The organism is Nitrosospira sp. Nsp1 (assembly GCF_900100985.1).
GTDB lineage: Bacteria > Pseudomonadota > Gammaproteobacteria > Burkholderiales > Nitrosomonadaceae > Nitrosospira.
In genome coordinates, this window is the sequence record NZ_FMUF01000011.1 from 1 (window position 1) to 104,818 (window position 104,818).

Here is a 104,818-nt window from a genome sequence, read left to right on the forward strand (position 1 = left end):
GTTTACCCACAATCAGCCGTTCGATAATCGACGGTTCTATGCGCTTCACGCATGAGGCAGAAAAATCGAAAATTATTGTTGACGGGAACAGAGTATCTACCAAGGAACGTAATATTGCCATCGCAAAATTCATAGCTCGTAGGATGGGTGGAGCGTAGCGCAACCCATCATCGGTCAATCCAATTAAAAAAACCGCCACAAGACTCCTCCTTTTTACCCCTCACTCCCCCTCAATTTCCTGACCGGCCAAGCCCAGACTCGCAACAGTAGCGCCGCAAAAGCTGCCAATACACCCGCAAAGAAAAAAGCCATCGCCGCACTTTGAAATTGCCAGATCGAACCAAACAGCAATCCCGCTGGAATCGCCGCAATACCCACCATCAAGTGATACCAGCCGAAAGCCGTCCCGCGCTCGTGAGGCGCGGCATAATCGCTGATCATGGCCCGCTCAGCGCCTTCGCTCATGCCCGTACATAGACCGTAAAAAATGCTTACCGCCCATAATCCGGCGCTCTGCTCCACTAATCCAAGCATCAAAAACGAAATTGAAAAAGTGGTCCAGCCGATCAGCATCAACGTGCCGTGCCCGAGCTTGTCGGCCAGTTGCCCGCCCCAGGTGGAGGTGGCGGCTTTGCAAAGATACAGCGTCGACCACAACAGCAATAATTCGACTACGCCTACGCCCAATTGGTGCCCCAGCAGCAAGATAAAGGTTTCCGAAGCGCGGGCGAACGTGAACAGCATTAGTACCAGCAGATAACGCCGCATGGGCAGGGATAATACCGACCAGCGCAGAGGCGGCAGCACAACGGGAACCTGAGCCTCGGCATGTTTCTTCTTTTCTTCCTTCACACCAGTACCGAGCAACAGCACCGCAACAAAGCCGGGTACCGCCGACCAGAGAATCACCTCGGTCAAGCTCAAGTCGGACCAAGCAAGCGCCGCCGCTGCCACGAGGCTGCCCGCCACCGCTCCGCCGTTGTCCATTGCCCGATGGTAGCCAAAAGCATAGCCGTGCATCCCGGGCGGCGTCGCATCCGCCACAAGCGCATCGCGGGGAGCGCTCCGCACGCCCTTGCCCACCCGGTCGATGCTGCGCAGCACCAGTATCATCGGCCAGGAACCCGCCAGCCCCAGCAGGGGACGCGCTATGTTCGATAACGTATAGCCCGCCACAGCAAGATTCTTGCGTCGGCCGCTCATGACATCAGAATGCCGCCCCGACCACAGCTTGAGCAGGCTCGCCATCGCATCGGCGACCCCCTCGATAAGTCCGAGCGCTACCGGCCCGGCGGCCAGCACCGTCGCCAGCAAGATGGGAATGAGCGGAATAACGATATCGGAAGCGAAATCATTGAAGAAACTGACCAGCCCGAGAACGATTACGGTACGTGGCAGTTTTCTGGAATTGGCTTGAGTTGGGCTAGCGGTTTGGTCAGTTTTATTCATACCGCAATTTTAGCGTAAAATGCAGTCACGCCCTGGTAGCTCAGTGGATAGAGCAACCCCCTCCTAAGGGGTAGGTCACACGTTCGATTCGTGTTCAGGGCGCCAGTATCCATAAGGCTTGTAGCGATACAAGCCTTTTTTTCAGGTAGTGATATTTAAGAAATGTAACCAGTTTGTAACCAACAAATCAATCAAACTTATCCCAACCTCGTAAAACTGGACATACCGTGAACGTCGGAAAATTTTGGGCAGGAAGAATGGGATAGCTCAGGATCAGACTCGATTGAATCAACATAAAGGTCAATACATTGATTGTGCTTTCCAAGAGCTTGAGTACGGATGATCCAGTGGCCGAAACGATTCTCATCAATTGAATCTGGCCCCATAGATTCCCCGGTGAGCATATAAAGAAAGCGCATGAATCCATTCGAGGCCGACATCATTCGTGTCACAGACCCGTTGTCCCAGCACACTAGGTCTGTGAGGAAGTCACTATTGGTGTCAAGCGTCATCGCGATTTTTGTGGCAACGACAGGCTTTATTCCAACCAAAGTTTCGGCCTTGGGTCTGGAGTTCTCGCAGTCCGATCGCGGGTCAATGCTTTGGCTCATTGGCGTAATTGTCGCCTTCTTCCTTCTGTCATTCTAGGTTGTCGCAGCCGCCGATTTCACGGCTTGGCGCATGTCTCATATGGCTAAAGCATGGGATGAAGAATCAATCGTATATCAGAATTTCCGGAAGTCTATTCTCGAAAACAAAAAATTGACGGACGAGGAGCGCGAGGATCTTCATGAAGTAGAGCGTCGCGTCGGTGCAATGTGGCGCAATGCTGGTCACCTTGACAACCACATGCTAATAGAAAAGCTCGTGGGCCCTACTTCGTGGGCGCGCATGGCTGTTGAGTTTGTGCTTCCAGTGTTAGCCGGCATCATAGCCTCGATACTCCTCATCCACACATCACTATGAGCACACATTAGGTTCCAAAATTGATAACCGGATCTTCACCTATCGCATGCTCTGCGTGCTTCTCTGATAGTGGCTTACGATTGGACGCAGACCAAATTGGAGTGGTGGAAGCCAACGCTTGTCCAAACTGCGGCGCATTAGACGGCAAGAAACTTTCTTCTGAAGCGCTTGAGGCTTTAGCGCATCGTTTCTTCGTTTGGGGCTCCCTTTGGCGTTGTAGATATGGCGCTGCCCCGGTAATTACGTTCAACCAGCACCAGAAAACTTGTATTGATTTTTCGCCATGGCTCGCGCCAGATATCAAGCTGTTTGAGCGCCTTCTCGGTGTCGGCTTCTTTCACTATGGTCCACGCTTGTGGATGGTCGGTGAGATCGAACCACTGAAGGCTTTACAAAAGTTTCGAACACGGCAAGCTGTTATCGAAAGAGTCCTTAGCGAGTACCCCACGACTTCACTTCGCCCAGGCCTAATCTTCTACCGGATTCGCATAGGCCCAAGTGCTCCGGCTGAGCCTTCGCAATACGACAGCCCACCTAGCGCGTTCGCAGGCAAGAATCGTCTTGATTCCTACAACGCTCCTGTGCTTTATGGGTCGTCTGATCTGCAGATTTGTGTACACGAATGCAGAGTCACAACCGAGGACGAGGTTTACGTTGCAACCCTTACTCCTAAGTCTTCGCTTCGCCTTCTCGATTTGACTGCGCTTTTGAAAGAGGAAAACGTTACCGAGTTTGAAAGCCTCGACATGGCTGTGCACATGCTTTTCCTAGCAGGAAAACACGCATACAAAATCACTCGTGAGATCGCGGCCGCTGTCAGGAACGCAGGCTTCGATGGAGTGGTGTACCCCTCGTACTTTAGTCTTTTGCGCCTCGGCGCCATGCCTTTCCAAACCGTCTACGGCATCTCGCACCGTCGCATTCCTCAGTACCAGAAGAACGAACAAGCAAAAGCAATCCCTAATCTGGCGCTATTCGGTCGGCCAATTGAGGCGGGAACTGTGGCAGTCCAAAGTATCAATAAGCTCATCATAAGTCGGGTGGCTTACGATTTTCATTTTGGGCCAGCCGCTTTCTGAAAAGAAATCTAACCAATTACTCAAGTGGATGACTCCCAGCACGTTGGGTTCCGACGTTTGGCTCACGCCGTGAGCGTCTGCATTCCCAAAGTACGACCGGCTAGTATTTGTCGAAATCCGGTCTTTCATGAATGACGCAGTTGTGGCGGTAATCAAATTCGCGTTTCTCGATAGCAGCCACCGAGATCTAAGGGGTCATAAGGGGTCACCCATTAGCCGCCCCCGTGTCAAGGGCGAAACCAAATTTTCCCTGCTGTTTTTTTACAGCGGGGTTTTCTTTTTGCAGACCTGTTTGTTGTTTCCAGTCGAACCCGTTTCCTCATTATTGGCTACGACCGAGTCGTGCCTGTCACCCATGTGGATCAAGCAGTGTCCGATATTCTGGCGCTGCCCTGGCGCAAATCGCCCCAGAGAAACATTGGTGCCGCCAAGGTGTCCGGGCAATGATCGGAATCGATAGGGTTCGGAATCGATAGGGTCAGATTCGATTGAACTAACATAAACCAATATATTGATTGCCTTTCCAGACACTTGAGAAATATCTTTATAAATAGAAACCCAACCAAAAAATATTAGTTACGGCAATTGTCAATCACATACCGTTACACGAGTTTTGAAGAGGTACTTAATTCTGGCCCCAGCTACCTGCTTGAAAAGATCGGGAGCAATAACGCTGTCGCTTTTTTCATAGTAGCTATTTCCACATAGGCGACTGAAGCTGATTTGACCATTTGGCGTCAACTCCTGACCGTTCCTGTCGAGAAGAATCAGGTTGAATACCACGTCTGGTGAAACCACCTTGCGGACGCGGGACCGCACATCGAAGGACGCGTGCCAGATCAGTGTATCACCGCGCTCTGAAACACTCAGCGTAAGATTGCCGATATAGGTTATCCCGGCTGGACTTTGCAGCTCCAGGTTATTGAACTCCCATGTTTTGCTGTTCTTGCGTTCATCGGCTATCGCTCTGCCGTCCGTCGTCATTGCCGCGTTAGAGCTGGAAGCAGGGAACGCCGTTGAAACAATAATCACCCTATCGGTGGCGCCGGATGCGCCTTGAGGACCTTGCTGGCCGGGCGAGCCACCCGATCGAACCGATATGCACCCGGATAACGCGACAAGAATTATCAATACCGTAATCGTATACAGGTTTTTCATGGTTTTTCTCTCTTGCGATTGTGAAAAATACCATATGTCGCGTTCATATTCCGATGGGGTTGGGCTGGATTGAGTCAACATAAAAAGGCAATATATTGGTTGTTTTCCGAGAGTTTGACCGCGAATGGCCTAGGTCGTCGGAACGATCCTTATCCATTGAGCCTGCCCCATTCCTCGGCACATCAAAAGCCCTGTGCCAGATCATCGTGTCACCGCCCTGAAACACTCAGCGTAAGATTGTCGATATAGGCTATCCCTGCTGGACTTTGAAGCTCACGATTATTGAACCCCCATGTTTTACTGTTCTTGCGTTCCGTTGGCTGCTGCCCTGCCATTCGTCGTCATTGCCGCGCGCTAGAGGTGGAAGCAGAGGACGCTGCTGAAACAATGATAACGCTATCTGTGGCGCCGGATGTGTCTTGAGGGCCTTGCCGGTCGGGTGAGCCTCCCGATCGAACCGATACGCACCCGGATAGCGCGGCAAGAATTATCAATACCGTAATCGTATACAGATTTTTCATGGTTTTCCCTTCTTGCAATTGTGAAAAACACCCTCTGTCGCATTCATGTTTTGTCGGGCTCAATCGAACCAACCACAGCGCGCTATGCTGTTGGAAGGGAGCCGCAAGCATAATACGTCAGGCATTTTCCGATAGGCTGCTAATGCATGGAATGCAGCCCGATCATGTTGCCTTCGGTGTCGAAAACCAGTGCAATAAAGCCATATTTGCCGATCGACATCTTTTCCTTGAAAATACGCCCACCGTGCTCGGCGGCCCGCGTAGCTTCCACCGCGCAGTCTTCGCACATGAAGTAAACCAGCGTGCCGCCGCCACCCGAGGCGCAGCCTTCCATCTTAGCGAGCGCGCCCGTCGCTCCATAGCCTTTCTCCGACATGGGGAAAGTCCACATTTCCAGCTCTGTATCAGGGGTGGGGTTGGGAATCTGCTCGAGTTTTCCCTGCAATACCGCTTCGTAGAAAGTCCTGGCGCGCTTCATGTCCTGCACATAGATTTCAAACCAGCCAACTGGATTGGTTTTCATGATGTTGCTCCTTTGACGTGAGGGAATTCAGGTATTTTTCAGCATAGCGTATTTTTGCGCTCTAATCGTCGTATCGAGGCTTTGATTCGGGCATTCCTCATTTCCTGATTGTGAAACCCATGGAATCAGACCTGAACGATTTGAAATGGCTCCCTGTGAAGGAAGATTTTTGAAGGTAAAGGGTTTGGGCCTGAGGGGCTGGAAATCCTGGGAAAAGTGAATAATTCTGCCATTTTTCTCAGTAAAATCCATTAGATCCATACGATTACGCATAGTAAAAAAGAAAACCTTCAAATAATTATAGGAAAGAAAATTGGCAAATTCTTTTAAACACCCGAATGGGGTTCCGGCTGAACAGACTACGTTCTCTCATCCCCATCTACAGAACCAAAGGGATCAGCTCGATTGATCCGTGGGCATCAGGAGCTTCCATGCTGTCAGGCGTCTGCCGATGTGTCGGTCCACTTTACACTTGGGATCCCAAGCATCCGAAAGAAATATATAAGCGCCTGAGTAAAAAGCTTTCTTGAAGTTAGCATAAACTTTGCTTCGGCTAATTTGATCACCGTGAGGAGCAGGAATCAGGTACAACATAAAACAATAGACGCATATGATTGCCAATCCATTGCTTAACCGAGGTGTACTGTAATGAGCGAAACGCCAAAAGACATCTCTTCTTCGCCACAAGGACGAGCCGATAACATACCTGAGGCATTTTTTCCCGGCATTGAGCAGCTTGCGACAACCGTAATTTCATCGTTTGTAGCGAAGCACGGCCCAGCCGTTGGTGGAGCGATGTATAAGGCTCTGAAGGGCGACGATGTTCTCTTTATGCAGATTGAAAAAAGCTGGAAGGAGGCAGCTTACTATTACATTGCACTAAAGTTCAGAAACTTGATCGAGCATGGTGTTTATCTCGAAGACATCTATGTATTGGTACCCAATGACGCTCCGCTAGCTCTTCTCAAGAGAGGGAAAAACACCATGGATTTCGGCGCTGAAAATCATGTAATCTGGGTTACCCCAAGCGAATTGCTCCCTCAGCTACTGCCTGCCGAAGCCGACGTGGCAAAGCAATTCCTACTGCGCATTCCCGACTTTACACGAGAGGGGTATAGCGAGAAAGCGTTTGCTAAACTCGACTCCATCACATTGGGGTATCGGTTTTCGCGGCTTGATAAGTCGGGGCCCGATATTAAAAAGGATATTGTCATCCGCCTTCGAAAAAGTACGAACTGAACTAGCCCTCAGGTCAATAGGCTCGTCGAGATGGTTCAATCGGCAAATTAGGCTACCGCGAAGCGCGTGCCAGTTCGCACCGTTTCTTATCACCCGCCAGCGTCAAGTTGGCGTTGAGTGCGCTGGGTGCGCTGTTGCCATCGGCCCACTTTATTATCGAAGTCCTCACGCCGCACATCGAACGTAGAACGTTATCCAGTTGTGGGCTTGCTCAAATTCTCGGAACTGCTTCTAATCACTTCACTTGCGCTAGCCCACTCTATCGCCTATCGTTTACTTTATAGAACGAGATTGAGCGGTTACTAGGCGTCAATCTGAACTTTGAATCGAAATCATGGCGGCATTATTGTTAAGCTTGCCGCACCCCAAAAAAACCGCTTCATCCAATCATCGATAGGAGAGCCGTCATGCCATACGCAGCCATAGAAGATCTCCCGAAAAACGTCACGAACGTATTGCCAAAACACGCGCAGGAAATATATCAGGCAGCTTTCAATAATGCCTGGGATGAATATAAGGATCCGGATGATCGCAGAGGCGATGCTTCACGCGAAGAAACTGCGCATAAAGTCGCGTGGTCGGCGGTAAAAAAGGAATATGAGAAAAAGGGTGATGAATGGAAGAGGAAGTCCTGAGCTTTACGACCAGGTAAGCACCGCAGGTAACGGACTCTCTCTGATGTGTCGGTTTCAAGGATGCGATCCTTGCGAGCACCCGTTTGGGTGCCCACCGTTCAAATACCGTCTATCCTCAATCCTTGCAGCTATTCACATCCTCAGTAACCGTTTTCCCATCTTTTAGCACAACAGTTTGCCTGATTGTCTTGCATTCTTTATTTTGCTGTGTCGCTGTCGGACCGGATTGAACGACCTCGGCTTTACCCATCAGGCCGCTATCGGGGTTGCTGAAGGTCTGAGTCTGGTTTGTCTCGAACGCTTTCTGCGATGCATCAGCCATTTTTTTCCTATCGTCTTTGCCGAGGACGCCTCCAATTTCCGCACCGACATAATAGCCTGCGACGCCGCCGGCAATGGCAGCCACAATGCGGCCCGCAGTACCGCCGCCGAGATAGCTGCCCAGATAGCTCGCCCCGATAGAACCGGCAATGCTACCGATCAACCCGCCAGTCCGCCGCGTGTCCGCGGTTTGGCATCCCGGCAGGAGTACGATCAGCGCTATCGCGATGAACCATCTGGCTCGCGTACTGGAGAGTGAAATGTTGCCCATGATATTCCCCTTTCAAAAAAATTCCTGATCCACAATGGGTTAGCCCCGCGAAATACCTGGAATCGAAACCGGTTTGATCCAGCTCCGGTTTATGTTGCTTCTGTACTGGGATATTCATCAAAAGAAAATAGATACAACCTGATTGACAGCATAGCATTCCCTGAGGTAAGTTCCCGCGATCATTATTTCCATTTTGCTTTTATATTTATATTAGAAGAATTTGATGAAAATGAAGAGAACAATTCTAATAGTCGCGCTCCTGGCTGTCATTCCAGCGCTCTCGGGTTGCTGGTATGTTGTCGCTGGCGGCGCAGGCGCCTATGGCGGATACAAAATGAAACAGAAAGGTTATACGCTACAGAACCCCATCACCAAGGAAAAGAGCAGCCAGCCCTCCAAATAGCTAAGCTGGCGCCGTGGATGCGCCCTGTCACCTTTCGGCGCCCTTATCGTTGTTGGAAAAGCCGTTTTTGCCATTACCGGGTTCGGCGCGCCCATCTGATAGTCACAATAGGAAGCGGGGCAAGCAGATGCGCTGGAGGATGCCCGCGAATCCGGATCTAGACCCTTACTCCCCGCGAGTTTTTATCCACTCTTCCGCTTGCCGTTGCGCTTCGGCAACTTGTACCGGTGTCATGAGCTTCTCCATAAGCTCCTGGTTTTCTTTCGCATCCTCATAATCTCCCGCGCTGGCGATACTGAACCACTTATCAGCCTCAACATAATCCTGCGTGACGCCGGTGCCGTTGTAGTAAAGCACGCCCAGATTTGTTTGCGCGCCGTGATGACCCTGCTCTGCCGCTTTTTGATACCAGGATAAGGCTTGCGCATAATCCTGCGGCACGCCCTGGCCGTTGTTATACTTGACGCCCAGGCTGTATTGCGCCCTTGCGTAACCCTGTTCCGCCGACTTGCGATACCAGGATAAAGCCTCCAGCGCATCCCTTGCGACGCCCCGGCCGCTGTCGTATCGTACGCCCAGGTTGTATTGGGCATCCTCATCCCCCTGCTCAGCGGCTTTGCGATACCATGCCACGGCCTGCTGATCATCCCGCAAGACACCTTTCCCCGTGGCGTACATTACGCCGAGATTGAATTGGGCGGGGACGTAACCCTGCTCCGCCGCCTTGCGATACCATGCAGCCGCCTCATAATCGTCGTGCGTAATCCCCCGGCCTTTGGCATAAACGACTCCAAGCTTGAATTGCGCCCTTGCATATCCCAGTTCGGCAGCTTTGCGGTACCAGGAGGCAGCTTGTTGATCGTCCTTGATAATGCCCTCGCCCGCCGCATACATGACGCCGAGATTGAATTCAGCATCCGGATTCCCCTGTTCAGCCGCTTTACGAAACCAGGACACCGCTTTCTGATTGCTCTGCTCCACGCCTCGGCCCTTGGCATACAGCACGCCTATCGCATATTGCGCATCCGCATATCCAAGTTCCGCAGCTCTAAGATACCAGGATGCCGCTTGCTGGTCATTCTGCTCCACGCCTTGGCCTTTGAGGTACATGAAACCCAGGATACCCTGCGCGGGAGCATGCCCTTGCTCAGCGGCTTTGAGGTACCAGGACAAGGCCTGCTGGTAGTCCTGCGTGACTCCCTGGCCTTTTGCGTACATCACGCCAAGATTGTACTGGGCCACGGCATATCCTTTATCCGCCGCCCTGAAGTACCAGAGCATGGCCTGCTGATAGTCCTGCTCGACCCCCTGACCTTTGAGGTACATGAAACCCAACATGGATTGCGCCGGCGCGTCGCCTTGCTCTGCCGCCTTCCGGTACCATTGCGCGGCCTGTACGTCATTCTGGGGCACTCCCCGCCCTTTTGAATACATGACGCCCAGATTGAACTGGGCATCCGCGTTTCCTTTTTCCGCTGCCCGCCTGAAAGAAGCTACCGCTTTAACATAGTCCTTGCTGAGGGCGAACCGCATTCCATCCTCAAAGTCTCCGGCGAGTGCCGGAAGAGTCAGCAACATCAGCACCAGTCCGGCTATCGCCGGACCTGCCACCGCCATTGTTATCGATAAACGCATCATTTATTCACCGTAATTCCACCGATTCCTGTGTTAGAGCTAAAAATCCCGAGCTCGTTGCCGTTTTTTACCTATCGATATTTTTTGTGCTGTTTCCTGGAATTTGAAAATAACCCGAGAAATACGATAGCTATACCAGGAATATCAAGAGCGCTATTCTAGCGCGGCGAGCATTTAAAAATGGCCCATGCGCGATCATGTTCAGGATTTTTTCGTTTGCGGGGTTTGATAAAAGGAAATCCGGGTTTTTTACCGAAGTAACGTAGTCGGCCGATGAGGTGAAACGAAAGAAGTCCTGCTCAGCTTAGCGGAGTGAACACGCTTTCAGTTTGCCCCATGCTATATCGCTCTCGTATTTCTTCCCATTCAGCGTGGCGACTACCGTTTCGTTATCGGTCCTTTGTATTGTCATGACGAACGAATAGCCGGGGCTGGCTTCGCCGCTCATATCAGCATTTGATTTATGCGCATAGATCCTGGGAATCAATGGCTGGCGTACCGCATCAGGGTTGTTGATTGCATTGCGCGCGTAGGTTCCCGGCAGCGCGCCGGACGGATAGGCATAAATTTCTGTCGCTTTGATATCCTGATAGCTTCGTACTTCATATTGCAGACCGCGGATTAGCCATCGGCTATCGGTTTGCAGTCCGTTGATGACGCAGCGTGCGAGCGAAACGCGATCTCCCGTAAATTTGGCGGCGTAAGCCTGCGATTTTTCCTTGAGGCCAATACCCGAACATGCCGATAACAGGCACGCTGACAAAAGTGGAGCTAGAATTGTAATGCTTTTTTTCATGATAACGTTCGGGTATAGCCTCCGTGTTTTAATGAGATCAAGCACACTTCGCGAATTTGTTTTCATGGTAGCGGGACTTGTTCGGCGGCGCTTTACCCTGGCCCGGGCTATCATGCAATGTAAACGTAGGCCAAAAGTATTCATTTGTAAAGCATCGCTTATTTTCGGATCAACCCAGGAAACCAATGCGTGCATTTTCCAGGCGCCGTTTTCACGGCACAGGCCGCGGTGCGGGCGACAATATTGACGCCGACTCCGCCGTTCATATGAGCGAGGAGTATGGCGTGCGCTCGCTCCATATTGGCAGCAGCATGGTGCAAAGCGCGATGAGATTGGCAGCGCCCAACCATTTGGAGCTGACCTATACTCAATGCATGATGGGTTTTACCCTGTTTCATCCACGGCCGGAAAATATGCTGATGATCGGTCTGGGAGGGGGCTCGCTGGCGAAATTCGTATACCACCGTTTGCCGCAGGTTCAAACGACCGTGATTGAAATCAATCCGCAAATCGTTGCGATGGCGCGAGATCATTTTTTTGTACCGGCGGATGATGATCGCCTGCAAGTCGTGATTGCGGAAGGCGGCGAATTTATTGCCAGCCACCCTCGCAGTGCCGACATACTGATGGTTGACGGTTTTGACGATGGGCGCCAGGTACCCTCGCTTTGCAGCCAGGATTTTTATGACCGCGCCCGTGAAACATTGAAAAAAAACGGCGTGCTGGTGGTCAATTTGCTCAGCAGAGACAGGGCAGTCCATGACTACATCCATCGCATCGAGGATAGTTTCGCTGGTCGAGTAGCTACACTACTGGCTGAGCCGTTCGGTAATCTGATCGTCTTCGCTTTCAAGCACAGTCCCGGCAGACCCGCCTGGGAAAATTTACGGGAGTGTGCAAAGCAACGTGAACAGGAACTTGCCTTGCCTTTCACCAAGTTCGTCAATAAGTTACAGCAGCGCAAGCCTTTCTGAGTCATGCTCATGTCGCTGAGGCTTGATGGTACGCTCCAGACATACGTTGATAAATTGTAGGTCGGGCTCCGCCCGACATCGTTTTTGATCGTCGGGCGGAGCCCGACCTACATTGGCATTGGAGCGGTGAAGATATTCAGCGATAACCCATCAAAACACGACCGGATTATGGATTACGCTACGATCCAGGTCACAGACCCAAGCTCAGTCGATGCGAGCACCTTCCGGTTATGGTAAAGTTTCAGGTTGCCACAGAAAAGTGAAGAGAGGAGAAACCAGACCATGAAACTGTACGAATCCGACCACACCAAATTCATGCGCGAGCTGTTCGAAAAAAATCCGAAACTGGCGGAGGATCAGAAAGAGGCACGCGCCATCTGGTGGGATAAAAAGCTGGACCTGGAAGAGCGCAAGCGCTTCAAGGAATCAAGCGTACCGCAGAAGGCCTACGTCTATTTCGGAAAATAGAGTGGGTATCCGGGTAGGTCTGCGAGTTTGCCGTGCCACATGATCAACAGGATAGCAATCCTGTTGATCTCCAGATTTTCATGAGAACTTATTCGCCGGTTCTCGTCATAGCGCTTCAAACACCCCCGCTGCGCCCATGCCTGTCCCCACGCACATGGTTACCATACCGTATTTCCGATGATGCCGGCGCAGGCCGTGCAGCAACGTGGCGACACGGATGGCGCCGGTCGCGCCCAACGGATGACCTAGCGCGATCGCGCCGCCCAGCGGGTTGACTTTGGCGCGATCCAACCCCAGGTCATGGATGACCGCGAGGCTCTGGGCTGCGAAAGCTTCGTTCAATTCGATCCAGTCGAGATCATCCAGTTTCAAGCCAACCTGCTTCAGCACCTTCGGTATCGCCTTGATCGGGCCTATGCCCATGATTTCCGGTGGCACACCCGCGACAGAATAGCCGAGGAAGCGGCCAATAGGGGTAAGATCGAAGCGTTTCAATGCAGCCTCGCTTGCTACGATCACGGCGCCCGCACCGTCGGACATCTGCGAACTGTTGCCCGCCGTCACGGAGCCATTTGCCGCGAATACCGGTTTCAATGTGGCAAGCGTCGCCGCGTTGGTGCCGGGCCGCGGCCCTTCATCGGTATTTCTTGTGCTGGAAACGTCCCGGACCTCATGCGAGACGAGATCGGGGCGTTTTTCCACCACCGTATAGGGCGCGATTTCCTGTTCGAATTCCCCTGTCTCGATGGCCTTGAGTGCCCTTGCGTGGCTTGTTACCGCAAATTCATCCTGGGCCTCACGGCTGACTTGCCATCGCTGTGCGACTTTTTCTCCCGTTATGCCCATGCCGTAGGCGATGGCGACATTCTCGTCGCGCAGGAATATAGCCGGATCCAGCGACATCTTGTTGCCCGTCATCGGGACCATGCTCATGCTCTCCGTACCCGCCGCGACGATTACGTCCGCATTGCCCAGGCGAATGCGGTCGGCAGCGAGCGCTACCGCTTGCAACCCGGAGGCGCAAAAACGATTGACCGTCATTCCCGGCACGCTATCAGGCAGCCCTGCCAGCAAGAGCGCAATGCGTGCGACATTCATTCCCTGCTCCGCCTCAGGCATGGCGCAACCGGCGATTACGTCATCGATGGCTGCCGGATCGAGTCCCTCGCACTGTGCCAGCGCAGCTTTCAACACGTGGGCCAACATGTCATCAGGGCGGACGGTTTTGAACATTCCGCGCGGTGCCTTGCCGACCGGCGTACGAACGGCAGCAACGATGTAAGCGTCTTGTATCTGTTTGGTCATGACAGTTCTCCTTCGCTTAATTCCTGAGAGGCTTCCCGGTCTTCAGCGTATGCTCCACGCGTGCCTGCGTCTTTTCGGTTGCCAGCAGCTCTATGAATGCGGCACGCTCAAGCTCCAGGAACCAGTCTTCATCGACCACGCTGCCGGGAGTCAGTTCACCTCCACACATGACGTGGGCGATCTTGGTACCGATCAGGTAATCATGGTCCGAGATGAAATTGCCTTCGCGCATGTTTACGAGCATGCCTTTGATATTGGCAATGCCGGTAGAACCGGCCACCGAAATATTACGGGCTTTCAGCGGCGGGCGATACCCTGCTTCAGCCAGGGCGACCGCTTGCGCCTTGGCAACGTAAAGTAATTCATACCGGTTCATCACTACCGGGTCGGCAGTGCGCAGATAGCCCAGTTCTTTTGCCTGCTCGGCACTTTTTGATAGTTGTGCGGTTGCGACGCTCTGAAAATAATTTTTCAGCAAAGGGAAAGGATCGCCGTCTTTCGCATCTCGCGACGCTCTCAATGCAAGCTCCTTGCATCCGCCACCTGCGGGCAATAATCCCACGCCAGCCTCTACCAGGCCGATGTAACTTTCCATTGTCGCTACCGCACGATCGCAATGCATCACGAATTCGCAGCCGCCCCCCAGTGCGAGGCCATCCACGGCCGCGACAGTGGGAATCATCGAGTATCGGAGGTCCTGCGAGGTCTGCTGGAATTGTGCAACCATTGCTTCGATTTCGGCCAACTTACCTGCCATCAGTGCATCGGCGAGATTGAGGCCGCGCGCCGCCTTGAGCACCGCAGACTGCGCCGTTTTCCTGATTTTTTTCGCCAGGACGCTGAAGGCGGAAGGCGGCTCATCACTTTTCAGGCGCGCCGTGGCTTTTTGAAGATTGGCGCCGGCAGAAAATGGCGGTTCGGTCTGCCAGATTACCAAGGCACGCCAGTTCCGTTCGGCTTCATCGATGGCCTGTTGCACCCCATCCAGCACATCGCTCCCGATGGTATGCATTTTGCTCTTGAAGCTGAGAATGGCTATGCGGTCATCGGCTGAGCCATTGCCGCCGGGCTCGCCCGTATGCCACATCCGTACCGCATCGGTCTCGAATATTGTTGTGCCATATTGCGCCCGTTCGCTCAGCAGCCTATCCGGAAACAACTGCCGCCGATACACGGGCAATGCCGAACGTGGCCGGAAGGTATTGCTGGACGGCGCATAGGATCCCTGCTTTCTATGCACGCCCTGTATGCTGATATCGACGGCTTGGCTGGCGCTTTGTCCCAGTTCCTGCACCCATTCCGGAAGCGATACTGCGCTCATGCTTTTGCCAGCCGCGATATCCTCGTTTATCCACCCGGCAATTTCGCTCCATCCCGCCGCCTGCCAGATCTCGAGCGGCCCCTGATTCCAGCCGAAACCCCAGCGCATCGATAAATCAAGGTCGCGCGCATTGTCGGCGATTGCGCCGAGATGAACAGCGGAATAATGAAACAGATCGCGGAATATGGACCATAGGAATTGTGCTTGCGGATGTGGATTCGCGCGCAACGCGCCAAGCTGGTCCGCGAGATTTTTACGTTTGAGCAGCTCTTTTATGTCGTCCTCGGTTGTACCCGCCGAGAGAATATATTCGCCCTTCGCAAGGTCCAGGACATGGATTTCCTTGCCCATCTTCCGGTATATGCCGCGCCTGGCTTTCTGCCCGAGCGCCCCTTTATCTACCAGGGCTTGCAGCCAATCGGGTACGGCATAGTATCTGTGCCATGGATCTTCCGGCAGCGTATCGCGCATGGTAGCGATCACGTGTGCAAGGACATCGAGCCCCACCACATCCGCGGTGCGGAAAGTCGCGCTCTTGGGACGACCGATGAGCGTGCCGGTCAGAGCATCCACAACGTCGAATCCGAGACCGAATTCATGTGCATGATGCATGGTGGCGAGCATCGAAAACACGCCTATCCGGTTGGCGATAAAATTCGGCGTGTCCTTTGCACGAATTACGCCTTTACCCAGGCACGTGACCAGGAATGCTTCCAGATCATCGAGCATCGCGGCATCGCTCTCCTTGCAGGGGATCAACTCTGCGAGGTGCATGTAGCGGGGCGGGTTAAAAAAATGGATGCCGCAAAACCGGTGACGCAAGTTCTCGGGGAACGACTTTGCCAGCTCATTGATGGAGAGGCCCGATGTATTGCTGGCAAAAATGGCGTCCTCGCCGAGGTGTGGCGCGACCTTTTTATACAGCTCGCTTTTCCAGTCCATGCGCTCGGCAATGGCTTCGATCACGATGTCGCAATCCCGGAGTAACTCAAGGTTCTGGTCGTAGTTGGCCGGTTGAATGGAGGCGGCCTTGGTCGCAATCGACAGTGGCGCGGGGTCCTGTTTTTTTAAATTCTCTACTGCCTTGATCACGTTGGCATTGAGGTTCCCCTGCTCAGCGGGCAACTCGAATAACAGCGTTTCGATGTTGGCATTGACCAGATGCGCTGCGATCTGCGCTCCCATTACGCCGGCGCCGAGGACGGCTGCTTTGCGCACTATGAATTTACGATTATTCAATGTCGCCTCCAGTTCGATCCATTTTTTCATCAGGAAAGCCCGCTTCGTGAGCGTGCGGCATTCTTGTCCGCTTACCCTACCCTTACATGCCATTACGTCAACGTATCGTATTACCGATCGTCGGGCGAGAACAATTTCGTGAATATCATGAGCTTGTTTGCCGAAAATTCAGGTCGGCAAATGAGCTGCAAGAATCTCGAGTTTTTGAGCGCGCGTTATTCCTGCGGAACGACGCGCGGTTTGCGATTTTCATCCACGGCGACGTACGTCAGGACCGCATCGGTCACCCGGCAGCATATTTCATCAATTCCGTGGCGAAGACCCCGCTGTGCATAGACGGCAACCTCCACCGTTATGGAAGTTCGGCCTACCTTGACGATCTCGGCATAAAAACTCACGATATCCCCGACGAATACCGGCTGCTTGAATACAAAGGAATTCACTGCTACCGTGGCCACACGCCCGCGAGCCCGGCGTATTGCCGGAAGGCTTCCTGCAATATCCACCTGAGCCATGATCCAGCCGCCGAAAACATCCCCGGCATAATTCGTGTCTGTCGGCATCGGTACCAGGCGCAGTATCGGATCGAGCCCCTCGGGTAGTGATGTGTGAGTTTCTGCGTTCGTATTCATTTTCCATTCCGAGGTTTAAATTACCAGCTTTGGTCGGTCAGCGAAGCGGGGGCTGGGCTATGCCCGACATTATTTTGCGGTGGCCGGCGCAGCTCGACCTGCTTTGGCGCGAATCTCTCACCCTGTGGTGACTTGCAGACAGGCTGCCCCACCCCTAATGCCCCGCATATAACCTGCTCACTTCAGCCTGGTAACGATTCAACACCTGCGTGCGACGCAGCTTCAACGTAGGCGTGAGCAGATCGTTCTCGATAGTCCATGGCTCCTGCGCCAGCGCCACGCGATATATTTTGGCATAACCGGGAAACCCCTTTATTTGGCGGGTGATACGCTCCACGAGGATTTCTTCGAGCTTCTGGTCTTGCGACAAGCTGCGCAAATCGCTATCAAGATTATACTGCGCCGAAATGCTTTCCCAATTGCGGGCGTTCAGAACCACCAGTGCGCTTAAATACGGACGACCTTCTCCAATCAGCATTATCTGTTCGAATAACGAATCATGCAGAATCGCCGCTTCCATGGGCGCAGGCGGAATTTTCTGGCCGGTGGACATCACGATGATTTCCTTCAGGCGGCCGGTGATAGTCACCCGGCCTTGCTCATCAATGCGCGCGATATCGCCGGAATTGAGCCACCCGTCGGGCGTCATTATTGCCTCGGTGGCTACCGGATCGTTCCAGTAACCGAGCATGACGCTGGGGCCGCGAATCAGCAAGGCATCATCAGGGCCGAGTTTCACCTCTACCCCCGGGATGGGGCGCCCCACGCTCGATGGAAGATTGTCCTCCATGGTATTGCAGCATACGACCGGACTGGTCTCCGTCATGCCGTAGCCTTGCAGGATGGGCAGGCCCAAACCGATGAATACCCGTGAAACTTCTGTCGGTAACGCCGCGCCGCCGCTCATCGCCTCGCGCAGGCGCCCACCCAGCTTGCTCATCACCTTCTTTGCCACCAGGGCTTCCAGCAGTGGCCACAATAGGTGAGAAAAAAGTCGGCGCCCCCGTTGCTGCCGATACTCAAAGCGGCTGTAGCCAATATCAACCGCCAGGTTGAACAGTTTTCTGCTCAAAGCCGAACCTTCCGCCAGCTTGGCGTGAATGCCGGCATAGACCCGCTCATAAATTCTCGGGACGGAAATAAGAATAGTGGGCCGAATGATCAGAAGATCCTCTTGCAGCTGGTGAACCGAGCGGGCGTATGCCACCGTTGCACCGCGCATCATCGGCGCATAATAGCCGGCAGTGCGCTCAAAGGTATGCGACAGCGGCAAAAATGAAAGCAGCAGATCGTCCTGTCCGATGGGCACCACTTGCAGGCAACTATGTGCATTCGCAAGTATATTGTAATGGCTCAGCATCACCCCCTTGGATCGGCCGGAGGTGCCGGAGGTGTATATGATGGTGGCGAGTTGATGCTGATCGCGGCTTGCGTCCTCCACTTCACCGGCTTTTCCCTGCGGATCGTCCAACGGCCAGTCTGGCAGCCAGTCATGCAGGGCAAGCACGAGGCCATCGTCTTTTTCTCCAGGACTTCCCTGAACCGTAATGACGCGCAGCAGATGAGGAATCTGACCCCGTACTTCATGAAACGCTTGCCATTGGGCCAGTTCTTCGAGCAATAATACTTTAACACCCGCGTCGCGCAAGATGTAGGCAGCGTTCTCGGGGCGGTCGGCTGTATAAAGTGGCACGACGACGAGTCCCAGCCTTAGCGCGGCTTGCTCGAATATCACCCATTCCGGGCAGTTTCGCAACATCACCGCAACCCGGTCGCCAGGCAGAAGCTTTTCTCGCGTGAGCGCAGATTGCCAGTGCGCGATGCGTTCATCCATTTGTTTCCAGGTGAGGTCGCGCCACTTACCGCTGGAGCGGTCGTAATCCCGATAGGCTACCGCCTCGGGCGAGCGACGTGTTCGCTCGCGGAACAACCCATCGAGGGTTCGGGCGGCTTCCACCGGGATAACATCCGTCAGATTACGCTGCTTGGTTTGCATCATTGGCTTTCACCCGATGTATTTTTGTTGGACCCGATAGGGTTAACGGCCTATTATCGTCCTGCCTCATGCGCCGGTTGGGCCGACGTAGTTTCAGATGTCCCGCCTGATGCGCGGCCAAAATCCGGTGGGAAATCATCCACCATGATCACGCGGCGGCGCATGGATTTCATCTTTCCCATCAGCTCCAGTTCGGTCGTGGAGATAACTCTCTGCTTGAGCGCCTCCGCGATTTTTTCATCGCCCTGAGGGGGAATCCGGCCTGCCTTGACGGCGGCGCGTAACTTCATTTCCACTGCTTCGCACACGACTGCGCACTGAAGCGCCTGCTCCAGCATGCCGAGCGGTTCGTCGGCGGAGGCAGGCATATATATACCCGCGGTCAGGCGGTCTCGCGCTTCTCCCGGTGTCAGCATCAGCGTGGCGATTTGATGCCCTAGCTCATCCGGGGGCGGCGAGAATGGCTTGCCCAGCGGAAACACCACAAACCGCAGGAGGCGCGCCGTGAGAATACGGCCAGGAAAATTATCCAGCACGCCGTCAAATGCTTCCTGCATACGGTAAAGCGCATCCTGAACAGACCAGTGCACCAGCGGTAAATCAGCTGCGGGCCTGCCATCATCCTTGAAGCGTTTGAGTACCGCCGAGCATAGGTAAAGCATGCTGAGAATATCGCCAAGCCGGGCAGAGAGCCTTTCCTTGCGTTTCAGCGCTCCACCCAAAACCAGAAGGGAGATATCGGCGAGAAAAGCGAAAGCGGCGGAGAAACGCGTCAATTGACTGTAATAACGCTGCATTTCAGTGCCCACGCTACCCGGCGCACTGGCGAGAGATGCACCGGTGAGTCCATGCAGCAAGGAACGCAAACCGTTCCCGACCGTAAAGATAATGTGTCCCCACAATGCCTTGTCGAATTGCACTGAAGAGTGCACGGTATCGCCATTGCTGGCTGCGCGAATTTCTTCCAGCAGGTAGGGGTGGCAGCGTATTGCCCCCTGACCGAAAATAATCATATTGCGCGTAAGGATATTGGCGCCTTCCACCGTAATGCTGACGGGGATATGCTGATAGTTGCGCCCCAGGTAATTGCTGGGTCCCAGGCAAATGCCTTTGCCGCCGTGCACGTCCATTGCGTCGTTTATCGCCTGGCGCCCGCGCTCGGTAAGATGATATTTGACGATCGCCGAGATGACCGAGGGCTTTTCGCCCAAATCGACCGCTCCTGCCGTCATCATCCGTGCCGCATCCATCATGTATGTATTGCCACCGATGCGGGACAGCGCTTCTTCAACGCCTTCAAAGCGTCCAATCGGCGTCTTGAATTGCACCCGTACTCTGCCGTAAGCACCGCTGGTGCGCGCGGCCAGCTTGGCTGCGCCGGTGCTGGTCGCGGGCAGCGAGATCGAACGCCCCACCGCAAGACAGTTCATCAGCATACGCCAGCCGCTACCCACTCCTTCGCGTCCGCCGATTACCCATTCCATCGGGATGAAGACATCTTTTCCCGAGTTGGGGCCGTTCTGAAAAGCCGCATCGAGCGGAAAATGGCGCCGGCCGATATTGACGCCCGGCGTATTGGTGGGGATCAACGCCAGCGTAATCCCGAGGTCTTTCTGGTCGCCTAATAATCCATCCGGGTCCTGCAGTTTGAATGCAAGTCCGAGGAGCGTCGCTACCGGGCCCAGTGTGATGTAGCGTTTTTCCCAGGTGACCCGCATGCCGAGCACATCTGCGTCGCCGTTGAATTCGCCATGGCAGACAATGCCGAAATCGGGTATCGCCCCCGCATCCGACCCCGCATCAGGCCCGGTAAGTGCAAAACACGGCACCTCTAGCCCCTTTGCCAGGCGTGGCAGATAATGGTCTTTTTGCGCCTCGGTGCCGTACTGCAACAGCAACTCGGACGGCCCCAGCGAATTCGGCACCATTACCGACACCGCTGCCGTGCCGCTCCGCGAGCTGATCTTCATGACCACTTCGGAATGCGCCAGTGCTGAAAAACCAAGGCCGCCATAGTCCTTGGGAATGATCATGCCGAAAAAGCGGTTGTCCTTGATAAATTGCCAGACGTGCGGTGGCAGATCATACAGCTCGCGCGTAATATGCCATTCGTCCAGCATGGCACACAACTGCTCGACCGGACCGGCAAGGAAGGCTTTTTCCTCCGCGCTGAGCCTGGGCTTGGGATAAGCCAGCAACTTGTTCCAGTTTGGCTTGCCGCTGAACAACTCGCCATCCCACCACACGGTTCCGGCGTCCAGCGCTTCCTGTTCGGTTTGGGAAACCTTCGGCAGGATTTTTCGAAAAACCTTAAGCAGCCGGTTCGAAATAAGTACGCGGCGAACGGGTGGGACGAAAAAAATAACGCCAATAAGCAGAACCAGCGTCGTAAGCAGGGCAGCGCTCAAGATAATTTTCCTGCGTAGGTCTGCAATAGCTGTACCCAAGTATTTTTATGGGTGCCGGATGAGATCAATCAGCTGCGGCCGCCGTCTCGCTTCCGCCGTTTCGCAAGCTCATCTTATTATCCACCTTCTTGATGCCGTCCACCATCCAGGTGAGCATATTGACACGATCCATCTGCGTCTGATTATCCACGATACCGCTCAGCATGACCTCGCCATTATGTGCCTCTACCCTGACATCCAGATGCCTGACATCGGGATCGGCCAATAGCGCCGCCTTTATTGTACTGTTGAGCGTGCTGTCGTCCACTCCCTCCGCGGTTGGAGGCGCCACCCAGGACTCATGCACCCTTTCCTCCGATTTTCCGCATCCCGCGGTGGACAAGGCGCCGATGAGGATCAATGTCCAGATAACCAGCTTATGCCTATCGTTCATTTTGTTTTCCTTATCAGAATGGATCCAAAAAAATTAAAATGAGATGTAACGAACCCCGTGATTATGAAACCGACGCAGCTTTTAAGCCAGTGTCTGCGAGGTAACCGCGCACCTGTTCCGGCAAATTTTCCGCCAGGCAATCGAATTCCTGCACCCCTTTCATGGAACGCAGCCAGGTGAGCTGCCGCTTTGCGAGTTGCCGCGTAGCGGCCAACGCCATTTCGCGCATCGTCGCCGCATTGATTTCCTTTTCCAGGTACATCCATGCTTGCCGATACCCAACGCAACGCATCGAAGGGTTTGCATCGTTCAGGCAGAATTTATCACGGATTGCCCGAACTTCATCGATTAATCCCAGCTTGAGCATCGTCTCGAAACGTTGTGCAATGCGCTGATGCAGTGCGCTCCGGTCGCCGGGAATCAGGGCAATCTTGATCGCGCGATAGGGAAGGCAGGCATTTCTGGGGTTCTTCAGAATCTCCGACATGGGTTTGCCAGCTAAATAACACACTTCCAGCGCACGCTGTATGCGCTGGCTGTCTGTAGGCTTGATTCGCGCTGCGCTCGCCGGGTCAAGTCGCAGCAGCTCATTGTGCATTTCTTGCCAGCCGCTCAGTTCTGCCTTGGCTTCGATCCGCCGGCGCAGGTTGCTGTTTGCGGAAGGGAGAGCGGAAAGGCCTTCCAGCAGCATTCTGAAATAAAGCATCGTGCCGCCCGCGAGCAACGGAATATTGCCTCGCCCGGTAATTTCGGCCATTGCGGCAAGCGCGTCATTGACAAATTGGGCAACGGAATAACACTCATCCGGCTCGATCAGGTCGATGAGATGGTGCGGTATGGACGCCATGGTTTCAGCGTCGGGTTTAGCGGTACCGATATCCATGTACCGGAAGACCTGGGCGGAGTCCACGCTAACGATCTCTACGGGGAAGTGCCGGGCGATTTCCAGCGCTATGCCGCTTTTGCCGCTTGCGGTAGGCCCCATCAGAAAAATCACGGGGGGAAAGGTGGCGACTTCAGGCCTTTCAAGTTTTACGCTTTGTTCTGTCACGGGTAAACGAGGCGAGGACGGCTCATATTCTTGATCGCACGGCGACCACAGGCCATTTTGTGCCTTTTTTGTAAATTTCAGGATTTAACCCGGATGTTTCATAAATTGACGCGCGCTCTTGCTGGTCTTTTGTTTCGTATGAAAATTTCGTTCAGTCGGGCGTATGAATAACTACACCACTCTTTCACAAAATCTCCCTACGAAACAAAATCCTGCGCAATCATCACGCGAATTTATGAAATATCCGGGTTAAGGAGAGGTTGGTGATGCCACGAAAAAATCATTAAACGCCATATTCGATTGAATGGCAAGGGTGGGTTTTTTCGGTTAGAATTCCACTTTTCCCATACGCCACGCCTTTAGCGCCACCTCTTTTCGCGCCCGCCGGTTTGTCGACACCCGATACCATTCCATGATTCTTGTCCTGACCCCGGATACTCGGCCTGATACTCCCGAATTCAAGCAGTTGCTGGGTCATCTTGCCAATCTGCCCGGTATTTCCACGCGTGTGCATACTGAAGTAGGGGTCGAGCAGGCGCTTACCGAAGTTTATCTGATCGGAAACACCAAGGCCCTGCTGATCGAGGACATGCAAAATCTGCCTTGTGTCGAGCAGGTAGTCCGGATCTCGGAGGAGTATCGTGTTCTCGGCCGACACAAAGACGACCACAGGTCTACCCATTTCGACTATAACGGCGTGCGCTTCGGGCAGGATACGCTGAACGTTTTCGCCGGACTATGCGCCGTGGATACGCTGGAACATGTCGAGTTGATGATGCAGGCATTACGGGATAATGGCCAGGTATGCACGCGCATGGGCGCTTATAAGCCGCGCACCAGCCCATATTCGTTTCAGGGCCATGGCAAGGCCTGTTTGCCTTATGTCTTCGAACTGGCGGGGAAATATGGCATCAAAGTGATAGCCATGGAGATTACTCATGAATCTCACGTGGAAGAGATTTGCGAGGCCCTTTACCGGACAGGCAACTCCACCGGCGTCATGTTGCAGATAGGAACGCGCAACACCCAGAATTTCGAATTGCTGAAAATCGTCGGGCGCCAGCAGGATTTTCCGGTATTGCTCAAGCGCGGCTTTGGCATTACGCTGGATGAATCATTGAACGCTGCGGAATACCTGGCTTCCGAGGGTAATCGAAAAGTCGTCTTTGGCTTGCGGGGTATGAAAACCAACATGGCGGATCCGCATCGTAACTTCGTGGATTTTGCGCATGTACCGGTAGTCAAGCGCCTCACGCGCATGCCGGTCTGCATCGACCCCTCGCATTCCGTCGGTCTGCGTGCGTCTTCGCCCGATGGCATACTTGATATCATGCACGTAACAGCACAGGGAGTGATCGCGGGCGCCAATATGGTGCTGGTGGATTTTCATCCTGTGCCAGGGAAAGCGCTGGTGGATGGGCCGCAGGCAATGCTGATCAGGGAGTTGCCCTTTTTTCTGGAAGACGTTCGGATAGCGCGCGAAGCGTACGAACAGCGTGTGGCCCTGGCTGGACGTTATCGGGAGGATGAATAGCCTCCCCTCGTCTTCTTTTCAAGGAATTGTCTAAAAATCCCGGACTGTGAGCACCCGCTTCGGAAGCCTGCTCACTTTTACCTTCCTATGTCCCGTAAAACAAATACGGCACCATGTTTTAATACTGCTGCTTGTGTTTTCAGGATGGATGCCGGCTTCTATTGGTATCGCCGGCGTTGTTCAAACTGCGGAGAAAACCTCGTCGCTTTTCGCGTCCTCCACTTTTCCAATCAGCCTGGTCGATGATCGGGGGCACGCTATCCGCCTGGATCGATTTGCCAGCCGTATCGTCTCGCTTTCCCCGAACATTACCGAACTGGTGTTCTCAGCCGGGGCCGGCGATAAACTCGTGGGCGCCAGCCGCTACAGCGATTTTCCCGACTCGGCCAGGTCTGTTCCTGACGTTGGCGATTCTTCCAGCCTCGATCTGGAGAGAATCATTGCACTCAAGCCAGATCTCGTGATTGCATGGCGTAGCGGTAATGGGCGGTCGGATATCGAGAAACTGGAAAAATTAGGCCTGACCGTTTTTGCCGTTGAAGCAACCCGACTGGAAGACATTCCACGGTTGTTGCGGACGATCGGCAAGCTGACGGGAACGGCAGCGCAGGCGGAGCCTGCGGCAAGCGCTTATGAAGAGGAATTGCAGCAAATCAAGCGTAATTATGGCGACCGGCGTAAAATCAGCGTATTTCAGTTAATCTGGCATCAGCCGCTGATGACGGTGAATGGTGAACATGTCATCAGCGATATCATCAACATTTGTGGCGGCATCAATATTTTCGAGTCCGCGTCTTCTATAACGCCTGTGATATCTGCGGAAAATCTGCTGGAAGCCGACCCCCATGCCATCATCAGCAGTGTACCGTTGGGGCCGGCTGAAACGGGGGTAGAGGCGCTGTTTCGTCGATTCCCGCATATCCGGGCTGTCCGGGGCAACCATTTGTTTTTCGTGCACCCGGATATCTTGCATCGCCAGACGGTGCGCATATTGCAGGCTGCGAGAACCGTATGTGCACAGTTGGAGAGCGTCCGGTCAAGCCAGGAAAAAAAGAGGGCGTGGTGAGTAATGATTGGTCAATGATACGCACGGGTTTTCAAACGCTTAATATAAAACGGAACCGGCCAAACGCTTTTGCAGCCGATTTCCTTCAAGTCCGACAGGCTGCTAAAATAACGGTCCGGCTTTTTGCATGGGTTACTGATTTCCCTATCCGCGCATGCGTCCGCGTATGTGCCATGAATGCTGAACAACAAACGATAACGCCGGCAGCGGCTGGTTGATGGAATCGTTTTTATGGAGAATGAACAATGATCAAGGTATTACTTGCTAACCCCCGCGGCTTCTGCGCTGGCGTCGATCGCGCGATCGAAATCGTCGAACGTGCGTTGACAATGCATGGTGCGCCCATTTACGTGCGCCACGAGGTGGTGCACAACCGTTTCGTGGTGGAGAACCTGGAAAAAAAGGGCGCTGTATTTGTCGAGAATCTCGACGAAGTACCCATTGGCAGTATTCTGATTTTCAGTGCGCACGGAGTCTCCCATGAGGTGCGGCGAGAAGCCGAAGCGCAACAGTTCAAGGTGTTCGACGCCACTTGCCCGCTGGTGACCAAAGTTCATATTGAAGTGGCAAAGATGCGGGAGCAGGGGAGAGAAATTATCATGATTGGCCATGCGGGCCATCCGGAGGTTGAAGGCACGATGGGTCAGGCCGAAGGAGACGGCCCCTGCATGTACCTGGTGGAAACAGAAGAGGATGTCGAGAATCTGGTGGTCAAAGACCCGACTCATCTGGCGTATGTTACCCAGACGACATTGTCGGTGGATGATGCGACGCGAGTGATCAAGGCTTTGAAAAAGCGCTTTCCAAAAATTACCGGACCAAAAAAAGACGATATTTGCTATGCGACGCAAAATCGCCAGGATGCGGTAAAAATGATGGTCAAGCAGTGTGACCTCGTCATTGTTGTCGGCTCACCCAATAGCTCTAACTCCAACCGTTTGTGTGAAGTTGCGAGAAATGCCGGCGTGGACGCTTATATGATAGATCGTGCCGAGCAATTGCAGGAGAAATGGCTGGAGGGAAAAGACCAGATCGGTATCACCGCTGGCGCTTCAGCGCCCGAAGTGCTGGTGCAGGAGGTAATTTCACGGCTAAGACAGATAGGAGCAGGACAAGCGGGAAGAGACGTGGTCGTAGAGGAATTGAGCGGCGTGGTTGAGTCGGTAGTGTTTCCGCTTCCTAAAAATTAATCGCAGCCAGGAACTGGATCTTTTTACACGAGCAAACGTCTTGCGCGCAGCAGTGCAGCGCCGGTGCTATACGGCGAACCGTCCCGCTTCCTTGTTGTCATATTCATAGCGTTTTCGCTTTCGCAGGACTGACAGATAAAGAGCTCAGCCGGTTTATTGGGGCTGGCTCTTATCGGGTATAATTTTATTCTCCAGTGGGAGATGCTTATCCCTCTTTGGAATATGACAAGCCGTCGCTGAGATGACTGCCGGATTGTCGCGTTTATGCGCCTGCGGCACTCATTCGATTCCGGAATATCTATAGGCAGAATTATCTGGAGCGAGAAGTCTTCTCCAGATCTTCTTCTTCGCGCGCACCATCTATCCCAACAGGATGGTTTGGGCAAATGCTATATGCCGCGTCAAGAGGGGGAGGCAGGGAGAACGCATTGCAAGATACGGGACTATATGATCTTGACGGCGGTACGCTGCTTGTTTCAAATCAAGAAAAACCAATTATTTATTCAGGTCGGCCGCGCAATCGGCCGTTGTAATATTGATGGAACACATACAGGAAAGGGCCAGGAAGATACGCATGGTTATCTTCGATGTGGACGGAGTCCTTACCGACGGCACTCTCTATCTCACAGATGGCGGCGAGGAGATCAAGGCATTCAATAGTCATGATGGTCATGGTCTGAAAATGCTCAAGGCAAGCGGCGTCAAAATCGCGCTGATCACTGGCAGAAAATCGCGCTGCGTCGAACTGAAGGCAAAAGATTGGGGCGTGACCGTCGTTCATCAGGGGGCAAAAACCAAATTGCCTGTATTCGAGACGCTGTTGGAGGAACAGGACCTGGATGCTTCGGCGTGTGCGTATATGGGGGATGACCTGATAGATTTACCGGTGATGTTACGTTGCGGTCTTGCGCTCACCGTACCTGCCGCGCCTTCTCTGGTGAAGAAGCATGCGCATTACGTTACGCGTCTCGAGGGCGGGCGCGGCGCGGTACGCGAGGTATGCGAAATGGTCATGCAGGCTCAGGATACCCTCAACGCGCAATTGGCGATGTACCTTAAATGATCGCCCGCCTGTTTCCCGGGCTTCCCCTCATTCTACTCGCCCTGCTCGCAGCGCTGTCATTCTGGCTGAGTCAGTCGGCACGAACGCCTTCTCCGGCACAAGACAACGAAATGGGCCGTACCCCCGATTACAGGATGGAAAACTTCTCGGCCACTCGCATGGATCAGGATGGTCTTGCGCGCCACACGCTCGTCGCGAAGGCAATGATGCATTACCCGGACGACGATACCACTGATCTGGAGCAACCCCTTTTTATCAACACCGAACCCGGTAAACCGGCGCTGCAAATAAAAGCGGACAAAGCGAAGATGTCCAGCAACAACGAAGACATTTATCTTACGGGTAACGTTATGGTATTGAGGAACGCTGCCAAAGGCAGGAGCGAGACAACCATGACGACCAGCTTGTTGCACTTGATTCCGGATGATGACATCGCCAGAACCGATAAACCCGTGGTTATTACCGAAAAAAAATCTGTTATCAACGCAGTCGGCATGGAAATGAACAGCCGCACCAATATCACTCAGTTGTTCTCACGCGTAAGAGTTATTCATGACAATGCCCGCTAGGGAGCCCCTGAGTAGGTGCCATGCGAATTCCACGGCAACCGCTGCGAACATCGCTCGGGGCGGGATATTTTTTACTGTATTTTTTGCTTCCCTGCTGTTTACAGGACCCGTGCTGGCGGAACGGGCCGATAGCGATAAGCCGGTTCATCTGGAGTCTGACCGGGCCACTGTCCAGGATGCCAACAAGCTTGCTACATTCATTGGTAACGTAGTCCTCACGCAGGGCACGCTGATTATCCGTGCCGACAAGATGACCGTGAAAGAAGATGCCAGCGGTTTCCAGCACGCCACGGCTTTCGGTAATCTTGCCAGTTTCCGTCAAAAGCGCGATGGCAAGGACGAGTACGTCGAGGGTTGGAGCGAGCGCATGGAATATGACGCCAAGGCGGATAAGGTGCAGCTCTTCAAGAAGGCGAGACTGAGACGTGGCCAGGATGAAGTGCATGGCGATTATATTTCTTACGATGCACTGAATGAGTTTTTTCAGGTGACCGGGAACAACGATACGAGTGCTCAGAGCCAATCCGAGGGGAGAGTGAGGCTGGTCATCCAGCCGAAGAAGAAGGAGCCGAAACCAGACGCTGAAAAAGATGAATGAAATCGACTAACGCCCGGATCCCAAAAAATGAGCGAATTAAAAGCCGTTAATTTAAAAAAGCGATATAAATCCCGGACGGTGGTACAAGATGTTTCGCTTTCTGTCAGCAGCGGTGAAGTGGTCGGCCTGCTGGGCCCCAATGGCGCAGGCAAGACCACCTGTTTTTACATGATGGTAGGGTTGGTGCCCCTGGATGGGGGCAGCATATCCTTGGACGATGTCGATTTGAGCCCAATGCCGATGCATCTGCGCGCGCGCCTGGGCCTGAGCTATTTGCCCCAGGAGGCTTCAATTTTCAAGCGGCTGTCCGTGGCCGATAATATTCGGGCAGTACTGGAACTGAAAAATTATACGCGCGATGAAATGCAGCAGCATCTCGACGATCTGCTGCATGATCTGCACATCAGTCACATACGGACCAATCCGGCAATCAGCTTATCCGGAGGCGAGCGACGCCGTGTCGAAATCGCCCGGGCACTTGCAACGCAGCCGCGCTTTATCCTGTTGGACGAACCGTTTGCGGGTGTGGATCCTATTGCCGTGCTGGATATCCAGAAAATCATCGGGTTCCTGAAGGAGCGTGGCATCGGTGTGCTCATTACAGACCATAATGTCAGGGAAACGCTGGGGATTTGTGATCATGCCTATATCATCAGCGAAGGAAAAGTCCTGGCTAGCGGAAACCCTGATGAAATCATCTATAATGAAAGTGTGAGAAAAGTATATCTGGGGGAACATTTCAAGCTGTGAAAAAGATTCGGTCCGCACGAATCTTGCCCTACCGTGGGTATTCCAAATTATGAAGCCTACTCTCCAGTTTAAGCTGTCGCAGCACTTGACGCTTACTCCGCAATTGCAACAATCCATACGGCTGCTACAGCTTTCCACGGCCGAACTGAGCCAGGAAATAGAACGTATGGTTCAAGAAAATCCTCTCCTTGAACTTGACGATCATATCGGTAGCGATACGATCGACTATCGGAATATGCCCAGCGATATTCGGGCAGAGCCGTTATCGGATCTGATTGAGATTCCGGATGAAGCCAGTGCGAAATTGCTTTCTATCGAGGATAGCTCCGACACGAGAAAGATGACCGATGAGTCAGACTGGTTCTCGGACGATAGAGCCGTTCGCAACACACGGGATGACGATGACGAACGGGATTTTCAGCAACAAGCGGCGGAACCGCCCAGCTTGCGTGAACATCTTAACCTGCAGCTAAGCCTTAGCCAGATTCCGGAGCGTGGGCGAAGAATCGTTGGTTTGCTGATCGACAGTCTGGATGACGACGGCTATCTTGCACAGGATCTTGAAGAGCTCGTTGAACTGCTGCCGCCCGAGCTCGCGATAGACATCGACGATCTTCACAATGCTCTGGAACAGTTGCAACGCATGGATCCTCCCGGCATTGGGGCGCGTAACCTCAGGGAATGCCTGCTCATGCAATTGCATGCGCTGCCGGAAGGTACTCCTTACCTGGACCAGGCGTTGCTGCTGGTGAACGATGATCTTGAAAGCCTGGCATCACGGGATTTCGCCACCATTAAAAAGCTGCTGCACTGTGATGATGAATGTCTGCGATCGATCCGGCACCTGATTACCCGACTGAACCCGAGACCCGGCATGGCATTCAGTTCCACGGTCGCCCGTTACATCATACCCGACGTAATTGTGACCAAGATCAGCGGTTCATGGGTAGCCAGCCTTAATCCTGAAGCAATGCCCCGCCTCAAGATCAACCGGCTCTATGCTGACATCCTGAAACGCTCTCATGATGATTCCGCACGAGGCCTGTCGGGCCATCTGAATGAGGCGAAATGGCTCATCAAGAACGTACATCAGCGTTTCAGCACGATACTCAAGGTATCCTCAGCGGTGGTCGAACGCCAGCAACAGTTTTTCGAGCATGGCGCAGTGGCCATGCGGCCCATGGTATTGCGGGAAATTGCGGATACGCTTGACTTGCATGAATCCACGATTTCGCGGGTAACGACACAAAAATTCATGAGGACGCCACGGGGCATATTCGAATTAAAATATTTCTTTGGCAGTCATGTAGCGACCGACACCGGCGGTGCTTGTTCCGCCACCGCAATTCGTGCTCTGATCAAGCAAATGATAAACGCCGAAAATGCACAGAAGCCGCTGAGCGATAGCCAGATTTCAGAAATTCTGGGGCAGCAGGGAATTATGGTTGCCCGCCGTACCGTGGCAAAATATCGGGAGTCCATACAAATTCCTCCCGTTAATCTTCGGAAATCATTTTAATCCAAGCCAAGGAGACATGATGAATCTCAATCTTACCGGTCACCACGTAGAAATTACCCCTGCGCTGCGCGATTACGTTACCTCAAAGCTGACGCGGGTTATGCGTCATGTCGACAATGTCATCGATATCAACGTGATTCTATCCGTGGAAAAGCTTAAGCAAAAGGCTGAAGCAAATGTCCATGTGCCTGGTAAGGATATTTTTGTCGAGGCCGACGGTTCCGATATGTACGTTTCCATCGATAACTTGATGGATAAGCTTGACCGCCAGATGCTCAAGCACAAGAAGAAAAATGAAAGCCAACGTAATATAGGCGCATTAAAGAATCAGGATATAGAACAACCTGAATAATCGGCTCAATCAGGACTTTAGCATTGTCAGATAAGCGGAAGCTTTGCCCCTTTGTCCTATAACCTGGGAGATGATTCAAGCCAGATGCCACGATTTAACGTTGCACAGCTATTTGAAGATAAGCAGTCAAAACTGAGCCTGACCTGGGAGGCCGGTAAAGACGGTGGCGACCGGTATCTGGACGCGGAAGCCGTTGCCCGGTCGACACAGGGAATGATCGGTCACCTCAATTTCATCCACCCTAACTGGATACAGGTACTGAGCGAGACCGAAGCCAAGTATCTCAACACGCTTGGTGCCGAGTCCCTGGCGCAGAGTATGCAGCAGATCGCGCAAAGCGACCTCCTGTGCATTATCGTTGCCGGTGGCGGTTCAGTGCCGGACTCGATAAGAGCCTTGGCGGATGCCACCCGCACTCCCCTTTTCTGTTCACCTTACTCCAGTCTGGAGGTGATCTGGACGTTACGCCCCTATCTGGGGCGCGTCCTTGCGCCCTCCTGTAGCCGCCATGGCGTACTGCTGGACGTTCTGGGAATGGGTGTAATGATCACCGGTGAAAGCAGCGTCGGCAAAAGTGAATTGGCGTTGGAGCTCGTGAGTCGGGGCCATGGACTCGTTGCGGATGATGTCGTGGAACTTTATAGAATTGCGCCAGAAACGCTGGAAGGTTGCTGTCCTCCGATATTACGTGATTTTCTTGAAGTGCGTGGGCTGGGGATGCTGAACATCCGAACTATTTTTGGCGAGACCGCGGTACGCCGGAAAAAAAACATGAAGCTCATCGTGCATCTGCAAAAACCCAACAGCGTTGATTTCAACACGATGGAACGACTGCCGATCAACGATGTTACTGAAAGCGTCCTGGACGTCAATATCCGCAAGGTGATCATCCCGGTTGCCGCTGGGCGAAATCTGGCCGTGCTGGTAGAAGCGGCAGTGCGCAATTATGTTCTGCAACTTCGTGGTATCGATAGTGCTCAGGAATTCTTTGCACGACATCAACAGGAAATGGAAAATGGTCAAAACAGACAAAAGCAGGAAAATGAACTTTGAATTGCCGGGCGGGAACCATTAATTCTCCGCTCGTATTCGAAAAATGCAGCTGATCGTCATTAGCGGCCTTTCCGGTTCCGGCAAGAGTATCGCCCTTACCGTGCTCGAGGACAATGGCTATTATTGCGTGGACAATCTTCCAGCAAACCTGCTGCCGGAGGTTACGGTATATTTGAAGGAATCCGGACACCAGCGCGTAGCGGTCAGTATCGATGCCAGGAGCCGCGAAACCTTGCATTTGTTGCCGCAACGCTTGGCCGATCTGAGGCGGCAGGGAATGGAAGTGCATCTGCTGTTCCTTGAAACTAAAACCGATACGCTGGTAAAGCGTTTTTCGGAAACCCGACGCCGCCACCCACTCAGCGATAACCACTCAACTTTGCCGGAAAGTATAGAGTTGGAACGCGAAATGCTGCGCGAGATACACGATCTCGCAAACCGCATCGATACCAGCGATTTGAGCGCCAGTTCATTGCGTGCATGGATAAGGGATTTTGTCGGTCTGAATCATGCAAGCCTGACTCTCCTGTTCCAGTCATTCGGCTTCAAGCACGGCATTCCTCTGGATTCCGACATGGTATTCGATATTCGCTGCCTTCCCAATCCGCACTACGAGGCGCTGCTGCGGCCTCTTACCGGAAAAGATGCCGCGGTAATTGAATACCTCGATGCGCAAGCCGGCGTCAATAAAATGTTTGAGGACATCAAGCGATTCGTGGACGATTGGTTACCCTGCTTCGTTCGCGACAATCGCAATTACCTGACCGTGAGTATCGGTTGCACCGGCGGACGTCATCGCTCGGTTTATTTCGCTGAACGGTTGGCACGGTATTTTTGCGGAAACAACCAGGTTCTGGTACGGCACAGGGAGTTTGATGTGTAGAGCTGGCTGAAGGGAAAGTGCAAGCTCATTCCGGTACGAACATCGTCTTCTTTATTCCACCCGGAAAATATACTGAAGCTTGCGCACAGTGGTGGGGCTGAATGCCATCGCTGGTTATGACCTTACCGGAGTGTCTCTGCCGCGCATTCTTCGGGAGAGATCAACATCAGGCCGGTTGCCGCCACCCGATAAATTCCGGCCTCGGTCACAATAAAATCCATCGGAATATCGTGCGGTTGCGGATGCACAGTGTGCATTCTCAAAATTTCGAACGCGACGCCGATCGCCAAAGGCCGAGGAGTGATCGCGATCAAAGTACGATCGAAATAACCGCCGCCATATCCCAGCCTGAAGCCCATCTGGTCGAAGCCTATCATTGGCATTACCAGCGCGCCAACCGTTATCACGCCGGTATTATCAGGTACCGGAATGTCATAGGTCCCCTTTTTCATCGGTGCGCCTGGCCACCATTTGCGAAAACACAGCGGTTCCTGTTTATTCACCACTTCGGGCAGTGCAAGCGTCGCGCCGCGTTCCCGGATGAAATTCATCAGTGGGCGCGGATCGTATTCGCCTCGATGAGGCCAGCAAAACCCCACCACGTTGCGCTGCAAGGATGGAAAGCCCTGTTCCAGCAAGGCTGTGATAGCCGCACTCCAGCGGCGATGCTCCCCTTCGGTAACGCATTCCCTGCGTACCATCAACTCGGCGCGCTGCTGCTTTCTCCACGCTTGCCAGCTATTCATCATCCTGAAGCGCTATCCGCGAAGGCGGCATCTGGTTTCCTTCCATCACAACTGTTTTTCGACGGGTGCTTAATGATCATGGCAAGCATATTGCATGAGCAGCTTTCTGACGGGCGAAGGAATAGCTGCCTTCAGTGCATCATCAAACGTTATCCAGCTTTTGCTCCCGTCCGGCGTCACGGCTGAGGGGCATGAAACCACTTGCAGTGGCTGTGGATGAATCCGGAGCCTGAAGTGAGTAAAGGTATGATCAAATGGCAGCATTCGCGCCAATGGCGCTACTTTCATGCCAAAACGGCGCATGCAATGTTCATCTGCACTTTCGCTCACCGGCATTTCCGGCAGACACCATAAATTGCCCCAGATTCCTGCGGCCGGGCGTTTCTCCAGAAAAACCCGCTCCTGCTTCATCAGCATCAGAAGCACCGTCTCCCGCTCCGGTAGTGGCTTTCTTGGCCTTGGAACAGGGAGTTTATCGGTTCGGTTATCCCGGAACGCGATGCAATCCTGTAACAGAGGGCATGACGAACATTTGGGCTTGCCGCGAGTACAAATCGTGGCGCCGAGATCCATCAGCGCCTGGGTATAAGCTTCGATCCCGTTCCCGTCTTTGCCGGGCAACAATTCCTCAGCTTTTTGCCACAGTAGAATCTCGTTCTTTTTCTCTCCGGTATAGCCATCGATTCCGAAGTAGCGGGCAAAAATACGCTTGACGTTACCATCGAGTATCGCGCACTGCTGCCCATGAGCAAACACGGCAATTGCGGCAGCAGTGGAGCGCCCTATGCCGGGCAGTTGCCGGATCACTTCCACATTTCGAGGAAAGACGCCTCCATGGTCTGCGATAATCAGGCGCGCAGTCCGATGCAGATTTCTTCCGCGCGAGTAATAACCGAGCCCACTCCATTGCGCCAGCACATCATCGAGGGATGCCGCAGCAAGGCTTCCGATACTGGGGAAGCATTGCAGAAAGCGCAGGTAGTAAGGGATAACTGTACTCACCTGCGTCTGTTGCAGCATGATTTCAGATAGCCATATCGCATACGGGTCGCGGGTGTTCTGCCAAGGCAGGTGGTGGCGGCCATGATCTTTTTGCCAGTGGATCAGCTCCGTGGCAAAAGAGTTCAATGAGGATCCCGGTACTGACCGGTCCTGATATCCAGCTTCACACCGGACGACGTGACGTTAGCGGCTTTCAGCGCGCCGATGCGGATTGAGCCCTGGATTTTAAAATCCTCCAGATCATCGAATAAGGATAGGTCGATCGGTTCATCCACACGTTTTGTGCTCGCCATTTTTTTTGTAAACTTTTCTGTCCCCTGCTGCTTTTGCTGGGGCGCCAGAAAGCGATCCAGATCAAGCTGGCCGATATCCACCAAAAAACTGAGGACGGGCTGAGTTAAGCTGCTTGCTTCCAAATTCCCTTTGATATCGCTGCCTCCCAACTTGCCATTAAACTGAACCTGTACATTTTGAGCCAAGCCATCCAATGAAGCGCTACCCCTCAAATCACCATGGAGGCCATCCGCAATGCCGGAGCCGCCGGCATCGATAGTGATCGCCAGATCCGGCAAGGCCAGTTGCTGGGCAGTGGCGCTGCCGGCAAGCGGGGAGGCAAGCATGGCCTTGACGATGCTCTCCTTTTTCTGTGATTCCATCTCGACCGTGAGTACGCTGCTCTTGAAATCGCTTATCGTGCCGTTCACGCCTGAAAGAGAGAAATTACCGTTGGTGTTACCCCCAGCGCTGATAATTTTCAGCACCGCAATAATTCTATCGCTGGTCACCTTTTCGCCATTCAGGCTCAGGCGCGGCGCGTCAAACCTGATATCGAAATTATTTCCGCCACCTGTTCCAGCAATGCCGAGAGTCAGGCTACTGACAATGAATTCACCGGCAGCAACACCAGCAGCAAATCTCGCAGAGAGATCCCCTGTGGAATTTATCACGAGATGATTGATTCCGTTAATCGTCCCGGTGCTCTCAAGGTTAAGTCCGCTCACGGCATAATATTGCTTTTCCGCATCCAGCATTAAATCAAATGTCAGCTGGTTGGCAAGATCGATCTCAGGCTGTTCGGGTTGGTTCATTCTGAACGCTAATTCCAGTTTGCTGCGAATAACATCATTCATCGAGCTGGATGCGGTATCGATCTGGTCAGCCTTGAGATTGAGATCATCGAATATATACTGCTTCTGGCTGGCTTCATCGCGAAAAACGAGCGTGCTTTTTTCCGCGAGTATGTGACCAATATTGAATTTGAACTGTTCCGGCTTTTCGCTTTTAACAAGCAAATCATCAATATTCGTATGCCCATCCGTAAAACGGATCAGATTGGCTTTCAGCCCCGTTATCGTGATTTCGTCCAGCTCCAGTTGCTTCCTGAGCAATGGCAAGAACGCCAGAGATACCAGAATATTCTCCGCAGAGGCAAACTCCACGTCACTTTGATATTCGCTGAGCGAGAGACCACCGATCTCCGCACCGAGCCTGGGAAAAAACGTGAGCTTGATATCGCCATCGAGTTTGAGCTCGCGCTGCTTTTTTTCCTTCACCAGTTGGATGATCTGAGGCTTATAAGCGTTAGGGTCGAAAGTTGCGGCAATATATATGGCAAGACCGGGCAGCAGAATCGTCAAGGCAGCGACAAATATGGTTAAAGCATATCTGGGATAACGGTTCATAGGCCGGGAAAGGTGGAGCGGGTGAAGGGAATCGAACCCTCGTCGTAAGCTTGGGAAGCTTCTGCTCTGCCATTGAGCTACACCCGCCTCATGGGTGAATTATACGATGGAAACAGCGTTATAGCCGCTGTAGCAGCAAGATGCCATAACAAAAATGCTATGCATAATCGCGGTGTCCCTGTAATTGGTTTTGGTCAAGCATCAAACTCTAGTGTTGTGAGTTAGAAATTCGCAGCCAAAATCACTCAATGGTGGCAAGAATGTCGTCGGCCCGTTTTTGTCCAGATAAATCTAAAACGAGTTAGATATAGCGGCGCGGCCGGGGAAGAGTTTATTGAGTTCGTTGAGTTGATAAAGAAAGGATCGTCATGCAGAATTCGGCGCGCTCGTTTGCACTCGCGTTTCCGCCTGTGTGGCTGCGGTTTCACTCCGAATCCGCGCATTTAAGGCAGAAACGCGACAGCCATGGAGCGCGCCTCCAATCCGCAATCCCAGATCCCAGATCCCAAAAATCCAAAATACCCAAAATACCCAAATGGGGAGGCCACAGACCCGCCCATTTGGGTTTTAGCCTTGTCGTTGAAGAAGATCGATGATTTTATCCATCCGGGCTACGATTTGCTTACAGCATCTCCTGGCTTCGTCGTTGTTTCCGCCGCCACCATCGACGGGAATTTGATGCGCGAATTTTCATATTTCATATCTGCCATGGGAAAATCCTCCTTACCGTATTTTATGAGAGAGGAGCCGATTGCCGTCGTAATGGGACAACAGATAGATCACCAAAATGATCTATCTTTTAATAAAAATCGATCCCTGGGGGGAATAATACAAGGCAACAATAACGGACCGAATTGCCTCAATAAAAAAGTAACCGAAGGAGTACATCAAGGAGATACATTGCCTCAAATTGTTGGTAACCGAACTAAGTGGGGGTTAACGACATGGGCAAGCATGAGAAACGTGTCTATCTTGAGGCGATACGCAAGCGCTATCGCCGGGCCAAGCGCGCTGACAAGGGCAAGATTCTGGACGAGTTCTGTTCAGTGTGTGGTTATCAGCGCAAGTACGCCATCCGGCTGTTGGGGTGCAAGCCTGTCAAATCAACACGACGTCCTGGACAGCCTTTGCAATATAACCAGCCTGCGCTGCTGACGTATTGGCAAGCTATGGTTTGCCACCGATCAGATGCAGCAAGCGGCTGGTGGCTGCCATGCCACTGTGGCTACCTCACTATGAGGTCGGTACGTTTTGGCGTGCTGGATGAGTCGACACGAGCAAAGCTTGCAGGGATTTCGCCCGCCAGAATTGATCGCTTGCTGAAGCCGATTTGAGTACAGCATCCCAAGGGCTTGTCCGGCGCCAAGCCGGGCACACTCTTGAAGCATCAAATCCCGATTCGCACGATGCATTGGGACATTACTCTGCCCGGCTTCATGGAGGCAGATACCGTGGCGCACTGTGGCAATTCTCTGGCGGGTGATTTCGTCTGGGGTCTGACCTTATCCGATATCCTTACCGGATGGACAGAGTGCCGCGCCACCTGGAGCAAGGGTTCCAGCGGCATGATCGGCACAAGTGCGAAGTCTTGGTTAGGTTATGTATCTTATTTCTAAACTGGAAACAGCGGTGGGACTTGAACCACACACCCCTTTGCCCATATCATGTCATTGCGATGCCGATATGTAGGAAACAAAGCGCTCTATCCTTTGAGCTACGCTGATGTAAAAAGTAGGACTAAAGTCCTTCTTTCCCGGACTTGCTGGGAACAACCCGCAGAGCAGGGCGCTTCTTAAGTCTCCTGCTGTCGTCTTCTTCCTTTCGTTTTTTCTTCACCTCAATTTTCTCAATAGCAAAAGGGGTCACCTCTTTTATTAGGCCATCAAAGTGATAACAATTCGTCTTACTTCCTTCCTTTGTTCTGCGTTCCTCACGTCTTATAAAACCTAATTTCTCCATTACCGCAATGCGGCGCTGAATTGTTCTCGGCGTTACATCTAACGCTTCCGCAATGGTTGTTTTTGACGGATGAGGCTTGTTATCTGCTGTCCACCAGTAAGTTGCCAAGTACAAAATGATATTGATATCCATCGGCGTCAAACCAAGCGCATGTTGTTTTTCTAAGATAATGCTGGGGAACGCCAGCCAACCCGAATCCATTAATGGCTTTGTCCACTTCTTTTCATTTGTCCGCAGTGTTTCTAAAACCTCTTTCTTTTCTATTTTTGCGGTCATATGCACCTCGATAAAATGTTTCGTCATTATGTGGCGCGTACTCTTGCTTTGCAAGCTATGCGGGGAGACGATCTTGCCTCCCCGCAGCTTATATAAATTTATGACTTTTGTTCATATTATTGACTTATCTACTTAAAGTTACTGAATCTAATTCGCGAGATGTCTGTGTCCCCCAGAGGGTAGATGCTGTTGACCCTCTGGGGAGATGTAATTACCCCCCCTAGGGGGTTGTTTGGTCTCCCTATGCAGACAAAATTGCATTTGATCTTCGCGAACCAGAAATAAGAGCGACTGACCTTTCGATGTTGGCGAGAACCAATCATGCGCCGGAACCTCATTTCCTATTGAATCAAGAACACTAAGAGGCTGCCGTTATTGAACAATGCGGGGGCGGCGTGTCGATCCAGTCATTGAAGATTATTTGATGATGGCGTGGACTTGAAGCAAGTGTTTGTGTTGACAGGACAGCTTGGAGTCGCAAAGTATGATTGACGACGATAAACAATCACCTATGAGCGTCCACAATTGATAGAAACCTAAAAATCTGCCTCAGTAGAACATGATCAAATTTATGAGAAGTCCGATAGGCTGCTCTAGGGGGTAGAGGTTGAAAAAACTATTTTTGCTCGCGTTAATGATTCTGGCAATTGGTGGATGTGACAAAACACCAACCCATACAATTTCTGACAACGATAAGCCGCCTGCACCACTTGCAGTAAATCTGGATAAGGCAAGTGTGAAATTTGCTCAAGACTTGATATTGAACGACAACCTTACAGCGCTTCAAGGTGGCGAGGCATTAATAACTAAAGAAGATGCCATGAACAATTTCAATATTTCAGAAGTTATTGACTCAAGGATACTTTCAAAGGACTATGACGCCAATGAAGTGGCGGCAGACAACAAGTACAAAACTACCAAATACATTTTGGTGACAGGGAAAATTTTAGGCATCAGCAAAGATTTTCTCGGCGATCCATATGTCACCCTTCCTGGACAACAGATGTTTTCTGGAGTACAAGCAAAATTCAATAAGGATTATCTTGAAACACTGGCCAAATTAGCCAAGGGACAAACGCTGTCCGTAGTCTGCAAGGTTTTAAATAAAATCATAACCAATGTTATGCTTAATGATTGTGCAACCCTTGAAGACTATGCCAAAAGTATTAGGCCAGCTATTGATACCCACGTCTTCGATGTGTTGGCAGGCAAAACACGGGTGTCCAGCGACGGAGGAGAGGCGATTTCACTGGGGTATGCGCTGCCCAAGTATCTACCCAGCGATTCGCTATGCTACAAAAACATGGATGATTCCAAGTGTGGCGAGGATTTTGTCGCTGCCACAAAAGATCCCGCCTTAAAAGCGGATGCAAAGATGGTATTTACAACGCTTAAACTGAAACAATAAAGAGTTTTCGAGCTAAAGGAACCAATATCCACTCATCCTGAGAGGTCCTTTTGATGCTAAAGATTCATGTGGTTTGGCAGGCCTCGACCTTTTTCGCACACTAGGTGTAGCAGCTTGCATTTCAAACTGCCTGACCAGCAGTCAGCGCGATTTTGAGCCAAGAATAACTGCAACTATCCACTCTTGAAAACCTGAAAACCGGGATTAAAAATGAACCTGCATTTATTCCGGCGGGCCTGCATTTGATCTTCGCGAACCGGGAATAAGTGCGACTGGTATTACGCTCCAAGCGCGGTTCTAAGAGGAAAACTTTACTCTAGTAGCGTTAACCGGCCCTTTAGTCCCTCATGTAATTAACGTCTCAAGTGGCAAGACGGCACCGGTCACATTCAGTATCAAACGTTCGATGTGGGAGATCTCGCCTACCACTTGCCGGACACGACATTCTCCTACGTCAGCTCACCAATCTTGGCATGTAATACCTTCAGATCAACCGGCGGCTCAGCCATAGTGGTCCCACCAAATACTTCTGCCTCTCGCTCGCTGAGTTACCGTTTCCACTCCGTAATCTGGTTGGGATGCCCTTCAATCCGCTGGGCAGTTCGGCCAGCGTCTTGTCGCCAGCATCGCTGCTAACGTCACTCTTGTTTTTTATCGCTACTGAGTGCGTCCTTCTCTTTCTTTTTTCCACTCTCTCCATTTCCTTGCGATGCCAGCTCTCTTTGCTGTTCTTGCCTTTGCAAGTGCGCTTGTATGATTTCTATACATTGTTCGCGGATCAAAGATATCCCTCGACGGTCTCGTATCTTTTTGTCCAATATCCGCTTCTTTTCCTGCAAGTGCCCTATTTCTAGACTTATGTACTCTTTCTCTCCCCATTTCTGCTCATACGTTGCTGCAGGCCAGATCGGCTTGTTCACGTTAATTTCAGTTTCAAGCTTTCGTTTGGAAAGTTCTAAAGGATTTTTTTTATCGATAACTTTATTTCTCTCATCTTCAAGACTTTTTAATTCTTGTTTTAAGTCTTCTTGTTGTTGCAGGGTGCCAGGCTTAAGCTCCGCTGTGGCAAATTTATTGAGGAGGCTAATGCACGAGTCCACTATATGATCCTTGTTGATGATTTTATCTACAATATCCACTGCTGCCTCGCTAATGGCGTTTGCTGTATTGCTGTCGATTCCGCTATCTCCTTTTCCTCCAGATGATTTGCTCTCCCCCTTTGCGGCATCAGTGGCTGTTATCATTGCCTTCCCGAGGTTTCCTCGATTTTCGTGGTTACTTCTTGTGCACCTTCATGGTCTCTTTTTGCAACTTCAGCTTCCGTTGTAACCAGCTCTAACTGCTTTTTTTCCTTCTTTATATCTTCCTGTAATTTAATAGGATCTTGCCCTGCTGGAGGCTTGTCTGCTAAATCTTGCTTTGTCTGTAGCAACGACGCCTGAGCAGTCTTTCTTTCCTCTGCTGCAACAGCAACTTGGTTCGCTAATCGTTCTTTTTCGTGTGCTGCCGCCAGATTGGCTTGGGTAGCTGCAAGATTCGCTGATGCATCTGCATTCGCATTAGGATTCATAGTCACTTGCTGTGCCTTTACCGCTCCAGATAATTGTTCTATAGCAAGTACTCCTAATGTCAGATCTTGGGAACGCCTAATCAATTGTGCTACATCAAATTCTGTTAAGAGCCCACTATAGGCGGCTTCACAAATTCGAAATAGATGGTCACGCATCAAGGTAATTGACTGAGTACGCAGGCCAATGTTTCCTGCACTGGTTGCTAACGCGTTTGCAAACTTAATCTCCGCCTCGCTGGGAACATCTACACTAAGCGCTTGTGATGCGGCATATGCTTGCAGTGCATCAGGAGAGGGTTCTGCACAGACCATTCCGTTTTTTGAAAAGACAAGGCGTTGAGGCGCATCCAGATGTATTGCAAGTCCGCTAACCTCTCCTTTAATGGATGGCAATGTAGTTGTGCGATTAAGAGTGCTTATATTCGCGCAGCCTATACAGAAAGATGTAGCAGCGATGACAATCAGTGTCCTAGTTTTCATTTTTTCCCCCTTTATTGTTCGTAATTTTGTCTGGGTTGATGCGCTCATTTTGCTGAGGCTTTTGCCGTACCTCCACATCCAAGTTGGTTGTCATCCTGTGGATCAACAAGGCATGCGTCTAGTGAATCAATGTGTACCAAGCCGAGCGACTGCTCATCGTAGCTTTTTGCTTTTCCCTGAAACGATACGCGTATCTTCTTAGTGCCAGCGGGTATGTTGCGGAGCTCAAAGCGACGAATGAAATCAGACTGATCGGGATCATTGCCGCTAATAATCCGCCCCTTGTCATAATCAAAATTGTGAGTTTGGTCACCAAGAGAAATCTCGTATTTCATGCGAACAGGAGCATCTTTTAATTCCGATCCCCTAACATCAATTCGCACTGTCTCGGGTTGACTTAATTTTTCCATAAATATCAGATCAAACTTGCAGTGTGCGGCGGACTTCTCTGGGCCGCTTTGCCCCACATCAAGAAAGCAACCTGGGAAAAGAATGCTCAATTCACGTTTGTCAGGGCTCAATCCGGCGCGGGTTGTCTGCACATCGCAGGCATTGTTCGCGACAGTAAGAAAGATAGGTGGAGCAAATGTAGCTTGGAGGTTTTGGGCAGAGATGCCGGTACTGGCTAGGAACCCGACTAGAGAACCGATAATCTTATTGTTCATATTTCACCCCCTACCATTTTTTGCTCTTGATTAATTGAGGTGTCTTCTAGTTCAAATTGCGATTCTTCATCCGCTATTCATATTTTATTTATAGATGAGTGAAAGGGAAAAATAAACAAAGAGTCAGAAAGATTTTATTTGCTAATTTTTATCCTTGATAACATATTTTATCAAGGGTAAATACAGTCGCAATTATTCTTGGTTTGCGAAGATCAAATGCAGGTTCATTTGCAGTTAATCCCGGTTTGCCGAGGCCAATAAATGCTGGCCGGTTCATATTTCACCCCTTTTTCGACTAATAGAATAACTATTGGCCTTCAAAACCCGCAAAATCTGCCCTCACCCAGACACTTTTTCGCTGCGATTTCTTTAAGCTCGCAGGCTGCTAGCCGTAGTTGATAGCGCAGGCAGCAGCAGAGTTGGAGATACCGGCAAATATGCGCCGCCGTTCTCGGGAAAAACAAGTTCTTTCGCGCGACTGTAGAGGTTAAAGGCGGAGCAGGTCAGACGAACGTATAGCAGCCCGATTCTCGACTATGAAGCTGCTCCACCGTATAATCTGCATTAAAAAGAACCTTATTGCTCAAGTTAAGTCACAGCTTATCCCAACGCATCCGCTTCAAGCGACTTTTAAAAATGATACAACTTATCGTTAATGGTCAATCTCAACGCTTTCCCGTCTCGCCTGCGGAAACAGGAACTCGGGACGCAGATGCCATGACGCTGAATGTGACGCAATTGCTGGAGCACATGGGATTGCAAGGCAAGCGTATCGCCATAGAGCGAAATGGCGAAATCATCCCTCGCAGCAAGTTCGACCAGCCCATCCTGGCGGAAGGCGATCAGCTTGAAATCGTCGTGGCCGTAGGGGGAGGCTAAGGGTGGACAATATCATCATTGCCGGCAAGGCTTATTCTTCCAGGCTTCTGGTAGGCACCGGAAAATACAGGGATTTTGACGAGACTCGCGCCGCGGTTGATGCCAGCGGCGCGGAAATTATAACGGTAGCGATTCGCAGGACCAATCTCGGACAAAATCCCGATGAGCCAAACCTGCTGGACGTGCTGCCGCCATCCCGATATACCTTGTTGCCCAACACAGCCGGATGCTACACGGTGGACGACGCCGTGCGCACTTTACGCCTTGCGCGTGAATTGCTGGACGGCCACACGCTGGTAAAGCTGGAGGTGCTGGGTGATCCGAAAACCCTCTACCCCAACATGATGGAAACCCTCAAAGCTGCCGAAATTTTGATAAAGGAAGGTTTCCAGGTAATGGTTTATACCTCGGATGATCCTATCGCAGCCAAGCAACTGGAAGAAATCGGCTGTGTGGCGGTGATGCCGTTGGCCTCACTAATCGGTTCCGGCATGGGTATTCTTAACCCATGGAATTTGCAGATCATAATAGAAAATGCCAACGTTCCGGTAATAGTGGATGCGGGTGTCGGCACGGCTTCGGATGCGGCTATCGCGATGGAGCTAGGCTGCGACGGTGTCCTGATGAACACCGCAATTGCTGCCGCGCGCAATCCGGTACTGATGGCTTCCGCCATGAAAAAAGCGGTGGAAGCGGGTCGCGAAGCCTATCTGGCTGGACGCATGGCCAAGAAGCTTTACAATGCCAGCCCCAGTTCGCCAGTCGACGGGACCATTGCCGGCAGCCATCAGCAAAAAGACAGAGACAAATCCTGATCACTGCCGGTTTTTCAGATTCCTTATAAATGGCAGAGCATCGTCCCATCCGAAGCTTTGTTCTCCGCCAGGGTCGTGTCTCGAATGCGCAGCGTCGCGCTCACGAAACATTGATGCCCCTATATGGCGTTCCGTTCACCGAAAGTGCTGCGACAAGCCTGCTCGATCTCGAAACCATCTTCGGCAGGCGCGCGCTCAGATTCCTGGAGATTGGTTTCGGCATGGGTGAGACGACGGCCGTTATCGCCAAGGCGCATCCACAGAACGATTATCTCGCTGTTGAGGTTCACACACCCGGCGTCGGCAGTTTGCTCAAGCAAATCGAAGAACTTGGGCTGACGAATATACGCATTGTCCAGCATGACGTAGTGGAAGTGCTGCAACACGCATTGCCGCCGGAATGCCTGGACGGCGTGCACATCTTTTTTCCCGACCCTTGGCCCAAAGCCCGACACCACAAACGCCGATTGATACAGCCGGAATTTGTTGCGCTGCTGTGCCGGCATCTGAAGCCCGGCGGTTATATCCACGTCGCGACCGATTGGGAGGAATATGCGGATCAAATATTGCGGGTATTGTGCGGTGAACCGCAGCTGGCCAATACCGTTATTGATTATGCATCACGTCCTGAATACCGGCCTTTGACCAAATTCGAACAGCGTGGTTTGCGGTTAGGACACGGGGTGTGGGATTTGATATTCCGAAAAAAGTAACGAGCTATACCTTGTCGTTGCTTTTCTCGGGAAGGAAGATTTGCAACAGATCATTCAAAAAGCGCCTGCCGGTGAGCGTAGGCGCAATGCGTCGATAATCGCGTGTAATCAGGCCTCGTTGCTCGGCCTCGTCAAGCTGACGCTGGATGCGGGTGATGGGCAGGCCGGTACGTTCCGTGAACATTTCCGTGGCAAAGCCTTTGGTAAGACGTAGCGCGTTCATCATGAATTCAAACCCACGGTCGTTCCGCCCTACTTCATGCTGTTCCATGACAGGTGGGCCGGCATCCGGCGTGGCCTGGGCAGTTTTGGCGAGGTACTCCCCGGGTTGCTTGTAGCGTATCTGGCGCACGATCCTGTCGGCAAAGCTTATCTTGCTATGCGCGCCTGCCCCGATCCCAAGATAATCGCCGAACAACCAGTAGTTCATGTTGTGATGCGATTCTCGGCCCAATCGGGCAAACGCTGAAGTTTCATAATTGACATAGCCTTCTCGCTCGAGGGTTTGCTCGACCATTATTTGCATTTCCGCAGCCAGATCATCGTCGGGCAATGGCGGCGGATAGCGATGAAACAGCGTGTTGGGTTCCAGCGTCAGATGATAGGCCGAGATGTGCGCAACATCACATCTGATCGCGGTCTCGATATCGTTGCGGGCTTCCTCCAGCGTCTGGTTCGGCAGGCCATACATCAGATCGAGATTCACATTGTCGAAATTTTTCCGGGCGATCTCAACGGCCCGCTGCGCATCGTTATCGTCGTGTATTCGGCCCAGAGATTTAAGATGCCTGGGGTTGAAGCTCTGGATACCGATAGATAAGCGATTGATTCCAGCTGCTCGAAAATCGGCGAATTTTTGTGCCTCGAAAGTGCCGGGATTGGCTTCCAGCGTCACCTCGGCGAAAAGTTCGAGCGGTAGTAAGGCCCGCACGGCACCGAGGATTTCGTCTATGGACCGGGCACTGAACAGGCTTGGAGTGCCGCCGCCGAAAAACACGCTGACCACCTTGCGACCCCAAACTTGCGGCAGCGCCGCTTCCAGGTCACGAATAAGCGCCGCCACATACTCAGCCTCGGGCACGCCATTCTGATCGCGAACCTCATGGGAGTTGAAATCGCAATAGGGGCATTTTTTCATGCACCATGGGATATGAATGTACAGGCTTAACGGGGGCAGCGATTTCAGCTTCGGCGACTGAGAACCCAGTATGAGTGCAGGAGAAATAATTGTTGTCATGACTAATAGGAGAGATGACAAACAAAAGAAAATATCGTTTTAGCGATGATTGAAATTATCGATCCTACAAGAAAACAATATGAATTTTGTCATCCGGACTTGACCCGGCATCCAAACCAACAACGCCATGCTTTGTGAGCCGGATCAATCTTTTCGCCGATCCCAGGACGCAGTCCTGGCTCAGAGCATCTCTTCGCTGATTCTTTCAACGAGCCGAGCCAGTGCCTTACCGCGATGGCTAATTCGATTCTTCTGCTCCGCCGGAAGCTCCGCAGCAGTTTTACCGAGATCCGGCAGAAAAAAATAAGGATCGTACCCAAAGCCCCCGGTCCCACGCGGTCGAAGCACAATTTCACCATGCCAGCTTCCATCGGCAATAAGGGGCTGCGGATCGTCGGGGTGGCGCAAGAGCACGATTACGCAGTAATAGTGAGCTTTGCGGTCGGCTTCGTCTGTCAACACATCGACCAGCTTCTGATTATTGCGCTCGTCCGACCTGGGTTCTCCCGCGTACCGTGCCGATAGAATGCCCGGTTTGCCATTTAAGGCGTTCACGCAAATACCCGAATCGTCCGCCAGAGCCGGCAGCCCGGTGCATCTGCTGGCATGGCGTGCCTTGACGAGGGCATTTTCGATGAAAGTGCAATACGGCTCTTCCGATTCAGTAACATTGAACGCAGACTGGGGCAATACCTCGATCCCCAGCGGCTGCAGCAGTTGGCCGATTTCCCGCAACTTACCCGAATTACTGCTGGCGATTACCAGTTTTTGCATATCAGCTCTTTATCGGGCGGCCAATACCGCTTTTTGAATTGCGATCAATTCCTGTATCCCCTGCTGCGCCAGATCTACCATGGCGTCCAGGTCGTGGCGGCTGAACGGCACCCCTTCCGCAGTCCCTTGCATTTCCACCAGGCCAGAATCGCCGGTCATGACGACGTTCATGTCGGTGTCGCAGCGGGAGTCTTCAAGATAATCGAGATCGAGCACCGGCACGCCTTCGTACATACCGACCGAGACCGCTGCAACATGACTTAGTATCGGCGTAGCATCTATCATCTGCTGGCGTAACAGCTTTTCTACCGCATCGTGCAGCGCGACAAAAGCCCCGGTAATGCTGGCGGTGCGTGTACCGCCATCGGCCTGGATGACATCGCAATCGATCTGGATGGTGCGCTCGCCCAGTTTCGTCAAATCCATTACTGAGCGCAATGCGCGCCCGATGAGACGCTGGATTTCCATCGTGCGCCCGGATTGTTTGCCCTTGGCTGCTTCGCGCTGCATGCGCTCGTTAGTGGAACGTGGCAGCATGCCATATTCCGCAGTGAGCCAGCCCTGCCCTTTTCCACGTAGAAACGGGGGTACTTTCTCATCCAGGCTGGCTGTACATAATATCTTGGTATCGCCACACTCGATCAGCACCGCACCTTCAGCATGCTTGGTGTAATGACGGGTAATTTGAACCGGACGAAGTTGAGCCGGCGTGCGATTGCTGGGACGCATGGTTGTGATTCTCTAGATGATTTTGTAACGACGGCGTTTTACCGGCGATTGGGGTAAGGGTGCAAACTCGTCCTGCATGTCTGCGACGATCATATGCGATAATCCCCATCTCTCCCTATTTTAACCTATCAGGACCTGTCAGTGGATGAGTTAGCGACGATCTACAGCATGACCGGCTATGCCGTGGTTGCCCGCGAATTGCCACAAGGTTCACTGAATCTGGAGCTACGCTCGGTTAATAACCGCTATCTGGATATCCAGTTCCGCCTGCCTGACGAATTCCGCTTGCTGGAAGTGACGATGCGTGAATTTCTGACCGCCCGACTGAATCGTGGAAAAATCGAATGCCGCGTAAGCTTTTCCGGGATCGCGAATATCGAAGATCTGCAGCATATCAACGCTGACCTGTTGCAAAAACTACTGGCGCTGAACCGTACTGTCAGGGCTGCGTTACCCGACGCCCACGGTCTCGAGGTGGCGGATATCCTTCGCTGGCCCGGAATGTTGAGGGCCAATTCACTGCCGGCAGAGAGCCTGCGTGAACCTTGCCTGGAATTGCTGGCCGCTGCCCTGCATGAGTTGGCGGCGGCACGTGCCCGCGAAGGCGAAAAACTTAAAGTCATCCTGCTTGAGCGCCTCTCCAGGATGCGTTCCTTGGCAGCAGAAGTAGCACCGCGTATTCCCGCCTTGCTTGTGGCATTTCAGGAAAAGGTCAAAGCCCGTTTGCGCGATGCCATGATAAATTGCGATGATGAGCGTATCCGGCAAGAGCTGACATTGTTCGCCGGCAAAATCGATGTAGACGAGGAATTGTCCCGCCTGCAGACCCATTTTGAAGAAGTGGAACGGGTTTTGCGCAAAGGCGGCGCAATCGGCAAACGGCTGGATTTCCTGATGCAGGAGCTCAACCGCGAAGCCAACACGGTGGGTTCAAAATCGGTAGATGCGGAAGTATCGAAAATTTCCATCGAACTCAAAGTCCTGATCGAGCAAATGCGTGAGCAGGTGCAGAATATTGAGTGACAATTTATGAGCGTGAATGGAGGGGGCGTTAAAAGTCTCCGGCTTTCTCTTCCTAAATTGGCCCGAGCAGCACTCCACGGCGTTTATGGGTCCGAGGCGATGACTTATACCCAACCTATTCCCAGAATGCCCAAGCCGGTAACAAGTATTACAATATAAATAATCCAGGAAGTTATACTATTCATGGCGTTCCCCTCATATAGAGATAGAGCATCCATATTATTTGCCTTTTCACGCTTATATCCGTGCGCTAAGCCACAGAGATAATATGAGGTCGGTTTTGCCACAAAGCGAAGATGGGATATCTTTGGGATACTTTTTGCAGCCGCTGCAAGAATTAGAGATGAGGGTTGGACATGAGATTAAAATTTGTCAGCCCACGTGAATCAAAAAAAGGCCGGGCGTAGATAAATGACATCTTGAAGGTCGGGCGGACCGTCCTCATCTGATCAAGTAATCAATCACTGCGATATACGAACTCCATGAGCGACTCCTCTCACCTCGTATGCCCTCACTGTCAAGCGATCAATCGTGTGCCGACTGCGCGACTCGACCAGAAACCCAGTTGCGGGCAGTGTCACCAGCCTTTGTTCACGGGCCATCCGGTAGAGCTCACCACGTCCACATTCGCACGACACCTAGACCACAATGATATACCGCTGGTAGTGGATTTTTGGGCGCCGTGGTGCGGGCCATGCAAGATGATGGCTCCAGCCTTCGTGCAAGCTGCGGCGATGCTGGAGCCGCTTGTCCGTGTAGCCAAGGTAAACACCGATACCGAGCAGACGCTAGGTACGCAATACAGCATCCGCAGTATCCCTACTTTGATTCTGTTTAAAGATGGGCATGAAGTAGCGCGGCAGGCCGGTGCTTTGACAACACAGGATATTGTGCGCTGGGTTCGTACGCATTAATCCTGAATCCGCCCCGTCCACCTGCCGGATTCAGGATTAATAGCATTGATTGGATTAACCGGATCAGTCGGCTTGGTTGGAATGAGCCGAAGCTGTTAAACTTTGGCAGCACACTTGATAATCAAGCGACAGCGCTGCTATAAAAAGGCTGACAAGAGGGGAGCACCGCAACCAGCAAACTGGGGGGTGATACCGTGCGTTAATACTGTAGGGTTAACTTCAATATGATCATAACGCCGGGTGACTTATATATTATCAGTGCCCCATCAGGCGCGGGAAAAACCAGCCTGGTCAAAGCCCTGCTTCAAACCGGTATCGACCTGAGCCTGTCAATTTCATACACCTCGCGGCCGGCGCGTCCTGAAGAAATCGACGGGCGCGATTATCATTTTATACGCCGGGAGATTTTCGAGCAGAGGCTGAAACAGGACGAGTTTCTGGAAAGTGCGCAAGTTTACGGAAATTTCTACGGCACTTCAAAACGTTGGATCAACGAAACCGTAGCTTCGGGACGCGACGTTCTGCTGGAAATTGATAGCCAGGGCGCTCATCAGGTGCAGAAGGTTTTTCCTCAGGCAGTAAAAATTTTTATTCTGCCCCCTTCGCTCGAGGTGCTGGAAATGCGTTTGAGGCAACGGGCTCAGGATAGTCTCGAAGCGATCGGACGGCGCCTGGCGGCGGCCCGCGACGAAATCAGCCATGCCGGCAAGTATGACTATGTTATCATCAATGACAGGCTGGACAAGGCATTACAAGATTTGAAGTGCATTGTACAAGCCGAGCGCTTGAGAATGACGAAACAGCTTGCCCGCCACCGTGGTCTGGTGTCGCAACTCGGCAGAACGCCTTCTCCATAAGCGACGATAATTCCAACGTCCGGTCAAATGGCTGGCGGCGCTACACTTCTCTTTCGCAGGTTGCCTTTAGTTGGTGGGGCATTCTATACTTCAATTTCTATACATTAGCAGAGGCAAGATCATGGCGCGTATTACCGTTGACGATTGTTTGAAAAGAATTTCCAACCGCTTCGATATGACTTTGGTCGCGACCGTTCGCGCAAGACAGCTTTCAGTGGGGGGCACCCCCATGGTGGAGCCCGCCCGGGATAAACCCACCGTCATCGCATTGCGCGAACTTGCACAAGGAAGAGTGGGCGTTGAACTTCTCACAACGGGTCCCATTTGATTTTTGAATGGACCTGAGCTTTCTTGTAAAAAGCCTGCTTGAATACACGGATAAGCATTTGTAGAAAAGAATTATCGATTGCCATGAAGGTGATGCCGTCCTGAAAAAAACTGTACTGGTATAACAGGGAAATCAAGGAAACGACGATGCGAGCACGAGGTCTGCCGGATTCTTCTGCTACCTTGCCTGAGGCGAGTTTCCTTTTTCGCGAGCTGTCAAGCTATCTTAAGCGCGAGGATGTCTCCGAACTTCAGAACGCCTATCTTTTCAGTCAAAGTGCCCACTCCGGGCAATTCCGAAAATCCGGCGAACCCTATATCTCCCATCCGCTGGCGGTAGCCAGCATACTCGGCAAATTACGCCTGGACACCCAGACGCTGGCAGCCGCGCTACTGCACGATGTGATGGAGGATACGCATGTCTCCAAAGCCGAGATCAGTAATAGATTTGGCAAATCGGTTGCGGATCTGGTGGACGGCGTTTCGAAGCTCGACAAGATCGAGTTCCAGACCCATGCGGATGCGCAAGCGGAGAATTTCCGCAAAATGCTGCTGGCCATGGCGCGGGACGTGCGCGTCATACTTATCAAATTGGCGGACCGCCTGCACAACATGCGTACGCTGGAAGCGATGCGGGCAGAGAAACGGCGCCGTATCGCGCGCGAAACCATGGAAATCTATGCCCCTATCGCCAATCGGCTGGGGCTCAACAATATCTATCATGAACTGCAGGATTTAAGCTTTCGTTACCTGTTCCCGACGCGCTACCGTGTTCTGGCCAACGCCACCAAGGCGGCCCGCGGAAATCGCCGGGAAATGGTCACGAAAATCCTGGATACGATCAAGCAGCGTCTTAAAGTGGCAGGGTTGGATGCCGAGGTGACGGGGCGAGAAAAGCAGCTCTATAGTATCTACACGAAAATGGTGGAAAAGAATCTCACATTTTCCGAGATCCTCGATATCTACGGCTTTCGCGTCATCGTCAAGGACGTACCCTCGTGTTATATCGCACTGGGCGCATTGCACAGCCTCTACAACCCCATCCCCGGAAAATTCAAGGACTATATCGCCATCCCCAAGGGAAATGGCTACCAGTCGTTGCACAACACCTTGTGGGGACCCTACGGCACGCCCATCGAAGTGCAAATTCGTACCCCCGAAATGCATCGAATCGCCGAGGCAGGCGTCGCGTCTCACTGGCTCTACAAGAGTACGGATGCGGATCTCAACGACCTGCACATGAAAACCCACCAGTGGTTGCAGAGCCTGCTGGAAACCCTCAGCGACTCCACCGATTCGCTGGAATTCCTGGAACATCTCAAGGTTGACCTGTTTCCCGGCGAGGTCTACGTATTTACGCCTCAAGGCAAGATATTGGCGCTACCGAAAGAATCCACCGCAGTGGACTTCGCCTATGCAGTGCATACCGACATCGGCGATTGCTGCGTGGCGGCAAAAATAAACGGTGAAAATGCGCCATTGCGCACCATGCTTCGAAGCGGCGACCGTGTGGAGATCGTGACCGCATCACATGCAAAACCCAATCCTGCCTGGCTTAATTACGTGGGCACCGGCAAGGCACGTTCGCATATCCGCCGATTTCTCAAGACCATGCAATATGAAGAGTCGGCCAAACTGGGGGAACGCCTGCTGAATCAAGCTTTGATTTCGCTCAAGGTCGATCCCGAAACGATAAGCGCGGTGCAGTGGGAAAAACTGGCGCGCGAGAGCGGGGCTAAATCCAGGACGGATTTACTGGCGGATATGGGACTGGGCAAGCACCTGCCGGCGGTAATTGCCAGGCGGCTGGCGGTTCCGGGAGAATCCGCCTCCGGCCCGAATGGGACTGGAGGCGTCATCACCATACTTGGCACAGAGGGCATGGCAGTGCAGTTTGCGAAATGCTGCCGCCCCATCCCGGGGGATTCCATTATTGGTTTTATCAAGAAAGATCAGGGGCTTGTGATTCATACCCATGACTGCCCGGCCGCCCTGAAAAACCGCGGTAACTCGGAAAACTGGTTGGACGTGGCTTGGGGCAAGGATATCAGCAGGCAGTTCGAGGTCAGCATCAAGCTGCTGGTGGCCGATCAACGTGGCGTGCTGGCGAGAGTGGCTGCCGCGATCGCCGAGGCCGGATCCAATATCGACAATGTTGCCATGGACGAAGATGAAGGAGAGGGTACGTACACCACCATGAATTTCATGTTGCAGGTCCGCAACCGCCATCATCTGGCGCAAGTGATACGCAGCTTGAGGCGTATTCCCGAAGTGGTGAAAATCACCCGCATGAAGAGCTGATCGACTCGTCTCGCATCACCTTTCTGCAGAATACCGCATGCCCGCAGTCAGCCGGCCGACAATTCACTTTTTCGACCGTAGTTATCGATCATATGCGAGGACGGGTGCCAGCCATTGCTCGGTTTCCTCCAGCGTCCAGCCTTTGCGCTTCGCGTAATCTTCCACCTGATCCTTGCCGATTTTGCCTACCGCAAAATAATCCGCATCGGGGTGAGAAAAATAAAAACCGGATACCGCCGCAGTAGGCACCATGGCGTAGGATTCAGTGATGATAATGCCCGCATTTTCGGGTGCTTTCAGCATTTCGAACAAAGGCCCCTTCTCGGTATGATCGGGGCAGGCAGGATAGCCCGGCGCGGGGCGGATGCCACGATATTCTTCGCCGACGAGTTGCTCGGTATCCAGGTCTTCGTCTTTGGCGAAACCCCAGAATTCACGTCGTACCCGCCAATGCATGTGCTCGGCGAAAGCTTCGGCCAGACGGTCCGCCAGCGCCTTCAGGATGATTGCGCTGTAGTCGTCATGCGCCTCCTCGAATGCTTTTATCCGCGCGTCTATCCCCATGCCCGCAGTCACCGCGAATGCCCCGATGGCATCCTTTATACCGGTTTCCTTGGGCGCGACGAAATCAGCCAGGCACAGGTTTGGACGCCCGGCCGGTTTCTGGGTCTGCTGGCGCAAATTGTGAAAAGTCATCGCCAACCGGGTGCGAGCCTTATCCGTGTAGATTTCCACGTCGTCATCATTGACCGTGTTGGCGGGAAAAAGGCCAAACACGGCATTGGCTGTCAGCCACTTCTGCTCGACGATTTTTTTCAGCATGTCCTGGGCGTCGCGGTACAGATTGGTGGCCGCTTCTCCCACCACCTCGTCCTGCAGAATTGCCGGAAACCGGCCGGACAATTCCCACGCCTGAAAGAACGGCGTCCAGTCGATGAAAGGCACCAGTTTTTCCAGTGGATAGTTTTTCAAGGACCTTACGCCGATAAAATCCGGTTCAGGCGGCGTATAGCTCTCCCAATCGATTTTAAAAGCATTCTTCCGGGCATCCGCTATGGATAGCATGGGCGCAGGCCCTCTTTTATTTTTATGCTGGGCGCGCACTTTTTCGTACTCGGCCTGGAGTTTCTCCACGTAACCCGCCTTCAGATCCTCCGACAGCAAATTACTGCACACGCTCACGGCGCGGCTCGCATCCGGGACCCACACGGTAATGCCGCTGTAATGGGGAGCCACTTTCACGGCAGTGTGCACACGCGAAGTGGTTGCCCCGCCGATCAATAAAGGAATGGTAAAACCTTCCCTTTCCATTTCCTTCGCCACATGCGCCATTTCCTCCAGCGAGGGCGTAATCAGGCCCGACAGCCCGATCATGTCGGCCTGCTCACGCCGCGCCATTTCCAGAATCTGTGCAGCAGGCACCATTACGCCCATATTCACTACGGCATAATTGTTACATTGAAGGACTACCGTGACGATATTCTTGCCGATATCATGAACATCGCCCTTGACCGTGGCGATCACGATCTTGCCCTTGGGCCTGGAATCGCCCAGCAGTTTCTTTTCCGCTTCAATAAACGGCAGCAGGTGCGCCACCGCCTGCTTCATGACGCGCGCTGACTTGACCACCTGGGGCAAAAACATCTTGCCCGAGCCGAACAGGTCGCCCACCACGTTCATCCCGTTCATGAGCGGCCCCTCGATCACCTGGATGGGGCGCCCGCCTGCCTCAGCGACTTCGAGCCGTGCCGCCTCGGTATCTTCCACGATGTAAGTGGTGATACCCCTTACCAGCGCGTGAGTCAGGCGTTGCTGCAGCGATTCGTTGCGCCAGGCAAGGTCTTCAATGTTCTCCTTGGTCTGTCCCTTGAAGCTTTCGGCAAATTCCACCAGCCGCTCGGTGGCGCTTGCGTCTCCACCTTCTTTTGGGGGGCGGTTCAGCAGCACATCCTCGACCCGTTCCAGCAGATCCTTGGGGATATCCGAATAAACGCCAAGCTGCCCGGCGTTGACGATGCCCATGGTCATGCCGGCGCGAACCGCATGGTAGAGGAAAGCAGTATGGATCGCTTCCCGCACCGGTTCGTTGCCGCGGAAAGAGAACGACACATTGGACACGCCGCCGCTCACCTTGACATACGGCAGGGTTTGCTTGATCAGGCGCGTGGCATTGATGTAATCCAGGCCGTAATTATTATGTTCCTCGATGCCCGTGGCGACCGCGAAAACGTTGGGATCAAAAATGATGTCCTCGGGCGGAAAGCCTACCTGATCCACCAGAATGCGGTAGCAGCGCGTGCAGATGTCCACTTTGCGCGCAAGCGTGTCGGCCTGGCCTTCTTCATCGAACGCCATGACAATTGCCGCTGCCCCGTAGCGGAGCGCAAGCTTCGCATGTTCGATGAACTCCGCTTCGCCTTCCTTCAAGCTGATGGAATTGATGATTGCCTTGCCCTGAATGCATTTCAGTCCCGCTTCGATCACCGACCACTTGCTCGAATCCAGCATGATGGGCACGCGGCTGATATCCGGTTCGGCGGCGACAAGGTTCAGGAACGTAACCATCGCCTTCTGCGAGTCGAGCATCGCTTCATCCATGTTGATGTCGATGATCTGCGCGCCATTTTCCACCTGGTTCCGGGCAACACTCAGGGCTTCCGAATAATTATTGTTCAGTATCAAGCGGGCGAAAGCTTTCGAGCCGGTGACATTGGTTCGCTCGCCGACATTCACGAATAACGAGTCATCGCCGATAGCAAGCGGCTCCAGGCCGGACAGCCGCAATTTTTTTTGAATATCGGGTATGACTCGCGGCGCGATACCGTTTACCGCATCCGCAATCGCTTTGATATGGGCGGGTGTCGTACCGCAGCAGCCGCCGACGATATTGACGAAACCCGATTGCGCAAAATCCTTTATCAGACCCGCGGTGTATTCAGGCGACTCGTCATAGCCTGTCTCAGCCAGCGGATTGGGCAGGCCGGCATTGGGATGCGCGCTGACACGCACACCGGCCACCCTCGACAAATCTTCGATATAGGGACGCATCAACTCCGCTCCCAGCGCGCAGTTGAGCCCGACCGACAATGGCCGCGCGTTACTTACGGAATTCCAGAAAGCCTCCGGCGTCTGCCCGGAAAGCGTACGTCCCGAAGCATCGGTAATCGTTGCCGAAATCATCACGGGAAATCTTGTGCCGTGCGTCTCGAAATACTGATCCACGGCGAACAGCGCTGCCTTGGCATTGAGCGTATCGAATATGGTTTCGACCAGCAGGATATCCGCGCCGCCATCGATCAGGCCGCGAATGGATTCGGAATAATCCGCCACCAGTTGATCGAAAGTAATGCCGCGGAAACCCGGGTCATTGACATCCGGGGAGATCGATGCCGTCTTGGTGGTCGGCCCCAGCACGCCCGCGACAAAGCGCGGTTTTTCCGGCGTTTTCGCCTCCATCGCCTGTGCCGCTTCCCGCGCGAGTTTGGCGCCGGCAAAATTGAGCTCGTATACCAGATCCTGCATGTGGTAATCCGACATCGAGGCGGCAGTGGAATTGAAGGTGTTGGTCTCGATGATATCCGCACCCGCTTCCAGATAGGCATCGTGGATGGCACGGATAACCTGCGGCTGGGTGAGCGTCAGAAGATCGTTATTGCCTTTGATGTCATGGGGAAAATCGGCAAAGCGAGCGCCACGATAATCCGCTTCATTGAGCCTGTAGCTCTGGATCATGGTTCCCATGGCGCCGTCCAGCAGCACGATGCGGCGTGCGAGGATTTCTTCCAGCAATTTGGTGCGAGGAGTTTCGTTCATGGCAGCGCTACGTTTGAGGTGGAGGTTGATTCTATCACGCCCCTGCGGGCATTTGCCCCAACCATCCCCAATCATCCCCAACCGTCGCCAGGCGTTAGGCCACCCTTACTTCCATAGCGCGATAGCGGAGCTCATCTCAGCCAATTGACTTTGCCTGTTTCTCCATGCTGCGTAGAACGCGCCTCGCCGATCGAAGCGAGCCCTCGATGAAGCCCTGGTAATCGGAAAACGCTTCCCCGCAGACGTGAACATTCCTTTTTCCGGAGGAATCCGGATTCAGGGAAAACGCCTCCAGGAACTCGATATGCTTCCAGGACATCACGCCTGGTAGCCATCCATGCGCGGCCGCACCAAAAGGTTCCTTGCCCCAATCGCGCATCCCGCAGGCAAGAAGGCGATCCTGGGTAAAATCATGGTGCTCATAGTCGCGCGCAAACTGCACAAAACGCCGCCACAATCGGGGATATCCCGCCTCTTTCACGATAATCCGGCTTTTGTCGCTGAAATAGAGCGATTCGGCCGCGTCTGGCGCATCCGGATGAGAGGATCCTTTTCCCAGCTTCAGGAACCAGGTCCTGGCCACGTCCTGGCTCTGGAGCTGAGGATCTTCCGTCGGCGCCTGATCGGGTTGGTTTTGACTTGATTCCGTCGTCCTCAGGTAATCCGACCAGAATGTGATGGCAGGGCGGTCGGTGTACACCATGATCAGCCCCTTGGTCCCATCGTTACTTTTTACGTAGAGCAGTTCTCGCGTAGGTATATCTGCGGCACTACGGTTAAGCGGCCTGTTATCTTCCCACCAGGGTTTCTCGATAACGAAGAAGCATTTCAGCAACGGCAGGCCGGCCACGGCATTTAGCGCTTCCTTGAGTCTTTTTTGCGGGGGTCGTCCGTTCCAGGACATTTGTTCGAGTGGGCGCTTAGGCAAAGCCAGAATAACCCGCCGCGCCCTGATGGGTTCTTCCTCATCCTCAACCAAGACGCTGATCTCGTCGCCATTGAATTGGAGGCCCGATACTTTCCTGCCTTTCTGAATACACAATGACGGATTATTTTCTCTTTCCTTATGAAGCTTCTCCAGAAGCTTCCAGATGATCCGGCTCATTCCGCCGCGAATGCCGCGAAGCGATCCGGTGCTTCGAATCGCCCTGAGCCAGAAAATTATCCATTCCGCGGCATTCAAATTTTCGTGGACAAAGTGATAATAACTTCCCCAATCCCTTATCTTGACAACAGCGTAATGGCTCAGCACATCACTGAGCACATTCCAGAAACCGAGGTTCCAAAGCGGCTGATCCCTGAAGCACGCACTTTTTCTAATGACCTCCAGGTCGTCGTCAGTAATATTGTGGATCCATTCGAGCAGTTCCCCTTTCCAGTAATGGCGATAAAAAAAAGATTCGTCCTTTAAATTTCTCCATTGCTCATTGGCTGCGCTGGTCTCCCAGGGGCTGGCTATATCGGGGAGATCGACAAGTTCGAAGATGCGCCTGAGCGCCAGTATCATCAGGTCAAATGGCGTTTTCTGTTTGGCTTCCTCTTCGTGAAGGGTAAACCGCGGTTCCATCGGGTCTTCCGATACGTACGAAGAGAACGGTATCAGATCATCCAGGCTTTCCTCCTCGCCCGGAACGGGTTCCCTGATTTCCAGTTCGCCAAGCAGGGCCTGCAATAAAGGCTGATCGCGTGGGTCAATCCTCATGGGTCCAAATTCAGCGCGAAAATATTCCGTCCGTGACAGCGTCTCAACGACTTTGCCGTCTTGTAGTATCGACCGTTTCTCTACAGGGCTTTTAAAGGGAGATTTCTTGTCGCCCTGTGGTTCAAGAGGATCGGGTTTGCCGCTGCTAAAATCCCAGTTGCATGGATCCCACGTATCGTCGAATCCGATGGTTTCGCCGTTATTCTCATTGGCCCTCAACAAGGACCAGGTTTCTATTCGGCCTCCAAATCGATTCGAAGCTTCAAGAAGGAGAATGCTGTTGATCTTGAGTAATTCCTTTTTCTTGATCAGCTCATGGCAACAATACAAGCCGGCAATACCGCCGCCCACGATCACGACGTCATAGGGCGCGGTTTCCTGTTTACTGGTTTTATTGTTTGGCACCTACGTTTTCTCCAGGCGCTGCAGTTCTTCCAGGGAATAGCGATAACCAGGGTCCAGTATCAACGCGGCGCGAAAATAGCGTACTGCTTCCGGCAATCTTCCCAGATAGCGCAGGCAGACTCCCTTGTTGTGATGTATTACCGCTCGATTACCGTCGATTGCCAGTGAGGCATCATACAGCGGCAATGCTTCCGCATAGCGACCCACATCGAATAAGACATTTGCCCATTCATTGAGTGCCGGCGCATATTCCGGATCAAGGCCGAGCGCAACGCGAAAGGCCGATATTGCGGCCTGCGGTTCGCCAAGGTCACGGCGAACCAAGCCCACATTACCCCAGTGCATCGGATTCCACGGTGCCAGGCGTAACGCTGCGCTGAAATGGGTAAGCGCGACCGTAAAATCCTGGCCGGACCAGGCAACATTGCCTAACCCACGCCAGACATCGGCACAATCCGGTTGCTTCTCTGCACTTTCCTGAAAGAACAACCGGGCATCCTCGAGTTTTCCAGCTCGCCACGCTTCGTAACCCGGCATAAGCGCCGGATCGCTTGGAGGCCAATCATTCCATTGCATGGCGTTAAGGTTGCCTTGTGGGTTATTCCGGGGTTGCTAACCGGTAGCAGCCCGCCAGCATCGTCATATGTTCCCCCATAGCTAGAGCGGGCCGCAGGTGCGCCTGCTCGGCACCATTCAGGAAAACAATCCGGTTGGACAACCCGGTGATGCGCAGCAGTAACCCGCTTGCTGCGTTGTCGCCGCGAAATACATGTAGTTGCAGCCCCGCCGACGGTTGAACATCGGGCATCCAGAGGGTCTGAAGGTAGATCAGCAGGGCAATGCGGCAGGCTTCCTTTTTGTCGCAGTGCTCGCCCATGTGTTGACCTGGCTCATCGTAATAGGTATAGCAACTGGCACTCCAGGACGGAGCAAGTCGATGGCCGGTGACACGCTCCAGGTAGGCCAGCACAGATGCCGACGAGAGAAAGCGCCGTGCGTGTGGTCCGAGATGTGCGCGTATATTGTGCTGGGAGATTTCTCCAGGACATTGCTTCGCCACCAGGCTCCAGCTCGCATCCCGCTGTTGCGCAAGCGCCTCGCCGAGAAGATTCATATGCGTATCATGGCTGAGCGCGGGTGGGCCCAATACGGCTGCGCCACGATCAAGGAATTCCATACGCAGTCGGGCCAGCGACGAGGGGTCGATATTCAGATCCGTGCCGGTATCGACCATGCAGTTGGGAGTGAGAGTATTCACAGCAAGCCTTCCTCGCGGGCAAATTCTTCCAGCAGGATGGCGCCGATCTGCGTCGGCACAGCGTGCTCGCGCAACGTAATGCCTGCCTGAATCACATTCCGTTTTTGTCGCTCATAAATCGTGCCGGAGGTCCATGCATCGGGAAATCGCATCTCCAGCCGGCGATAATAGCGGCAAACATTGAGAAAAGCATGTACGCCATCCACCAGCCCTCGCAATGGACGTAAATCCGGCCGCCAGGGGGAGACGAAACCGATGGCTTCCGAGTCCGGATCGCGCGCGCGGGCAATCGCATCGTAGCGCCGGAAAATATTCATCCTGATATGGCTCGATTCATGGCACAGCAAATCACCGATATGCTCGACGTCATCGGCGCTCATGAATATGGTTCCCGGCAGCTCCGGCGGGCTGTGGCTGCGCGAGTACTCGCGTTGTTTCAGAATACACAGTGCTTTGACGTGGCGATGGAGGGCATGGAAGGCGAGCGGCCAGATCTGGCTAAGCAATTCCAGCGCTGCTTCGATACGCCCGGCTCCCATGTCAATCTCCTCATCCATTGCGGGCTCGAAAGAGGATAGCAGGGGAGTAACTTCGGCGACTCCGTTAAGCACGGGAAAACCACCAATATACGGCAGGGCCGCGAGGCGGGGATGACTGAAACCCGTCGGTAATCCGCTTCCGTCATTGACAAGCGTCAGACTCAATCCATCGCTCCAGACGAAATGCGTTTTACCTTCATTTTCCACCACCGCCAGTGTGATGCCTGGCGCATCATTGGACAGCATGGCGTGCACGTGCGGCAGATACAGCGGACCCGCCGAGAAGAGACAACGGGGCAGAATAAAGGCGATGTCGCGTACGTCGGGATGGTGAATGAAATGCCGCACCCCGGACAATATCCTTCCTGCGCCGGGATTGCCGGAGCCGTCCGGTTCCATCCTCGGGGCGGTGTCTATTTCTGCCAGTGGAGTGGAAAACAGCCGGGCGCGGGCATCGGCAGGCAGGTTATCAAGGGTCGCGATAAGACGCTGCGCGAGCGGGTTCTCGTTCGCGTCCATTGTGTCCATCGCCGCGGAGAGCTGGTTCCGTAAGCGTACTGAACGGGCCAGCGCGGAGAATCCGAGCAATATGTCGACGGTTTCGCCGGGCCCGGCCGGGTAACACAGGCCCGCACAGTCCGTCAGTACATGCTTCGGCAGCCCTTCCCGCGATACTTTCTTCAGACCGGCGTCGTTGAGCTTCACACCGCTACCGCATGGCATTTTATGGGGGTAAAGTCGCGGGAAAAGCGTTCACCCTCGTTATTGAAATAATTGTAAGTGTTCAGGTGATCGAACGCGATTTCATCGAAGGACAGCCAGCGCATCAAATAGGGATAAAGCGTTTTGTAAAAGGAGCATTCGGGGGTGCGGTGGCGGACCGTGCCGTAACTTTCCCACGCTTGTGCGGAACACCCGGACTGGCATAGCTGCCGATAGGAACAGGTGTCGCACCCTTCGAGATCAGCGGGGCGGCGTTCTCGGATTTGCTGTATGACGGCATTATGCCGGGACGGTTGTGACAGGCTTTCCAGGCCGGCATCGAAAATATTTCCCAGCTTGAGCCCGGGGGATTGCGTGGCACGGCCGCAGGGATAGATGTCGCCATTGGCGGCAACGGCCTGGAAAGTTTCCCCAGCCCCGCAGTGGGTTCGCATGCAGCGCGTTCTACGCTGTTTGCTGGTGAGAAAGTCGCACATGCTGCGGACGTTGTCTTCCAGCAATGGCAATTTTTGCGCCACTACGTGGCTCATCAGGTCTTTGACAAAATCAATGATCTGATCCTGGCTCAAACCAACCTTGTTCCAGTTCTTTCGTGCATCGCCCAGATAGGCCACGGGATTCAGCCGAAAGCCATGGATGCCGAGATTGAGCATGGTGGCGGCCAAGGCCGCCGGGTCATCCGCATTGGACCGGTTCAGCACCACCAGGCCGCCGAAGGGTACCTCGAACCGGTGCAGCAGGTCGATTCCTCTGGCAATCTTGCTGAAAGACTCCTTGCCGTTGACCTGAGGGCGGCTCGAATTCTGCTGTTGTGCGCCTCCATCGAGAGAAATTCCTACCCGGATATCCTCCTCCTTCAGCCAGCGGACCCGTTCCTCATTCAGTAAGGTGGCATTGGTTTGCGTGCTGAGAAATAGCCTGCGGTTGCCTCGTAATGGATGATTACGAATGTATGTCACGGTTTCCTTCATGAGTTCATATTTCAGGAACGGCTCACCCCCGGCAAACTCGAAAGCCAGCGTGTCGCTCTCGCGCATGGCAAATGCAAGATCCACAGTCTTCCGGGCAATATCCCGATCCATGGCCGGCATGGATGAGTTGGCTCCCGCCAGGCAGTAGGGACAGGCAAGATTGCATTTCTCGGTAATGAGCAATTCGATCAGGTTTCCCTCATCGTAATTGGGCCCGTCCGCGAACATTCGCCGGTCTACGGCAGCATGTCCATTAAGCGTCAGCAGACCGCGCCGATAGAGTTGGGCGGCAAAATCGAGCGCATTATCCGGACCGTATTGCGATAGATTATGGCGTAACCAGCCAAATGGCTTTTCATCCAGTTGCCGAAACCACTTTGACTCGCTGGCACTGAGAAATGCCCACGCCGCATTCTCGGGGTGAATGGCAAGTGTCTCGCCCGCGATATCCTCCAGGACAATGCCTTCCGTGCCCAGCACGGTTTGATCGCTTAAGCTGATCGTACCGAAAGGTTCGTAGTGCTTGCGGTGAGCCTCCGCCAAATAGGTGCTTTCGGCGTTTTCCCTGTAGGGCCTGCTGAAATATTTCATATCGCGATTCTCCTAAACAGCCTCATCAAGGCTGACATCCAGCAGCCAGCCTGGAACGTCGCCACCGGCAATTTTCCAGCCCCCGTTCATACCCGCCGTCAATCGGGACGAAGATACGATTTCATCGGTAAACATACTGTCCATACCGATAATCTGGACCTGTTCGGGATCATAGATCAGGCTTGTGCCGGTGTTCTCGCGCACCACGCGTCCGCCGTGAAAAAGGCTGTAGCCGTGATTGGGGATCACCAGCAGGGGAGATGCCAAATATCCCAGTACCTCCTGTGCCTCCGCCGGCCAATAGTGCATAAGGACCGCGAAATAGCGCCGGGCCAGATTTGTCGTGGCGGGACAATCCAGCCGGCAGGGAAAATGCTGAATAATTTCCCACCCAAAATAGCGCGAAAAAATGTTTGTGGTCCAGCTCAGATTATGCACCGTCGGTGCCGCCTCCGATTCCTTCAGCAGCAAGAGGCCTACATCCCCTTCGTGGTTCGAAGCAGCGATTGGCCAGCGTTCTTCGAACGCTTTGCAGCAGCAGGACGGATAACCGAGCAATCTTCCCAGGAAGCTTTCCCATCCAAACAGCTGACATAGCCAAGCCATCAGCACGGTTTGTTCGTCGGGAGCAACCAGCAATCCACGCCATGCGCCGGAACCGGCGCATGCGCTGGTTACCTTTGTCATGCGATTACTGTAGCCACCCTTGCATGAATCGTGTTGCGGCAGGAATTCATGCGGACCAAGTAGTGTGTAGTAACCGCGGGCCCGCATCCAGGTCGCCAGGGCGGTCAGACTTTGCTCGCTGCCATGCATCAGGGCCAGAGGCTTGGCTCCCGCAAGTAAAAGGCGCAGCTGCGTTTGCCGCAACAGTGCCTCATCCGTCTCGGTTCGCCACGTTATCGGACCCAACAGGCTCGCGTCATCGATACAGACCGACACCGCGCCCATAGGCGGAGGCAGCGATGCCGGTACGACATCGGATTCCCACTGCCACTCGCGCAGCGCCGTCGCAGGATCCATTTCGAGTAACCGGCGCAGCTTTTCATCCTGGCAGGCCGCTTCGACAAAAGCGCGAAGCGATCGGGCGGCACGGCCTGACCAGGTCGCCCCCTCAACCAACATGGACCGGCATATGATTCATCGGTCGGGTTGGCTAACGTGTAATGTGGAAGCCGCGTACGTGCAAATCCACCGGGCCGGCAGCCGGAATGGCGACCTGGCCTCCGTCCGGCAGGGTGACGTTGATGAGGCCCGCGCCCACGTTAACCCTGGGATCGAAATTGGCATGCCCCCCGCCATTGACGAATCCCGGCGGGCCGGAGTTCACATGCGAGCCGGCTCTGGCAAGATCGCCCACATTCACACGATTGCCGATGCCTCTGGCCGGATCGAAATTGGCATGCCCTCCGCCATTGACGAATCCCGGAGGACCGGAGTTCACATGGACACCTGCCCTGCCGAGATCACCGACATTCACGCGATTGCCAATGCCTCTGGCCGGGTCGAAATTGGCATGACCGCCGCCGTTGACGAATCCCGGAGGGCCGGAGTTCACATGGACACCCGCCCTGCCGAGATCGCCGACATTCACGCGATTGCCGATGCCTCTGGCCGGGTCGAAATTGGCATGGCCACCGCCGTTGACAAATCCTGGCGGCCCGGAATTTACATGACTGCCGGCAGCGCCTATATTGCCGATATTGCCCAGGCGGGATGCGATGGCTTTGTTGGCCTCAGCCGCAATAATGGAAGTCAGATCGCCGATCGTAAGATCGGTCAGTCTGGCATTTGCAGCCAGCAAACGAGGCTGCGGCGCTCTCGCTGCCTGTGGATCAATTTCCGGGGCGGGTGCTGGAGAATCCTCCGGTTTCTGCTCATCAGACATTATTAACTCCTTTTTATGGAAAGTAGCAGCGATAACTCAAGGGAATTGGGGGATGTAATTTCAGGCTGGATTGAGATTGCGATGTTTGTCCTGCGGGATGAACACACGCTTCTCCCCGGTTTTTTTCTTCCAGCATGTTTAAAATTAGTATACGGAATTATCGCTGTCAAGCTGTTTGATAAAAAATATTTTACGCCGCAAAGCAGAGGTACGCCGGATTCAATGGATTTGGTTTTTTCAGGGTAGCCGGCGTAACTCGACAAAACCCCGGTGTGTGTCTGAATGACAAAGGTGAAATCGAATAGGCTCGTCAAACTGCGCCATGTGATCGTGGAATGGCTTGATACCCCTGGCTGATCTAATTCCTGTCCAGCTTCCGGTACTGTACCGCTTCCGCAATATGGGCGCTGGCTATGGTTTCGCTTGCCGCCAGATCGGCGATGGTACGTGCCACTTTCAGGACGCGGTGATAAGCGCGTGCGGAAAAATTCAGGCGGCTGATGGCTTGCTTGAGCAAAGTCTCTCCCAGCGCATCCGGCACACAGTACCTATCGATATCCTTTACTGCCAGATGCGCGTTGGCCTTGCCTTGCCGAGCTATCTGGCGCTGATAAGCCAATTCAACCCGCTCCCCGATCGCCTTGCTTGCTTCGCCTTGCGCTTGGCGCATCAAATCTTCCTGCGGCACGGCGGGCACCTCCACCTGTATATCGATGCGATCGAGCAACGGGCCCGAGATTTTGCCGCGGTAGCGTGCTATCTGGTCGGGAGTACAACGGCATTTTCCGCTGTAATGTCCCAGATAACCGCAGAGGCAGGGGTTCATCGCCGCAATCAGCTGGAACCGGGCAGGAAAATCTGCCTGGCGCGCCGCGCGTGATATGGTAATGCGTCCCGATTCCAGCGGTTCACGCAATACTTCCAGAACCTTGCGGTCGAATTCCGGCAGTTCGTCGAGAAACAACACCCCATTCATCGCCAGTGAAATCTCGCCGGGGCGCGGATTGCTGCCGCCGCCGACCAGCGCAACGCCCGATGCGGTATGGTGCGGCGAGCGATAAGGGCGGCGTTTCCAGTTGGCAACGTTGAAGCCGCCACTGCTCAGGGACTGCATCGCCGCGGATTCAAGCGCCTCATCCTCGGTCATGGAGGGCAAAATGCCAGGAAGGCGCGCAGCCAGCATGGACTTGCCCGTGCCGGGCGGACCTACCATCAGTACGCTGTGGCCGCCCGCCGCTGCGATTTCCAGGGCACGCTTGGCGTGCGCCTGGCCTTTCACCTCCTCCATGCCCGGATGCTGAAACGTGCTCGTTTCCGTGCTTGCTACGCTGGATGCCGTGTAAAGCTGCAACGGCTCGCGCCCGGCAAGGTGTGCGCAAATCTGAAGCAGCGATGTCGCGGGATAGACGGCGGCTTCCTTGACCAGGGCAGCCTCAGGCGCGTTTTGTGCAGGCAGCACGAAACTTCGTCCGGAACGCGATGCGCCGTACGTCATCGCCAATGCACCGCGGATCGCGCGCAGTTCTCCGGTCAGGGCGAGTTCACCCGCCCATTCATATCTGTCGAGCTTGTCCGAAGGGGTTTGGCCCGTTGCCGCCAGTATGCCCAGTGCGATAGGCAGATCGAAGCGCCCGCTCTCCTTGGGCAAATCGGCGGGGGCGAGATTGACGGTGATGCGCCGGGCGGGAAATTCGAATTGCGCGTTTTGCAGCGCCGCCCGCACCCGGTCTTTACTTTCTTTCACTTCCGCTTCCGGCAGTCCGACGATGGTAAAGCTGGGCAGACCGTTTGCGATGTGAACTTCCACCGTGACCAGTGGCGCCTCCATGCCGGAGATCGCTCGGCTATAGAGAATAGCTAGCGGCATGCAGAAAGATCCTCAACCAGAAGCAACAGGATCAATAGGAATAGTACGGCGGAATCGAGTCGTTGCTGGATGTCCGAAAACGCGACATTTTAATATTGAGTAGCTGATTATTCCGTCTCCGACAAATCATCCAGCGTCTCCACCGGAACATCGAGCGTGCCGGCCGATTTATCCGACTTCGCGGCAGTTTCAAGCGCGGCGACCCTGGTTTCCAGTGCCGTCAATTTCTCGCGTGTGCGTTTGAGTATTTCCTGTTGCACCTCGAATTCTTCGCGGGTTACCAGATCGAGGCGGGTGAATAATCCCGAAAGCATGACCCGCATGTTCTTTTCCACATCCTTTATGGGATTCTGTGATAAAAGCTCATTGACCTTGGTGACGATTTCGTCCACTACTTTTTGACTAGCCATGGTTATCTCCATAATTTTTGCTCCCTCACCCGGCTGGGTGAGGAGTGACGCACGCGTGCTAAAATCTCATACTTCGGCAAAATAGGCAATCAGCGAACTATTATGGAGCGTTTTCGCCTCCTGGAAAACTGGATCGGGACACAATTTCCCGGTAAACCCTTCACCTTGGCGCCCGCCTCCGCAGATGCGAGTTTCCGCCGTTATTTTCGTGTGACGTTCAGCGACGGAACGCTGATCGCAATGGATGCACCGCCACCTCAGGAAGATTGCGCGCCTTTTGTGCATGTGGCCGGGTTATTCGCCGCGGCAGGCGTGCATGTGCCGGAAATCCTGGCGCAGGATCTGGCGCAAGGTTTCCTGCTGCTTTCCGATCTCGGAAGCACAACCTATCTCCAGGCGCTGAACGACGATGCGGGTGATACCGATCGCTTATACCGCGATGCAGTGGCGGCGCTCATTAAAATCCAGCTTGCCAGTCGCGCGAATGTAGTGCCGGATTACGACGAAGCGCTGTTGTTGAGAGAGCTGAACCTGTTCCCGGACTGGTATCTGGACAGGCACCTGCATGTCGTGCCCGGAGCGGCACAGAAAGCGGAACTGGATCGCATTTTCCAACGGATCATCCAGAACAACCTGACTCAACCCAGGGTGTTTGTGCACCGCGACTACCATTCGCGCAATTTGATGGTGACCACCCCCAATCCGGGCATTATCGACTTTCAGGATGCGGTCTATGGACCCATTACCTACGATCTGGTGTCGCTCTTCAAGGACGCGTACATAAGTTGGGATGAGGAACGCATACTGGACTGGTTGATCCGCTATTGGGAACAGGCGCGCAAACTCGAGTTGCCAGTGGCTGGCGATTTCGCCGATTTTTATCGCGATTTTGAATGGATGGGCGTACAGCGCCATATCAAGGTGCTGGGGATCTTCTCGCGCCTGAATTACCGCGACGGCAAAAGTGATTACCTCACCCATATACCATTGGTGGAGGAATATTTGCGAAAGGCATGCGAGCGCTACCGCGAACTTCATCCCCTGCTGACGCTGCTGGACGAATGGACGGTCACCAAATCGACGGAAGCGAAAGTTGGCTACACCTTCTGAAAATGTCTCCTTCAAGGCCATGATCCTGGCAGCGGGGCGCGGCGAGCGCATGCGTCCCCTGACCGATACATTACCCAAGCCGCTGCTGCGCGTGGGGAATAAGGCGCTGATCGAATATCAACTGGAAAGTCTTGCGCGCGCCGGCTTTGCCGACATCGTCATCAACCATGCTCATCTGGGGCACATGATCGAGGCTGCGCTCGGCAACGGCAACCGCTATGGGGTGAACATCCGTTATTCGCGTGAGCCGGTGGCATTGGAAACCGCGGGCGGCATCGCCCAGGCGCTACCCCTTCTGAGGCATGAGCGGCAAAATCAAGGAGGCCCACCGTTTCTGGCGGTTAATGCGGATATCTATTGTGAAATCGATTTTTCCTCCCTCCTCCCGGTTTTACGGCACATGCGAGCCAGCCCGGATGGCGATCTCGCCCATCTGGTACTGGTCGATAATCCTTGGCATCATCCTGAGGGCGACTTCACCCTTGATTCCGGCAGAGTGGCGCTTTCGGGAAAAAATAACCTTACCTTCAGCGGCATAGGCATCTACCAGCCGAAGCTCTTCGCCGATATCGTGCCGGGTTCCCCGGCGAAACTTGCGCCCCTGCTGCGCCAGGCAATTTCATCGGGTAAAGTGAGCGGCCAACATTACCAAGGCGTATGGATAGACGTGGGCACGCCGGAGCGGCTTCAGCTGATCGATTCCCGACTAACCACCGCCAGTAACTAGCCCACTCGCAGGATGGGTGAAGCAAAGCGCAACCCATCAAAAATCGACCAAAAACCACCGGGATACTTTGCTTTATCCGGCAAATGCTGTAAGAATCTTTATCCATGATCCCCATTCAAGCCTTCAGCGAACGGCGCCATCGTCTGGCATCCCAAATGCGGAAGGGCGTTGCCATCATTCCCACCGCGCCGGAGCGGGTGCGAAATAGAGATGCGCATTATCCCTATCGCTTCGACAGCTATTTTTATTACCTGACAGGCTTTGGCGAGCCCGAGGCAGTGCTTGTGGTCGTGGCAGGGGCCGGTACGGATGCATCGAAGAGTATCCTGTTTTGCCGCGAGAAAAATGTCGAATATGAAATCTGGAATGGGTTCCGTTACGGGCCCGAGGGTGCCCGGGAAGCATTCGAGTTCGACGAAACATATCCCATCGCCAAGCTGGACGAAATACTACCCCGGTTGCTGGCGGACCAGCCCGCCGTTTTTTGCGCGCTGGGCGACGACACGGCGTGGGACGCGCGCGTGATCGGCTGGGTCAACCGGGTGCGGCAACAATCGCGGAGCGGTACTGCCGCACCGGCCGAAATTCGTGACATCCGGTTGCTGCTGGATGAGATGCGCCTGTTCAAAAGTGCGGAAGAGCTTCAAGTCATGCGCCGTGCGGCGGAGATTTCCGGCGGCGCGCATCGCCGTGCCATGCAGAACACGCGTCCCGGCATGAGCGAATATGAAGTGGAGGCCGAACTGCTGCACGAGTTTCGCCGCCATGGCGCACAGGCGCCCGCCTATACATCCATCGTCGCGGGTGGGGCGAACGCCTGCGTACTGCACTATGTCGAAAACAATGCCAGGCTGAAGGCCGGCGAATTGTTATTGATCGACGCCGGTTGCGAATTGGACGGCTACGCCGCCGACATTACGCGCACCTTTCCGGTGGACGGAAAATTCAACCCGGCACAACGGGATTTATACGAATTGGTATTGTCTGCACAGGCGGCAGCGATAAAGGCGGTGCGGCCGGGCAACACCTGGGATGCCCCGCATAACGCCGCATTGCAGGTGCTGGCTCAAGGTTTCATCGATCTCGGCCTGTGCCACGGCAGTGTAGATGAAGTTATCGGGTCGGAAGACTACAAGCGTTTTTACATGCACCGCACCGGCCACTGGCTGGGGTTGGATGTGCATGACGTGGGCGAATACAAGCATAACGGAGAATGGCGCCCGCTGCAGCCGGGAATGACCCTGACAGTGGAACCGGGGTGTTATGTCCGTCCGGCCCATAATGTTCCCCGGCATTTCTGGAATATCGGTATACGCATCGAAGACGACGTGGCAGTGACGGAGACCGGGTGTGAAGTATTGACGGGAGCCGCGCCCAAAACGGTAGCGGAGATTGAAGAACTGATGCGCGATCGGAAAAAATTGAAATCATGGACGAAAACGATCGGATAATCATAAAGCGCATATCCCGGCAGGGAAATGCCAGCGGTCCCGAAGACGAGACCGTGCATATTTTTCGTGCCGGCGGTGGCAGTCCCGGCAAGCGCTGGCTCACTTACCTGCTCCTGGCCCCATTTTTGATCATCATGGTGGTTTTGGGCATTTTCTTTTTTACCGCATTTCTTGCATTATTCGCGGTCGCCGCCGTTGGATTTGGATTCAGGTTATGGTGGCTACGTCGCAAATTGCGAAAATCGGTGGATGCAGTGGAAGCACCCTATGTCGTTATCGAGGACGCCGAAATTATCGAGGAAAGCACTGACAGGGCAAATGAAAACAAGCGCAATGATCGCCATGAGCCGCCATGAGCAACCATGGGCGATAGGCGGCTACAAAGATAAAATGTGGCAAAAAATGAGGAGTCGAGCAAGGTCCTCTTAAAATCTCCGGCTAAAACATGAACACCCATCATTACGATTACGACCTGATCATTATCGGCGGCGGGCCGGTAGGGATGGCCTTGGCACTCGCACTACGCGGAAGTGGCACGTCCGTGCTGTTGCTGGAAGCGCGCGGAATGCCTGCAAAAACGGAAGACTCCCGTCCGCTGGCGTTGTCTCATGGCAGCCGGCTCATCCTGCAGCGTTTAGGGGTCTGGGACAAGCTGCCGGAAGTCACGCCCATCCTTACTATCCATATCTCCAATCGAGGCGGGTTCGGCCGAACCGTATTGACCGCTGACGAAACCGGTGTGCCGGCTTTGGGTTACGTAGTCAGTCACCATGATGTGTTTCGGGCCATGCATGAGGCGTTGCAAAACTGCAATGTCGACTACCTGGCAGGGGCACAGGTAACTCGGCTGGAAACATCTGCCGGGCTGGGCCAGGTTGAATTTCAGCATGATGGCGTCACAAAGAAAGTAACGGCGCGGCTGCTGGCAGTTGCAGACGGCGGCCGCCTCACTGCGCAAATCGAAGGCGTAACCCAGCACGTGCATGATTACCAGCAGTGGGCTATCGTTGCACAGGTCAAAACCGAGCGCTCCGGGAGCATGCCGCCCGCCGCGGTAGCAAAACCACCCGCCGCTCCATTGCGCCGGTCCGCAAAACGAACTTCGCAAACGACGAACGCCAGCGGCAACGGCCCGGTGCGTACTCAGCACGACATCGCTTATGAGCGCTTTACGCCGGATGGCCCGGTGGCGCTGTTGCCTTCGGGCGATCGCTTTGCGTTGGTGTGGACCGTTTCTCCGGCAGCAGCCCAGGAAATTCTTGCCCTGGATGACGCAGCCTTTCTTGCCCGGCTACATGGTCATTTCGGCGATCGTCTCGGCAAATTCATCGAGGCCGGCAAGCGGGCCGGCTTTCCCCTCGCATTGAAATACGCCACGCCCGTCACGGCTTGCCGTGTCGTATTGATCGGCAACGCGGCACAAACTCTGCACCCCGTTGCGGGACAGGGTTTCAACCTGGGGCTGCGCGATGCGTGGGAACTGGCTGAAGAAATTATTGCATCGCCCGTCGACATAGGCACGCCGTTAATGCTTGCCAGATATCGTGACAAGCGCCGGACGGATAGTAGCGTCGGGCGGATATTCACCGATTCATTGATAAAGCTTTTTTCCAACGACGATCTCGTGCTGGGCGCCCTGCGGAACAGCGGGCTGAGCGCGCTGGATTGTTTGCCGCAAGCCAAGCGATTCGTCGCGCGGCGTATGATGTTCGGTGCAAGAGGATAACCGGACTATAACCCGGATGTTTCATAAAATTGACGCGCGCCCTTGCTGGTCTTTTGTTTCGTATGAATCGTTCAGTCGGGCGTATGAATAAACTACGCAACTCTTTCACAAAATCTCCCTGCAAAACAAAATCCTGCGCAATCATCACGCGAATTTATGAAACATCCGGGATAAAACCCGAAGATGCTGCCTGTAGCGAGCCGGTGCAGTTAACTGAATTATCGTCCCGTAAAATCCCGCATCTATCCATTGATGGCACAGTGGTTTTAGAAGTCATGATCATTTCCTGTTAAGATTGCACCTATTTTGTCCTCTGTACGCTTTGCCGTCGGCATCGCCGTCAAATCAAGTCATGCGAATCGGTTCTCACATTCTCAAAAACAAGCTGATCGTGGCACCCATGGCAGGGGTGACTGATCGTCCTTTCCGGCAGCTGTGCAAGAGCATGGGCGCGGGTATGGCGGTATCGGAAATGGTGTCGAGCAATTCGCTGCTGTGGGGTTCCGAAAAGACGCGGCGCCGGGCAAATCATGAAGGTGAAGTGGACCCGATTTCGGTGCAGATTGCGGGTGCCGACCCGGCGATGATGGCTGAAGCGGCCCGCTACAATGTGGCGCAAGGGGCGCAAATCATAGACATCAACATGGGCTGCCCCGCCAAGAAAATCTGCAATGTGATGGCGGGTTCCGCGTTGCTGCAGGATCAACCCCTGGTCGGGCGCATCCTCGATGCCGTGGTCGGTGCGGTAGATGTTCCCGTCACCCTGAAAATTCGCACCGGTTGGGACACTCAACACAAAAACGCGCTCGCGGTGGCGAGGATCGCCGAGAGTGCCGGGGTTCAGGCGCTGGCCATCCATGGACGCACCCGTGCTTGCGCCTACACCGGCCATGCGGAATACGACACTATCGCCGCCGTAAAGGCCGCAGTGAAAATCCCGGTTATTGCCAATGGTGACATCACCACCCCTGAAAAAGCAAAACACGTGCTCGAATATACCGGCGCCGATGCCATCATGATCGGCCGTGCCGCCCAGGGGCGGCCCTGGATCTTCCGCGAGATCAACCACTATCTGGCAACCGGCAAGCATCTACAGTTGCCCGAAGTCGCCGAGATTCACCGTGTGCTTATCCAACATCTGCATGATTTATATAACTTCTATGGAGAATATTCCGGCGTGCGCATTGCCCGCAAGCATATCTCCTGGTACACCAAGGGGCTAGTCGACTCTGCCGGGTTCCGTCATGCCATGAACCAGTTGCAAAGCACGGACCAGCAGTTGTCGGCGGTGAATGAATTTTTTACTAGACTTGCCGGCTATGGGCGGCGGTTGACTTACGTTGAGGCTGAGGAACTCGTCGCATGAGCATTATTAACGAAAACGACATCGCCCGGTGCGTACGGAAGGCCGTGGAAGATTATTTCAATGATCTGGACGGCGAAAAGCCGCACGCCATACACGATATGGTAATACGCAGCGTGGAGAAGCCGCTGATCGAACTGGTAATGAAGCACGCCGGCGGCAACCAGACCCGAGCTTCGGAGTTGCTCGGCATCAACCGCAATACGCTCCGCAACAAGATGAAGCAGTATCAGATCAAATAGGCCAGGATAGTTCACGCCTGCCACCATCACAGCAGCACAGGTAATCGAAGCATGAACCGCCGCAGCAGTGGCGCTATATACTCAATTCCAATAATGACCTCGAATGTCCATTAAACAAGCACTGATCAGCGTTTCCGACAAAACCGGCATTGTCGAGTTTGCCAGAGAACTGCGCGAGCTGGGCGTAGCCATCCTGTCCACCGGCGGCACCGCCAAATTACTGAAGGAAGCCGGCCTGGCCGTTACCGAAGTCGGGGATTACACCGGCTTTCCCGAAATGCTCGATGGACGGGTGAAAACCCTGCATCCAAAAATACACGCCGGTATTCTGGCGCGGAAAGACCTGCCCGAGCACATGTCAGCCATGGAAAAGGCGGAAATCCCGGCCATCGAACTGGTGGTGGTGAATCTTTACCCTTTCCGCGAGACCATTGCGCGGCCTGGATGCAGCCTGGAAGAGGCTATTGAAAATATCGACATCGGCGGACCTACCATGGTGCGCGCCGCGGCAAAGAACTATAAAAGCGTAGCCATTGTCACCGACCCGGAGGATTACGCGCCTCTGTTGACGGAAATGAAGTCATCCGGGGGCGCGGTTGCGCAGGATTCCCGTTTCAAGCTGGCTTGCAAGGCTTTCTCTCATACTGCTGCTTACGACAGCGCCATCAGTAATTACCTGACCTCGACCGAAAGTGAAGGTGGAGAACGCCAAGCCTTTCCCGGACGCCTCAATCTCAACTTCAGCATCGGCCAGCATTTGCGCTATGGCGAAAACCCCCATCAGCAGGCTGCGTTTTATCGCGAACCTATCCCTGTTCCCGGCAGTCTTGCCAGTTACACCCAGGTGCAGGGCAAGGAGCTGTCATATAACAACATCGCCGATGCGGATGCCGCATGGGAATGCGTCAAGACATTTGACCTGCCCGCCTGCGTCATCCTCAAGCATGCCAATCCCTGCGGCGTAGCCGTCGCCACCACACCGCTTGCGGCTTACAAGCTGGCGCTTGCTACCGATCCGACTTCCGCTTTCGGCGGTATCATCGCCTTCAACCGCGTGCTGGACGGCGCGGCGGCTGAGGCAGTGATCAAGCAATTTGTCGAGGTAATCATTGCACCCCAGTTAACCAGCGAGGCGCAACAGATTCTCGCCCGAAAGGCGAACGTGCGCGTCCTGACCGTGCCGCTCGAGACCGGCAGCAACACTTTCGACTTCAGGCGCGTAGGCGGCGGGTTGCTGGTACAGACCCCCGACAACCTCAACGTCACTGCCGCGCAACTTAAAGTGGTGACCAAGGCACACCCGACGCCGCAACAATTGCAGGATCTGCTGTTTGCCTGGCGCGTGGCTAAATTCGTCAAATCCAACGCCATCGTGTTTTGCGCCAACGGCCAGACGCTGGGCGTCGGCGCGGGACAAATGAGCCGGGTGGATAGCGCCCGCATTGCATCGATCAAGGCACAGAATGCGGGGCTCACGCTTGCCGGTTCGGTAGTGGCCTCGGACGCATTTTTTCCGTTTCGAGATGGGCTGGATGTAGTCGTTCAGGCCGGCGCCACGGCGGTTATCCAGCCCGGCGGCAGCGTACGCGATGAAGAAGTCATTGCTGCCGCGGATGAGCAAGGTGTGGCGATGGTGCTAACCGGCGTGCGGCATTTCAGACATTGAGCATGTGTCGAAGCGTCGTTTCTTTCGGTAAATATGCACCACTCCCAGTTTAACGCGTATGCAGCTTGGGTAGGATGGGTGAAGCGTAGCGCAACCCATCAAAACTACTAGCGCAAAGTCGGGTAGCACAGGCATTCCGCAAAGCGGATGTTCGCAAATTCAGGTTAGAAATATGAAACTACTTGTAGTCGGCGGAGGTGGCAGAGAACACGCTTTAGCGTGGAGACTCCTCCAGTCATGGCGAATCAGCCGCTCCATAAAGGTCTTCGTCGCGCCGGGTAATGCCGGCACGACAATGGAAGACGGCCTGGAAAATCTTCCCATCACAGCTATTCCCGAATTAGTGGAATTTGCCAAAAAGGAATCCATCGCGTTCACGATTGTCGGGCCGGAAGCGCCTCTGGCGGAGGGCATCGTGGATGCCTTTCGCGCCGCCGGGCAAAAAATTTTCGGCCCCACCAAACAGGCTGCGCGGTTGGAAACATCCAAGGATTTTTCCAAGGCTTTCATGCAGCGCCACGGTATTCCTACCGCCGCCTATGCTACCTTCAGTTCCGCTGCCGAAGCCCATCAATATGTGGACCAGAAGGGCGTGCCCATTGTCATCAAGGCAGACGGACTGGCTGCAGGCAAGGGTGCCGTGGTGGCGATGACACTGACAGAGGCCCATGACGCAGTCGATGCGATGATGGTCGAAAACCGGCTGGGCAATGCCGGGGCGCGCGTTGTGATCGAGGATTATCTGGAAGGTGAAGAGGTCAGCTTTATTGTCATGGCCGATGGGCGCCATGTGCTGCCGCTTGCCACCAGCCAGGATCACAAGCGGCTGAAAGAGGGCGACCAGGGGCCGAATACGGGCGGCATGGGCGCCTATTCTCCCGCACCCATGATTACGCCGGCCCTTCACGCCAGGATAATGCGCGAAGTGATCCACGCGGCCATGCAGGGCATGGAACAGGAAGGCGAACGGTACACCGGCTTTCTTTATGCCGGATTGATGATCACGCCGGACGGCGGCATCAAGGTGCTGGAGTTCAATTGCCGCATGGGTGATCCGGAAGCCGAAGTCATCATGTTGCGCCTGAAAAGTAACCTGATAACGCTGATAGAGCATGCCCTGAATGGAACGCTCGATAAAGTGGAAGCCGAATGGGATCGCCGCACCGCCCTGGGTGTGGTGCTGGCAGCTCATGGTTATCCGGATTCGCCGCGTAAAGGTGACGTGATCCATGACCTGCCGGCGTTGGCGCCGGAGTCGGGGTCCACGGAAGAGCCGGAAAGAGACTTTCACGTGTTCCACTCAGGCACGGCATTGGGTGCAGAAAACAGCAAGGAAATCGTGACCACGGGCGGACGTGTGTTGTGCGTTGCCGCGCTCGGGGATAGCGTAAAAATGGCCCAGCGCCGAGCCTACGAAATCGCCGAGCAGATTCATTTCGATGGTTGCCAGATGCGGCGCGACATTGGGTACCGGGCTATCAATCACCGGAAATAGCCCATAGACAAGGGCACGGGGCACGGCTGCCCAAAAAATAACAGAGCGGTATCGGGAGTGTGTATGGACACCACGCAACAGGCTAAAGAGTTTTTCACCGGACTTCAGGAACGCATTGTCGAGCGGCTGGAGAAAGTGGACGGAAAACGCTTTCACCGCGACAAATGGGAGCGCCCGGAAGGTGGCGGCGGGTTAAGTTGCGTGATGGAAGAAGGCAACGTATTCGAGCGCGGCGGGGTGAACTACTCGCACGTATTCGGCGGCGGCCTGCCCGCCTCCGCCACCGCCGCGCGACCCGAATTATCGGGGCGCAGCTTTGAAGCGATGGGGGTATCGATCGTGTTGCATCCCCGCAACCCATACGCGCCTACCGTGCACCTGAACGTGCGTTACCTGGAGGCGCGCAAGGAAGGCGCCAAGCCGGTATGGTGGTTTGGCGGCGGCATGGATTTGACTCCCTACTACGGTTTTGAAGAAGACGCCGTACATTTCCACCAGACCTGCAAGAACGCGCTACAGCCGTTCGGTGCCGACTATCATCCGCGCTTCAAGAAATGGTGCGACGATTATTTTTACCTGAAGCACCGCAAGGAACCGCGCGGTATCGGCGGCATCTTCTTCGATGATTTAGGCAAGCCGGATTTCGATGCCTGCTTCAACCTGACCAAGAGCGTCGGCGATCATTTCATACCCGCCTATGTGCCGCTCCTGGAGCGCCGCCTGAATACGCCATACGGCGAACGCGAACGCGACTTCCAGGCATACCGTCGCGGCCGTTATGTGGAATTCAACCTGGTGTGGGACCGTGGAACTTTGTTCGGATTGCAATCGGGTGGACGCACCGAATCCATCCTCATGTCACTGCCACCCATCGTGAAATGGCGCTATGATTGGAAACCCGCGGCGGGCAGTGCTGAAGATAAGCTTTATACGGATTTTCTGATTGGGAAGGATTGGGTGTGAGCGGATATGGGCTTCGTCAAGTTCCTTTGTAAGCCATCCGCCCTACCGAAGTACTCGCTGGTGTTGGGTACTCATTTGCCACTTCCCGGGTAACGTAAATATTCTGCTGTCGTTTTTTGTTATAAAATAGCGCTTGATACATGGGGACGTAGCTCAGCTGGGAGAGCGTCGCGTTCGCAATGCGAAGGTCGGGAGTTCGATCCTCCTCGTCTCCACCACTAATTAAAGGCCAGACGTTGCTCTGGCTTTTTTACGTGTCGTTACGCAGCGGCACCGCAAGGTATTGTGTGATGGATAATTTGGCTGCCAATCTTTTTGATATATGGCTGGGTATTACCTACCCGATTGTTTCATAAACCGCTCTGAAGCGTATTCCTGTCCGCTTTATTTCGGTGAACAATGCGCTAAGCACAGCTCCCCTAACCCCCAATGTTTCGATGGGGTCGGACTCGATTGAATCAACATAAAAGGCAATAAATTGATTGTTTTCCGAAAGTTTAAGTAGGAATGCGGCCTAGACGGTCGGAACGATTCTTATCAATTGAGTCTGACCCCATAGATTTCTTTTGTAAATTATCCGTTACTTTTCAGAAAGGAATCATAGTTGACTCGGGGTAAATGGTCGTTGGCAGGGGTGCCCCATCGAGGATGGCGGTGCATTGACGCGGAGGATTTAGGTGAAGAGCGAATCAAATGTGAAATGTGTGAATTGCAAGAAATTCGCTACGTTCATCATATGGCACATCCGAAGTATCCCAACGTTTTAGAAGTGGGCAGCAGCTGTGCAGCGGACATGGAGGAAGACGTAAGTGCGGCAAAAAAACGAGAAAAGACGTTGGCGAAACGGGCAGTTTGGGGGCGTGGTTGGAAACAGCGACTTGGGGGAGGGCTCTATAAGGTTTTTGGTGGATGTGTAGTTGAAGTATATATGCGAGATCAAAGGTGGACAGTAACTATCCTAACAGCGAAAGAAACAATTCAAAAAGAAAAAGAATTTCACCGAGCAAAGGATAGCTTTGAAGCTATGGTGGATGCTCAGCTATACGCCTTTGACTATATATATCCGTTAAAGGTGGAGCCCTATTCCTAATTGTTTCTAATTGGACAAACTCATGTCGCAGTTTTTGGATGTTTCTATAGGGTCAGACTCGATCGAATCGACATAGAGAGCAATATATTGATGGCTTTCCAAGAGTTTGAGTACGTATGGTCTAGACGTTGGGACGGTTCTTATCAATGGAGTCTGACCCGTAGATTTCGCTACTTCGACTATGTAAAAGCACCACCGAGTCTTAAAGCGCCTCTATGAGGCTTATTTAGTATCTATAGAGCTGTAACTCTTTCTAACTTACACGGATTGGACCAAAGACCAATATCGAGCCTATTTGTGTCAAAGTAGAATGAGCAACGATTTCAGCCGGTCGTAGGCGTTGACTAATGCGTTTTTCTGAAGAGATATTCAAGCTGTGATATGGAACTGGATCATAATCAATAAAGAATGGCTGCTTAGCGGTATAGGTGTGGCTTTGCCACTTGCAATAATTGGTTGGATTTACCGTCCGAAGAAAAATAAGCAAATACAAAAGAGCGGCAATAACTCAACCAATATTCAAATCGGTGACAATTTTACTATCAAGTCTAAAGGCTCTGATGAATAAACAGGACCAGCAATCAGGCGATAATTCAACCAACATTCAAGCAACTCAGCTTGTTATCAACAACGGCCCTACTTACGCCGAAGTAAGAGATGTGGCTTTAGATGTATTTAGGGCCAATTTTTACAATTTAGCGGGAGAGGCCCGCGATATTGCCCGCGCAAGGGCTGAAGAAATAACTCTAGAGTTTTTAAAAAAACTAGAGACAGATAATCCATCGGCTCTCTCACACGCCAAAGACCCTAGTTTTCAGCAAGCTTTATTTATCGTTCAGAAAGAATATGCGATAACTGGCGATAAAGAACTCGGAAATTTACTGGTTGATTTGTTAGTGGATCGGAGCAAGCACGAGCAGCGCAGCATGCTTCAAATAGTGCTCAACGAATCGCTCAAAATCGCACCAAAACTTACGACTGATCAGTTGGCGACGCTGGCTATCACCTTCTTATTCAAATATACGCAAAACTTCGGTTTGGGAAACCACGAAAAGCTAGGGGAATATTTTGATCAAAATATTTTGCCTTTCGTCGATAAATTAAGCAACAGCGAGTCAAGTTTTCAACATCTTCTTTTTTGCTCGTGCGGCATGATTATTCCTCAAGGCTTCAGGCTGGAACAGATATTAACGATAACCTATAGGGGATTATTCTTCAAAGGATTTGAAGCTGCCGAGATAGTTCAGCGAGCGATAGCTATTGGTCAGGACGAGCGTTTCTTCGTTCCGTGCTTAAATGATCTGAGCAAACTCCAAATAAAGGCGCTTGGTAAGGGAGATCTGCAGAGGACGCTAGATCTCAATTCGGTATCTCTAGACGACAGAACTAAGATAAACATCTTGTTTGACGAAGCGCAAATAATGAGCGACGAGGAAGTAATAAATTTGATTGTATCTCTCAGACCATACATGGAAGACGCGTTTTCAAGATGGAACTCATCCGCAATAAAAAACTTTGGTCTTACCAGCGTAGGAATGGCTATCGGACACGCCAATATAAAACGTCTAACAGGCGAGATTACCGACCTTTCAATTTGGATTAATTAGCATTTAAGGGCTACTTTCGTAATTTTTACTTAAGTCAGCCTTTCCATAACTCGTTGCAACTGAACCAATGACCATTTTCTACGCGTAAAATCAATAGGGTCAGACTCGATTGATCATGGAATAACGAAGTATACTGAAAACTTTTCCGCGACAGGAATTGCAAATGGCGCGCTTACCGAGATTTATCCTTCCTGACCAACCGCAGCACGTAATTTTACGTGATAATAATCGGACTGAGATTTTTTGTGTGGAAGCCGATTATCGGTTCTATCTTGATAAGTTGCGATTAGCCTGTCAGAAGCATGGTTGTGACATTCACGCCTATGTGCTGATGACCAACCACGTGCACTTACTCATCACCCCCCATAAAGAGCAGAGTTTAAGCAAAGCCTTGCAAATGCTGGGCCGTTATTATGTCCAATTTTTCAATCATTGCTACCGGCGCACCGGTACGTTATGGGAAGGGCGCTACAATAATCTATAGGGTCAGACTCGATTGATTATGGAATAACGACGAAGTATACTGGAAACTTTTTCGCAACAGGAATTGCAAATGGCACGCTTACCGCGATTTATCCTTCCTGACCAACCGCAGCACGTAATTTTACGTGGCAATAATCGGACTGAGATTTTCTGTGCAGAGGCCGATTATCGGTTCTATCTTGATAAATTGCGATTAGCCTGTGAGAAGCATGGTTGTGACATTCACGCCTATGTGCTGATGACCAACCACGTGCACTTACTCATCACCCCCCATAAAGAGCAGAGTTTAAGTAAAGCCTTGCAAATGCTGGGCCGTTATTATGTCCAATTTTTCAATCATTGCTACCGGCGCACCGGTACGTTATGGGAAGGGCGCTACAAAGCTACCCTGATTGATACCGAGGCGTATTTATTGACTTGCATGCGCTACATAGAACTCAATCCAATCCGTGCAGGCATGGTAGCGCATCCATCCGAGTACCCCTGGTCAAGTTATGGCTGCAATGCTCTTGGCCCGACTGATAACCTGGTGAATCCGCATCCTGAATATCGGCATTTGGGAAGAACTGACGAGGAACGCCGGAGTGCATATCGGCAGTTATTCGAGTATCAGATTTCTGAAGAGAGCATTAACGCAATCAGAGAGGCAACCAACAAGGCCTGGGTATTGGGAAACGACCGGTTCAAGCAAAGTATTCAAGAGAAATTGAAGAGGCGGGTAGCGCCTGCGGCCAAGGGCGGAGATAGGAAATCAGAACAATTCAAAATCAATCGACTCTGACTCATTGATTTACCTTCTATGACGGCAATGGCCGTACCGGCCGCATTATTAACGTACTTTATAGGTTAAGGAAAATCTGCTCGATGTTCCGGCACTCTATCTCAGTCGACATATCGTACGCACTAAATCCGACTACTACTGTCTGCTGCAGGAGGTACGGGAAACCGATGACTGGGAGAATTGGGTGTTATACATGCTAGCCGCCGTGGAATATACCGCTACGGAAAGCATTGCCACCATTCGGGCGATAAAGGCATTGTTGCTGGATATGAAACACCGCATCCGTACGAGATATCACTTTTACAGCCAAGATCTGATTAATAACCTATTCTCGCACCCTTATACCAAAATTGAATTCGTCCAGAAAGATCTCAAGGTATCGCGTCTAACCGCTACTAAATATCTGGATGCGCTGGCAGAAGGCGGTTTCTTGCACAAACAAAAAATTGGACGTTCCAGTTATTATGTCAATCGATCTCTATGCAACATCCTTAACCGGGAAAGCTGAATAAAGCCATAAGGCAGGTTATCGAAATCCAGGCTACTCAGCCAGAAAATAGAGGTTCACTCCGAAAATGGGTCAGTTTTACTTCGGCGTTGACATGAAAAGAAAACAATAGTCCCCGATCTTGCGACGTCGAAGCTCATCTTAAGTGTGTTAGCATCTGCCAGATAAAGTTGGAACTTCTAACTCCCGAGCGGGGTGACTGACCAAAGCAATACTGCTCGGAACTGGTTCTGCGTATAGATGATTGACGAGAGCGGCGTAAAGCGATACAACCCCGACTATGTAAAATGCTGCGAGTTAGAGTCCTTTAAGGCATCCTTCGGGGTGCCTGTGAGCTACATCAAGCAACTGCTGTTGTTGCACTCGATTTTGAATCCGCGCCATATTAATGATTTTTAAAGAGGAAGAAATTTAATGAGTTTCAAACATATTGTATTTATTATTACCCTTAGTGCCGCATTGGTTAGCTGTGGCGGCGGAGCTCCCGAAGTAAATTCAACGAATTGTTCTGGCACAGGAATGCAGTCGGTGCTTACAACTTTCGAAAGCGAAGCTGAGCGGCAAGCATTTGTTGATAAATGCCAATCTTTCTCAGAAAAACAAAGCTGAGACATGCTATCGACTTGAGTACGGTTGTCATCACCGGTCAAGAATTAATCAAATTTTGAGATTTTTGTTGATCGGACTGATCGCACCGGGCTTTCCAGTAATTAGCACCTGACACGGCCTGCCAGAACAAGTCTGTAGATCTATGGGAGGCATGTTTCGATGGGGTCAGCCTCGATCGAACCGAGAACGATAAGCGGACAGAGACAATAACAGCATTATCAGCCTTGGCACGCGCGCAGGATATGCCGCTCTTGGCGGACGCATGATGGCGCGAGCTACTTGCTGTCGGGAAGCGTTCAGAACTGAAGATCAAAGCGTCAATCACCCCTCTATTCCTCGGTTCAAATAATTCGCGCCTGCGTACACTTACCTGAGGCCACTATTTTAGATGGTGGTCTCGCTCACTTACAGGTCCACGTCTCCCGCGTGGGCCTTTTTTTCGTCCTCAATTAACCTTCACAAGAAAAATACTATGCCCTACCTGAAAAAGCTTGAGCACCATATAGCTCACGTCGATAGATTGATGAATATTGCAAATAAGGCCGAACTGGCGGAATGTGCCAGATTACTTGCAATGAATGTCGCACACTATCAGATGCGTTACGGGAAATTGCCATTGGACGAAACGCTGGCAATGATAGATGTTCCAGCTCCAAATAATGAGCAGCTTGAGCTAGTGGCGAACGGCATGGAAACCATGGCCGCTGTATTGGGTAGCGTTATGCACGGATTGGATGGCGAGACCGAGCATTAATAGCTAAGCTGGGATTTCAGCGAGCGCTGCCTGGCTGAAGATGGGATATCCGGACGATATCAGGATACGCGTTAGCAGCGAGGCGATCTATCGCTGGGTTACTCTTCATCCAAAAGTGTAAAAAAACTGGCAACACGACCGTGCAAATTCAAGACGTTAACGATTATCGTGTGACGGTATCGCATTCCCGCAAAAGCGGCCGCCTGGCTCATTCAAGAATACCGAAGTAGTGGGTGGACTAGACATTGCTTCGATCCGGTACAGAAGCAGTCTGGATTAGCTCAGTCTTGAGCTCCAATGAGCGTGTGCGCCACAACACTGCCAGCAGACTACCCAGCAAAGAATGCATTACCGCCGAAATCGCGCCTACAACAGGCGCCAACGGGAGTAACGGAAAGGCTTGCTTCGCCAGCACAATGGCAAGCCCGGAGTTTTGCATGCCGACCTCAATAGAAATTGTGCGGGCGATCTGGCGCTCGCAGCCCAGCATCCAGGCGAAATTGTAGCCAATCAGGAAACCCCCTCCATGTAGCAGCGCAACGGCGAGAATCAGTTCAAGGCCATGGTTCAGTATGGCTTCCGCATTGGCGGCAAACACCACAGCACAGATGAAGCACACTCCTATCACCGACAGCAGCGGTGCCACCGGCATCACGCGCATGACCAGGCGCGGAACGTAGCGGTTGAGCAGAATACCCAGCACGACGGGGATAATCACGACTTGCAGGGTTTGCTTGAACAATAGCCAAGTATCCACTGGGACCATGGTTCCCGCAAGGAATTTGGTCAGCAACGGCGTGAAGACGATAGCCGCCAGAGTGGAGCATACTGTCATTACCACCGAAAGTGCTACATCCGCATCTGCGATGTAGCTCACCAGGTTTGAAGCCGTACCGCCGGGGCAGCAGCCCACCAGGATCAGGCCTACGGCAAAGTGCGGCGGCAGGTTCAGTGCATTAGCCACGCCCCAGGCCAGCAGGGGCATGGTTGTATACTGGGCCGCAAAACCGATTGCCACTGCCCTTGGCATGCGGGCGATCCTGCGAAAATCCTCGAGGGTCAGCGTCAGCCCCATGCACAGCATGATGAAGGCAAGAACCAGCACCATCACCGATCCCTGATTCATGGCCACCAACCATGTCGGCCAGCACAGGGCGATTGCCCCGGAGAGAACCATCCAGACCGGGAATAGAAGGGTCAGTTTCTGGAGCATGGTGGTGGGAGAAAAGACCTCAGCCTTTTGCCAGAGCAGACCGTGAGAACAGAATCGTGTAATGCTGCGCGTGACGGCTGATCAACCGGGTGGAGTTCAAACCCGCTGCACCGGCCATGTCCTGCAAGGTTGAAAGACATTCGGGGTAATCGTGGTCATGTACATGCGTACAGGCTTCCTCCAGCTGATCCTGTGGCACGTGCGTCCATTTCTCGCGCATGAATTTCAGATAGCCGTCCAGATAGCTTTCCCGGTCCTGATTTTCCTCGCGCACGACATCCACCAGGATCAACCAGCCGTTTTCCGAGAGGCAGCGCCCGGCCGCGTGGAAAAAGCGCGCTTTCTCATCGGGCATCAGGTGATGAATCGCAAATCCCGTGAAAAGGATATCCCAGGTTTTTCCTGTCGACTCTACCGCTTCCAGAAGATCTCCATGGGTCAAAATGACCTGGCCGGTCAATTCCGCAAGGTACTCACGTGCCTCTGCCAGCGCCGCCTCGGATAAATCCACCCCTTCATACAACGCGGGGGGTGATCGCTTCAGGCAGGGCGCCAGATAGCGTGCATTGCCGCAGCCCAGATCCAGCAGGCGATAATGTCCCTTATCGCTTCGCAGCGCCAGAAGATCTGCGACACCGCTATATATCTCATTGTGAAACATATAGTTGTGTTCCGTGAGCAGGTCATAGAGCGACCAGGAGCGCGTGAAGATGGTGGTGGGTTCGGCAGAAGTCATGGGCTGGCAGTTAGCAATCTGGATCGCACTTTACAATATACCGAGGCTCAAAGGTACCCCTATTGCCATACCGATCAACGTTGAGCTCCAGCGTCAAGTTATTCGAAATTATCGACAAGCGGATTTTAAGCTTTCTTGACGCGCTGGCCTGAATGACCTACAAAACATAGTGAAGCAAGGGAATACGATATCGAATTGCTGTTTTCTATCCCTGCCAGATAAGAATAACGACTATTCTTGATAAAAATGAGGCAAAAAATATGTTGGAGCACATCTACTACCATATCGGCATAGTCGCTCGTGATTATCAGGAAGCCGCTGAGCACTACTCGAAAGTGCTGGACGTAAAATTTACCGAACCCGCAGAGAGTGTCCTGTATATCGAAAATCCGGAAACGCAGCAGGTGGAAACCATAAAAGTGGCCGCGATGTACTCCCGGAACCGACCACCCTATGTGGAACTGCTTCAAGCCAACGGTAACGGAATATTCTCGGAAAAAAATGCAGGGCAAATTCTCTACTTTGGCATTTGGGAATCAGATATAGAAGGCAAGATAGAAGAATTAAAGCAGCAAGGTATCGGCATTGATGCGCTTCTGCGTTCGGAGCCTGGCAAGCGCGCTCATGCGATTATTACCGCACCAGACAAGATGGGCGTGCGTATCGAATATGTAAGCACGTTATTGCGACCCGTTATCGACGCGTGGGTGCTCACCGGCAAGTATCCGGGCCGGCAGCATTAACATCAGGCAGAACCGTTCACCAACAGGTTTTCGGGAAACTCTCCACCAGCAGCTTGCAATTCGCCCCATCATAGACGTCGACATGCGCTTTTTGCCGAAAAGTGCAATACTTTCCGGATGGTCACCGCAACATTCCGGTTCTACGAGGAACTGAACGATTTTCTCGCACCCGAACGACGCAAGCGCGAATTTGCTTGCTCTTGCGCCCGAGCGGCGACAACCAAGCACATGATCGAAGCGCTCGGCGTACCCCATACCGAGGTTGAATTGGTACTGGTCAATGGAGAATCGGTAGGGTTCGAGCGGTTATTGGAAGATGGCGACCGTGTCGCCGTTTTTCCCAAGTTCGAGATGCTCGACATCACTCCCATGTTGCGCGTGCGGGAGAAGCCTCTACGCACGACGCACTTTATTGCAGACGCCCACATGGGTGGGCTCGCCCGGTTACTTCGCATGGCAGGCTTTGATACGCTTTACGATAACAACTTCCAGGATAACAAAATAGAGGCTATCGTCGCGCGCGATGGGCGCATTCTGCTTACGCGTGACAGAGAACTGCTCAAGCGCCGCACAATCACCCATGGGTGTTACGTGCACGCATTAAAACCGGCGCAACAGTTGTGCGAAATATTCGGCCGGCTGGATCTCGCGCGGAGCGTACGGCCGTTTACGCTCTGCCTGGAATGCAATACGGCATTACATTCCATTGACAAAACAGAAGTGCTGACGCGTATTCCACCCTTTATACGCGAGCATTTCGATCACTTCAGCACTTGCGATACTTGCCAACGCATCTTCTGGAAAGGTTCGCACTGGCAGCGCATGCTTGCCCTATTGGATGAGTGCATGGCGGGCAGCAAATCCTCCTGAACAATTTATATGGGCAATTTTTGAAAGTCGAGCTGTCCGCCTGATCGAATAAAAAGCTTCTGTCGCGTAACATTACACCGACGCTCCTCGCGTTCCCCATTCGAATTTATCGATGGATGTGGTAGCATTGCATCGCCGAGGTCGGTACACAAAGATAAGTTGTATTTCTTGTGCCACCCAAGGTGGCTTAATAATTCCGGGTCGTTAGCTCAGCTGGTAGAGCAGCGGACTCTTAATCCGTAGGTCGAGCGTTCGAACCGCTCACGACCCACCACTAAACTACCACCTACTGAAAGTAGGTGGGTTAGCGCAGCTTTGATGCAGACGACTAAAGTCGTCTAATCGCATCAAGCTAAACGCGCATAAGTCAACACACTTAAAATCAAAGTCACCGTCTAAAGACGGTGGTTTTTACCAAATCTATTGAAATAAAACAAAGGCTTACAGGAATGTAGGCCTTTGTTACTTTTAGTTGGTAGGCCTATAGTCGGCTTTAAGAAGTTCATGGTTTGCATTTATTTTGGAATAGGTAGAATTAAAATAATGCGCACTTATCCGATTAGAACAACGTGTCAGCTTATAGAATTCGACCGAAATGGATAGTATTTAATTTGTAATCAGAGTGTCCCGAGTTCGACTCTTGGTGTCGGCACCAAATAAACAGCGGGTTACGGTTTACCTGACCAGAAGCCATTTATTAATGTAGACATAGTGTAGACATAAACAGCCGGAAAACGATTGTGTCTACTCAATAACGACGTAAAAGGGATCGCTCTCTCCGAGTAGAACCTTATCAGATCGCCGAATGAGAAAAGCCTCGACCATATGGACGCCACGATATGAGAGTCGTTCCCATCGCACCCAGGGATCGTGCGAATTGTAGAATTCTCCTCGGAGCGCGTTCGCATTTTTGGCCGCCACATCTGTATTGGTGACGCGCCACATTACCTTATAGGTATCCGGGAAGGGGGAACCTACTTTGCTAGTCGCGTTAAATCTAAGCCAATATCCTGGCGAACAGGGTTCCAATGTCTTAGTAGAACGGATAAGCTGGCCGTACTGCTCACTATAAAGTTGGGCATTCAAATTAATGGTTAATTTGCTGTTCGTAGCTTCCCGCCATTTTGGGCGATGCATGTGAGGCAGCCGATTAAAACCTTTTGGCAAGGCAATCCTGCCGATCTGTTTGACTAAATCAACGAGGTCTCTAATCCCATAAATCAAAGGGTAGGCAGGCACCCCAGCTATTGCTACCTCGCTAACCTTCGCGGCCTTCTCTTCGGCTTCCCCTACAGCAAAGTCATTGCCAAAAATACGTTGCCATTTGCCCGTCGCGATCAGAACCGAAATTCATCAGGCCAAAGGGTAATTAAGGCGGATTAGCTATAGATTCGTAACGCTTGTTCTAAGCTATAAAATTTCCAACCCGCAGGAGGGATGAGCGGTTCATTAGATAGAGTTACCCCTATTCTTTGGCTTGTCCAAGCCAAATCAATGTACCAGCAATTCTTTACGTCATATTGAAATTCAACTTCAGGTGCCGGCCACCCAGCCTGTTGAATAAACCCTAATAGTCCATGGGTTGCAGGGTCTGCATATCTCATTACTAAAGGCCAATCCTTTTTCAATACCCCCTGTTCTCTCCGTAAGCTATTAATCAGCTTCATTTCCTTTCTGGGCATATACATAGTTTGATGATGGGGCTCTGCGCGATGACAAGCTTTACATAGAGCGCGGAGGTTCAATCTATTATTGTTGCTTTTCACTCCATCAATATGATGAACATGCAGAAGATTTTTATGAGCTCGTAAGTTAACATTGCATTTTTCGCAATGCCAATTGACTGCATTTCTTATGGTTAAAGATATTTGCTCCCAATTTTCACTGTAAGAGCTATCACCTGGGCGAACGTGAGTTCTCGATGGGAGATAGGGGAAGCAGGAACTATACGTTTCAAAAAACTCCTCGATATTGAAATTATCTCTAACTTTCAATGCCACCTTTTTAACTTTGGATTGCTTGTAGTTCAACATATTCAAACAATGTTGGCAGATGAAAAGTTTCGCGCTCCCTGTTATCTCAACATTAGAAAAATAATCGATACCAATTAGATCGAAAACTCCAGAAGTATTTGTCGTTGCGACATAGCGTTCATATCGATCCTGCTTTTTCATTCTTTTAAGGGTCTGACAATGAGCCACATGAAATTTTTTCCCCGCATCTACATCACCTTCAAGGACAGCTTGAATTTTGTTTCCCTGATCGGGAATATATAGAAGAATTTGTCGTCCTTCATAGCCCATCAGCCCCGCGATGTTTTGAATGGCGTCAAGGTCAACGACAATTCCTTTACCACTCAATTCAACATCAATTGCCCCTAAAGTGAGGGCCTTAAGACTAAAAGGCTCAGGCTCAACATCTAGGCGATCTACTTGAGCCCAAAGGGATGCAAAATCAAAGGCTAGTCGCACTGGCTAATCCTCGATAATTTTTCTTATCTGCGTTTCTGCATTCGTTATCACTCTAAATGTCACTCGTCTTGACTTTTCCGGGTCTTCCGCGCCCGTTGCGTCTAAAATTAGCCGACTTGATGAAAACCCAACAGCTGCAATATTCTTTTTAATCCACTCTCTGTCGTTCGTTACCGCTGGCAATTTTTGGGTATAGAAGAGTACAGATCGGGTTCTCGCTTGTGATAGCTCCATGTTGCGAAAATAAGCCTCTTCGGAAGTTGATCCCTCGCTCCAATTTGAGCTGGTATGTCCCTCAATTCGTACCTCATCAATCGAACTTTTGAACCCGTTCAGCACTTTCATATAGCGCGGAAAGAAATCGGCGAGAACATCGCGAAATAGCGGTTTAAGCTCAAATGATCCGACGCCAAACAAAATATCTGGTGATTTAAACTTAAATGAAAGGGTGTTTTTATCAATCTCAGCATTCCACTTTCCCAGGTCTTTTTCAAACTCGGTGATTAATGCGTCAAACAAAGCCCCCTGAGTATTTTGATAGGTGATGGCTACTTCTTTAATCTTGTCTCTTTCGATTAAGGCATGACGCATCAATGCGATGCTGATAAAAAGAAATACAATCATGAGACCCGACATTAAGTCAGACACACTCATCCAATGATCTGACGTTTCATGCTCTCGATGTTTTGCAGGTCTACCAAATATTTTTTCCATACCTGATTTTTTTGATTATTCTTCAGCTAAAGACGTTTGCTTTTTGGGCTTTCTGTTGGTATGTGTCAATTAAGTGCTTAGCAATTGTTGCTAGTGCGCTACCTAGTTGCTCTAATGCGATATTTAATTGACGTTCTAATGCTTCATCAACCGCACGTAACTGGACATTTACAGCTTCACCCGTTCTAGCAACGGCCTCCTGTACTTGCTTTTCCACACCACCTAAAGATTTTTCAGCGCTTCGAATTATCGTCTCGTTTATTGTCTCTAGGCTTGTCATCATCGTTTGCCTGGATTTTTCCACCCCATCCAGGGTATTTTCTGAACTATCTCGTACACTATTTACTAGTGAATTCACAACCTCGCCTGTAGAGTTCAAAATTTTTCTTGTGTGATCTTCGACTGAGTCCATAGTCGTTGCTATTGTGCTGGTTATTCCAGTCTGAATCCGTTCAGTATTGAGAGCTAGCAAATCTAACGAATTAGTTAATTCTTCAGAAATAGACTCCGAATGAGTGGAAATCTCATTACCGGTTTTCACGAGAGACTGATTAATCCCAGTTACAGAGTCTTTAAAATCAGTCGCTCCCTCAAGTAATACCAATCGCATTTGCTCTGCCCCAGCCTTCATTTGATTACCTACTTCTTGAAGCTGTAGTTGAATCGTTGGTACTGCAGTTATCGCCTGATCGCGCATTTTCACAAACACATCCAGATGATTAGTCAACTCTCTTATCTGATGCTGGTTCACTTGGAGGACTTCCCCAAGAAATTGCATGTCTACCGGTATACGTGAGGTTTCTTGGCGAATTCCTTCTACAGCCACGCGTGTTAAATCTATCGATGCAACACCCTGCGAATATAAAGCCGTCATTTCTTCCATTTGTTTCATGTACTGGGCCTGCCAGTCGACTAATTTTTTAACTGATTCATCAAGGCGCTTGAAATTTTCACCGAATTGTTCGGTTAAACGTTGGTTGAAATCAATAATTACTTGTCTAAGGGCTTCGATTACTTGTTCTGTGGCTGACTTGGACAGCATCTCGGCGAACTCTTGAAGTTTGGACCAAAGCTTTTCCTCAAAAGACTCTTGCCGTCTTGACACAACTGACCTGAAATCGGTTATGTCTGTGCGCAACATCTGTAGTTGACCTATGATAGAACGTTCGTTATCGCCTCCTATCGCCCGTACCAATGATTCCGTGGCTTGGCATTGTTTATTTAATAAAGTGTATATCTCCGACGGGCCAACCTCTTCTATGACTGCTTCTGATAAAACCGATTGTTGAGCTGCAAGGTAGTGTGTGTGCCACCATTTAAACGTTATCGTTGCACCCATTCCAATCAAGCTGGTAATAAACGCTGTTTTTAGGCCTCCCAACAGGCTTTCGATGCTCTTATCAATATCGGTAGGATCAAATAGTAGTAACCCTATAACGATGCCCAAGAATGTTCCGAGAATACCGAGCGATGTCATTAGCGAGGGGGCGTACTCAACAAACGCTCCCTGCCTCCCACGCAAAACCGCTTTTCTCGCCTTTATCCAGACATACGAAATGCCGATAAAAAAAACACTGTTTATTGCAACTACAAACTCAGTCGAATTGATGAGCGCGAGAATGGAATTCAAGTGAGAGCCCTCTCTAGGGAAACCGTTATTAAAAACCGAATTCTTTTAGTTTGTTTGATATGCCAAATTACTAACCGAATATCATTTTAACAATGATATTTTGTAAAAATTCAAGAAAAGGAGAGTTGATCTGAATTACTTAAGCTGAAACGGACCTCTACCGTAATTTTACCGGTATTGATAGTCCAACCAATTGGACTTTGGTACACCGATCTATAAGTAGGGATATTGGGTTGTTTACTCTTGCTCGGTTATCGCTAGTAATGTATCCGTTGCTTACCGTACAGTTATTGACAGTACTCCAAGGATGAAGGACCCATCTGATGCAAGTCTATTATAGCCGAGCTCCAGTTTGAGGAATCGCGAAGATCGACCGGTCTTTTTAACTTATTGGGCTCGCATTTATGTAGGGAAGACAGTTTTTTCCAAGTTATCCGATAATCTCTATCAACCGGCAGTAACAAGAATGGTTGTAAATTGCATACTTAGTACGGCGGCTATCACATTTGCAGGTACTATCCGAATTCGCCCACTCAAGATATGCAATCCCCTAATGCAAAAAGAAGTTGAAGAGAAATCCAAATACGCCGTCGTGGCGGCTGTACAACTGCCGAGCGTGAGCGATAGCGAGTTCGAAGCGTCGCTGAGCGAGCTGCGCGAACTTGCAAGAACACTGGGGTACGAGGTCGTCCGCACATTCGTGCAGAAGCGCTCAAGTTTCGACGTAACAGGATATCTTGGTGCCGGTAAGCGGCAGGAGATACGCAGCTTCGTGAACAACGAACCCGCCGAGTTCGAGGAAATAGCCGCTGGCCCTGATAGCCGGGCTACCGATGTCATCTTGGTCGACCATGAGATTTCACCATCGCAGGCGCGCAACCTTGAAAAGGAGGTCGGCTGCAAGGTAATGGACCGCACTATGGTCATCCTCGAAATTTTTCATCGCAACGCCCGCTCTCGTGCTGCGCAGGCTCAGGTGGAGATTGCGCGCCTAGGATACATGGCGCCGCGCCTGCGCGAGGCGGCGAAGCTTGCGGGGCCGCAAGGGCGGCAGCGCAGCGGTGTCGGCGGCCGCGGCGGGGGTGAATCGCACACTGAATTGGACCGACGCAAGATCCGTGATCGCATCGCAGAACTTCAACAGGAAATCGTCGCGATGGATGTCGAGCGCAAGACGCAGCGTGTCCGGCGGCAAAAGCGTCAAGGGTTCGCTGGCGTGGCGCTCGTCGGCTATACAAACGCCGGCAAGTCCACCTTGATGCGGGCTCTCACGGGAAGCGAGGTGCTGGTTGCGAATAAGCTCTTCGCTACGCTTGATACCACCGTGCGTGCCCTCTACCCGGAGAGCATGCCACGCGTGCTCGTCAGTGACACGGTCGGTTTCATAAAGAACTTGCCGCACGGGCTCGTGGCCTCGTTCAAATCAACGCTGGACGAAGCGCTGGATGCATCCCTGCTGCTCCACGTCATCGATGCGAGCGATCCTGGGTTTGAGCGCCAGCTTGAGGTCACCGATGGCGTGCTTGAGGAGATCGGTGCGAATGTCGTGCCGCGCATCCGCATCTTCAACAAGATCGACCACGTCGGCGACGCAGCGGCGCAAGCTGAACGCGAAGCGGCCCTACGAACACAGTACCCGGATTGCGTTGTAATGAGTGCACGCCGCCCTGACGACGTCGCGAAGCTCCGCCAGACGATCATCGCGTTTTTCCAGCAGGATCTGGTCGAGGCCGAGCTTTTTCTCCCCTGGTCGGCACAGCAACTACGCGGGGGAATCTACGCAAGCTGTCAGGTGCTGGAGGAGTACTCGGACAATGAGGGCACCTTCTTTCGGGTTCGTGGCGAGCCCAATGCGGTGGAAAGCTTGCGCGAGCAGTTCAGCCAGGCGCGATAAATTCAGCGCCTTTGATCAAGTGCTAGCGTCGGTCAATATTCGACCGCCAGCAACGCCATATAAGTATAAAATGGTTCAAGTCAGACTTGAAAACTGTGGTCAACTGCGGCAAAGTAATGACGATCCAGGTAGAAACCGGTTAGCTATCGAGTGATTGTATTTATCACTATGTGAGCATCATCGATGCGAGGAGAACATCATGGCAAAAGGTCAGCAAAAGAAAAACAAAGAAGCAAAGAAGCCTAAAAAGAAACCGACACCCGCTATCTGACTCGCTCTTGCGCTGAACAAATCGAGTGACGGCGAAGAGTGAAAGATATCGCCGATTTTCTGATGTTTGGTGTATCGAGGCTAACCGGCGGTACCAACCCGGTTTTAAAATGAAAAGTACTTGAATCGCTGCAAGCCTTTATTTGTTGGCTTGCCGATTCGGACAAATCTGGTAACTATAGCCAACAAGCGGTTCTCTGGTGGTCAATCGCCAACTGGATAAGGCCAATAAAGCAGAAGAGTTCTCCTCCTTGTTCTAAATCTCTTCCTTGATTCGTTCTCCCGATCAATCGCGGGCGAGTATCCTGAAGTTGGGCCTATGTATTCCAATCCCTGAAGCAAAAGCGTCGACCAATCCTCCTCATTCTCAAAATCTGCAACAGAAGTTTGAACAATGTTTCGCAGTATCCTTAAGACTTTGTCATGAAAAGAATTTTGTTGTTGCTATGCTTCCTGCCGCTTGCTACGTGCGCTCCCCAGAAAGCGTTGAAGGGATTCGATAGTGAATTTGATGGCGGCAAAAGCTGGACTGAGCTGCAGGTGCAACTGCCCGCCTACCCTGAAGTTGAGAATCTGTTGCCTTTTGACGCCGGCCCTGCCAGCGATAACCTTCACTATATTGACGCTCCTTCCATCGTTGTGGGAAAAGACAATATCGTGCGCTACACGTTGGTAATCAAATCCCCCCAAGGTGCGACAAACATAAGCTACGAAGGCATGCAGTGTGCGCTCGATGGTGCTGGAGAGAACGTGAGAGCGGAAGTATTGATATTTAAATTACGGGGTACCGCAAAAAGGCTATACGCCATAGCCCGTGACGACATGACGTGGGTACGGGCACGGGTATCAAAATGGGAGGAACTCGAAGATGTATCACAGCACTATGCGCAACGGGCACTTTCCAGATATTTCTTCTGTCCGGCTGATATTACCGTAGGAAGCAGGGAAGAGGCCATTTACGCATTGAAGAGAGGCGGCCATCCACGCGTGATTCAGTAGGAAGAGTACGCCCCCAAATTCCTACATCTTGGCCCGCACATGTCGCATGATTCTGGCAGTCGCAGAGGCCCAGGTAGCCTGAATGTTGGCCATATTCCCATCTTCTAACGCCACGCGCATCAATTATATTCGAACCCGCTGCCGCTCACAGACCGGCTTGCGTTAGCACAAACTTGAATTCCGGTTTGCTCCAATATCTACAGAAATCCGAAAGTACTATCAACAAAGACTATTGACATTTTGCAGTAATCCACATCTGTAACGCAATCCACACAAATGCCCACAATAACTCCGTGGAAAGTGGCATGAACGCTGGCTTTCCATCTAAGTGCCTGATAATGCTATCGCATTTTTTTAGTTTAAAAAAAGGTCAACTGAGTAAATAACGTTACAGAAAGATGACTTACCTCTCGTGTCCAGAGGTTACCCACAAACTTATCCACAGCAATTGTGGAGAAGAAAGAGGTCGTTTTCGCTAACCAGGTTGGTCGGTCCATTTAATCATCTGGCTCATATGCGACATTTAGCAGCTACGTGCGCTAACAGACCGATTATTTAAAACTTTCTCCATAAACTCATCAGTAGTCCTGTTAATTAGATTCTATTGATCTTTAGGAGGTGAGCGATGAAAGACTTTTCGAAATATAAATGGTATCAAATGATGAGCGTAATGGTTCTTGCCGCTGTATTCGCAGCAGGTTGCGCAACCACGGAAAAGAAAGATATGGCGGCTCAACTTGCGGTCGCAAAAACGGCGGTTGCCGACGCGGTAAGCGCCGGGGCGCCAGAATTTGCTCCGGTGGAATTGAAAACCGCCCAGGAAAATCTGGAGGATGCAGAAAAGGCAGCGATGGACGATGACTACAAACGTGCCATAAAGCTAGGTGAAAACGCGCAAACAAATGCGCAATTAGCAAGCGCTAAAGCGCGCGCGGCGAAAGCACAGCAAGCATCAGACGCATTGAAGGAAAGCGATCAAACACTACAAAACGAAATGAACCGCAAATTAAAGTAATTACCTGGAGGAGATACGCTCATGAAGAAAAATGGCTATTTAACCATCTCGTTTATGGTTATCGCAGCGCTGGCGGGCTGCGGCTCGACACCAAACGCACTTCTGGATAGCGCCCGTAGCAGCTATCGCAGTGCCCAGAGCGACCCTGAAGTTACAAATCTCGCGCCTTTGGAACTGAAGCAGGCAGGCGACACGTTGGCACAAGCCGACAATGCCTGGAAGAAAGGAAAAGATGCTGCCAAAGTGGATCATCTGGCTTATCTGGCACAACAGCAAGTTTCAATAGCGCAGGAAACCGCAAAGCGCAAAGCTGCTGAAGCAGATGTGTCCGCCGCCGATGCCGAGCGCAATAAAATTCGTCTTTCTGCGAGAACAGAAGAGGCGGAAAAGGCTCAGCAGCAGGCACAGAGCGCCGAAATGCGGGCAAGCACGCTTGAATCGCAGCTTAAAGAGCTGAATGCAAAAAAATCAGACCGGGGTACGGTCATTACTCTCGGCGATGTGCTGTTCGATACTAATCGTGCGGAGCTCAAATCGGGTGGCGTTCGAGAGTTGCAAAAACTTGCTGACGTACTCAAACAGAATCCCCAGCGCAACGTTGCTGTCGAGGGGTTCACAGACAGCACCGGGAGCGAGAACTACAATCAGCAGCTTTCTGAAAGGCGCGCCAATGCGGTCCGCGATACGTTGATGAATATGGGCATTGATTCCACTCGCATCACTACGCGCGGTTATGGAAAAAGCTTTCCAGTCGCCGGTAACGACACCCAGGCAGGCCGACAATTGAATCGTCGGGTAGACGTCGTTATTTCGGACGAAAACGGGAATATCAAGTCACGCTAATTCTCTCGCAGGGCATCTGTCGTATTAGCAAAGAAATGACCAGAAAAAATACACGACAACTTGCGATAGTGATAACCGGTTAACGCTTTGAAGGCATTGCTGGTTCTGTTTTGATATTGCATCTTATTTACCGAAAAATATTGATTCGCGGGTCGAGCGTTCGGACCGCTCATGATCCACCTATAAATCAGCAGGTATTCGGGCTTCCGATTTCGAGATAACAGAAGATAGTTTCTTTCACCCTGCCCTGCTTAGCCTTCCAGGCTGAGCAGGGTTTGTAATAACCCAATATCCCCTGCCTTGCTCAACTGTGTCTCCCGGATCTCGCTCAAAGGGATGAGTCGCTCGCTCAAGCAAACCCCCTCAGCGCAACAGCGGCCAAGCCGTAGATCACGACAGCCAATAGAATCACCATGGCAAAACCAAGGTGAATAGCCAGCAAGGTCGCGAGGACGGCCCCTACCACCGAAGCAAAACCATTGATCGCCCACGCCCACGGAATGGCGTCCTGGGTAGTGGCCGCCAGTCGCATCATACCCGTGGGGAAAGGCATTCCCATGCACACCGCCAGCGGCGCGATCAGCACCACGGAAATAGCTATCTTTGCCATATCTGGCAAATGGATGAATGCCTGGAACAGGCCCGGCAGGATAGCGAGATAGAGTAGCGATAAGACGCCCATGACCATTACCGCCACGATCAGATAGCCGCTGCCCATCGCCCGCTTCTGCCACCGTCCGGCAAGCCAGCTTCCCACCGCCGCGAAAACCAGGAACGCGCATAGCACGACCGCCACGGCATATAGCGGGTGAGCCAGGAACAGAACAAATTTCTGGATGAAGGCGATCTCGATGAACATGAAAGCCAGGCCGATGGCGAGGAAATACAGGGCCACCCGTGCGGTGGGCAATATATGCCGGCATCGCGATATCGCCAGCGGCGCCAGGATCAGCAGAACGCTGACGACAAATGCCTGTATCAGAGCCGTCACCAGAAGCGGATAGCTCCAGTCGAGAAGCGGCATGCCGCCCTGCTCGCGTAGCGCAAATAATTCAGCGGCGGCTTTCCACTTGAAGAAATGGAAAAAAAAAGGCCGGTCATCAGTTGCCGGTTCGATATAGAATTTGTATCGGTCTATGAAGTTCTGCCGCTGCGGGCCGAGCAGTGCAACCGCTCCCTCGAAGAAATAGGGTTGCACCAAAACGTTGTAACGGTTTGCTTCATCGGCGCGCATCCCCGGATAGTAGGCCACGTCGAAAGAACGCTTGCGGCTGAATTCCTTGACCGCCTCGATTTCGCTCGCTGTGAAATCGCTGTTTTTCACCAGCAAGGTAACGGTTTTCCAGCCGCGTATCATCACCAGCCGCCTGCCGGGGTTGGGCACGCCGTTTCGCTCCAAAGCGAGCGCTGCCGTGGCAAACAGCTTCAGCGCGTCGCGCGGCGGCAGGGTCAGCCAGCGCGTAATCGCTAATATGCCGCCGAGTCGGAGGCGGTTCAGGTAGGTCTGAAGTGCCTCCACCGTGTAGATATAGCTTTCGCTCAGGCCGTAAAGTCCTGCCGAGGCGACACCAAATGAATCCAGCAATGCCACCTGCACAAGGTCGTAGTGTTCCCGGCTGGCGTTGGCGAAACCGCGCGCCTCGCCTTCGTGCACGTGCACCCCAGGCTGGGCATAAAGATCACCGGCAAAGTCATGGAAGCGTTGCCGAACCAGATCGATGACGTTGCGATCGAGTTCCACCGCATCGACAGACGCTGCGTGGAAGTAGAGCGCCTGCAATACGTCGCTGCCGGCGCCTGCGCCCAGCACCAGTACCTGTGGCCGTACATGCGGCTGTGCCAGCACATGGTAAGGCAGTGCTGACGTAAACTGGTCGAGGTAGGCCAGCGGCGCCAGGTTGCCATCAAACCGCGTCAGCACGGACGGCCCTTCTCCATCCACGAATACGCCTAACTGAGGCGGTGGCTCTTCCGTTGCGTTGAGACTCATCCCCGGCGCATGGCGGAAGGGAATACGGGTGTTTTCCACCACGGTGATCTGTCCCAGCGGACTGGAACGTTGCTCGATCACCTTTGCTCCGGCAATATTCAATGCCTCGCTCAGATCCTTGTAGGGCGAAATGTGCACTTGCAACCAGTCGCCGGGCAGCGCTACAGCCACCAGGGAAGTCAATCCAGCAAGCACGCCCGCCAGCCATTTCGGCCGCACCTTCAGCTCGATGATGGCGACGGCGGCAGCCAGAAGGGCCAGCGCCGTAAGGACGATGAGCACCTTATTCGGTGGCACGAGAAACAGCACGCCGATAACGCCCAGGCTGCCCACCCCCGCGCCCAGGATATCAAAGGCATAGATGCGACCTGCTTCTTTGCCGAAGTGCCACAAGACGAGGCCAATACCCAACCCTCCGCAAAAGAAGGGCAGCATCATCAGCAGATAAATGGCGAGCAGCTTGGCTAGCTGTGTTTTATCCCACAGCAGTTCGAGCGGATTGAACGGAACCTGTTGCGTCAGTAGAAACGCCGCAGGCATCAGAAAAGCCATCCCTGTAGCAGCCATGACATAGACTGTTCCAACGTGTGGAATGATTTTTTCCTTCAGCAACGTCAGCGCCGTTCCACTCGCCCCATAGCCCAGCATCGCCGCGCTGATGATCATATAGGCGAAGTGATGCCACAGCACGATGCTGAACAGGCGCGTCAGCAGCACCTCATACGCCAGTACGCAGGCAGAAAGCAGCCCAATGGCAACAAAGGGCGGACGCGGCGCATTCACGGCTAATGTCCGCCGCCAAGCGGAACGAACCTGACCGGCACGATTTGGCGGGTCGTCACCGAGCCGTCCGCCTGTTTCTCCACCAGCATCAAATATTGGGTCATAAAATGCGTACCGAGCGGGATCACCATGCGTCCGCCCGGTTTTAGCTGCTTGAGTAGAGGGGGCGGCACATGACTTGCGGCAGCCGTCACCATAATGGCGTCGAACGGTGCCGCTTCCGGCCAGCCGTAGTAGCCGTCGCCCACTTTTGTTTTTATGTTGTTGTAGCCAAGGGATTTCAGCCGCACGTCCGCTTGTTTTCCCAGCGGTTCTATAATTTCAATGGTGTAAACCGAGCCGGCTATTTCCGCAAGAACCGCCGCCTGATAGCCTGAGCCAGTACCGATTTCTAGTACCTTGTCGTCCTCCTTGACTTTCAGCAGGTCAGTCATGTGTGCGACGATGAGGGGCTGTGAAATTGTCTGGCCGTAGCCGATGGGAAGAGGACGATTGAGATAGGCAAAAGGAGTTAGCCAGGCAGCCACGAAACGATGGCGCTGCACCTTTTCCATTGCTGCCATGACACTGGGACCCGGGGGGGAATTGCCGGATGTGGCCAGCACCTCCTCCATCATTTTATGGCGCAACCCTTCGAATTCCCCGCCTTGGGACGGGAAAACACAGCAGAAAAACAGGAGTGCGCCAAAAGCGAAGCGGCGTTTCATACCCTCATTAAAGCAAATTCCCGGTAGTTTGCCGGGAAAATGGGGGTTGCAAAGCTGTTATGAGAGGTTATGTCCGTTCAGCTTCCCCTGGTCCGGGGTAATGCAGCTTAGCGCGGGGGCGGCGGTGGAGGGATGCCCGGAGGCGGTGGCGGAGGAGGCGGAACTACCGAACTCCGCCGTATGCTTCTGGCGGGGGAATAAGATGGGTAAGGCGTACCCATGTATTGGCTGCCGCCATTTGTATATGGGTCATTGGTGACCTGGCCCTGTACGGGGACGCGATGGCCTTTTCCATACATGCATTGTATGTAGCCATTGTCGTAGCGCTGTTGGCTGGCGTATCCCGAGGCCCCGGCGGTGCGGGTTCCAGCCAGGCCTCCAGCCACCAGACCAGTACCGGCCCCGATAGCTGCGCCGCGTCCGCCGCCCAAAGCCGCGCCTGCTGCCGCCCCTAGCGCCGCCCCTATCGCGGCGCTGCCTGCTCCACTGGATATCGATGCCTGATTCGGACCCATGCCACCGATTTGTTCATTAGCGAATTCCCTGCAATAGTAATCGTCGTAGCGAAATTGCTCGAAGCTTCTGCCGGAGCCTGGCAACGCCATCAGGCTGGGCCCAGTCGGCATGCTCGTACAACCGATGAGCGCGAATGTGACGAGCAGAGCGAATAATCCAGGTATTTTGCGCATCTTGGCAGTACCTTTAACTTAAATCCGCCTCGTAGCGAGCTCACCAAAAAGGTGAGGCTCACGGAGTATGAAAAATCCTTTTCCATCATAGCGCTTAGTTGGCAAATGAGCCAAAAAGCGGTCAACTGCTGGATTTAGGTTTTATTGGCTGGGCTCGGGCGCGACTTGTAGCCACCCGCCCGGGCATTTTTTCACGTAGGGATAATACCCTTCCGGGTTTCGGCAGTAGTGCCAATAGTTGGCAGCTTGAGCTTGTGGCTGGACCTGCACGACCTCCTGCTGTTGAATGTAAACGGATGGAGCGGGGGGAGCCACAACGGCAGGGGCATACCCATAAGGCTGCGCATATCCGTAATTAGGCGCGTACCCGACAGGAGGATAGCCATATTGGTTTCCGTAGCCATACGAAGGTGGATAATAAGGCGCCCTGTTGCCATAGTAGCCTAGGCCATAGCCCAATAATCCCATTCCTAACGCCAGCCCATATCCTCCATAACCTCCTCCATGGCGGTGATGGTGGTGCCCGTGATTGTGATGGCCATGGTGACCATGCCCTCTGCCCGCCGATGCTAATGGAACCGACCCGAGCAGCATAAGTGCCGCGCACATCAATTTCATTTTTCCCATTTACGTCTCCATACCCCAGTAGTGTTTGTGTTTGATCAAGGACAGCGAGTTCTCTTTATCACCATCTCTGCTGGATATAAACCGGCGGTGCGGGAGGAACGATAACGGGGGCATATCCATAGCCCGGCGCGTAGCCGGCGGATGGATAGCCATATTGGGGTGGGTAGGAGGGTCTATTACTCAGATAGCCCAGGCCATAACCTAACAATCCCATCCCTATTGCGAGTCCATATCCTCCATTACCCCCTCCATGGTTGTGATGGTGATTATGGCCGTGATGATTGCGGTGGTGACCGTGGTTATTGTGACCGTGGCCATGGCCTCTTCCCGCCCAAACTGAACTGGCGGGGGCCATTCCAAGCATGATAAGAGCGATGCAGGCAAGTTTTATTTTTGTCATGAAAGTCTCCATTTCCTCGATTGAGGATCACAGTTGATAAAGAACCACAGCCAAGGCAATTTATTGCCGTTAATCGATATAACGCATCAATAGGCAATCGGTTGTCGTATAGTTACATAAACTTCACAAAAAATTCACAAATAAGTATTCGACGTAAACGGATGAAGCCGATCTGCGTTATTGCGAATAGGTAATCGAGATGGATGGCTCTGATTACTCATGCACTGCTGGTTGTACTTTAGTCCAATAGTCAGGGGTACCAAAGTCAGTAAAGATTGAAAGAATCGAAATGAGTTTGAAGAGGATACATTCCTGCATTCGTGAGCCGATTGTCGGATAAAACTGTCATCAATATAAATAGTTAATAAACACAAGAGGAGATCGGACATGTATAAAGGTTTGTCGGTATTGTTGGTGGGTATTGTTCTGGTATATGGCAATACGGCGATAGCGCGGGAAAACGGCGGCGGGCACCATGATGGTCATCATGGAATGACTGATGCTGGTCAACATGCGAAGTCGGGTGGAATGGCTTCCGAACACATGGGTCAGCAGGGTACCGAGAACTCGAACGCGCAATGGTCTTCCGGGGCAACGAAGGGGCAGGAGCGTTCCGACTTGAGGAATCAGGATCATCATGGGCATGAAGCGGGAGGCAAAGACCAGAATCGTGGAGAAGGTAAGCACAAGGGTCATGAGCATACGGCAAAGGACAAAAGTGATAAGAACAACAAGGGCAAAAACGGCGATGGCAATAAAAACGGGAAAGGCGGCAAGCACGGGTCTCACTGAGTAGGCGGGAAGGCGGTGGTTGAATAGATGCATGCAAGATTAAGGACAAAAGCAATAAATTTCAGAAGGAGCTACGATGTCAAACGAATCCGTTAATTATTGGAAATTCGCGACGATTGGAATACTGCTGGTCGGCGCAACCGTTGCCGCCACACTGCTTGTCACGGGACGGGATTCCAAGACTGAGGTGCCTGATTCTCAAGAGGCAGTTGATGCGTCTCCAACCGTTGGGGTAGAAGACTCGACAAAATCGGGCACGCCGGCGAAGCTGGCCGAAGAGGTGGCGTCGGTCGAGCCTCAGCGGAATACCCGCGTTGCGAAGTCAAGCAGGAACACTTCGGGCGCTATCCCGCCACCCCCATCCTATTCCCCGCCAGCGGGGTACACTCCCCAACCAGCGTACCCTTCGCAGTCCGTCATGGAAGCGTGCAATAAGTATGCGACTGAGCAGGTGAACAGCAAAACCGAGGAAGTGGTCAAGAACGCAGCGCTGGGCGCCGCTATCGGCGCGGCGATAGGCGCGGCGGGCGGTGCGATCGCGGGTGGAGGCAGCGGCGCGGGGAAGGGAGCTGCCATCGGTGGGATAACAGGTGTGGCGGGAGGAAGCCTATACGGGCTCAACGAAACCAAGTCGCACGACGCGCAGTACCAGGCAGCTTATGCTTCATGCATGCGTTCGAAGGGTTACTGATAGTACGAGCGCGGCGAGAGATGGAGATAATATGATTCGTCATTCCAGGTCAAGCTTGGAATGACGAATCGGGGGTGTAAATAATTTTGTGTAATCGGTCATTAGACAGGAGACTGTCATCCATAAGGAAGAACGATGACCAAACGCAAAATAGTAGAGCCCGACCTGATCGATCGATTGCTGGCTGATTACCAGAAACCGGAAGACCTGCTTGGTGAGAACGGGATACTCAAGCAGCTGAC

Annotated in this window: 102 protein-coding genes, 5 tRNA genes and 1 pseudogene; 58 read left to right on the forward strand and 50 right to left on the reverse strand. The window is 52.6% G+C overall.

What is annotated here, in order from left to right; all coding sequences use genetic code 11:
• Both BLP78_RS15790 and BLP78_RS08430 read right to left on the reverse strand, forming a co-directional pair.
• Positions 1-199 (reverse strand): hypothetical protein (locus tag BLP78_RS15790; RefSeq protein ID WP_218118945.1); only part of this gene is annotated, 199 nt, incomplete at its 3' end.
• Positions 200-213: 14 nt separating this feature from the next.
• A complete protein-coding gene (locus BLP78_RS08430) occupies positions 214-1,449 on the reverse strand; it encodes an MFS transporter (protein ID WP_090458384.1) in 1,236 nt (411 codons plus the stop codon).
• 29 nt (positions 1,450-1,478) lie between these two features.
• Between BLP78_RS08430 and BLP78_RS08435 the strand changes: the two genes are divergently transcribed.
• The 3 genes from BLP78_RS08435 to BLP78_RS08450 all read left to right on the forward strand — a co-directional run bounded on the left by BLP78_RS08435 (position 1,479) and on the right by BLP78_RS08450 (position 3,494).
• A tRNA-Arg gene (locus BLP78_RS08435) sits at positions 1,479-1,554 on the forward strand.
• Positions 1,555-2,139: 585 nt separating this feature from the next.
• On the forward strand, positions 2,140-2,415 hold the full coding sequence (locus BLP78_RS08445) for a hypothetical protein (protein WP_090458390.1): 276 nt from the start codon (positions 2,140-2,142) through the stop codon (positions 2,413-2,415).
• A gap of 80 nt (positions 2,416-2,495) precedes the next feature.
• Positions 2,496-3,494, forward strand: a complete 999-nt coding sequence (locus BLP78_RS08450; RefSeq protein WP_218118946.1) for an RES family NAD+ phosphorylase — start codon at positions 2,496-2,498, stop codon at positions 3,492-3,494.
• A gap of 588 nt (positions 3,495-4,082) precedes the next feature.
• Here BLP78_RS08450 and BLP78_RS08455 read toward each other — a convergent pair.
• From BLP78_RS08455 to BLP78_RS08465, 4 genes are all read right to left on the reverse strand, one after another.
• On the reverse strand, positions 4,083-4,652 hold the full coding sequence (locus BLP78_RS08455; protein WP_143002921.1) for a hypothetical protein: 570 nt from the start codon (positions 4,650-4,652) through the stop codon (positions 4,083-4,085).
• A gap of 341 nt (positions 4,653-4,993) precedes the next feature.
• The gene (locus tag BLP78_RS15265; protein ID WP_143002922.1) at positions 4,994-5,173 is read right to left on the reverse strand and encodes a hypothetical protein; all 180 of its coding nucleotides are present in this window, start codon (positions 5,171-5,173) and stop codon (positions 4,994-4,996) included.
• A gap of 139 nt (positions 5,174-5,312) precedes the next feature.
• A complete protein-coding gene (locus BLP78_RS08460) occupies positions 5,313-5,696 on the reverse strand; it encodes a VOC family protein (RefSeq protein WP_090458394.1) in 384 nt (127 codons plus the stop codon).
• Between the two features lie 27 nt (positions 5,697-5,723).
• A complete protein-coding gene (locus BLP78_RS08465) occupies positions 5,724-5,957 on the reverse strand; it encodes a hypothetical protein (RefSeq protein ID WP_143002923.1) in 234 nt (77 codons plus the stop codon).
• 387 nt (positions 5,958-6,344) lie between these two features.
• On the opposite strand from BLP78_RS08465, the gene BLP78_RS08470 reads away from it, so the two are divergent.
• Entirely contained in the window at positions 6,345-6,935 is a 591-nt protein-coding gene (locus BLP78_RS08470) for a hypothetical protein (RefSeq protein WP_090458397.1), read from the forward strand.
• Between the two features lie 407 nt (positions 6,936-7,342).
• On the forward strand, positions 7,343-7,570 hold the full coding sequence (gene chaB / locus BLP78_RS08475; protein WP_090458398.1) for a putative cation transport regulator ChaB: 228 nt from the start codon (positions 7,343-7,345) through the stop codon (positions 7,568-7,570).
• Positions 7,571-7,685: 115 nt separating this feature from the next.
• Here chaB and BLP78_RS08480 read toward each other — a convergent pair whose 3' ends face one another.
• Positions 7,686-8,162, reverse strand: coding sequence for a hypothetical protein (locus tag BLP78_RS08480; protein WP_176752823.1), 477 nt, complete (start codon positions 8,160-8,162; stop codon positions 7,686-7,688).
• A 229-nt stretch (positions 8,163-8,391) separates the two neighbouring features.
• Here BLP78_RS08480 and BLP78_RS08485 point away from each other — a divergent pair, with 229 nt between their 5' ends.
• Positions 8,392-8,565: a hypothetical protein gene (locus tag BLP78_RS08485; RefSeq protein WP_231623402.1), complete on the forward strand. Its 174-nt coding sequence runs from the start codon at positions 8,392-8,394 to the stop codon at positions 8,563-8,565.
• A 165-nt stretch (positions 8,566-8,730) separates the two neighbouring features.
• Here BLP78_RS08485 and BLP78_RS08490 read toward each other — a convergent pair whose 3' ends face one another.
• A complete protein-coding gene (locus BLP78_RS08490) occupies positions 8,731-10,203 on the reverse strand; it encodes an SEL1-like repeat protein (protein ID WP_256330182.1) in 1,473 nt (490 codons plus the stop codon).
• A gap of 301 nt (positions 10,204-10,504) precedes the next feature.
• Positions 10,505-10,996 (reverse strand): hypothetical protein, encoded by a 492-nt coding sequence (locus BLP78_RS08495; protein WP_090458400.1) that lies wholly within the window; start codon positions 10,994-10,996, stop codon positions 10,505-10,507.
• A gap of 185 nt (positions 10,997-11,181) precedes the next feature.
• Between BLP78_RS08495 and BLP78_RS08500 the strand changes: the two genes are divergently transcribed.
• Together BLP78_RS08500 and BLP78_RS08505 are read left to right on the forward strand one after the other, a co-directional pair.
• Positions 11,182-11,970, forward strand: a complete 789-nt coding sequence (locus BLP78_RS08500) for a polyamine aminopropyltransferase (RefSeq protein WP_090458401.1) — start codon at positions 11,182-11,184, stop codon at positions 11,968-11,970.
• A 282-nt stretch (positions 11,971-12,252) separates the two neighbouring features.
• Positions 12,253-12,438 carry a DUF3460 family protein gene (locus BLP78_RS08505; protein WP_025041464.1) on the forward strand — a complete coding sequence of 62 codons (186 nt, stop codon included), beginning with the start codon at positions 12,253-12,255 and terminating at the stop codon, positions 12,436-12,438.
• Between the two features lie 105 nt (positions 12,439-12,543).
• Here the strand turns inward: BLP78_RS08505 and BLP78_RS08510 are convergent, their stop codons facing one another.
• The 7 genes from BLP78_RS08510 to miaA form a co-directional block, all read right to left on the reverse strand.
• Positions 12,544-13,743, reverse strand: a complete 1,200-nt coding sequence (locus tag BLP78_RS08510; protein ID WP_025041463.1) for an acetyl-CoA C-acyltransferase — start codon at positions 13,741-13,743, stop codon at positions 12,544-12,546.
• Positions 13,744-13,759: 16 nt separating this feature from the next.
• Positions 13,760-16,333 (reverse strand): 3-hydroxyacyl-CoA dehydrogenase/enoyl-CoA hydratase family protein, encoded by a 2,574-nt coding sequence (locus BLP78_RS08515; RefSeq protein ID WP_176752824.1) that lies wholly within the window; start codon positions 16,331-16,333, stop codon positions 13,760-13,762.
• A 185-nt stretch (positions 16,334-16,518) separates the two neighbouring features.
• Complete coding sequence (locus tag BLP78_RS08520; RefSeq protein WP_090458403.1) at positions 16,519-16,935, reverse strand: acyl-CoA thioesterase; 417 nt, start codon at positions 16,933-16,935, stop codon at positions 16,519-16,521.
• A 154-nt stretch (positions 16,936-17,089) separates the two neighbouring features.
• Positions 17,090-18,931 carry an AMP-dependent synthetase/ligase gene (locus BLP78_RS08525; protein WP_090458541.1) on the reverse strand — a complete coding sequence of 614 codons (1,842 nt, stop codon included), beginning with the start codon at positions 18,929-18,931 and terminating at the stop codon, positions 17,090-17,092.
• A 53-nt stretch (positions 18,932-18,984) separates the two neighbouring features.
• Positions 18,985-21,339, reverse strand: a complete 2,355-nt coding sequence (locus tag BLP78_RS08530; protein WP_090458405.1) for an acyl-CoA dehydrogenase — start codon at positions 21,337-21,339, stop codon at positions 18,985-18,987.
• 64 nt (positions 21,340-21,403) lie between these two features.
• A complete protein-coding gene (locus BLP78_RS08535; RefSeq protein WP_090458407.1) occupies positions 21,404-21,772 on the reverse strand; it encodes a BON domain-containing protein in 369 nt (122 codons plus the stop codon).
• A 61-nt stretch (positions 21,773-21,833) separates the two neighbouring features.
• On the reverse strand, positions 21,834-22,757 hold the full coding sequence (miaA, locus tag BLP78_RS08540) for a tRNA (adenosine(37)-N6)-dimethylallyltransferase MiaA (protein ID WP_218118951.1): 924 nt from the start codon (positions 22,755-22,757) through the stop codon (positions 21,834-21,836).
• Positions 22,758-23,235: 478 nt separating this feature from the next.
• Between miaA and BLP78_RS08545 the strand changes: the two genes are divergently transcribed.
• The 11 genes from BLP78_RS08545 (at position 23,236) to rapZ (ending at position 33,400) form a co-directional block, all read left to right on the forward strand.
• Entirely contained in the window at positions 23,236-24,357 is a 1,122-nt protein-coding gene (locus BLP78_RS08545; protein ID WP_090458410.1) for a 3-deoxy-7-phosphoheptulonate synthase, read from the forward strand.
• 148 nt (positions 24,358-24,505) lie between these two features.
• Positions 24,506-25,423: a helical backbone metal receptor gene (locus BLP78_RS08550; RefSeq protein ID WP_090458412.1), complete on the forward strand. Its 918-nt coding sequence runs from the start codon at positions 24,506-24,508 to the stop codon at positions 25,421-25,423.
• Positions 25,424-25,668: 245 nt separating this feature from the next.
• Positions 25,669-26,613 (forward strand): 4-hydroxy-3-methylbut-2-enyl diphosphate reductase, encoded by a 945-nt coding sequence (ispH, locus tag BLP78_RS08560; protein ID WP_025041454.1) that lies wholly within the window; start codon positions 25,669-25,671, stop codon positions 26,611-26,613.
• Positions 26,614-27,151: 538 nt separating this feature from the next.
• A complete protein-coding gene (locus tag BLP78_RS08565; protein WP_025041453.1) occupies positions 27,152-27,676 on the forward strand; it encodes a KdsC family phosphatase in 525 nt (174 codons plus the stop codon).
• Complete coding sequence (lptC, locus tag BLP78_RS08570; protein WP_090458415.1) at positions 27,673-28,245, forward strand: LPS export ABC transporter periplasmic protein LptC; 573 nt, start codon at positions 27,673-27,675, stop codon at positions 28,243-28,245. Before BLP78_RS08565 ends, lptC begins: the two co-directional genes overlap by 4 nt.
• Complete coding sequence (gene lptA / locus BLP78_RS08575) at positions 28,229-28,843, forward strand: lipopolysaccharide transport periplasmic protein LptA (RefSeq protein ID WP_256330183.1); 615 nt, start codon at positions 28,229-28,231, stop codon at positions 28,841-28,843. The genes lptC and lptA overlap by 17 nt, the downstream gene beginning before the upstream one ends.
• Positions 28,844-28,870: 27 nt before the next feature.
• Entirely contained in the window at positions 28,871-29,593 is a 723-nt protein-coding gene (lptB, locus tag BLP78_RS08580; protein WP_090458418.1) for an LPS export ABC transporter ATP-binding protein, read from the forward strand.
• A gap of 49 nt (positions 29,594-29,642) precedes the next feature.
• A complete protein-coding gene (locus BLP78_RS08585) occupies positions 29,643-31,112 on the forward strand; it encodes an RNA polymerase factor sigma-54 (RefSeq protein WP_090458420.1) in 1,470 nt (489 codons plus the stop codon).
• Positions 31,113-31,131: 19 nt separating this feature from the next.
• Entirely contained in the window at positions 31,132-31,464 is a 333-nt protein-coding gene (gene hpf, locus BLP78_RS08590; RefSeq protein ID WP_090458421.1) for a ribosome hibernation-promoting factor, HPF/YfiA family, read from the forward strand.
• Positions 31,465-31,548: 84 nt separating this feature from the next.
• Positions 31,549-32,517, forward strand: coding sequence for an HPr(Ser) kinase/phosphatase (gene hprK / locus BLP78_RS08595; protein WP_090458423.1), 969 nt, complete (start codon positions 31,549-31,551; stop codon positions 32,515-32,517).
• Between the two features lie 43 nt (positions 32,518-32,560).
• Complete coding sequence (gene rapZ, locus BLP78_RS08600; protein WP_090458425.1) at positions 32,561-33,400, forward strand: RNase adapter RapZ; 840 nt, start codon at positions 32,561-32,563, stop codon at positions 33,398-33,400.
• Positions 33,401-33,522: 122 nt separating this feature from the next.
• Here rapZ and BLP78_RS08605 read toward each other — a convergent pair whose 3' ends face one another.
• The 4 genes from BLP78_RS08605 to BLP78_RS08620 form a co-directional block, all read right to left on the reverse strand.
• Positions 33,523-34,146, reverse strand: coding sequence for a 5-formyltetrahydrofolate cyclo-ligase (locus BLP78_RS08605; protein WP_090458543.1), 624 nt, complete (start codon positions 34,144-34,146; stop codon positions 33,523-33,525).
• A 69-nt stretch (positions 34,147-34,215) separates the two neighbouring features.
• A complete protein-coding gene (gene mutY / locus BLP78_RS08610) occupies positions 34,216-35,274 on the reverse strand; it encodes an A/G-specific adenine glycosylase (protein WP_090458426.1) in 1,059 nt (352 codons plus the stop codon).
• Positions 35,271-36,830, reverse strand: a complete 1,560-nt coding sequence (locus BLP78_RS08615) for an AsmA family protein (RefSeq protein ID WP_090458428.1) — start codon at positions 36,828-36,830, stop codon at positions 35,271-35,273. The genes mutY and BLP78_RS08615 overlap by 4 nt, the downstream gene beginning before the upstream one ends.
• 13 nt (positions 36,831-36,843) lie before the next feature.
• Positions 36,844-36,917, reverse strand: a tRNA-Gly gene (locus BLP78_RS08620).
• An 857-nt stretch (positions 36,918-37,774) separates the two neighbouring features.
• Here BLP78_RS08620 and BLP78_RS08625 point away from each other — a divergent pair.
• Together BLP78_RS08625 and BLP78_RS08630 are read left to right on the forward strand one after the other, a co-directional pair.
• Positions 37,775-38,164, forward strand: coding sequence for a hypothetical protein (locus tag BLP78_RS08625; RefSeq protein WP_143002924.1), 390 nt, complete (start codon positions 37,775-37,777; stop codon positions 38,162-38,164).
• Between the two features lie 45 nt (positions 38,165-38,209).
• Positions 38,210-38,446: a hypothetical protein gene (locus tag BLP78_RS08630; protein ID WP_143002925.1), complete on the forward strand. Its 237-nt coding sequence runs from the start codon at positions 38,210-38,212 to the stop codon at positions 38,444-38,446.
• Between the two features lie 2 nt (positions 38,447-38,448).
• Here the strand turns inward: BLP78_RS08630 and BLP78_RS15565 are convergent.
• Positions 38,449-38,554: transfer RNA gene (locus tag BLP78_RS15565), tRNA-OTHER, on the reverse strand.
• 13 nt (positions 38,555-38,567) lie between these two features.
• A complete protein-coding gene (locus BLP78_RS08635; RefSeq protein ID WP_218118947.1) occupies positions 38,568-39,092 on the reverse strand; it encodes a helix-turn-helix domain-containing protein in 525 nt (174 codons plus the stop codon).
• A 580-nt stretch (positions 39,093-39,672) separates the two neighbouring features.
• On the opposite strand from BLP78_RS08635, the gene BLP78_RS08640 reads away from it, so the two are divergent.
• On the forward strand, positions 39,673-40,473 hold the full coding sequence (locus tag BLP78_RS08640) for an OB-fold protein (protein ID WP_143002926.1): 801 nt from the start codon (positions 39,673-39,675) through the stop codon (positions 40,471-40,473).
• A gap of 455 nt (positions 40,474-40,928) precedes the next feature.
• On the opposite strand, the pseudogene BLP78_RS16000 reads toward BLP78_RS08640, so the two are convergent.
• The 4 genes and pseudogenes from BLP78_RS16000 to BLP78_RS08655 all read right to left on the reverse strand — a co-directional run.
• Positions 40,929-41,164 (reverse strand): annotated as a pseudogene (locus tag BLP78_RS16000) (IS3 family transposase); the annotation flags it as partial.
• Entirely contained in the window at positions 41,112-41,717 is a 606-nt protein-coding gene (locus tag BLP78_RS08645) for a hypothetical protein (RefSeq protein WP_090458435.1), read from the reverse strand. The gene BLP78_RS08645 and the pseudogene BLP78_RS16000, both read right to left, overlap by 53 nt.
• A complete protein-coding gene (locus BLP78_RS08650; protein ID WP_143002927.1) occupies positions 41,714-42,523 on the reverse strand; it encodes a hypothetical protein in 810 nt (269 codons plus the stop codon). Before BLP78_RS08650 ends, BLP78_RS08645 begins: the two co-directional genes overlap by 4 nt.
• Positions 42,524-42,567: 44 nt before the next feature.
• On the reverse strand, positions 42,568-43,188 hold the full coding sequence (locus tag BLP78_RS08655) for a hypothetical protein (protein ID WP_090458438.1): 621 nt from the start codon (positions 43,186-43,188) through the stop codon (positions 42,568-42,570).
• A gap of 636 nt (positions 43,189-43,824) precedes the next feature.
• Between BLP78_RS08655 and thiS the strand changes: the two genes are divergently transcribed.
• Genes thiS through trmB form a run of 3 tightly spaced genes read left to right on the forward strand, consistent with a single transcriptional unit; the run spans position 43,825 to position 45,595 of the window.
• Positions 43,825-44,067 (forward strand): sulfur carrier protein ThiS, encoded by a 243-nt coding sequence (thiS, locus tag BLP78_RS08660; protein WP_090458440.1) that lies wholly within the window; start codon positions 43,825-43,827, stop codon positions 44,065-44,067.
• Positions 44,068-44,069: 2 nt separating this feature from the next.
• A complete protein-coding gene (locus BLP78_RS08665) occupies positions 44,070-44,882 on the forward strand; it encodes a thiazole synthase (RefSeq protein ID WP_090458442.1) in 813 nt (270 codons plus the stop codon).
• 29 nt (positions 44,883-44,911) lie between these two features.
• Positions 44,912-45,595 carry a tRNA (guanosine(46)-N7)-methyltransferase TrmB gene (trmB, locus tag BLP78_RS08670; protein ID WP_090458444.1) on the forward strand — a complete coding sequence of 228 codons (684 nt, stop codon included), beginning with the start codon at positions 44,912-44,914 and terminating at the stop codon, positions 45,593-45,595.
• A 4-nt stretch (positions 45,596-45,599) separates the two neighbouring features.
• Here trmB and hemW read toward each other — a convergent pair whose 3' ends face one another.
• The 3 genes from hemW to rph all read right to left on the reverse strand — a co-directional run bounded on the left by hemW (position 45,600) and on the right by rph (position 48,335).
• Complete coding sequence (gene hemW, locus BLP78_RS08675; RefSeq protein WP_090458446.1) at positions 45,600-46,832, reverse strand: radical SAM family heme chaperone HemW; 1,233 nt, start codon at positions 46,830-46,832, stop codon at positions 45,600-45,602.
• Positions 46,833-47,012: 180 nt separating this feature from the next.
• Positions 47,013-47,606, reverse strand: a complete 594-nt coding sequence (gene rdgB / locus BLP78_RS08680; RefSeq protein WP_090458448.1) for an RdgB/HAM1 family non-canonical purine NTP pyrophosphatase — start codon at positions 47,604-47,606, stop codon at positions 47,013-47,015.
• Positions 47,607-47,615: 9 nt separating this feature from the next.
• Complete coding sequence (rph, locus tag BLP78_RS08685; RefSeq protein ID WP_090458450.1) at positions 47,616-48,335, reverse strand: ribonuclease PH; 720 nt, start codon at positions 48,333-48,335, stop codon at positions 47,616-47,618.
• A gap of 168 nt (positions 48,336-48,503) precedes the next feature.
• On the opposite strand from rph, the gene BLP78_RS08690 reads away from it, so the two are divergent.
• The 5 genes from BLP78_RS08690 to BLP78_RS08710 all read left to right on the forward strand — a co-directional run bounded on the left by BLP78_RS08690 (position 48,504) and on the right by BLP78_RS08710 (position 53,757).
• The gene (locus tag BLP78_RS08690; protein WP_090458452.1) at positions 48,504-49,358 is read left to right on the forward strand and encodes a YicC/YloC family endoribonuclease; all 855 of its coding nucleotides are present in this window, start codon (positions 48,504-48,506) and stop codon (positions 49,356-49,358) included.
• Between the two features lie 482 nt (positions 49,359-49,840).
• Positions 49,841-50,272 (forward strand): thioredoxin TrxC, encoded by a 432-nt coding sequence (gene trxC / locus BLP78_RS08695; protein WP_090458454.1) that lies wholly within the window; start codon positions 49,841-49,843, stop codon positions 50,270-50,272.
• Positions 50,273-50,496: 224 nt separating this feature from the next.
• Positions 50,497-51,129: a guanylate kinase gene (gene gmk, locus BLP78_RS08700; protein ID WP_090458456.1), complete on the forward strand. Its 633-nt coding sequence runs from the start codon at positions 50,497-50,499 to the stop codon at positions 51,127-51,129.
• A 121-nt stretch (positions 51,130-51,250) separates the two neighbouring features.
• Positions 51,251-51,457 (forward strand): DNA-directed RNA polymerase subunit omega, encoded by a 207-nt coding sequence (gene rpoZ, locus BLP78_RS08705; RefSeq protein WP_090458458.1) that lies wholly within the window; start codon positions 51,251-51,253, stop codon positions 51,455-51,457.
• Between the two features lie 146 nt (positions 51,458-51,603).
• The gene (locus BLP78_RS08710) at positions 51,604-53,757 is read left to right on the forward strand and encodes a RelA/SpoT family protein (RefSeq protein ID WP_090458460.1); all 2,154 of its coding nucleotides are present in this window, start codon (positions 51,604-51,606) and stop codon (positions 53,755-53,757) included.
• Positions 53,758-53,838: 81 nt separating this feature from the next.
• On the opposite strand, the gene metH is transcribed toward BLP78_RS08710, so the two are convergent.
• The 8 genes from metH to BLP78_RS08750 form a co-directional block, all read right to left on the reverse strand.
• Positions 53,839-57,570, reverse strand: coding sequence for a methionine synthase (gene metH, locus BLP78_RS08715; protein ID WP_090458546.1), 3,732 nt, complete (start codon positions 57,568-57,570; stop codon positions 53,839-53,841).
• 136 nt (positions 57,571-57,706) lie between these two features.
• On the reverse strand, positions 57,707-59,677 hold the full coding sequence (locus BLP78_RS08720; RefSeq protein ID WP_090458462.1) for a flavin monoamine oxidase family protein: 1,971 nt from the start codon (positions 59,675-59,677) through the stop codon (positions 57,707-57,709).
• Positions 59,678-60,253 carry a tetratricopeptide repeat protein gene (locus BLP78_RS08725; protein ID WP_090458463.1) on the reverse strand — a complete coding sequence of 192 codons (576 nt, stop codon included), beginning with the start codon at positions 60,251-60,253 and terminating at the stop codon, positions 59,678-59,680.
• A 22-nt stretch (positions 60,254-60,275) separates the two neighbouring features.
• Positions 60,276-60,935: a hypothetical protein gene (locus BLP78_RS08730; protein ID WP_143002928.1), complete on the reverse strand. Its 660-nt coding sequence runs from the start codon at positions 60,933-60,935 to the stop codon at positions 60,276-60,278.
• The gene (locus BLP78_RS08735; RefSeq protein WP_176752825.1) at positions 60,932-62,179 is read right to left on the reverse strand and encodes an aKG-HExxH-type peptide beta-hydroxylase; all 1,248 of its coding nucleotides are present in this window, start codon (positions 62,177-62,179) and stop codon (positions 60,932-60,934) included. Before BLP78_RS08735 ends, BLP78_RS08730 begins: the two co-directional genes overlap by 4 nt.
• Positions 62,176-63,759 carry a radical SAM/SPASM domain-containing protein gene (locus BLP78_RS08740; protein ID WP_090458468.1) on the reverse strand — a complete coding sequence of 528 codons (1,584 nt, stop codon included), beginning with the start codon at positions 63,757-63,759 and terminating at the stop codon, positions 62,176-62,178. The genes BLP78_RS08735 and BLP78_RS08740 overlap by 4 nt, the downstream gene beginning before the upstream one ends.
• A gap of 12 nt (positions 63,760-63,771) precedes the next feature.
• Positions 63,772-64,884: a hypothetical protein gene (locus BLP78_RS08745; RefSeq protein ID WP_090458469.1), complete on the reverse strand. Its 1,113-nt coding sequence runs from the start codon at positions 64,882-64,884 to the stop codon at positions 63,772-63,774.
• Positions 64,885-64,915: 31 nt separating this feature from the next.
• A complete protein-coding gene (locus BLP78_RS08750; RefSeq protein WP_090458471.1) occupies positions 64,916-65,647 on the reverse strand; it encodes a hypothetical protein in 732 nt (243 codons plus the stop codon).
• A gap of 15 nt (positions 65,648-65,662) precedes the next feature.
• On the opposite strand from BLP78_RS08750, the gene BLP78_RS15270 reads away from it, so the two are divergent.
• Entirely contained in the window at positions 65,663-65,893 is a 231-nt protein-coding gene (locus BLP78_RS15270) for a hypothetical protein (protein WP_143002929.1), read from the forward strand.
• Positions 65,894-66,005: 112 nt separating this feature from the next.
• On the opposite strand, the gene BLP78_RS08755 is transcribed toward BLP78_RS15270, so the two are convergent.
• Together BLP78_RS08755 and BLP78_RS08760 are read right to left on the reverse strand one after the other, a co-directional pair.
• Positions 66,006-67,514, reverse strand: coding sequence for a YifB family Mg chelatase-like AAA ATPase (locus BLP78_RS08755; protein WP_090458473.1), 1,509 nt, complete (start codon positions 67,512-67,514; stop codon positions 66,006-66,008).
• Positions 67,515-67,621: 107 nt separating this feature from the next.
• Complete coding sequence (locus BLP78_RS08760; protein ID WP_090458474.1) at positions 67,622-67,924, reverse strand: accessory factor UbiK family protein; 303 nt, start codon at positions 67,922-67,924, stop codon at positions 67,622-67,624.
• 102 nt (positions 67,925-68,026) lie between these two features.
• On the opposite strand from BLP78_RS08760, the gene BLP78_RS08765 reads away from it, so the two are divergent.
• The 18 genes from BLP78_RS08765 to BLP78_RS08855 all read left to right on the forward strand — a co-directional run bounded on the left by BLP78_RS08765 (position 68,027) and on the right by BLP78_RS08855 (position 84,499).
• Positions 68,027-69,034 (forward strand): aminoglycoside phosphotransferase family protein, encoded by a 1,008-nt coding sequence (locus BLP78_RS08765; protein WP_090458476.1) that lies wholly within the window; start codon positions 68,027-68,029, stop codon positions 69,032-69,034.
• Positions 69,035-69,053: 19 nt separating this feature from the next.
• Entirely contained in the window at positions 69,054-69,761 is a 708-nt protein-coding gene (gene murU, locus BLP78_RS08770; protein WP_090458479.1) for an N-acetylmuramate alpha-1-phosphate uridylyltransferase MurU, read from the forward strand.
• 104 nt (positions 69,762-69,865) lie between these two features.
• The gene (gene pepP / locus BLP78_RS08775) at positions 69,866-71,212 is read left to right on the forward strand and encodes a Xaa-Pro aminopeptidase (protein ID WP_090458482.1); all 1,347 of its coding nucleotides are present in this window, start codon (positions 69,866-69,868) and stop codon (positions 71,210-71,212) included.
• A complete protein-coding gene (locus BLP78_RS08780) occupies positions 71,191-71,568 on the forward strand; it encodes a hypothetical protein (protein WP_090458484.1) in 378 nt (125 codons plus the stop codon). The genes pepP and BLP78_RS08780 overlap by 22 nt, the downstream gene beginning before the upstream one ends.
• 89 nt (positions 71,569-71,657) lie before the next feature.
• Positions 71,658-72,938 (forward strand): FAD-dependent monooxygenase, encoded by a 1,281-nt coding sequence (locus tag BLP78_RS08785; RefSeq protein WP_090458486.1) that lies wholly within the window; start codon positions 71,658-71,660, stop codon positions 72,936-72,938.
• A gap of 352 nt (positions 72,939-73,290) precedes the next feature.
• A complete protein-coding gene (dusB, locus tag BLP78_RS08790) occupies positions 73,291-74,304 on the forward strand; it encodes a tRNA dihydrouridine synthase DusB (protein ID WP_090458488.1) in 1,014 nt (337 codons plus the stop codon).
• Positions 74,301-74,543: a helix-turn-helix domain-containing protein gene (locus BLP78_RS08795; RefSeq protein ID WP_025041412.1), complete on the forward strand. Its 243-nt coding sequence runs from the start codon at positions 74,301-74,303 to the stop codon at positions 74,541-74,543. Before dusB ends, BLP78_RS08795 begins: the two co-directional genes overlap by 4 nt.
• Positions 74,544-74,646: 103 nt before the next feature.
• Positions 74,647-76,209 (forward strand): bifunctional phosphoribosylaminoimidazolecarboxamide formyltransferase/IMP cyclohydrolase, encoded by a 1,563-nt coding sequence (purH, locus tag BLP78_RS08800; RefSeq protein WP_090458489.1) that lies wholly within the window; start codon positions 74,647-74,649, stop codon positions 76,207-76,209.
• A 172-nt stretch (positions 76,210-76,381) separates the two neighbouring features.
• On the forward strand, positions 76,382-77,704 hold the full coding sequence (purD, locus tag BLP78_RS08805) for a phosphoribosylamine--glycine ligase (RefSeq protein ID WP_090458491.1): 1,323 nt from the start codon (positions 76,382-76,384) through the stop codon (positions 77,702-77,704).
• A gap of 63 nt (positions 77,705-77,767) precedes the next feature.
• Positions 77,768-78,667 (forward strand): oxygen-dependent coproporphyrinogen oxidase, encoded by a 900-nt coding sequence (gene hemF, locus BLP78_RS08810; protein WP_090458492.1) that lies wholly within the window; start codon positions 77,768-77,770, stop codon positions 78,665-78,667.
• 142 nt (positions 78,668-78,809) lie between these two features.
• Positions 78,810-78,885: transfer RNA gene (locus BLP78_RS08815), tRNA-Ala, on the forward strand.
• A 482-nt stretch (positions 78,886-79,367) separates the two neighbouring features.
• Complete coding sequence (locus BLP78_RS08820; RefSeq protein ID WP_090458494.1) at positions 79,368-79,757, forward strand: hypothetical protein; 390 nt, start codon at positions 79,368-79,370, stop codon at positions 79,755-79,757.
• Positions 79,758-80,317: 560 nt separating this feature from the next.
• The gene (locus BLP78_RS08830) at positions 80,318-81,364 is read left to right on the forward strand and encodes an LPO_1073/Vpar_1526 family protein (protein ID WP_218118948.1); all 1,047 of its coding nucleotides are present in this window, start codon (positions 80,318-80,320) and stop codon (positions 81,362-81,364) included.
• A gap of 163 nt (positions 81,365-81,527) precedes the next feature.
• Positions 81,528-81,848 (forward strand): transposase, encoded by a 321-nt coding sequence (locus BLP78_RS08835; RefSeq protein WP_218118949.1) that lies wholly within the window; start codon positions 81,528-81,530, stop codon positions 81,846-81,848.
• Positions 81,849-81,917: 69 nt separating this feature from the next.
• Entirely contained in the window at positions 81,918-82,628 is a 711-nt protein-coding gene (locus BLP78_RS08840) for an REP-associated tyrosine transposase (RefSeq protein ID WP_090458495.1), read from the forward strand.
• A 193-nt stretch (positions 82,629-82,821) separates the two neighbouring features.
• The gene (locus tag BLP78_RS08845; protein ID WP_371128870.1) at positions 82,822-83,136 is read left to right on the forward strand and encodes a Fic family protein; all 315 of its coding nucleotides are present in this window, start codon (positions 82,822-82,824) and stop codon (positions 83,134-83,136) included.
• A gap of 414 nt (positions 83,137-83,550) precedes the next feature.
• Positions 83,551-83,745 (forward strand): entry exclusion lipoprotein TrbK, encoded by a 195-nt coding sequence (gene trbK / locus BLP78_RS08850; RefSeq protein ID WP_090458497.1) that lies wholly within the window; start codon positions 83,551-83,553, stop codon positions 83,743-83,745.
• 523 nt (positions 83,746-84,268) lie between these two features.
• The gene (locus BLP78_RS08855) at positions 84,269-84,499 is read left to right on the forward strand and encodes a hypothetical protein (RefSeq protein ID WP_090458500.1); all 231 of its coding nucleotides are present in this window, start codon (positions 84,269-84,271) and stop codon (positions 84,497-84,499) included.
• A gap of 238 nt (positions 84,500-84,737) precedes the next feature.
• On the opposite strand, the gene BLP78_RS08860 is transcribed toward BLP78_RS08855, so the two are convergent.
• Positions 84,738-85,712 (reverse strand): bile acid:sodium symporter family protein, encoded by a 975-nt coding sequence (locus BLP78_RS08860; protein WP_090458501.1) that lies wholly within the window; start codon positions 85,710-85,712, stop codon positions 84,738-84,740.
• A 19-nt stretch (positions 85,713-85,731) separates the two neighbouring features.
• On the reverse strand, positions 85,732-86,448 hold the full coding sequence (locus tag BLP78_RS08865) for a class I SAM-dependent methyltransferase (protein ID WP_090458503.1): 717 nt from the start codon (positions 86,446-86,448) through the stop codon (positions 85,732-85,734).
• A 260-nt stretch (positions 86,449-86,708) separates the two neighbouring features.
• Here BLP78_RS08865 and BLP78_RS08870 point away from each other — a divergent pair, with 260 nt between their 5' ends.
• The 3 genes from BLP78_RS08870 to BLP78_RS08880 all read left to right on the forward strand — a co-directional run bounded on the left by BLP78_RS08870 (position 86,709) and on the right by BLP78_RS08880 (position 88,335).
• Positions 86,709-87,191, forward strand: a complete 483-nt coding sequence (locus BLP78_RS08870; RefSeq protein ID WP_090458505.1) for a VOC family protein — start codon at positions 86,709-86,711, stop codon at positions 87,189-87,191.
• Positions 87,192-87,308: 117 nt separating this feature from the next.
• Complete coding sequence (locus tag BLP78_RS08875) at positions 87,309-88,061, forward strand: Mut7-C RNAse domain-containing protein (RefSeq protein WP_090458507.1); 753 nt, start codon at positions 87,309-87,311, stop codon at positions 88,059-88,061.
• Between the two features lie 198 nt (positions 88,062-88,259).
• Positions 88,260-88,335 (forward strand) — tRNA-Lys (locus BLP78_RS08880).
• Positions 88,336-88,805: 470 nt separating this feature from the next.
• Here the strand turns inward: BLP78_RS08880 and BLP78_RS16260 are convergent.
• The 4 genes from BLP78_RS16260 to BLP78_RS08900 all read right to left on the reverse strand — a co-directional run bounded on the left by BLP78_RS16260 (position 88,806) and on the right by BLP78_RS08900 (position 92,876).
• Entirely contained in the window at positions 88,806-89,198 is a 393-nt protein-coding gene (locus BLP78_RS16260; protein WP_371128871.1) for a nucleotide-binding domain-containing protein, read from the reverse strand.
• 242 nt (positions 89,199-89,440) lie between these two features.
• A complete protein-coding gene (locus tag BLP78_RS08890) occupies positions 89,441-90,532 on the reverse strand; it encodes an HNH endonuclease (RefSeq protein ID WP_090458511.1) in 1,092 nt (363 codons plus the stop codon).
• 3 nt (positions 90,533-90,535) lie between these two features.
• Complete coding sequence (locus BLP78_RS08895) at positions 90,536-91,246, reverse strand: OmpA/MotB family protein (protein WP_090458512.1); 711 nt, start codon at positions 91,244-91,246, stop codon at positions 90,536-90,538.
• A 22-nt stretch (positions 91,247-91,268) separates the two neighbouring features.
• Positions 91,269-92,876, reverse strand: a complete 1,608-nt coding sequence (locus tag BLP78_RS08900; RefSeq protein ID WP_090458514.1) for a hypothetical protein — start codon at positions 92,874-92,876, stop codon at positions 91,269-91,271.
• 553 nt (positions 92,877-93,429) lie between these two features.
• On the opposite strand from BLP78_RS08900, the gene hflX reads away from it, so the two are divergent.
• The 4 genes from hflX to BLP78_RS08920 all read left to right on the forward strand — a co-directional run bounded on the left by hflX (position 93,430) and on the right by BLP78_RS08920 (position 97,897).
• Positions 93,430-94,770: a GTPase HflX gene (gene hflX, locus BLP78_RS08905; protein WP_090458516.1), complete on the forward strand. Its 1,341-nt coding sequence runs from the start codon at positions 93,430-93,432 to the stop codon at positions 94,768-94,770.
• Between the two features lie 693 nt (positions 94,771-95,463).
• On the forward strand, positions 95,464-96,039 hold the full coding sequence (locus tag BLP78_RS08910; RefSeq protein ID WP_090458518.1) for a CNP1-like family protein: 576 nt from the start codon (positions 95,464-95,466) through the stop codon (positions 96,037-96,039).
• Positions 96,040-96,664: 625 nt separating this feature from the next.
• Positions 96,665-97,054 carry a DUF4398 domain-containing protein gene (locus BLP78_RS08915; RefSeq protein WP_090458520.1) on the forward strand — a complete coding sequence of 130 codons (390 nt, stop codon included), beginning with the start codon at positions 96,665-96,667 and terminating at the stop codon, positions 97,052-97,054.
• 21 nt (positions 97,055-97,075) lie between these two features.
• Entirely contained in the window at positions 97,076-97,897 is an 822-nt protein-coding gene (locus tag BLP78_RS08920) for an OmpA family protein (RefSeq protein WP_090458522.1), read from the forward strand.
• Between the two features lie 349 nt (positions 97,898-98,246).
• On the opposite strand, the gene BLP78_RS08925 is transcribed toward BLP78_RS08920, so the two are convergent.
• The 5 genes from BLP78_RS08925 to BLP78_RS08945 all read right to left on the reverse strand — a co-directional run bounded on the left by BLP78_RS08925 (position 98,247) and on the right by BLP78_RS08945 (position 103,093).
• Positions 98,247-100,670 (reverse strand): spermine/spermidine synthase domain-containing protein, encoded by a 2,424-nt coding sequence (locus tag BLP78_RS08925; RefSeq protein ID WP_090458524.1) that lies wholly within the window; start codon positions 100,668-100,670, stop codon positions 98,247-98,249.
• A 2-nt stretch (positions 100,671-100,672) separates the two neighbouring features.
• Entirely contained in the window at positions 100,673-101,377 is a 705-nt protein-coding gene (locus BLP78_RS08930) for a protein-L-isoaspartate(D-aspartate) O-methyltransferase (RefSeq protein ID WP_090458525.1), read from the reverse strand.
• Positions 101,378-101,484: 107 nt separating this feature from the next.
• Complete coding sequence (locus BLP78_RS08935; RefSeq protein WP_090458526.1) at positions 101,485-102,066, reverse strand: YMGG-like glycine zipper-containing protein; 582 nt, start codon at positions 102,064-102,066, stop codon at positions 101,485-101,487.
• A gap of 141 nt (positions 102,067-102,207) precedes the next feature.
• Positions 102,208-102,693, reverse strand: coding sequence for a hypothetical protein (locus BLP78_RS08940; RefSeq protein WP_090458528.1), 486 nt, complete (start codon positions 102,691-102,693; stop codon positions 102,208-102,210).
• 58 nt (positions 102,694-102,751) lie between these two features.
• Positions 102,752-103,093 (reverse strand): hypothetical protein, encoded by a 342-nt coding sequence (locus tag BLP78_RS08945; protein WP_256330185.1) that lies wholly within the window; start codon positions 103,091-103,093, stop codon positions 102,752-102,754.
• Between the two features lie 387 nt (positions 103,094-103,480).
• On the opposite strand from BLP78_RS08945, the gene BLP78_RS08950 reads away from it, so the two are divergent.
• Together BLP78_RS08950 and BLP78_RS15575 are read left to right on the forward strand one after the other, a co-directional pair.
• Entirely contained in the window at positions 103,481-103,885 is a 405-nt protein-coding gene (locus BLP78_RS08950) for a hypothetical protein (protein WP_090458530.1), read from the forward strand.
• A gap of 76 nt (positions 103,886-103,961) precedes the next feature.
• Positions 103,962-104,576 (forward strand): hypothetical protein, encoded by a 615-nt coding sequence (locus BLP78_RS15575; RefSeq protein ID WP_090458532.1) that lies wholly within the window; start codon positions 103,962-103,964, stop codon positions 104,574-104,576.
• Positions 104,577-104,818 lie beyond the last annotated feature (242 nt).

Bases quoted from the DNA above. Each gene is read 5' to 3' on its own strand.
- BLP78_RS08470 (WP_090458397.1), top strand. From the start codon at position 6,345: ATGAGCGAAACGCCAAAAGACATCTCTTCTTCGCCACAAGGACGAGCC.
- BLP78_RS08445 (WP_090458390.1), top strand. From the start codon at position 2,140: ATGGCTAAAGCATGGGATGAAGAATCAATCGTATATCAGAATTTCCGG.
- BLP78_RS15270 (WP_143002929.1), top strand. From the start codon at position 65,663: ATGGAAAGTAGCAGCGATAACTCAAGGGAATTGGGGGATGTAATTTCA.
- BLP78_RS08525 (WP_090458541.1), bottom strand. From the start codon at position 18,931: ATGCAAACCAAGCAGCGTAATCTGACGGATGTTATCCCGGTGGAAGCC.
- BLP78_RS15265 (WP_143002922.1), bottom strand. From the start codon at position 5,173: ATGAAAAATCTGTATACGATTACGGTATTGATAATTCTTGCCGCGCTA.
- BLP78_RS08840 (WP_090458495.1), top strand. From the start codon at position 81,918: ATGGCACGCTTACCGCGATTTATCCTTCCTGACCAACCGCAGCACGTA.
- BLP78_RS08455 (WP_143002921.1), bottom strand. From the start codon at position 4,652: ATGAAAAACCTGTATACGATTACGGTATTGATAATTCTTGTCGCGTTA.
- BLP78_RS08460 (WP_090458394.1), bottom strand. From the start codon at position 5,696: ATGAAAACCAATCCAGTTGGCTGGTTTGAAATCTATGTGCAGGACATG.
- BLP78_RS08585 (WP_090458420.1), top strand. From the start codon at position 29,643: ATGAAGCCTACTCTCCAGTTTAAGCTGTCGCAGCACTTGACGCTTACT.
- chaB (WP_090458398.1), top strand. From the start codon at position 7,343: ATGCCATACGCAGCCATAGAAGATCTCCCGAAAAACGTCACGAACGTA.
- BLP78_RS08490 (WP_256330182.1), bottom strand. From the start codon at position 10,203: ATGATGCGTTTATCGATAACAATGGCGGTGGCAGGTCCGGCGATAGCC.
- purH (WP_090458489.1), top strand. From the start codon at position 74,647: ATGTCCATTAAACAAGCACTGATCAGCGTTTCCGACAAAACCGGCATT.
- BLP78_RS08910 (WP_090458518.1), top strand. From the start codon at position 95,464: ATGAAAAGAATTTTGTTGTTGCTATGCTTCCTGCCGCTTGCTACGTGC.
- BLP78_RS08865 (WP_090458503.1), bottom strand. From the start codon at position 86,448: ATGACTTCTGCCGAACCCACCACCATCTTCACGCGCTCCTGGTCGCTC.
- BLP78_RS08535 (WP_090458407.1), bottom strand. From the start codon at position 21,772: ATGAACGATAGGCATAAGCTGGTTATCTGGACATTGATCCTCATCGGC.
- BLP78_RS08495 (WP_090458400.1), bottom strand. From the start codon at position 10,996: ATGAAAAAAAGCATTACAATTCTAGCTCCACTTTTGTCAGCGTGCCTG.
- BLP78_RS08605 (WP_090458543.1), bottom strand. From the start codon at position 34,146: ATGAATAGCTGGCAAGCGTGGAGAAAGCAGCAGCGCGCCGAGTTGATG.
- BLP78_RS08795 (WP_025041412.1), top strand. From the start codon at position 74,301: ATGAGCATTATTAACGAAAACGACATCGCCCGGTGCGTACGGAAGGCC.
- lptB (WP_090458418.1), top strand. From the start codon at position 28,871: ATGAGCGAATTAAAAGCCGTTAATTTAAAAAAGCGATATAAATCCCGG.
- BLP78_RS08615 (WP_090458428.1), bottom strand. From the start codon at position 36,830: ATGAACCGTTATCCCAGATATGCTTTAACCATATTTGTCGCTGCCTTG.
- BLP78_RS08920 (WP_090458522.1), top strand. From the start codon at position 97,076: ATGAAGAAAAATGGCTATTTAACCATCTCGTTTATGGTTATCGCAGCG.
- BLP78_RS08550 (WP_090458412.1), top strand. From the start codon at position 24,506: ATGCCGGCTTCTATTGGTATCGCCGGCGTTGTTCAAACTGCGGAGAAA.
- BLP78_RS08950 (WP_090458530.1), top strand. From the start codon at position 103,481: ATGTATAAAGGTTTGTCGGTATTGTTGGTGGGTATTGTTCTGGTATAT.
- BLP78_RS08690 (WP_090458452.1), top strand. From the start codon at position 48,504: ATGACCGGCTATGCCGTGGTTGCCCGCGAATTGCCACAAGGTTCACTG.
- BLP78_RS08940 (WP_090458528.1), bottom strand. From the start codon at position 102,693: ATGGGAAAAATGAAATTGATGTGCGCGGCACTTATGCTGCTCGGGTCG.
- hpf (WP_090458421.1), top strand. From the start codon at position 31,132: ATGAATCTCAATCTTACCGGTCACCACGTAGAAATTACCCCTGCGCTG.
- BLP78_RS08780 (WP_090458484.1), top strand. From the start codon at position 71,191: ATGGACGAAAACGATCGGATAATCATAAAGCGCATATCCCGGCAGGGA.
- rpoZ (WP_090458458.1), top strand. From the start codon at position 51,251: ATGGCGCGTATTACCGTTGACGATTGTTTGAAAAGAATTTCCAACCGC.
- BLP78_RS08830 (WP_218118948.1), top strand. From the start codon at position 80,318: ATGAATAAACAGGACCAGCAATCAGGCGATAATTCAACCAACATTCAA.
- BLP78_RS08930 (WP_090458525.1), bottom strand. From the start codon at position 101,377: ATGAAACGCCGCTTCGCTTTTGGCGCACTCCTGTTTTTCTGCTGTGTT.
- lptC (WP_090458415.1), top strand. From the start codon at position 27,673: ATGATCGCCCGCCTGTTTCCCGGGCTTCCCCTCATTCTACTCGCCCTG.
- BLP78_RS08520 (WP_090458403.1), bottom strand. From the start codon at position 16,935: ATGAATACGAACGCAGAAACTCACACATCACTACCCGAGGGGCTCGAT.
- BLP78_RS08855 (WP_090458500.1), top strand. From the start codon at position 84,269: ATGAATATTGCAAATAAGGCCGAACTGGCGGAATGTGCCAGATTACTT.
- BLP78_RS08750 (WP_090458471.1), bottom strand. From the start codon at position 65,647: ATGTCTGATGAGCAGAAACCGGAGGATTCTCCAGCACCCGCCCCGGAA.
- rapZ (WP_090458425.1), top strand. From the start codon at position 32,561: ATGCAGCTGATCGTCATTAGCGGCCTTTCCGGTTCCGGCAAGAGTATC.
- hemF (WP_090458492.1), top strand. From the start codon at position 77,768: ATGGACACCACGCAACAGGCTAAAGAGTTTTTCACCGGACTTCAGGAA.
- BLP78_RS08785 (WP_090458486.1), top strand. From the start codon at position 71,658: ATGAACACCCATCATTACGATTACGACCTGATCATTATCGGCGGCGGG.
- BLP78_RS08745 (WP_090458469.1), bottom strand. From the start codon at position 64,884: ATGTTGGTTGAGGGGGCGACCTGGTCAGGCCGTGCCGCCCGATCGCTT.
- BLP78_RS08760 (WP_090458474.1), bottom strand. From the start codon at position 67,924: ATGGCTAGTCAAAAAGTAGTGGACGAAATCGTCACCAAGGTCAATGAG.
- BLP78_RS08480 (WP_176752823.1), bottom strand. From the start codon at position 8,162: ATGGGCAACATTTCACTCTCCAGTACGCGAGCCAGATGGTTCATCGCG.
- BLP78_RS08500 (WP_090458401.1), top strand. From the start codon at position 11,182: ATGCGTGCATTTTCCAGGCGCCGTTTTCACGGCACAGGCCGCGGTGCG.
- BLP78_RS08625 (WP_143002924.1), top strand. From the start codon at position 37,775: ATGGGCAAGCATGAGAAACGTGTCTATCTTGAGGCGATACGCAAGCGC.
- BLP78_RS08835 (WP_218118949.1), top strand. From the start codon at position 81,528: ATGGCGCGCTTACCGAGATTTATCCTTCCTGACCAACCGCAGCACGTA.
- hflX (WP_090458516.1), top strand. From the start codon at position 93,430: ATGCAAAAAGAAGTTGAAGAGAAATCCAAATACGCCGTCGTGGCGGCT.
- BLP78_RS08505 (WP_025041464.1), top strand. From the start codon at position 12,253: ATGAAACTGTACGAATCCGACCACACCAAATTCATGCGCGAGCTGTTC.
- BLP78_RS08935 (WP_090458526.1), bottom strand. From the start codon at position 102,066: ATGCGCAAAATACCTGGATTATTCGCTCTGCTCGTCACATTCGCGCTC.
- BLP78_RS08510 (WP_025041463.1), bottom strand. From the start codon at position 13,743: ATGACCAAACAGATACAAGACGCTTACATCGTTGCTGCCGTTCGTACG.
- hemW (WP_090458446.1), bottom strand. From the start codon at position 46,832: ATGACAACAATTATTTCTCCTGCACTCATACTGGGTTCTCAGTCGCCG.
- BLP78_RS16260 (WP_371128871.1), bottom strand. From the start codon at position 89,198: ATGCATCGCCCAAAATGGCGGGAAGCTACGAACAGCAAATTAACCATT.
- trxC (WP_090458454.1), top strand. From the start codon at position 49,841: ATGAGCGACTCCTCTCACCTCGTATGCCCTCACTGTCAAGCGATCAAT.
- BLP78_RS08710 (WP_090458460.1), top strand. From the start codon at position 51,604: ATGCGAGCACGAGGTCTGCCGGATTCTTCTGCTACCTTGCCTGAGGCG.
- hprK (WP_090458423.1), top strand. From the start codon at position 31,549: ATGCCACGATTTAACGTTGCACAGCTATTTGAAGATAAGCAGTCAAAA.
- BLP78_RS08430 (WP_090458384.1), bottom strand. From the start codon at position 1,449: ATGAATAAAACTGACCAAACCGCTAGCCCAACTCAAGCCAATTCCAGA.
- BLP78_RS15575 (WP_090458532.1), top strand. From the start codon at position 103,962: ATGTCAAACGAATCCGTTAATTATTGGAAATTCGCGACGATTGGAATA.
- BLP78_RS08945 (WP_256330185.1), bottom strand. From the start codon at position 103,093: ATGACAAAAATAAAACTTGCCTGCATCGCTCTTATCATGCTTGGAATG.
- murU (WP_090458479.1), top strand. From the start codon at position 69,054: ATGATCCTGGCAGCGGGGCGCGGCGAGCGCATGCGTCCCCTGACCGAT.
- BLP78_RS08895 (WP_090458512.1), bottom strand. From the start codon at position 91,246: ATGGAAAAAATATTTGGTAGACCTGCAAAACATCGAGAGCATGAAACG.
- BLP78_RS08875 (WP_090458507.1), top strand. From the start codon at position 87,309: ATGGTCACCGCAACATTCCGGTTCTACGAGGAACTGAACGATTTTCTC.
- BLP78_RS08655 (WP_090458438.1), bottom strand. From the start codon at position 43,188: ATGAACAATAAGATTATCGGTTCTCTAGTCGGGTTCCTAGCCAGTACC.
- BLP78_RS08860 (WP_090458501.1), bottom strand. From the start codon at position 85,712: ATGCTCCAGAAACTGACCCTTCTATTCCCGGTCTGGATGGTTCTCTCC.
- BLP78_RS08650 (WP_143002927.1), bottom strand. From the start codon at position 42,523: ATGAAAACTAGGACACTGATTGTCATCGCTGCTACATCTTTCTGTATA.
- trmB (WP_090458444.1), top strand. From the start codon at position 44,912: ATGGCAGAGCATCGTCCCATCCGAAGCTTTGTTCTCCGCCAGGGTCGT.
- BLP78_RS08635 (WP_218118947.1), bottom strand. From the start codon at position 39,092: ATGACGAAACATTTTATCGAGGTGCATATGACCGCAAAAATAGAAAAG.
- BLP78_RS08915 (WP_090458520.1), top strand. From the start codon at position 96,665: ATGAAAGACTTTTCGAAATATAAATGGTATCAAATGATGAGCGTAATG.
- pepP (WP_090458482.1), top strand. From the start codon at position 69,866: ATGATCCCCATTCAAGCCTTCAGCGAACGGCGCCATCGTCTGGCATCC.
- miaA (WP_218118951.1), bottom strand. From the start codon at position 22,757: ATGGGGCCTACCGCAAGCGGCAAAAGCGGCATAGCGCTGGAAATCGCC.
- BLP78_RS08740 (WP_090458468.1), bottom strand. From the start codon at position 63,759: ATGAAATATTTCAGCAGGCCCTACAGGGAAAACGCCGAAAGCACCTAT.
- BLP78_RS08565 (WP_025041453.1), top strand. From the start codon at position 27,152: ATGGAACACATACAGGAAAGGGCCAGGAAGATACGCATGGTTATCTTC.
- trbK (WP_090458497.1), top strand. From the start codon at position 83,551: ATGAGTTTCAAACATATTGTATTTATTATTACCCTTAGTGCCGCATTG.
- rph (WP_090458450.1), bottom strand. From the start codon at position 48,335: ATGCGTCCCAGCAATCGCACGCCGGCTCAACTTCGTCCGGTTCAAATT.
- lptA (WP_256330183.1), top strand. From the start codon at position 28,229: ATGACAATGCCCGCTAGGGAGCCCCTGAGTAGGTGCCATGCGAATTCC.
- gmk (WP_090458456.1), top strand. From the start codon at position 50,497: ATGATCATAACGCCGGGTGACTTATATATTATCAGTGCCCCATCAGGC.
- BLP78_RS08485 (WP_231623402.1), top strand. From the start codon at position 8,392: ATGAAGAGAACAATTCTAATAGTCGCGCTCCTGGCTGTCATTCCAGCG.
- ispH (WP_025041454.1), top strand. From the start codon at position 25,669: ATGATCAAGGTATTACTTGCTAACCCCCGCGGCTTCTGCGCTGGCGTC.
- BLP78_RS08545 (WP_090458410.1), top strand. From the start codon at position 23,236: ATGATTCTTGTCCTGACCCCGGATACTCGGCCTGATACTCCCGAATTC.
- thiS (WP_090458440.1), top strand. From the start codon at position 43,825: ATGATACAACTTATCGTTAATGGTCAATCTCAACGCTTTCCCGTCTCG.
- BLP78_RS08870 (WP_090458505.1), top strand. From the start codon at position 86,709: ATGTTGGAGCACATCTACTACCATATCGGCATAGTCGCTCGTGATTAT.
- BLP78_RS08515 (WP_176752824.1), bottom strand. From the start codon at position 16,333: ATGAAAAAATGGATCGAACTGGAGGCGACATTGAATAATCGTAAATTC.
- BLP78_RS08725 (WP_090458463.1), bottom strand. From the start codon at position 60,253: ATGCAATGGAATGATTGGCCTCCAAGCGATCCGGCGCTTATGCCGGGT.
- rdgB (WP_090458448.1), bottom strand. From the start codon at position 47,606: ATGCAAAAACTGGTAATCGCCAGCAGTAATTCGGGTAAGTTGCGGGAA.
- BLP78_RS08755 (WP_090458473.1), bottom strand. From the start codon at position 67,514: ATGCCGCTAGCTATTCTCTATAGCCGAGCGATCTCCGGCATGGAGGCG.
- BLP78_RS08845 (WP_371128870.1), top strand. From the start codon at position 82,822: ATGCTAGCCGCCGTGGAATATACCGCTACGGAAAGCATTGCCACCATT.
- metH (WP_090458546.1), bottom strand. From the start codon at position 57,570: ATGAACGAAACTCCTCGCACCAAATTGCTGGAAGAAATCCTCGCACGC.
- purD (WP_090458491.1), top strand. From the start codon at position 76,382: ATGAAACTACTTGTAGTCGGCGGAGGTGGCAGAGAACACGCTTTAGCG.
- BLP78_RS08465 (WP_143002923.1), bottom strand. From the start codon at position 5,957: ATGGATCTAATGGATTTTACTGAGAAAAATGGCAGAATTATTCACTTT.
- BLP78_RS08765 (WP_090458476.1), top strand. From the start codon at position 68,027: ATGGAGCGTTTTCGCCTCCTGGAAAACTGGATCGGGACACAATTTCCC.
- dusB (WP_090458488.1), top strand. From the start codon at position 73,291: ATGCGAATCGGTTCTCACATTCTCAAAAACAAGCTGATCGTGGCACCC.
- BLP78_RS08645 (WP_090458435.1), bottom strand. From the start codon at position 41,717: ATGATAACAGCCACTGATGCCGCAAAGGGGGAGAGCAAATCATCTGGA.
- BLP78_RS08820 (WP_090458494.1), top strand. From the start codon at position 79,368: ATGTGTGAATTGCAAGAAATTCGCTACGTTCATCATATGGCACATCCG.